Raw genomic sequence first — 86,429 nt, forward strand, 5'->3', positions numbered from 1 at the left:
TCAAGGGGACGGTCGTGGCCGCCGAGAAGGTCCCGGACGACCGCGCGGCCGTGGCCGAGGGCGTGGGGAAGCTGCTTGCCGCCGGGGCCGACCTGATCGTCACCACGGCCGGGCTTTCCGTCGATCCCGACGATGTGACGCGGCTCGGCCTCGACGACGCCGGGCTTGCCGACGCCGTGCACGGCATGCCGGTTTTGCCCGGGGCCATGGCGCTGGTGGGGCGCATCGGCGACGCCGACGTCATCGGCGTGCCGGCCTGCGCGCTTTTTCACCGCACCACCAGCTTCGATCTGCTGCTGCCCCGGGTATTGGCCGGCCTGCGGCCGACCCGCCGCGATCTGGCCGTCATGGCCGAAGGGGCCATGTGCCTGTCCTGCCGGGCCTGCACCTATCCCAAGTGTCCGTTCGGCAAATAGCCGCCTCTTGACCGTGCGGGTTCGCCGTCCTATGGGAGGATGGCGAATCCGCCGGAGGCGCGATGTTACGATTCCTGCCGGCCTTCCTCGCCTGGGGGGCCTTCTTTTTTCTGCCCGCGGTCTCTTTCGCCTACACGCTGTACGGCTACGAGGACGAGTACGGCATCGTGCATTTGAGCGAGGAAAAGCGGGACGAGCATGCCGTGCTGCTCTACGAGGGTCCGAGCGACCCCAAGTGGGGCTTTCCGGCCATAAAAAAACGCATCCATGCCCTGAGCGCGGTGGCGCAAAACCGCAACGAGGCCTGGATACGCGACGCCACCCGGGCCTATGTGCGCATGGGTACCGCGCCGCTCGGGCCTTCCGGCTACCCGGCGGTCATCGAATCCGGACCGCTTCTGGACCTCGTGCGCGCCAAAAGCCGGGCCTACGGCCTGGCCCCGGAGCTGCTCTACGCCGTCATCGAGCAGGAATCGCGCTTCACCGCCCGTGCCGTCTCGCCAAAGGGCGCGGCCGGGCTCATGCAGCTTATGCCCGAAACCCAGGCCACCTTCGGCGTGGCCGATCCCTTCGACCCGGAGCGCAACGTGACCATCGGCGCGAAGTTCCTGCGCGCGCTCATCGCCCGTTTCGGCACCCTGCCCCTGGCGCTCGCCGCCTACAATGCCGGCCCGGAAACCGTGGCCCGTTCGGGCGGCATCCCCAACATACCGGAGACGCAAAACTACGTGGCCCGGATCATGGCCCGCTACGCCATGCTCCAGGAAAGCCATCCCGGCTTGGCCCCGAAAAAGCCCGTCCATGCGCCCGGCCGGCGCAAGGCGAAGACGAAACGGTAGTGTCTCATCGGATATTTTTCTTGTGGGAACTGCGTGTTACGTGTGAAACGCACACGCAAGGAACAGGGCTGGCAGGCGGAAGGACATCCCGGTGGTCCCTTTTGCTGGCGTTTCTTTCCGTGTGTTGTTTGCTCAGAAGCGCAAACGTATTGTGAGCCGTCTTTCGGGACCGGCACTGGTCCGTCGGCGGCCTTTTCGGGAGGTCCCCATGCGCGTTTGGTTCGGCGCGGCGTTCTTTGCCGCCGTGTTGGCGTTTTTCACTGGCGGCGCACGCGCCCAGACCCAGATGGAAATGAACGTCGCGGCCTGCGATGCGGCCAAGAAGGCCGATGCGGAACTCAATGCCGCCTATGCCGCCGTCTTGGAAAAGAACAAGGACGATCCGGTTTTCATCAGGAAACTGAAGGTCGCCGAGCGGGCCTGGCTGGCCTTTCGCGACGCCGAACTCGCCGCCCGCTACCCGGCCGAGGACAAGGCCGCTGCCTACGGTTCGATGTATAATTTCTGCTATTGCAATGCGCTGGCCGAACTGACCCGCAAGCGCGCGGCGGCACTCGCGCCCTGGCGCGACGGCGTTCCCGAGGGGGATGGCTGTACGGGAAGCTACCCGGTCAGATAAGTCCCGGGCGCGCGGGAACGAGACAGGATCGCCGGGGGGGGCTTTCGCCCCCCGGCGTTTTTGTTACCAGTTCTCGGGAGCGATCTCGAAGTAGGCTTGCGGGTGTTCGCAGGCCGGGCACTTGTCCGGGGCGTGGTCGGACTCGATGGGGAAGCCGCAGTTGCGGCAGCGCCACACGACCTTTCCCTCGCGCTTGAACACCTTGCCGGCCTCGATGTTGTCGGCGAGCGCGCCGTAGCGGCGTTTGTGGAAACCCTCGGCCTTGGCGATGTTGTCGAAGGTGGCGGCCACTTCGGGGTAGCCTTCCTCGCGGGCGACGGCGGCGAAGGAGGGGTACATCTCGTTTTCCTCGTAGGACTCCCCGCCCTCTGCCTCGCGCAGGTTGGCCATGGTGTCGCCGATGACCCCGGCCGGGAAGACGCCCGTGATTTCGACCTCGCCGCCTTCCAGGTACTTGAACAGGCGCTTGGCGTGTTCCTTTTCCTGGTCGGCGGTTTCGGTGAAGATGGCGGCGATCTGTTCGTATCCTTCCTTTTTGGCTTTCGAGGCGAAGTAGGTGTAGCGGTTTCTGGCCTGGGACTCGCCGGAGAAGGCTGTCAGGATGTTCTTTTCGGTTTTGGAACCCTTAAGCGTTTTCATGGAACCTCCACACACTGATTTGTCATTCGTCCAGGTACTTTTCCGCCCACTTGATCGCGGCGGCCGTGGCGGGAAAGCCGATGGTCGTGGCCAGGACCAGCAGGGCCTGGCAGATTTCCTCGGTTTTGGCGCCGGCCCGGACGGCGCGGCGGGCGTGACTGCTTACGGATGTTTCCGATCCCCGGGCCGCGGCCGCGGCCATCTGCACGAGCTGGATGGTTTTTTCGTCCAGGGGGCCGCACTGGCGCGCCGCTTTAGCCAGGTTGTCAAGGGCCGACATGAATGCGGGATAGTTGCGCGCAAGCATCTGGTAATGCCTGGACAGCGAGGCTTCCGCCATGACCTTGCTCCTTTCCGGCACGGCTTCGGACGTTGGCGGTCAATCGCCCGCCTGCGCGCGTTTCATGGCGTCGAGCAGCACGCCGAGGTCGGGACGGGTATTGATGTCGTGGACATCAATGAAGCGGATGACGCCTTTTTTGTCCACCAGAAAAAGGGCGCGTTCGGCCACGCCGTCGGAGCGCAGGATGCCGAGTTTTTTCGCCAGGCCGCCATGGGGCCAGAAGTCCGAGGCCACGGGGAACCACAGGCCGCCCATCTCGCGGGTCCAGGCGAAAAGGGTGGGGATGTTGTCGACGCTTATGCCCACAAGGGCCGTATCGTTGGCCTCGAAAGCTTCCTTGGCGATGTTGTAGCCCGGCCACTGGCCCGAGCACACCGGCGTCCAGGCGGCGGGGACAAAGGAGATGACCAGGTTCTTCTTGCCCTTGTAGTCCGAAAGCCGCACCCGCGAACCGTCTATGCCCGGCAGGTCGAAGTCGGGCATGGGCTGGCCCACGGCCACGGCGAGGTGGCTGTCCGTGGGGGCGAGATGCCCCACCGGGTAGATGTGGTTGGCCGGCACGCCCGTGCCGCCGGTCGCGGCCATGGCGGGGAAGGCGGCGAGCAGGAGGGCCAGGACAAACGGCAGTGATGCGGTGCGCATGGATGGGTTCTCCTTGGGGTTCGTTACGGCTTACAGGCCGGCCGCCCGGATAATGGCCCCGAGAAAGTCGGCTGGCGCGCCGAAAGCGCCGAGGCTTGCCTGGAGCACGACGAAACCGCCTTGGGGCTTTTTTTTCAGGATGTAGAAAAACGGCGTCCCCACCTGTCCGACCTGGTTGTGCACATCGAAGTCGGCGTCGGAAAAAAGCGGAAAGGGCACGGCGTATTTCTGGCGGAAGAGGTTCACTTCCGCCTCGGAGTTGCCGGCCCCGATGCCGACGATCTTGATGCGGTTGCCAAGGCCCCGCTTGTCGATGAGGCTGTGGAGCGCGTTGACGTTGGGCGCTTCGCGTTGGCAAAACGGGCAGTACATGCTGAAGATCTCGACCACGAGCACTTCGGCTTTCACGGCGTTTATGGGCGTGGCGCGCTTGCCCGCTGTGACGCCGAGGTAGGCGGCTGCCTGCGGGCTGACCTCGCCTGTGAGCGACACGTCGGGAAAGGGCGTTCCCGGAGCCAGGGGATGGGCCCCCGGGGCCTCGGACGCTTCCACGGCCAGGGCCGGGGCGGCGGACAGGAAAAGGAGCAGCAGGGCGGCGGGCAGGGCGAAAAGGCGTCTCATGCATCCTCCGAAAGGGCGTCTCGGCGGCCTTTGGCCACCGTTGCAACCATGCCCCAATCCGCCCCCTGTCGTCAAAGATCGGCCGCGATTTCAGGCAATGCCGGCCGCGTCCAGGGCTTGTCCCAGGTCGGCGATGATGTCCGCCGCGTCCTCGCAGCCCGCCGAAAAGCGCACCAGCGTGTCCGAAACGCCCATGGCGAGCCTGGCCTCGCGCGTCATTTTGGCGTGGGAGGTCACGGCCGGAAAGCAGGCCAACGTCTCCACCCCGCCGAGGCTCACCGCTTCCAGGGCCAGTTCGAGCCGGTCCATGAACGTCCGGGCGGCTTGCGGGGCGCAGTCGAGTTCGAAGGACAGCATGCCGCCGAAGCCGCGCATCTGGCGCTTGGCCGTCTCGTGCCCGGGATGCGTGGCCAGGCCCGGATAATGCACCACGGCGACGCCCTTTCTTCCGGCCAGAAACCGGGCCACGGCCATGGCGTTGTCGTTGTGCTTGGCCATGCGCAGGGCCAGCGTCTTCATGCCGCGCTCCAGCAGATAGCAGTCGTAGGTGTTGAGGGTTTGGCCGAAGTTGACGGCCCGCTCGCGCACGGCCGCCATGAGAGCGCGCGAGGTGGCCACGGCCCCGCAGTTGAGGTCGCTGTGGCCGTTTAGGTATTTCGTGCCGCTGTGCACGACGATGTCGAAGTCGAAGTCGAGCGGCCGCTGGTTGATGGGCGAGGCAAAGGTGTTGTCGATGATGGACACGAGCCCGCGCCGCCGGGCCATGGCGGCGACGGCCTCGAGGTCCACGATGCGCAACAGCGGATTGCTCGGCGTTTCGATATAGACGGCCCTGGTCTTTTCGGTCACGGCCGCCTCCAGGCTGGCCGCGTCGGCGTCCGGAACGCAGGTGTAGCCGATGCCGAGGCGCGTCAGCTCGGCCAAAAGAAAGCGGTGGGTGCCGCCGTACAGGTCGGCTTGGAGCACGAGATGGTCGCCGGCGCCCAAGACTGCCAGCAGGGACGAGGAGATGGCGGCCATGCCCGAGGCCAGGACGATGGCCGCTTCGGCCCCTTCCAGGGCGGCCAGCTTTTCGGCCGGCGCGAGCTGGGTCGGAATGTTGTTGTAGCGCGGATACCGGTAGGCCCCGTCCACGTCCGGCGCGGCCATGTAGGCGGCCGCCGTATGGATGGGCGTGGTCACCCCGCCGACCGTTCTGTCCAGGCGTTCGCCGGCCCGCACGCAACGCGTATGCTCTCCCAATCGCGCGTACTCCATGATGCCGCTCCTTGTTCTTCCTTTGCTTCTCTAGTATATATTATAACGTTTATTTTGGTCAACTATTCAGGATTGTTGTTCTTCCAACGAAAAACCGTTCCCTGCCGCAATCGCAACCCGGCCGGCACGCGGCCGTCACAAAACACGGGGTATGCCGCACTAGTCATTACTTAACGGAGGGTAACCGAGATGCGCCGATATGTCCTGCCGCCGTTCGCGGCGGCTTCCATCAATCGCGTGGCCTGGATCGTCCTGGCCCTGCTTTTCCTGTCCGCTGTCGCGGCGCGGGCCGATTCCGGCGCCGCGCCGAAGTACGTCTTCTATTTCATCGGCGACGGCATGGCCATGCCCCAGCGCAGCGCCGCCGAGTACTACCTGGCCGCCAAGGACGGCGACGGCAAGCCCGGCGTCGTCAAGCTGGCCATGGACAAGATGCCGGTCCAGGGCCTGACCAGCACCTATTCGCTCAACTCCATCATCACCGATTCCGGCGCGGCCGGCACGGCCCTGGCCACCGGGTTCAAGACCAACAATGGGGCCATCAGCGTCGACAAGGACAAGAAGCCCGTGGCCACCCTGGCCGAGATGGCCCGCGACAAGGGCATGAAGGTCGGCGTCGTCTCCAGCGTCTCCCTGGACCACGCCACCCCGGCCTGCTTCTATTCCCACCAGGCCAGCCGCAATAATTACTACGAGATCGCCCTGGACGTGGCCAAAAGCGGCTTCGACTACTTCGGCGGCGGCGGTTTCAAGGACCCCACCGGCAAGAAGTCCAAAAAGGAAGGCGACAAGCCCGATGCCCTGGAAGTCATGAAAAAGGCCGGCTACACCGTGGCCACCGACCGCAAGGACATCATGGCCGCCAAGCCCGGCACCAAGCTCGTGGCCATCAATCCCGAACTCGACCACAGCAAGGCTATGCCCTACGCCCTGGACGGCGACAAGAAAGGGCTGACCCTTGCCGAATTCACCACCAAGGGCATCAGCCAGCTCGACAACCCCAAGGGCTTTTTCCTGATGGTCGAAGGCGGCAAGATCGACTGGGCCTGCCACGCCAACGACGCGCTCGCCTCCATCGAGGACACCCTGGCCTTCGACGCCGCCGTGGCCGAGGCCGTCAAGTTCGCCCAGAAGCACCCGAACGAGACCCTCATCGTCGTCACCGGCGACCATGAGTGCGGCGGCCTGACCCTCGGTTTCGCCGGCACCCGCTACGGCAACTACTACCAGTACCTCAAAGACCAGAAGGTCTCCTTCGAGGACTTCTCCAAGAAGCTCGCCGCGTACAAGAAGGCCCACAACGTTGCGGATGCCAAATTCGAGGACGTGGTGCCCATGATCAAGGAGAGCTTCGGGCTTATCGTGCCCACCGCCGCCGACCTGGAGGCCATGAAGCAAAATCCCGTCAAATACTCCTCGAGCCATACCTCTCCGGCCGACCCGCACGGCATGTACCTGCGCGACTACGAGCTCGACGCCGTCAAGGCCGCCTTCGCCCGCAGCATGAAGGGCGAAAAGGAAAAGTCCGAGGACGAGATGGATTACCGGGCCTACGGCGGCTACGAGCCCCTGGCCGTGACCCTGACCCACATCCTGGACAACAAGGCCGGCATCGGCTGGACCAGCTACTCCCACACCGGCGTGCCCGTCGTGACCTCGGCCATGGGCCCCGGTTCCCAGGCCTTCTCCGGCTACTACGACAACACCGACGTGGCCAAAAAGATCATGGCCGCCATGGGCCAGAAGGCCGTGGCCAGCAACTAGCCCGTCGCCATACCCCGTCCCATCGCAACCGTGGGGTGGCCTTTGGGCCGCCTCACGGTTCTTTTTCAAGCGCAAGGATTACCGCATGGAAAAACTGTCTTCCCGGCCGGATGCGCCCAAGGACGTGGCCACGCCGGTCGCCCCGGTCAACCTCCTTCGGCGCATGCTCGCCCGGACCGACCGGCGCGACGTGCTGCTGGTCGCGCTTTTCACCGCCCTGACCGTGGCCCTGCTCTATTGGCCGACAGGCTTTGAAAACAGGCTCCCCAGCGACGCCGTGCAGGTCAAGGCCCGCATCCTCGACGTGGACAACGCCCACGTGCACCAGTACGGCATCGTGCGCGAAGGCGAACAGCGCGTCACCGCCGTGCCGCTGTCCGGGCCCTTTGCCGGGCAACGCATCACCGCCGACAACATCCTGCTCGGCAAGCTCGAACTCGATAAGATTTTCGCCCCGGGCGAGACGGCCCTGCTCGTGCTGTCGCTGCGTGACGGCAAGATCGTTTCGGCCGTGGCCAAGGACCACTGGCGGCTCGGGCTGCAAGGGCTGCTGCTCGGCGTCTTTGCCCTGTTTCTGGCCCTTTACGCCGGCTGGACAGGCGTCAAGGCCGTGCTCTCCTTTCTCTTCGCGGCCCTGCTCCTGTGGAAGGTGCTGGTGCCGCTTTTCCTTCAGGGCTACGATCCGCTTATCGTCACCCTCTGCGTCCTGGCCGTGCTCATGGCCGCCATCATTTTCCTCGTCGGCGGCGTCGGCCGGCGATCGCTCGCCGCCTACCTCGGCGCGCTGGCGGGCATCGCCGTCACCTGCCTGCTCGCCCTGGCCACCGCTCCCGGCTTCGCCCTGCCCGGCGCGGTCAAACCCTACGCCGAAACGCTTCTCTACACCGGCTACGCCCACCTCAACCTCGGCCGCATGTTTCTGGCCACCATCTGCCTCGGGGCCAGCGGCGCCATCATGGACGTGGCCATGGACGTGGCCGCCAGCCAGTCCGAAGTCGTCGCCCATAACCCGGGCATCGGCCCCGGCCGGCTGTGCCTCTCGGGATTTCGTGTCGGCCGCATCGTGGTCGGCACCATGGCCACCACACTGCTTTTGGCCTACTGCGGCGGCAGTCTCGCGCTCCTTATGGTCTTCATGGCCCAGGGCGTGCCGCTCATAAACGTCGCCACCATGCCCCACGTCGCCGCCGAAATCGCCAACACCCTCGTCGGCAGCTTCGGCCTCGTCACCGCCGCGCCGCTCACCGCCATCGCCGGCGCGCTGCTGCTGCGACGGTAAGGCGCAGGAGGCTGGGGAGGAACCGGGGCGCTGCCCCGGACCCCGGCAGAGGCGCTGCCTCTGCACTCCGCCGGGGGGCGGGCGCGCCCCCCGGACCCCCCGTCCGGTGTGCTTTGGCTGGGCGGAGGGGGGATTGGCTACCGGGAATGCGGCAAGTGGAGAAGATGGCGGCGGAATTTGTCGGGACGCTGCCGTCGCTTCGCGGCAGGCTCGTCCCGACAAATTCCGCCGCCACCACGCCGTCGCCCCTACGGGGCGACATTCGGGAAAAATAGTTTCTTAAAATGCGGCGCTTCGCCGCTGGCGTGGTTGTCGCCGCAATCGTGTCCGGCGTCGAGGCGCGAAGCGCCTCGTGCCGCCGGGCCGATTGCGGCGACAAAGGCATCACCAACCACCTCTCCGCCCGCCATCCCAACCCGGTAAAGGGGGGACCGGGGGGCATCAAGCCCCCCGGCGGGGTCTGGGGCGGCGCCCCAGCTCATTCTTCATTCTTCATTCGTCAGCCTCAGCCTCCTCCTTCTCCCGTTGCTCCGCTTGCCAGGCCTGACGCCTGGCAGCGGCTTCCTGGCGGAGCCTGTCCAGAATCTCGTCGTAGCCTTCGGGGCGGTGGGGGCGCAGGCAGGGGGTGCAGTCCTTGACGCCCTGGCGCATTTCGCAGTCGCCGCCGCAGTTTTCCAGGAAGTAGAGCGGGCAGAAGCACAGCAGGCAGTTGAAGGTTTCGGGGTCGGCCCCTGGGTGGCAGGGGAAGTACTTACAGGCGGTATTTTGGAAGAAACGGTAGCTGTGTTGCATGGGGGCTCCGGTGGGGCTGTGGGGAGGCACGGGGTTTGCAGCCGCTGGGTTGCGCTTTGAGTGAATCGAGAAAAACGGGATATCCGCATGGCCATAGAGACCACCAATTCCGCCGCAGGGGAAATTTTCAAGAAAGCCGCCGCCCGGGTGCCGGGGACGGCCAGGATCGGCAAGGATCCCCGCGTGTTCGCGACCATGCTGCAAAGCGGGTACGGAATCAACGGCGCGATTGGCAAGTCGGATAACCCTCTGATTTCAAAAGAAAACATGATTACCGGCCTGGAGATGCTTTCCGGCAAGGGATCCTCCGATGAGGACGCGGCGCTAGCCATGTTGGGCTATGATAGCGGTGCCAAGGGATTGACGGGATTGACGGGAGGGCAGGGCGGTCTGGATAAATTTCAGGGCAATGCGTTGGCCACGTTGTCCCGGTTGGCCATGCAGCAGGAGGTTGCCGAGGCCAAGGCCGCCGCGCCGCCGGCCGCGCCCCGGGGCGGCTCCAGCGTGCGTCGGGTCGTTGACAAATCTTCGGTGCGCATGGCGGTCAATCCCAGTTCCCGCCATCCCGACGATCTCGGCCATTTGGGCCGCACGGTGGCGCAATCCGAGGGCGGCGGGTTCACGCAGCGCGAGGAGGAACTGCTTCTGGCCGCGGCCGGGGCGGAGAACATCCTGGCCGAGACGTCCCGGGTGGAGGCGGCCAAGGACGAGGCCAAGGCCACACGCAAGGTGTTGCCGTCGACGCTCCAGTTCAAGGCCGGACGCTTGAGCGCCCAGTACGAGTCCAACTGCGAGATCGACTGCATCGGCTACGACCGGCGCGGCGGCACGTCCTACGGCCAGTACCAGATTGCCTCCAAGACCGGCACCATGGATTATTTCATTAAATTCCTGGATGACAAGGCTCCGGATCTGGCCGCGCGCCTCAAGGCCGCCGGCCCGGCCGACACCGGGGGAAGGAGCGGGCGCATGCCCACGGTCTGGAAGCGGATCGCGGCTTCCGATCCCCGGCGTTTCGAGGCCTTGCAGCACGAATTCATCCGTTCGAGCAGCTATTCCCCGGCGGCCAAGAGCATTGTGCTGACCACGGGCGTGGATGTGACCAAGCGGTCCTATGCCTTGCGCGAGGTGCTGTGGAGCACGGCGGTGCAGCATGGCCCGGGCGGGGCGGAGCGGATTTTCTCCCAGGCCATCGAGAAGGCCGAGGGTTCGGCAGGACGTCAGGACTTTGACAAAGCCGTGATCGAGGAAGTCTACCGGATTCGGAGCCGGAAGTTCTTCCGCCACAACAAGCGGGTGCGCGAGGCGGTCCAGTCCCGGTTCCGCGACGAGAAGACCACGGCCATCGCCTTGCTCGACGGCGTTTCGGCCTGAGGTTACGTTTTCTTCACACGCGTTTGAATTTCCCTTTTCCCCACTTTGCCCCGGCCTTGCTTTTCATGTAGAGGGGTGGCCATGCAGCCGAGGAACGCAGCATGACCGAAGCGGCGTGCGAAGACGCCGGTCGGCTCTCCGACCGTTTGGGCGCTTTGAAGCGGTGTTTCGCCTTGTCGCGCCTGGTCACGGAGTCGCTGGACCTTTCCGAGGTGCTGGAACGGATCATGACCACCTCGCGCCAAGCGCTTTCGGCCGAGGCGGCCAGTTTGCTGCTGGTGGACGAGACGCCCGGCCCGGGCCAGGGCGAACTTGTTTTCACCGTGGCCCAGGGGCCGGCCTGCCGGGACCTGCGCGGCGGCTTTCGTCTGGCTCCGGGCGAGGGCGTGGCCGGCTGGGTGGCGGCGCGGGCCGAGCCGGTGCTGCTTGTCGACGCCTATGACGATTCCCGTTTCAATCCCGATGTCGATCGCCTGACGGGCTACCGGACGCGGTCCATGGCCTGCGTGCCCTTGTTGTACAGGGGCCGGGTCATCGGCGTGGCCCAGTGCATCAACAAGGCTGGGGGCGGGGTTTTCACCCGCGACGAGGTGGAGACCTTTTCGCTGTTGGCGGCCCAGGCGGCGGTGGCCATTGTCAATGCCAGGCTCCATGGCGAGGCGCTGGCCAAGCAGCGCATGGAGTTCGACATGGAGGTGGCGGCGGGGGTGCAGCAAAGCCTGCTGCCCCAGGGGGTGCCGTTGGTGCCGGGGTTCGACCTGGCCGGCGCGAGCCTGTCCTGCGACGCCACCAGCGGCGATTACTATGATTTCATGCGGCGGCCGGATGCGGCCGGCGGGCCGGAGCGCTTTTTCGTGGCTGTCGGCGACGTGACCGGCCACGGCATCCAGGCGGCGCTTTTCATGACGTCGGTGCGGGCTTTTTTGCGGGCCCGGCTGCTTGCGCCGGGGGGGCCGGCCGCCATCGTCGGCGACGTCAACCGACTGCTTTCCGGCGACATGGGCGATTCGGGGCGCTTCATGACGTTTTTCCTGCTGGAGATCGATCCGGCGGCGGGCGTCATGCGCTCGGTGCGGGCCGGGCATGACCCGGCCCTGCTCTACGATCCGGCCACGGGCACGTTTGTCGAGGTCGGCGGTCGTGGGATCCCCCTCGGCATCGACGCCGGCTGGGCCTATGAGGAAAATGTGTTGTGCCCCCTGCCCGAGGACGCGGTGCTGGTCCTCGGCACCGACGGTATCTGGGAGGCCAGGGCCGCTTCGGGCGAGATGTACGGCAAGGCGAGGCTGCGCCAGGCCATCGCGCGCGGCGCGTCCGGGGATGCCCGGGCGGTGGTCGACGCGGTGCTTGCGGACCTGGACGCGTTTCTCGCGGGGATGCCGCGTCATGACGACGTGACCCTTGTCGTGGTCAAGACGGCGCCTGGCGCCGGCAAAAAGGAGGTGTCATGAGATACGGTCGCGCGCTTACTGTGGCGATCCTTTTGGGACTTGTCGTCAGCGGGTGCAGCAAGGAAGACCCGCAGGCGTTTTCCAAGGTCGATTACAACAAGGACGGCAAGATCATTTTCGAGGAACTCATCGTGGCGTTCCCGGACATGACCGTCGAGGAGTTTCTGGCCGCCGACGCCGACCGCAACGGCACCCTGGATGAGAAGGAATACCAGCGGCTGCGCGAGGCCCGGGCTTCCGGCAAGAAGCTCGACGCCTCCTCCGCCTCGGCCAAGCCGGCCGCACAGCCCGCCAAGCCCGCCGCCGAGCAAAAGCCGGCCGAAGCGGCCAAACCGGCTGACGCGGCCAAGCCGGCTGAGCAGCCAAAGGCCGAAACGACGCCCGCTCCGGCCGCGCCCGCGGCTGCTGCTCCGGAACCGGCCAAGCCGGCCGAGCAGCAAAAGGTCGAAGCCGCCGCTCCGGCCGCGCCCGCCCAGGCTCCGGCCCCGGCGAAAGAGTCCGCCACTCCCGCGCCAGCCGCCCCGGCCGCCGAGACCGTGACCGTGGAGGTCCAGTCGACCCCCGACATGACCTATACCGTGGGGCGCGGCGATACGCTCACGCGCATCGCCAAGAAGTTCGACGTCTCGGTCAAGGCGCTCATGGAGGCCAATGACCTCAAGAACGCGGACCACCTCGAGGCCGGGGCCACCCTGACCATTCCCTCCGCCAACGGCGGACAGGCCGCCGCCCAGCCCGTGCCGCCGGCCGTGGCCGACATCGTGACCGGCTACTTCACCAAGAGCGCCTCGGGCGACATCAACGGCCTGATCGACTATTACGCCGACAAGGTGGAGTATTATAAAAAGGGCAAGAGCGGAAAGGACATCGTGCGCCAGGACAAGGCGGCCTACTTCGCCCGCTGGCCCGAACGGACCTACGAGCCGGGCAAGGCCTCGGTGCGAAAGCTGAAAAACGGCGACCTGCGCGTGACCGTGCCCTCGGGATTCGCCGTCAAAAAGGGCGACAAGAGCGTGCGGGGCAAGGCGGTGTTTACCTTCCTGCTGCATCCCTCCGGCGACACCTACCGGATCGTGGGCGAGCAAAGCCGGGTGACGGAGAAGAAGTAGCCCGGCGTCGCCAAAGCCAGGTTTATAAGCCGGGAGGGGATTCCCTCCCGGCTTTTTTGTTTGGCCAGGAGACGGCAATATTTTCCAGGCATCCCTTTTGCATGAACCAGGGCGGCTCAAGGAGGACGCCATGGACATCAGCACCAGCTACGACAGCCTGACCAGGCTGTTACAGATCAATTCGAGCACGGGCAGCGGCGCGACGATCGATTCCGGCTCCGCCTCCTCCACCACCACGACCTGCGACAGCGGTGCGTCGGATACCGACACCGCCACATGGTCGGCCGTTGCCAAGGCGCTTTCCGGAAGCGAATCCGACTACATGAGCCCCATCCTCAAGCTCAAGTCGCAGAATAAGGCGCTCCAGCAGCAGCTCACCAACACCCTGGCCGCCAAGTTTACGGAACTGGGCGTGGATACCAGCCAGACCATCACCCTGTCCCGAGACGCCAACGGCAAGGTGGTCGTCACCAACGACCACCCGGACAAGGAAGCCATCGAAAAACTGTTCGCCGATACGGACGTGCTGACCAAGGCCTTCGGCACCCTGGCCTCCAACACCACCACGCTCAACTCCATGTCCGCGAGCCAGGCCAATTCGATGCTGCGCACCAACGGCTACGCCGCCTATCTGAACCAGCTGACCAGCAGCGGCGACTCCTCGGACTTCTACATGAGCATGCTCGGCAATTCCTCCACCATCCATTCCAAGTAGAATCATTTTGAAAAAGCGACCGGGGGGAAACTTTTCTGTAGAAAAGTTTCCCCCCGGACCCCCTTTCAAAAGACTTTCATAATGAAAATGGACGTCTCTTTATGACGTTCATCACCGTTAAAAAGTTTAGGAAGGGGAGAGCGCGAGAGGGGAGAACCCTTTGCAAAAGGGTTTCCCCTCTCGCACACTCTTTCTTCATAAATCTTCGTTAGCTATCTCCCTGCTTCGTCGATCATCCAGACCAGTTCGCCATCCTGTGGGCGCGCGAGGGAGGCCGGGACGGCCGGGTCGGGCGTGTCGGTCAGGGCTTGCCGAAGCGCTTGTTCCTTGCCCTTGGCCGTGACCAGAAAGAGCACGCGTCTGGCGGCGTTTATAAGGGGGAAGGTGAAGGTCAGCCGGGGCACCTGGGGCTGGACGGTGCTCGGGGACGGCGCGTCGGCGACCAGTTTGTCCTGGACCGCGACAATGGGGCCGCCCGGGAAGATGGAGGCCGTGTGCCCATCCGGGCCCATGCCGAGCAGGATCAGGTCGAAGCGCGGGATCGCCCCGAGGCCGGCTCCAAACGCCTGACGGATTTCCTCCTCATAGGTCGCGGCCGCGGCGGCGGGCGGCGTGATCTCCACGGGCATGGGACGGATGTTGCCGACCGGAATGGGGGAGGGGGTGAAAAGGATGGGGGAAATCGCCCCGAAGTTGCTGCGCGGATCGCCCACGGGCACGAGGCGCTCGTCGCCGAAGAAAAAGAGCGTGTCCTGCGGCGGCGCGCCAAAGCCCCGGCGGGCCATGGCGGCGTAGAGCGGCAGCGGGGTCGAGCCGCCGGACAGGGCCAGGGCGAACCGGCCCCGGGCCGCCACCGACTCCCGCGCCGCCTCGGCCACATAGGCCAGGGCCGCTTCGGTCATGGCGGCCGGGCTCGGGAAGGCTTTCGCCCGGGCGCTCATGACGTCAGCCCATGGGCTTTGAGGAATTTTCCGGCCTCCTGCGGTCCCCAGGAACCGGCCTTGTAGAGGAACAGCCGGTCGGGATCGGTCTCGCCGAGCATGGGGGCCAGGAATTTCCAGCACAGCTCCACCCCGTCCTGCCGCCAGAAAAGCGTCTGGTCGCCGAGCATGCAGTCGAGGAACACCTTGGCGTAGGCGGAAAGCGACGGGCCTTCGTAGCCCTGGTAATAGTTGAAGTTCATGGTCACCGAGCGCAGGCACATGGGGCCGGGGGCCTTGGCCTGGAAGGTCAGGCTCACCTGCTCGTCGGGCTGGATGCGCAGGGTCAGCCTGTTGGCCTTGATGTGGTCGCCGAAGATTTCCCGGAACATGGAGTAGGGCACGGGCTTGAACTGGACCGCGATTTCCGTGCGCTTGGCGGGAAGCCGCTTGCCCGAGACCATGTAGAACGGCACGCCCTGCCAGCGCCAGTTGTCCACGTAGACCTTCATGGCGGCGAAGGTGGGCGTGGTGGAATCGCCGGGCACGCCTTCCTCATCGAGATAGGCCGGGGCGCGTTCGCCGCCGGCCACGCCCGAGGCGTACTGGCCGAGGACGAGGTTTTCGCGCAGGTCGTGTTCGTTGAAGGGGCGCAACGCCCGGAAGACCTTGGTCTTTTCGTCGCGTACGAGTTCCGCCTCGAAAAGCGACGGCGGCTCGATGGCGCAAAGCGCGAGCAGCTGCATCATGTGGTTCTGGAACATGTCGCGCAGCACGCCGAAGTGATCGTAGTAGGAGGCGCGGTGTTCGACGCCGATGGACTCGGCGGCCATGATGCTGACGTAATCCACGTAGCGCCGGTTCCAGACCGGTTCGAAGATGGCGTTGGCGAAGCGCAGCATCAGGATGTTCTGCACGGTTTCCTTGGCCAGATAATGGTCGATGCGAAATATCTGGTGTTCGGAAAACCGGGTGTGCAGCGCCTGCTCCAGCACCTGTGCCGTGGCCAGGTCGCGGCCGAAGGGCTTTTCGATGACCAGCCGGGAATAGCCCTTGGTCTCCTCGGCCAGCCCGGCCTTGGCCAGGTTGACGGCGATGTCCTCGTAGGCCGTGGGCGGCACGGCCAGGTAGAAGACGCGGTTGCCGCCGAGGTTTCCGCTTTCGCACAGGCCGTCGAGGTACTCGGCCAGCATGGAAAACGAGGCCGGGTCGTCGTAGTGCACTTGGCGATAGGTCAGGCGCGGGGCCAGCTTTTCCCACAGCTCGGGGGACAGGGAACCGTGGGTTTCGATGGCCTGCTTCATGCGTTCGCGGAAGGAATCGTCGTTTAAGTCGGTGCGGCTGGCCCCGACCACGGCGAAGTTTTTCGGCAGGTTGCCGCCCGCGTACAGGGCGGCCAGGGCCGGCATGAGCATGCGGCCGGCCAGGTCGCCGGTGACGCCGAAGATGACGATGGTGACCGGGGCTTCCACTTCGTCGAAGCGACAGCTGGCCTCGGGAATGGGATTTCTGGGGTGGCCGAGGACCACCTCGGCCACGCCCGGCGTGGGAGCGTCCGCCATCTCTCATTCCCCCCGCTTCTTGACGGCATGGCCGCCGAACTGGTTGCGCAGCGCCGCCAGGACCCGGTCCTGGAAGGAGTTGTCCTGGCGCGAACGGAACCTTTCGAAAAGGGCCATGGTGATGACCGGGGCGGACACCGCCGTCTCCACGGCGGCGTTGACCGTCCAGCGCCCCTCGCCCGAGTCGTCCACGTAGGGCTTGAGCGATTCCAGCCGGCGGTCTTCGGTGAAGGCCCGCTGGGCCAGCTCCAGAAGCCAGGAGCGCACCACCGACCCATGGTTCCACAGATCGCAGATGGCCGGGAAATCGAGGTCCTCGCCGAACTGCGAGGCGGCCAGGATCTCGAAGCCTTCGGCATAGGCCTGCATCATGCCGTATTCGATGCCGTTGTGGACCATCTTGACGAAGTGGCCGGAGCCGATGGGGCCGGTGTGCAGGTTGCCGCCGGGGCCGGTCAGCACGTCCAGGGCGGGTTTTAAGGGACCGACCACTTCGGGCTCGCCGCCGACCATGATGCAGTAGCCCTCGGCCAGGCCCCAGATGCCGCCGCTGACGCCGGCGTCGCAGTAGCGGATGCCTTTGTCCCCGGCGGCTTTGTGGCGGCGCAGGTCGTCGCGGTACATGGTGTTGCCGCCGTCGACGATGGTGTCGCCCGGGGAGAGCAGCGGCAGCAGTTCGTCCACGTGCTCGTCGGTGGGGCCGCCGGCCGGGAGCATGAGCCAGATGATGCGCGGGGCGGGGAGCATGCTGACCAGTTCGGCCATGGTCTGGGCCGCCGCGGCGTTCTTGCCTTCCTCGGCCGCGAAATCCTCGGCTTTTTGGACGGTGCGGTTGTAGGCCACGACTTCGATGCCGCCGCGAACCAGCCGCCTGGCCATATTGAGTCCCATGCGTCCAAGGCCGATCATTCCGATTTTCATGGTGTTTCTCCGGGAGTGGTTGCGCCCTTGCGGGCCGTTTGCGCCCGCCGGGCGCGGGCAAAGGCGACGGCCTTTCGGGCCGCCAGGGGAAAGATGCCGAGCAGGGCAAAGGAAACCAGGAGCGTCGGCGAGAGAATGCCGGAAAGCGACGTGAGCTTGCCGAGCTGGGTGCCGGCGTTGACGTAAACCGCCGTGCCCGGAAGCATGCCGAGCTGGGACACGACGTAGAAGGTGCGCAGCGGCAGGGCGGTGAGCCCCATGGCCGCGTTGATGACGAAAAAGGGGAACAGGGGAATCAGGCGCAAGGTGAACAGGTAAAACGCGCCTTCCTTGGCGATGCCGGCGTCGATGGCGGCGAGCCGGCCGCCGATGCGCCGCGTGATGGCGTCGCGAAAAAGGAACCGGGCCAGGGCGCAGGCGATGGTCGCCCCGATGGTGCTGGCAAAGGAGACCACGATCAGGGTGGTCCAGAAGCCGAACAGCGCCCCGCCGGCCAGGGTCAGCACCGTGGCCCCGGGCAGGCTTAAGGCCGCGACCAGGACGTATATCCCGAAATAGGCGGCCAGAAACCGGGCCGGGGCGGCGGCGTAGGCCGTTTCCAGGGCCTCCCGGGAGGCTTTCAGGTGGTCCAGGGTCAGATACCGCTCGAGGCCCAGGCCGAAAAAGACGGCGACGGCGGCGGCGACCAGGATCAGGACAAGGATTTTGCCGGCTGTTTTGGCGCTCATGCGGCCTGCTCCGGATAGCGGGCGACGTAGGCGTCCACGTCGAATTTGCGGCGGCAGCCGCGTTCGTTCATGTAGCGCACCTGGCCGTAGACGGGGCGGTTCGCCCAGGGCCGGTCGTGCAGGCCGCCGACGGACCACAGCACTCCGACCACGCCGTTGGGGTCGCGTCCGTCCAGGGCGAAGCGGTCGTTTAAAAAAAGCGCCGTTTCCAGGGCCTCCCGGGGTGATCCCGACCATTCCAGGATCTTTTTGGCCCAGTACATGCGCATATAGCCGTGGATGCGGCCCTCGCGCGAAAGCTGCCGCTGGGCCGCGTTCCAAAGCGCGCTGTGCGTTGTGGCGGCTGCGAAGGTCTCGCGGTCGTAGAGGTACGGCCGGGAATCGGCGGCATGGGCGGCCAGGGTTTTTCGGGCCCACTCGGGCAGGGCCTCGAAGCTGTCGTATTCGGGTTCGTACAAGCAGAAGTTGTCGGCCAGTTCCCGGCGCACGACAAGTTCCTCCAAAAACGCGTCAGCGCCTTCCTTGGCGCGCGAACGGGCCTCCAGCGTGGCCAGGGCCGCCCGCTGGGGCGCGAGCTGGCCGAAGTGGAAATACGGCGACAGGCCGGAGGTGGCCCCGGCATTGGGGTCGTTGCGGCGCGCGGCGTAGCCCTCCAGGCGGTCGCGGAGGAAATCGTCCAGGACCTGTGTCGCGGCCGCGCTCCCGGGGACGATGCCCGTAACCGGCGGCACGGACGGGTCGGCCTGGACAAAATCGGCGGCCGCCCGCCAGTCGACGGGCGCGAAGCCATCCAGGTTGGCGGCCGGGAATGTCGGCAGATCGGGGAACGGTTTCAAAAATTCGGGCAACAGGCGATGGATTTTCGGGCGCAGGGTGGCGGCGGCGTATTCGCGTTTTTGCGAGGCGAGGAAGCAGGGCGCCACGTTGTGGGCGTCGACCTCGACGAGGGCGCCGGGAGAGGCGACGGCGACGGCCGCTTTCCACACGCGTTTGACGCGAAGCGGATCGAAATCCGTCACGCAAACGCCGGCATCCACGCTGTGCAAAAAGGCCGGCACCGTAAAGCCGGGCTCACCCGTGAGCACGGCCAGCGGGATGCTATGGGCGCGCAGCGCCGCCTCGGTTTCGGCCAGCCCCGCCAGCATAAAGGCGTACTGGCGGCGGGTCGCGCCGGGATAGGCGGGTGCCAGGGCGAAAACCACGACAAGCGGCGCGCCGGATTCCCCGGCCAGGGACGCGGCGTGGAGCAGGGCCCAGTTGTCGGCGGCGCGCTGGTCGCGGCTCATCCAATAGACCACTGACCCGGAACGCGGAGGTGGGCCTGCCAGGGAACGGATGCGGGCGGGATGGACCTGCATATTCCTCTTGTAGGCCGTCGGACGGATCAAGGCAAGCCGGCGGGCGAAAGTCGATCGGACCTTGCTCCGTGACCGGTTTTTGCCATAGGATCGAAAATCCACGTCCGTCCGTCGCCCAGGGAGTGCCGACGGGCGGCCTCATCGCAACCGGAGGTCATTTCACCATGGATAACGGCATGCTGCATGTGGCCGTGGCCGCTTTGGTCATGGCGCTGATCCTTCTCGTCCCCGCCGGCGCGCGGGCCTGCACCCGGGCCGTGTTCCTCGGCAAGGACGGCATGGTCATCACCGGCCGGTCCATGGACTGGTCGGAGGATATCAAATCCAATCTCTGGGTCTTTCCCCGGGGCATGGCCCGGGACGGCGCGGCCGGACCGGACTCCGTGACCTGGACCTCGAAGTACGGCAGCGTCGTGGCCTCGGGCTACGATGTCGGCACGGCCGACGGCCTGAACGAAAAGGGGCTGGCGGCCAATCTGCTCTATCTGGCCGAGTCGGAGTACGGCACGCCCGCCCAGGGGAAAAAGCTCCTCAACATCGGGGTCTGGGCCCAGTACGTGCTGGATAATTTCGCCACCGTGGCCGAGGCGGTAAAAGCGCTGGCTCCGGAGCCTTTCGTCATCGTGGCTCCGGCGCTGCCGAACGGCAAGGCGTCCACCCTGCACCTGTCGCTCTCGGACGCGAGCGGCGATTCGGCCGTCTTCGAATACGTCGGCGGCAAGCTCGTCATTCATCACGGCCGGCAGTATCAGGTGATGACCAATTCCCCGACCTTCGACCAGCAACTGGCGCTCAATGCCTACTGGAACACCGTGGGCGGCCGGGCCTTCCTGCCGGGCACGGCGCGGGCGGCGGACCGTTTCGTGCGCGCGTCCTATTTTCTTGGGCTTTTGCCCCAGACCGCCGATGCCCGGGAGGCCCTGGCCGGGATCGTCGGCGTCTTGCGCACCGTGTCCGTGCCGCTCGGCGTCTCGGAGCCGGGACAGCCCAACATCTCCCCCACCCGCTGGCGCACCTTCAGCGACCAGAAGGACCTGATCTACTTCTTCGACAGCGCCACCAGCCCCTCGCTTTTCTGGGTCAAGCTGACGGATCTCGATTTCACCAAGGGCGCGCCGGTCAGGAAGCTGACCCTGACGGGCGGGGAAATCTACTCCGGGAACGCGGCGGACAAGTTCGCCGCCTCCGCCCCCTTCGTCTTTCTGCCGTACACGCCCGGGCAATAGCTTGGAAAAGGAACCGGGGGGAAACCTTTCTGCGGAAAGGTTCTCCCCCCGGACCCCCTTTCCAAAGACTCCCAGTAGTTACAGGGTAGTGTCGTCACACAACCCGTAACCGTCAGAAGTTTTGGGGAGGGGAGAGCGCGAGAGGGGAACCCTTTTTTCAAAAAGGGTTCCCCTCTCGCACTTTTTTCCTATTCTTTCCCTTCCTACCCTTTCTTGACTTCATCCCACAGGGCGTTTTTGGCGGTCATGTCCAGGCTGTCGAGGTCGAGGCCACGCGTTTTGGCCAGGGCTTCCATGGCGTTGTAGCGCGCGAGGAACTTGTTGTTGGCCACGTCCAGGCAGCTGTTGGCCTTGAGTCCCAGCCGGCGGCCGTATTCGGCCAGGGAGAAGAGGTAGTCGCCAAATTCCTCGGCCATGGCCTCGGCGTCGCCCGAGGCCACGGCGGCGTCGAGTTCGGCTTTTTCCGCGTCCAGGCTTTGGCGCATGGCCGCGTCGGATTCCCAGGTGAACCCGGCCCGGGCGGCCTTGGAGTGGATGCGGTAGGCTTTGAGCAGCGGCGGCAGGCCCTTGGGCAGGGTGGCGAAAAGGCCTTGGTGGTCCTTGTCTTTTTCGGCGCGCTTGATGCGTTCCCAGTTTTTGAGCAGTTCGTCGCGGGTTTCCACCTTCACGTCGCCGAAGACGTGGGGATGGCGGCGCACCATCTTGTCCGAGGCCACGGTCAGGGCGTCGGCCAGGGTGAAGTCGCCGTGCTTGGCGGCCAGGGTGGCGATGAAAAGGAGCAGGAACATGACGTCGCCGAGTTCCTCGGCCATGCCGGCCGGGTCGTCGGAGCGGATGCAGTCCACCAGTTCGAACGCTTCCTCGATGACGTAATCGCACAGGCTGCGGGGGGTCTGGGTCTTGTCCCAGGGGCAGCCGTCAGGAGCGAGCAGGGCGTCGAGCACGCCTTGCAAGCGGGCCAGGGCATCGGCCGGGGTGTTTGCACTCATGATTTCTTCTCTGTTGCTGCGGCGTGCTGGGCCGCTTTGGCATGGGATGGCGTCTTGGCCGCCGCTTCCCGCGACGGCGTGTCGGCCTTTTTATGCCGCGACGTTTTCTTTTCCGTGTCGGCGGCTTTCTTCTCGGGCTTGGGTTTTTCCTCCCGCTTTTTCTCGGGAGGCGCTTTCGGCTTTTCGGCGGGCTTTTTTTCGGGTTCGGCTTGTTTTTTCGCGGTCGGGGCCTTGTCCGATTCGGCCGCCTTTTTCACGACGGCGGCGGCCGGCTCCTTTTTGCCGAGCTTGCGCAACTTGTCGTTGAGGTCCGGCGGGATGTAGCGGGCGAGCTTGACGCTGACCCGTTCCAAGAGAGGCACAAGGATCGAGCCCTTGAGAAAATCCGGGTGCGGCGTGGCCAGGTGGATGAGGAAAAGCAGCACCGCGGTCAGCACCACGCCCTTGGCCAGGCCGAAGGCGCCGCCGAAAAGCCTGTCCGCCCACTGGGTGGTGGTCACCTTGACCATGCCGGAGACGGCCAACGCCAGGAACCAGACGCCGAGCAGGGTGGCGGTGAAAAGGATGATGTAGGCGGCGGTGCCGGCGTAATTGCCGGAGATGAAACCGGTCAGGTGCGGGGCCAGTTCCTTGTGGTAGGCGCCGGCGCAGTAAAAGCCCAGCACGATGGCGGCCAGCGACCCGGCCTCCTTGACCAGCCCACGCATATAGCCCCGGATACTGAAAAAGAGCCAGATGATGGCCAAAAGCAGGTCGGCGATATTGAGCGTCGGCATGAAATTCCGGGAGGTTGGCTGTTGCCGCGCCACCTTGCGCTCCCGCCTCTTAGCAAATGCCCCCCTAAAAACCAAGCGCGCCGGCAAGGGGCGTCCCGTGCGCTTGTCCGGGCAGCCCGAAGCGGGTAGAAAGGGAAAAACCAGAAAGGATGCGTGCATGGAAGAGTCTCTGCTCCCGGTTGCCATAGACGCTTTTTTGGGCCAGCGGGTGCTCGGCCAGAAAGACCTGCTTACGCGCATCAGCGTATCGCTTTACAAGCACATCCATGGCCTGCCCGCGCCGAACGTCCTTTTGATCGGCAACTCCGGCACGGGCAAAACCACGCTCATGCAGGCCATCACCGCGTTCTACGACGCTCACGAGTCCCTTTCCAGGCTGCGGGTCATGATCGTCATAAATGCCAACACCCTGGCCGCCGAGGTGGTGGGCGAGGACCGCACGACGCGGCTTTTCAACAAGCTCGAGGCCCGGGCCAAGGTGCTTTTCGGCGCGGATGTCACCGCGGCCGAACTCAAGGATTATCTGGAAAACGCCACGGTGTGCGTGGACGAGGTGGACAAGATTTCCGGGCGCATCTCGGGCAAGCCCAATGTCTCTGGCATCGCCACTCAGTATGCGCTTTTGACCATGCTCGAGGGCGAGCAGTTCCTCTACCGGGCCACGGTGCGGGAGGACGGGCGCGAGGTGGAGGTCGACCTGCCCCTGGATACGGGCCGGCTGCTTTTCATCTGCGGCGGCGCGTTCGAGGAGCTTTACGACCAGGTTTACGGCTGTCTGGTCAACCGGCGCGACGACAGGCGGCTGAAGGAAGTCTCGGAGGTGGAGCGCCGGGCCGACGGAACGGTCTCGGTGCGCACGGTGGCCCGGTTCAAGCTGTGCGACTACCTGCGCCTGGCCGATCTTTTCACCTACGGCATGATGCCGCAGTTCATCTCGCGCTTCGGCTCCATCGCCGTGCTCGACGACCTGGGCAGGGAGGAATTGCGCCGGATATTCCTCGAAGCCGCCAACTCGCCGTTGCGCCTGACCATGGAATATTTTCGGCACATGGGCATCCGGCTGGCGGTGACGGAGGGGGCCGTGAACGCCATTGCCGACGCCGCGGCCAAAAACAGCCGCATCGGCGCCCGGGCCCTGCGCGAGATCTTCAACGGCCTGATCGCGCCCCACGAGTTCGATCCGTTCCACTCGCCGCGCCTTGCGCAAACCGAGTCCGGGCCGACGCTCACCATCGACCAGGAAACGGTCACGCAGTACTTGTGCCGGATGGACTAGGGAACGGGATCGGGACTATTCGGGCCGCTGCGCCGGGCGCAGCCGGACCATGACGTCCGTGCCCACACTTTCCATACTGGTAAAGCGCAGTTGCGCCGCATCCGCCATGCGGGGAACGGTGAGTCCTGAAAAACCGGGCACGGCCGCCGCGTCGCCAAGCACTTTGGGCGCGTAGAAAATCACCAGCTCGTCGGCAAGCCCCTGGCCCAGCAGGCTGGCGGCCAGTTCCCCGCCGCCTTCGCACAGCAGCGCGAAAACGCGCGCCTCCTGGCGCAGTCGGGCCAACCCCGCCGCCAGATCGAGCCCTTCGCCGTTCGCCGCCCTGGGCAGTCCCCACACCCGTACCCCGGCCTTTTCCAGCTGTGTGGCGACAGGCGACGCGGCGGCCTTGGCGTCGGTCAGGATAACGAGCCGGGTTGGCCGGTCTTTAAGCAGGGCTAGTTGCGCGTCCGCATCCGGCAACCGGCGCGTGACCACCACGCCGAGAGGCTGGGGATTGTGGGCCAGCGGGTGATTTTCCGGCAGGCGGTGGCTCAGCCGGGGATTGTCGGCGCGCAGCGTGCCGCCGCCGACCAGCACGGCCGAGGACGCGGCGCGCATGGCGTGGACCCGCTCCCGGGAAGCCTCGCAGCTCACCCAGGCGGCGTCGCCCGTGCGGGTGGCGATGCGCCCGTCCAGGGTCATGGCCAGCTTCACCGTCACGTACGGCCGGCCCATGGTCTGCCAGGTGATGAAATCGGCCACGGCCTCACGGCATTGGGATTCGAGCACGCCGACCGTGACCTCCACCCCTTCCTGGCGCAGCAGCGCGGCTCCGCCGCCGGCCACGGGATTGGGGTCCAGACAGCCGACGACCACGCGGGCAATGCCCGCGTCCAGCAGGGTACGCGAGCACGGCGGGGTCTTGCCGAAATGGTTGCACGGCTCGAGGGTCACGTACATGGTGCCGCCGGCCGGCGAGACGCCCTTGCGCTCGGCGTCGTGCAAACATTCCACCTCGGCGTGGGGCCCGCCGAACACCTTGTGCCAGCCTTCGGCCACGATGCCCCCGTCGCGCACCAGCACCGCGCCGACCCGGGGATTGGGCATGACGAAACCCCGGCCGCGTTCGGCCAGCTCCAGGGCCCGGGCCATGAAATCCGCGTCAACAGGGGCCATAGTCGCCCTCCAGCACCGTAAAGCCGATGCCGGCCTCGGCGATCATCTTGGCCGAGAGCGGATCGGGATACCCCTGGCTGAAATAGATGTTGTTGATCTGGCAGTTGATGAGCATCTTGGTGCAGATCAGGCACGGCTGGGTGGTGCAGTAGATGTCCGCGCCGGCGATGGGCACGCCGTGCAGGGCGCATTGGATGATGACGTTTTGCTCGGCGTGCAGGCCCCGGCACAGCTCGTGGCGTTCGCCCGAAGGGATGCCCATCTGTTCGCGCAGACAGCCGATGTCCAGACAATGGGCGGTGCCGGACGGGGAGCCGTTGTAACCCGTGGCCAGGATGCGGCGGTCCCGTACGGCCACGGCGCCGACCTTGCGGCGCAGGCAGGTGCTGCGCTCGGCCACAAGGTAGGCGATGCGCATGAAATAATCGGGCCAGGGCAGGCGGTTGTCCATGATGGCGACTCCGTGCGGGGGGCGGGACGCGGAACCGGGGGAGGGAACCCCTTTTTGCAAAAAAGGGTTCCCTCCCCCGGACCCCCACCCTCCCGAAAAACTTCAAAAGGGGACGACGGGCCAGAGTGGACCAAGGCGGGGGAGGCGTCAAGACGGGCGCGACGGGATGCAGAATTTCCTAGTACAAATCTATGTTTTTGTGTGAACGATTGCAATATGGGGAGATGGACTGTTGCGTTGGAGGTCCTTTATTGTATCTTGATCATCCATGTGCATGAAAAAGAGACGGATGTGCTCTTGTGTCTGTATATATTTTAGACAAGTTTGTTTTGCGTGCCGATCTATCCTGCTGATTTCCCGATAAAAATACTGTGGCATCGCTCTTGCTCTGTTTGCATGAAAAACAGAAAAAGGGGATTGGGATGAAAAAGCTCCTGATGGGGACGGTGTTGGCGGTGTCGGTGTTGGCGAGTGCCCTGGCCTATGCTCAAAGCGGTTTCGGGTCCGGCCCATGGTGGATGGACGGCGGTGATACGCCGCGGGGGGGTGCGGGATCGCTTGCGGGAACGTGCCTTGGTACCGGCACCCCCACAACGGGTCTCGGGCTCGGACTCGGCTTTGGCGACGGCACACAGCCGCAACCCCAGGACGGCACCGGATTCGGCAGCCCCTGGGCGCAATAAGCGAGACAGTCCGTTTTCCGATGCGACGTACCGGCCCTCGGCGACATTGTTGCCGGGGGCTTTTTTTGTCGGCGTCCCCGCGCTCAGGCCTGGCGCACGGCGTCGCGGCCGGCGCACGGAGCTACCCTACGGCAAGGGAGTGGAATCAATGCGCGGCGGTCTTGAGGCAGGCCAGCATATCGTTGAGAAAGGCGGCCAGGGCGGGACATTTAGCGTAGGCGACATTCGGGTCCAGACGTGAGAACAGTTCAACACCATTGGCTGTTTTTTTGTAGTCGCGTTTTATTTTTTCCCTGTACAGGCGGATGAGCAGTTTGGCCGGGGGCTCGGTGGAATCCACCTGTTCGGGGTTGGCGATCCTGCCGGGAAAGGCGCGTTTTACCTCGGTAGGAAAAATATCGGGCTGGCTGAGCAGCCAAGCCTCCAACTCATGTACCGCGAAATGCTGTTTGAATCGCGGCGAGTCGACTTCCTTTTCCAGACGTTCCCGCAGATAGGCGCATTTCTCCTGCGTCGTTTTGCAATGGCCGGGGATGGTCTTCGGTCCATACAGGTCGAGCAGGCCGAAGACGGCGGCGACATCATTTTCTTTGAGATACATGGAGGCCTTGAGGGCGCATTCCTTGAGATGATTGTCGCAACCCTTGGCATTGACTGTGTGGATGGCCGGCAATGGGTCGATTTTTCCGTGCAGCCAGCGCCGGAAAAATTGCGGCAAAGCCTTCTTTTCGGTTTCACCTTCGACGAGGAGGATGATTTTCACGCCAACGCCTCCAGATCGCCGGAGAGAAAGAGCGTGCCCAGGGAATAGTGCGTGAGCCATTCCTTGAGGGCTTCGCCGTCGAGATTCTTGATTTTGGTTTCCCCATTCTCCCAGCTTGTGACCGTTGTGGTCACGTCGCAATCGCTGAAAGCGTCGAGGAATTGCGGCGAATGGGTGGAGAAGATGACCTGCGTGCGCTTGGACGCCTCGGCCGCGTATTCGGCGATGATGGGGAACATGGATGGGTGCAGGCCGGTTTCGGGCTCGTCGATGGCGATAAGCGACGGTGGTTCGGGGTTGCACAGCACGGTCATGAGGAACAGGAACCGTATGGTGCCGTCGGAAAGGTCGAGCATGGACTGTTCGCGCTTGAGGCTTTTCCAGCGGATGCGAAGTTGCACGAGTTGATCAGCCGCCGGCGGAAAGACAAGGCGATCGAACTCGTCTCCAAAGGCTGCCCGCATGGCGGTGTTGATGTCGTTTTCGAAGTCTCGATTTTCGGAATAGAGGGTGTGGAGGACATTGACGAGGTTTTGACCGTCTGAGTCAATTTGCTTGTTGAATCTTGTAATGAGTGGGCGTCGTATATTTGCTTGAGATTGTGTGTCTAGATGACGATATATTTTTGTGTCAGCTATGTTCTCCTTGAGAATGTATAAGGAGGTGTCATATTGATGCGGAGTTGTCGCAATAGATAAAAAACTTTCAAGTCGATTTTTTATTTTAACTGCAATGTCACTGAGGCCATTAGAACCTGTTATCTTAGATACCCCCGCTTCTCTATATATTAACGTATTGAGCTTGTTTGTTTTTTCGTCATTATCGTAATATTCTTCAGAGCATATCTCTTTCAGAATTCTGTATGTATCGTTTCGTAATGCAAGTTCTAGGCTATAATAAGTATCGGTTGGCAGTGCAAATATCTCAAAAAAAGATTGGAGTTGGACTTTGATAAAACGAACAGATCCATCCCATGCGACTCTCGTAATACCCCCATTCTCCTGGATAAAGTTATCTAAATTGCCACTAGCTATATTTTGTAGAAACGAGAGAGCAAGAAGTATATTACTCTTCCCCGACCCATTCGGCCCGATCAAAATCGTCAGCGACCCGGGTTCCCAGACCACATCCTTGAGGGACTTGAAGCCCTTCACTTCCAATCGCTTGATGAGCATGGCGGCCGTCCTGGCAAGGTTAACGTCGTTTTAATCAAAAGTGATTAAACGGGATGAGCAACTGGTTGTAAAGGGCTATCAGCGCTGGGTCTGAAACAACATCGGGCCGGCAGGACGTTTCGTCCCACCGGCCCGACGCGCTATATGAACCGGGGAGAATAAGCTCCCCGGCAGGGGCTTGGGGGAATCCCCCAAGTCTTTTCTAGCAGGCGAAAAGCGGAAATCCCTTGGCGAATTTCTGCACGTCCTTGCGGATTTCGTCCAGCTTGGTCTCGTTTTCCCGCGAGGCGATGGCCGCGTCGATCCAGCCGACGATCTTCTCGATGTCCGCCTCGACCATGCCGCGCGTGGTCAGCGCCGCCGTGCCCATGCGTACGCCCGAGGTGACGAAGGGCGAACGCGTCTCAAAGGGCACCGTGTTCTTGTTGACCGTGATGCCGGCCAGATCCAGGGCATGCTCGGCGTCCTTGCCGGTCACGTCCTTGTTGGTCAGGTCGACCAGCACGAGGTGGTTGTCCGTGCCGCCGGAAACCAGATCGTAGCCGGCGTCCAGGAGCCCCTTGGCCAGGACCTGGCAGTTTTTCACCACCTGTCCCTGGTAGGTCTTGAAGGCGGGCTTTAAGGCCTCGCCGAAGGCGACCGCCTTGGCCGCGATGACATGCATGAGCGGGCCGCCCTGGATGCCGGGGAAAATCTGGGAATTGAGCGACTTGCCGAACTCCTCGGAGGAGAGGATCAGGCCGCCGCGCGGGCCGCGCAGGGTCTTGTGCGTGGTCGAGGTGGTGTAGTGGGCGTAGGGGATGGGCGAGGGATGGTGCCCTGTCGCGACCAGACCGGCGATGTGGGCCATGTCCACCACGAGCTTGGCCCCGACCTCGTCGGCGATGGCCCGAAAGCGCGGGAAGTCGATGATGCGGGGATAGGCGCTGGCCCCGGCCATGATGACGGTGGGCTTGTGCTCCTTGGCCAGCCGCTCGACCTCTTCGTAGTCGATGGTGCCGGTTTCCTTTTTCACGTGGTAGAACACGATGTTGTAAAGCCGGCCGGAAAAGTTGACGGGCGAACCGTGGGTGAGGTGGCCGCCGTGGGAGAGGTCCATGCCGAGCAGCGTGTCGCCGGGCTTCATGGCCGCGAAGTAGACGGCCATGTTGGCCTGGGAGCCGGAATGGGGCTGCACGTTGGCGTACTCGGCCCCGAAAAGCGTCTTGACCCGGTCGCGGGCCAGGTCCTCGGCGATGTCCACGTATTCGCAGCCGCCGTAGTAGCGCTTGCCGGGATAGCCTTCGGCGTACTTGTGGGTGAGCACGCTGCCCTGTGCCTGGCGCACGGCCACGGAGACGAAGTTCTCCGAGGCGATCATCTCGAGCTTGCCGGTTTGCCGTTCGATCTCCAGGCACACGGCGCGCCCGATTTCCGGGTCGGCGATGAGCAGTTCTTCCATGGGCGTATCCTCCCAAAGCGCGCGGGGGGAAACTCGGGTATCGAGCCTCCCCCCGTTTAAGGATTGCGAAGCGGCCGGCCGGGCCGGAGTCCGCCTATTCGGCGAAGGCCTTGTACAGCATGCAGGCGTTGGTGCCGCCGAAGCCGAACGAGTTGCAAAGGACGGTCGCGATGTCGGCATGCTTGGCTTTGCCCGGCGTGTAATCCAGGTCGCAGGCCGGGTCCGGCGTCTCCAGGTTGATGGTGGGCGGAATGACGCCCTCCGCGATGGTCTTGACGCTCATGACCGATTCGATGCCGCCGGCCGCGCCCAGGCAGTGCCCGATCATGGATTTGTTGGAGGTGATGGGCACCTTTTTGGCGTGGCCGCCGAGCACGGTCTTGATGGCCATGGTCTCGCAGGCGTCGTTTAGGGCCGTGGAGGTGCCGTGGGCGTTGATGTGCGCGATGTCCGCCGGTCCCATATCCGCCTCGCGCATGGCGGCCCGCATGGCCAGGACCATGCCTTCGCCGTCCTCGGGGGGAGCGGTCATGTGGAACGCATCGCCGGACGCGCCGTACCCGACGGCCTCGGCATAGATGCGCGCGCCGCGGGCCCTGGCGTGCTCCAGGGACTCGAGGAGCAGCAGGCCGCAACCCTCGCCGATGACGAAGCCGTCGCGGTCCGCGTCGAAGGGGCGCGAGGCCTTGGTCGGATCGTCGTTGCGGGTGGAAAGGGCTTTGAGGGCGTTGAAGCCGCCGACGGCCAGCGGCGTGATGGTCGATTCCACGCCGCCGCAGATGGCGGCCGAGGCCCGGCCGAGCTTGATGTCGGTGAAGGCGCAGCCGATGGCGTGCTGGCCCGAGGCGCAGGCCGAGGTGGTGCAGAGGTTCGGCCCCTTGGCCCCGACGGTGATCGACACCTGGCCGGCGGCCATGTTGGCGATCATGGTGGGGATGAAAAAGGGCGAAACCCGCGACGGTCCCTGGGCCAACAGCTTGGTGTGGGTGGCTTCGAGGGTTTCGAGGCCACCCAGGCCGCAGCCGATGATGACGGCCACGTCGGCCGCTTCGGCGGGATCGATCGTGTAGCCCGCGTCCTCCATGAGCATGGTGGCGGCGGACACGGCGAAGAGCGTGAAGCGGTCCAGGCGTTTGGCGAGTTTTGGCGCGACAAACGCCGTTGCATCGAAGTTTTTGACCTCGCAGGCGAAACGCGTGTCGTAGGCGGCGGCATCAAAGTGGGTGATGGGCGCCGCGCCAGACATGCCGGCCACGAGGTTGGTCCAGCTTGTGGCCAGATCGTTGCCGATGGGAGTGATGGCCGCAAGGCCGGTGACGACTACCCTGTGTAAAGTCATGGCGCATCCGTCCGCGGCCGGGGCGGCGCTTCGACGCGCGGCCCCGGTCCGACTGGGCGTTTGGGGCTTATTCGCCCTTTTTCTTTTCGATAAAGGAGATGGCGTCCTGCACTTTCTGAATCTGCTGGGCGTCCTCGTCGGAGATCTCCACGCCGAACTCCTCTTCCATGGCCATGATGAGCTCGGTCAGATCCAGGGAATCCGCGCCCAGGTCATCGACGAACTTGGCGTCGGGGTTGACCTCGCCGGCGTCCACGCCGAGCTGATCCACGATGATCTCTTTGACTTTTTCCGCGACAGACATGGTTTCCTCCAAATGGTGGCCGTGTATTTATCCTAACGTTGCGTTACATGTACATGCCGCCGTTTATGCCGAGGACCTGTCCCGTGACGTAGGCGGCGTCGTCGCTGGCGAGGTAGCCCACGGCGGCGGCGATTTCGGCGGGGGAACAGGCGCGCTTGAGGGGAATGCGCTCGGCAAAGGTCGCCTTGACGGCGTCCGGAAGCACGGCGGTCATGTCGGTTTCGACGAATCCCGGGGCCACGGCGTTGACCGTGATGCCGCGCGGGGCGAGTTCCAGGGCGGCGGACTTGGTCAGCCCGATGAGCCCGGCCTTGGCCGCGGCGTAGTTGGCCTGGCCGGCGTTGCCGGACTGGCCAACCACCGAGGTGATGTTGACGATACGGCCGGCGCGGCGCTTCATCATGAGCTTGGCCGCTTCGCGCAGGCAGGTGAAGGCCCCGATCAGGTTGACCTGGATCACGGCCGCGAAATCTTCGTCCTTCATGCGCGCGATGAGCCCGTCGCGGGTGATGCCGGCGTTGTTAACCAGCACGTGCAGGTCGAGGCTCTTTATGTGCTCGGCGAAAAAGGCGGTGACGGCGGCCGGGTCGGAGGTGTCGAGGGCCAGGGCCCTGGCCCTGTTGCCTTCGGCCGTGATGGCGTCCGCGACCGCGGCGGCGGCGTCCGGCTTGCTGACGTAGGTGAGCAAGACATCGAAACCGTCGCGTGCGAGTCGTGCGGCTGTGGCCGCGCCGATGCCGCGAGACCCGCCGGTGACCAGTGCCGTGCGCATGGCGCAACTCCTTGCGGCGCGTGGGAGGTTTCCCCGTTACGCGGCCGGATTGTTTTTCGTAAGACGGGGGCGTGGACATGGTCCCGCCCCGGCCGGGCAGGGCGACACCCTAGCCGAAACGCCCCCTGACGGCAATCGCGTTTTACCGCGTCCCGCCGCCGGATTCGCGCTCTTCCGGGGAGGATTTCCGCCCGGAAACGCGCGCGCCTCTTTCTCAGAACTGGAGCAGGGCCGAGCCCCAGGTAAAACCGCCGCCGAAGACGCCGAGCAGGACCTTGCTCCCGGCGGGGATGCGGCCGGCCGCCCGGGCCTCCGTCAAGGCAATGCCGATGGTCGAGGCCGAGGTGTTGCCGAAGCGGTCCACGGTCACCATGACCTTTTCCAGGGGCAGCCCCAGTTTCTTGGCCACGGCCTCCATGATGCGCAGGTTGGCCTGGTGGGGGATGAACAGGGCGATGTCGTCGTTCCCCAGGCCGTTTGCCGCCAGGACCTGTTCGCAGATATCGGTCATCTTGCGCACGGCGTGCTTGAAGACCTCGGGGCCGTTCATCTGGAGAAAAAATTCTTCGCCCACACTATCGCCCAGCTTGTAGGGATGGCCGGAGCCGCCGCCCTGGATGGTGAGCAGGTGCCCCAGCGAGCCGTCGCTGGCCAGGCGGGCGTCGACGACGCGCGCGCCGTTGCCGCCCGCGTCGGACGTGACCACCGCGGCGGAGGCGGCATCGCCGAAGAGCACGCAGGTGCGGCGGTCGGCCCAGTTGGTGCGCGTGGTGAGCACCTCGGCCGCTGCCACGATCACCGTGGCTTCGGGATGCAGGGCAATGACCGCCCGGGCCATCTCCAGGCCGTAGACGAAGCCGCAGCAGGCGGCGTTGACGTCCTGGACCACCTTGCCCCGGATGCCGAGCTTTTCTTCCACCAGGCAGGCGGCCGAAGGCGTGTAGTAGTCCGGGGTGACGGTATAAAGAAAGATGTGGGTGACTTTGTCGGCTTCAATGCCGGCGTCGGCCAGGGCGCGACGGGCCGCTTCGGCCGCCATGTCGCTGACGGTTTCGCCTGGGGCGGCGATATGGCGCTCCTTGATCCCGGTGCGGGTGGTGATCCACTCGTCGGAAGTCTCGACCATTTTTTCCAGGTCGGCGTTGGTCAGGATTTTTTCGGGCGCGTAATAGCCAAGGCCGCGGATGTAGGCTTCGTGCTTCATGTAAAAAAGGGGGCGGGTTAGCGTTGGTCGTTGACGGCCTGGCGGCGGAGACCGGCCAGGTCGATGTTCTTGGCCACGGCCGTGGAAAGGTGGGTGTTGGCTTCCATCTCCACGAACCGGGCGGCCATGCGCACGGCACTGGACATGGCTTTGCTGTTGGAAGCGCCGTGGCAGATGAGGCAGATGCCTTTGAGCCCTAAAAGCGGCGCGCCGCCGTATTCGGCATAATCGACCAGGCGCGAGAAACGCTTGAGCGCGTTTAAGGCCAGCATGGTGCCGATCTTGCCGAAAAAGCCGCGCCGCAGCTCTCCCTTGAGCAGCCTGCCGAGCGAGGAGGCCAGGCCTTCGGCCTGCTTGACCACCACGTTGCCGACAAACCCGTCGCACACGACCACGTCCACGTTGCCCGTGAACAGGTCGCGGCCCTCGATGTTGCCGACGAAATTGAGCGAACTCCGGCGCAACAGGTCGAAGGTTTCCTTGACGAGGTGGTTGCCCTTGCCCGACTCCTCGCCGTTGGACAAAAGCGCCACGGCCGGGTTCTCGCGCCCGAGCATGGTCTGGGCGAGCACCGAGGCCATGACCCCGAACTGGAGCAGGTGGAAGGGCTTGCAGTCGACGTTGGCCCCCACGTCGATGATGACGGTGTGGGAGCGTTCGGTCGGCATGAAGGTCGCGAGCGCCGGGCGTTCCACCCCCGGCGCGCGGCCGATGGTGAACATGGCGCAGGCCAGGGTCGCGCCGGAGTGGCCGGCGGAGATGACTCCGTCGGCGTTGCCCTCGCGCACGAGGTTGCAGGCCACCTGTATGGAAGAATCCCGCTTGCGCCGAAGCGCTTCGGAGGGCTTCTCCTCCATCTCCACGACTTGCGAGGCGTGGACCACGGAGACCGGCAGGCCTTTGACGTCGTAGCGGGCGAGCTGGGCGTTTATGGCGTCCGTGTCGCCCACCAGGATGATCTCGGCCTTGCCGGTCCTGGCGGCTTGCAAAGCGCCGGGAACGACCACGTGGGGACCGAAGTCCCCGCCCATGGCGTCCACGGCGATGCGCGGCTTGTTATTCGGCATCGTCCTTCCGCAGCATCTGACGGCCGCGGTACATGCCGCAGCTGGGGCAGACGCGATGGGGCAGCGTGGGCTCGCCGCAGGAGCAAAGGACCACGGTGGGAACCGGGACGTGGTCGTGGGCGCGGCGCATACCTTTGCGGGACTTGGAGATTTTTCTATTGGGGACGGCCATGGCGATTACCTCGCAGCTAGGGGTTTGTGTCTTTATACTGTTCGCGCGCGGCGATTTCGCGTCAATGGCGCTCGTTCGGATCGCGCGGGACCTTCAATTGCCGCAGCACGGCAAGTCTGGGGTCGCCTTCCTCCGTGGAGCAGGAACACGGCCCGTCTTTGAGCGAAGCGCCGCACCGGGGGCACAGCCCCGGGCAGTTTTCGTCGCACAGGGGCTTGACCGGCATGGCAAGCAGAAACTGTTCCCACAAAAGGCTGGCCACGTCCAGCTCCAGCACCTTGCCCCGGCGCCGCACAAGGCCCGGCTCCAGGGACTCTTCGCCCTCGGCCGGGAGTTCCTCGAACTGCTCGAAATCGATGGCGATGTCGAGCATGGTGTCCTCGGCGCAACGGTCGCAGGGGCTGACGACCTTGCCGGAAAGCCGGCCCCGCACCAGCGCGCCCCGGGTTTGCGGCAGCACGGAAAACGTGGCGGCAAGCCCGGTGCCCGGCGCGTCGAGGCGGTGGGGCAGGTCGAATTCCGCAATGGGACCGGTCCAGATGGCCTGGTCGGAAAACGAAAACTCCCGGCCGGTTGCCGGGATGTCGGTGATATCAAGCCAAAGTTCGGACATGGGTTTCCTCGCGGAGAAAAGAGTGCTAGTCTGTGACCCGGGTGTTGTCAAGAAAAAGCTTGCCAACGTCTTCGTTCCCATGTACCTCACAAAATTCTTTGCGTCACTGCGAAAAAACACGCGGTCGCGGCAGCCCGGAACCCTTGTCCGGCGGGCCGTCCCGCGACATATGTTTTCGGGAGGAACCTCGTCATGGCCAAGATTTGCGAGCATTGCGGCAAGAAGCCCCAGAGCGGCAACAACGTCAGCCACGCCAACAACAAGAGCAAGCGTCGGTTTTCGCCCAACCTTGTCAAGGTGCGGGCCCAGTTGCCTTCGGGCGAGGTGACCACCATGACGGTGTGCACCCGCTGCCTGCGTTCCGGCGCGGTGACCAAGCCTGTCGCCAAGACCGCCTAGTTTCGTTTCCAGCCTTTTCTATAGTAAGGTTGCAAAGCGGCGCGCCATCCGGCGCGCCGCTTTTTTTTTGTCGCCATGATGGAGCGGGGATGGCTGTTGACAACAATTTGCAGCAGGATGCGGTGGTCATCCAGGTCGTGGACATCGGACGGCGCAAGGAGGTTTATCGATGAGTGTGCAGATTCTCGAACATGAGGGGCGGCCGGCATTCGCGCTGCTGCCGATCGAGGAATACGAACGACTGGTGGCGGCTCTCGAGGATGCGCATGACGCCGCGACGCTGGAAGCGTTTTATCGCAAACTTGTCTCCGGCGAAGAGGAGACTTTCCCGGCGGAAGTCGCGGACAGGCTGCTGGCCGGAGAACATCCCGTCCGGGTGTTGCGCTCCCATCGGGGCATGACCTTGCAACAGGTCGCGGATATCTGTGGCGTAACGAACGCCCACATTTCCCAAATCGAGCGAGGGAAGCGGTGCATGTCCACGGAACTGCTGCAAAAGATGGCCGAGGCGCTCCGCGTGGACATCGAACTGCTGCTTCCCTGACCGCGCGCGGACTTTTTCGTTTCCTCTCTATTGCGGCGTTTCCTCTTCAGCCGCCCGGGGCGTCGCCAGCACCCGGTCGATGCGCCGGCCGTCCATGTCCACGATTTCAAACGTCGCGCCACGGGCCGCAAGCGTGTCGCCTATGGCCGGGATGCGGCCGAGGCGCTCCAGCAGGAATCCGGCCAGGGTGGCGTCGCCGACGTCCTCGGGCCAGGGCCGGGGCCAGGAAAGCGCCGCCGCCACCTCGTCCATGGGCGTGGCCGCGTCGATGAGAAGCGAGCCGTCCGCGCGCCTGACCATGGCCGGCTCCTCGTGGCCGGAGAGCCCGGGCAGGTCGCCCACCATGTCCTCGAACACGTCCGCCGCCGTGACCATGCCGACCACGTCGCCGTATTCGTCCACCACCAAGGCCAGATGCAGACGCGGCGACTGGCGAAAGCGCGCCAGCAGCGACAGCCCGCGCAACGTCTCCGGCAAGAAGACCGGCGGCGTCATGTGCCCGGCCAGATCGACCCGGCCGTCGCGCAGATAGCCGGCCAGCGCGTCCTTGGCCCGCACCACCCCGAGCACCTGGGAAAAATCCCCGCGAACCACCGGAAACCGGGTGTGCGGGCTCTCCATCATGGCCGCGAGCGTCTCTTCGGCCGGGGCGTCGATGTCGATGCGGTCGATCTTCGAGCGGTGGGTCATGATGACGTCCAGGGGCCGATCGGTGAGCCGCAGCACGCGCTCCATGATGGCATGTTCCTCGTGCTCCAGGGCTCCGTGCAGCATCCCCTCGCGCAAAAGGCCGCGAATGTCCTCCTCGGTCACGGCCGGTTCGCCGCCGCCCCCGCCGAACCCGAGCAGGCGCACCACGCCGCGCGTGGCCAGGCCGAGCAGCCGCACCGCCGGCCGGCTGGCGAACAAAAGCGCCCGCATGACGGGCGCGGCGGCCATGGCCAGCCCCTCCGGCCGGGCCAGGGCCAGCCGCTTGGGCACCAGTTCGCCGAAAAGGAGCGTGATCACGGCGATCGGCACCACCACCCCGGCCAGGGACAAGGCGTGGGCATAGGGGGAGAGGATCGGGATCGTGTGGAGAAAGGCGGCCAGCTCCCCGGCCAGGGTCGCGCCGCCGTAGGCGCTGGCCAGCACGCTTGCCAGCGTGATGCCGATCTGCACGGCGGACAGAAACGTTTCCGGATCTTCCCGCAGGCGCAGGCAGGCCCCGGCCCGGCGGTTGCCGGCTTCGGCCAGGCCCTGCAGGCGGCTTTTGCGGGAGGCGACCAGGGCCATCTCCGCCATGGCGAAAAAACCGTTGACGCAGATAAGCCCGACGACGGCCAAAAGTTCCAGAATGATCGCGGTCATGGACGCTCCGTATGACGATGCGACGTCGGGAGGCAAGGCCATGCTAGCACCGTCGGCGGCAAAGGCGAAGAGAGTCCGTGGGAAGCCTCGCGAATGGTTGTCGTGCCGTATTGTATTGTACCCGGGACATGGTATGGTGTTTTATGGTGTAATTTATATTGTGTCAGTATGAAATGAAGGCGAGGAGGATACCATGCCCGATTGCGAATGCCTGGCCGGATGCGTGTTTTTCAACGACAAGATGCAAAATATGCCGACAGCCGCCAATCTGCTCAAGAAAAGACTGTGTCGCGGCGACAACAGCAAGTGCGCCCGCCATATGGTGCTTGTGGCCAAAGGACGGGCAAACGTGCCTCCCGATCTGTCGCCCAATCAGGTGGATCGCGCGGCGAGCATCATTGCCGGAAGATAATGGAGCGATACGAACGCCCTGGTCGCGATGCGCACACGACCAGGGCGTAAAAGGGCGTTCCCAAACCGGCGGGAAGCGTCAGTTCGCGGCGAGAAGGTCGTTTAATCCCTTGATGAAGGCCTCGGGATCGGACACCTTGCCAAGCTTAAGCAGCGTGCCGAGATCGCAGGGGAAATCCCCGGAGCAGCTGTAGGGGGATACGCCGTTTTTGATGCAGTAGGCCACGACGCCCGGCTTGTCGACGAATTCCTCGACAGGTGTTTCCTTGGTGATCATGGTCTGGCTCCTTTGTCTGGACGTACTCAATACATCCCGACTTTTTGTTCGGACAGGCTGATGAAGATGTTTTTGCGCTGACTGTAGTGGTCGAGCATCATCAGGTGGTTTTCCCGGCCGATGCCCGATTTCTTGTAGCCGCCGAACGGGGCGTGGGCCGGCAGCACGTTGTAGGTGTTGACCCACATGCGCCCGGTTTCGACGCCCCGGGCCACGCGCAACGCCCGGTTGATGTCCCGGGTCCAGACGCCGCCGGCCAGGCCGTATTCGTTGGCGTTGGCCAGGGCCACCACCTCGTCCTCGTCGCGGAAGGCGATCACGCTCGCCACCGGGCCGAAGATTTCCTCGCAGGCCACGCGCATGGTGTTTTTCACGTGGGTCAAAAGCGTCGGCTGCATGAAGCAGCCCTTGGCGAGCGGGCCGTCGGTGATGCGGTTGCCGCCGTAGGCCACGGTCGCGCCCTCGTTTCGGGCCACGTCCACGTAGGCCAGGATCTTTTCCAGCTGGCGCGCGTTGACTTGGGAGCCCATCTGGGAGTCCGGCTCCCAGGGGAGCCCCACCCTGACCTTGGCGAAGGCGTCGGTGGCCGCCTCGGTGAAGCGGTCGAAGATGTCCTCGTGCACGAACACCCGGGAGCCGGCGCAGCAGACCTGTCCCTGGTTGAAGAGGATGCCGAGCTGGAGCCCCTCGATGGCTTTTTCCCAGGGCGCGTCGGGGAAGAAGATGTTGGCCGACTTGCCGCCGAGCTCCAAGGTGGCGGGAATGAGCTTTTTGGCCGCGGCCTCGGCCACGGTGTAGCCGACCTCGGTCGAGCCGGTAAAGGCCAGCTTGGAAAAGCCCGGGTGGTTGAGCATGGCGTTGCCGGTGGTCGAGCCCTTGCCGGTGATGACGTTGACCACGCCGGCGGGCAGCGCCTGGGCCATGAGCTTGGCCAGTTCCAGGATGGACAGCGGCGTTTCGGTGGAGGGCTTGATGACCACGCAGTCGCCGGCGGCCAGGGCCGGGGCCAGCTTCCAGGCGGCCATGAGCAGGGGGAAGTTCCAGGGGATGATCTGGCCGACCACGCCGAGGGGCTCGCGCAGGATGATGCTCATGGTCGTCTCGTCGATCATCGTGGCCTGGCCTTCCTCGGTGCGCACGGCGGCGGCGAAGTAGCGGAAATGGTCCGAGGAAAGGGGCACATCGACGCCCTTTGTCTCGCGGATGGGCTTGCCGTTGTCCATGGTCTCGACAAGGGCCAGATGGTCGGCGTTGGCGTCGATGAGGTCCGCGATTTTAAGGAGTATGGCCGAGCGTTCCTGGGGCGTGGTCTTTTTCCAGGCCGGAAACGCCTTCCAGGCGGCGTCGACCGCCTTGTCGATGTCGTCGAGGCAGGCGTCGGCGCAGTGGGCCAGGACTTCGCCGGTCGACGGATTGGTCGTGGCAAAGGTCTTGCCGCAGCCGCTTTCGACCCATTGTCCATTGATGAAAAGCTTGTAACGATCGTTAAGATGCAGATCCATGGATCACTCCGTAATTGATGTTGGGGATATCGTGGAGGGTTGCGTTCGTAACAGAGGAAGATACAAGGCTTGATTGTAGACAAGGACGGTGCGACGCGTGCATGTCGCAATGGTTGCCGCCAAGTTATGGAATCGCCGGCGAGGCCGCGTAAGGGCTTTCTCCTGACGTCAGCCGGAACAGCGCTGTCCAGAGGTCTTTTTCGGGTCCTCCTTGGAGAAAAATCAAGGCTACCCTACACCCACGCCCCCGCCTGTCAAGGTCCGGCGGGAAAAAGAAGGGAATCCTCCCCGGCGGGTTCCGGTCCGGTCGCCACGCAAAAAGCCCCCGGATGCGGCCGTAACCGCGCCCGGGGGCTTTGTCGTCCGGAAGAATCCTGTTCGGCCTACAGCGAAAGCGCCCGGTCGATGCGGGAAAGCACGCGTTTTTTGCCCATGACGGCCATGGTCTCGAAAAGCCCGGGGCTGGCCGTGCCGCCGGTGATGGCCACGCGGATGGGCTGGGCGAGCTTTTTGAACTTGAGCTCCTTGGCCTCGAGATAGGCGGCCACCGCCTGTTCCATGGAGGGCTCGTCAAAGCGGCACAGGGCGTCGAGGATGGCGCGCACGTCGGCGAGGTGCTCGCGCACATCGGGGGTGAGGAACTTCTGCACGGCCTTCATGTCGTAGGTGAGGTCGTCGGTCGCGGCCACGAAGCTCTCGGTCTTGTCCGCCATTTCGGCCAGGGTTTGGGCGCGCGGCTGCAAAAGCGGCACGATGCGGGCCAGGTATTCCAGGTCCTGGGACGGATAGCCCTTGCGCTCGAGGAAGGCGTTGACCAGCACCGCCAGGCGCGAGGCCGGGCTTTCCTTGATGTAGTGGGCGTTTAACCACAGGAGCTTGGCCTTGTCGAACACGGCGGCCGAGCTGCCGAGGTTGTCCGTGGAGAAGAATTTGACCAGCTCCTCGCGGGAGAAAAGCTCCTGGTCGCCGTAGGCCCAGCCCAGGCGAACGAGCCCGTTGAGCATGGCCTCGGGCAGAAAGCCTTCGGTTTCGTATTCCATGACCGCCGTGGCCCCGTGGCGCTTGGAAAGCTTTTTTTTGTCCGGGCCGAGGATCATGGGCACATGGCCGAAGCGCGGCAGGGGCAGGTCGAGGGCCTTGTAGATAAGGATCTGGCGCGGGGTGTTGTTTAAGTGGTCGTCGCCCCGGATGATGTGGGTGACGCCCATGGTGGCGTCGTCGACCACCACGGCCATGTTGTAGGTCGGCGAGCCGTCGGGGCGGCGCAGGACCATGTCGTCGAGCTCGGCGTTGTCGAAGGAGACCGGCCCCTTGACCATGTCGTCGACCACGGTGGCCCCGGCGATCGGGGCCTTGAGCCGTACCACCCGGCCCGGTCCGGGGCCGAGGCCCGCCTCGCGGCAGCGGCCGGAGTATTTGGGCTTGAGGCCCTTTTGCCGCGCCTGCTCGCGCATGGCCTCGACTTCCTCGGGCGTGCACGAGCACCAGTAGGCGTGGCCGGTTTCGAGCATCTTGTCGATGTACTGGTTATAGATGTCGAAGCGCTGGCTCTGGTAGGTGATCTCGCCGTCATGGTCGAGGCCGAGCCACTCCATGGCGTCGAGGATGGACTTGGTCATGTCGGCGTTGGACCGGACGAGGTCCGTGTCCTCGATGCGCAGCAGAAATTTGCCGCCGGTGTGACGGGCCAGCAGCCAGTTGAAAATGGCCGTGCGCGCGCCGCCGATATGCAGGTAGCCGGTGGGGCTCGGGGCGAAACGGGTGACGATGGTGCTCATGGTGGTGGCTCCGAAGCGAAAAAAGGGAGCTGCCGCGGCGGCTCCCCGGGTGACGGACCAAAACGCTGCCGGGGGCGGCCGGCGGCGGGAAACGGGCGGAGCGGTTCTCGCGCCCCTTAAAAAATACACACGTATTTTTTAAGAAAAGGCAATGCGAATATGTTGTTTTCGCAACCCGTGGGGATGCGTTCGGGAAAACTAGACGGCTTCCACGGCCTTGACGCCCGGCACGGACTGCATGAGGATGCGTTCGATACCGTTTTTGAGCGTCATCTGCGACATGGGGCAGCCCTTGCAGGCGCCGGTGAGCCGCACTTTGACGATGCCGCCGTCGGTGACCTCGACGAGTTCCACGTCGCCGCCGTCGGCTTGCAGGCTGGGGCGGATTTTGGCCAGGGCGGCTTCGACTTTTTCTTGCATGGCGCTACTCCTTGACGTCATTTGGAAGGCAACTTGCAAAGATTGTTGTTATGAAAGATATATAATGATATCGATATGTTCCAGCTCTCCCGCGCTGTCGCGGGAAAACGGAGCAAGTCCCGGTCGCGGCAGGCGACAACCGGCGGCCTCGCGGCCGGGAGGTAGCGTCTTTGGGAGCCGGCGTCAACCGCGCCGCCGCAAGCCCCGTCCGGGGATGGGCAAATGCGGCCAGGCGTGCTAGAGGGCGGACAACCCGAACGCCCGACCGATAAACCGGGCGGTGGAGCCCCCGCATGTTCAAGAAATCCGTCTTCCTGATCCTTCTTTTCTCCTTCTTCTTGCTGATCCTCTCGGCCCTGGTGGTTTTCATCGCGCCGGCGGCCCGGGTCGCCTCCTGGGCCGACTGGGCGTTTCTGGGACTTTCCCGACCGCGCTGGGAGGCCGCGCATCTGGGTATGGGCCTGCTTTTCGCCGTGGCCGGGCTGGTCCACGTGATCTGCAACCGGGCGGCGCTGCTCGACACCCTGCGCGACGCCGACGGCGCGCTGATTCTTTTCACCAGGCCGTTTTTCGTGGGCCTTGTCGTGGCCGTCGGAATCTTCGTCTGGTCCCTCGGGGGCATGCCGCCGGTGGGACAGCTGGTCGCCTTTTCGGATTATTTCAAGCAGCGGGCCGTGGAGACCTACGGCGAACCGCCGTATGCCGAGGCCCAGCGCTCGACCCTGGAGAGCCTGGCCCGGCGCATGGGCATGGACAAGGACAAGGCGCTGGCCCTGCTGCGGCTTAAAAACATCAAGGCCGAAAGCGCGGACATGACGCTGGCCGAGATCGCCCGGCAAAACGGGGTGGCCCCGGGCGGCGTGTTCGAGGCGCTGCGCATGGTCATGGAGCCTTCGGGCGGCAATCCGGCCGGGCTGCCCAAGGACCCGCCCCCGGGCCTTGGCCGGCGCAAGCTGTCCGACATCTGCGAGGAGTATGGCCTGCCCCAGGCCACGGCCATGGCGCGGCTCGTCGCCGCCGGGATGAAAGCCCAGCCGTCCTGGACGCTCACCGAGACGGCCAAGGCCAACAACGTCCTGCCCATCGCCGTCTACGAGGCTCTGCGCACGGAAAAGCCCGCCCCGGTGGCGGTGGAGGTCACGCCTACGCCGGAGACCACGCCGTCCCAGCCGGTCGAGCAGGAAAGCACCGCCGGCCAACCGGCCCCAGCCGAGCAGCCCGCGCCCGCTCCGGCCGCGCCGCAACAGGCTCCAACCGCCCAGCCGGCTCCCGGCCTCGCGACCCAGCCGGGCTCCGCGCCGACGACGCCTGGAACGCTTCCCCCCGCGCAACCCGGGTATCCGCCGGCGACCGCCGAACCGGCCCAGCCCACGGCCCCGGCCGCGACCATCCCGGCCACCGCGCCTCCCGGCCTGGAAAAGATGATGCTCCAGACCTTTTGCCGCGAATACGACATTCCGCTTTCGGTGGCCGTGCAGCGGCTGGCCCGGCATCACATCACCGCCTTCGGCGACATGAGCTTCGAGGAGCTGTCGCTGGAAAACAACCGCACCCCGACCGACATCATGCGTCTGGTCGTCGGCCAGTAGGGAACGGAAAAGACCGCGCCCAGGGATTCGCGCATCCCTTCCGCGCAAGCGGAGAACGGAAAAGGGCAGGCGTTGCGCCTGCCCTTTTTGCTGTCCTTGTCCTCGGGAAAGTTCCCAGGACCGCCGGATCAGAGACGGCGGCCGGACGGAGCCGGGGCCGGTTGCGGCGGCGCGGGGTTGGGGCCGGCCGGGGGGGGCGGCACGAAGCCGTAGTTCCACTTGGTCATGGTGGCGCCCATGTCCATGGCCAGGGTGGAGGTGATGGCGCTCAGCGGATCGGTCGGCATGCGGTTTTTGCGGGCGAAAAGGATGTAGTCCTCGACGAGCCCCGTCTCCATGGTGCCGGCCTCGGCCATGGACCACAGGCGTTCGCCGTTTCGGACGTCGATGACGTCGAAGGTGAAGGACACGCCGCTGTCGCCCCGGGTGCCGCCGGAGAGCACATAGGTGAATTTGCCGACGATGACGGTGTCGAGGCCCATCCTGCGGGCCACGGCCACGGCCTGCGGCGTGCTCGCCCCGCGCAGGTTGGGTTCGTAGAGGATCTTGGGGAAGACGCGGTCACGGGTCCAGGTCTGCCAGACCACCCGGGTGAGCTGCTCGCCCATGTCCTGGGAGCCGGCCATGTCCTGGGTGATCTCGAAGGGCACCATGAGCGCCGAGACGGGCACCGGCGGCGAACGCAAGGGCGAGACGTAGACCTCGGGGCTGTCGCGGCGGGTGTAGTTGTCGATGTAGACGATGCTTTTGTCGGAAATCTTGGGCTCGATGGCGCAGGCGGCAAGGACCGTCAGCGCGGCCAGGGCGCAAACGAGTCCGGCCAGGCGGGCGGGCAGACGGGCGAGACGCGGATGGCGGCGCATGGCGTTCCTCCAGGTGATGGTGTCGCTCAATTTGAGAAAAAGGGAATCACTGGCGCGTGGTGGTGACCACGGGCGCGTCGTAAAGGGTCTTTAAGAGTTGCTCGCGGGAGGAAAGCAGGCTCTCGCGCAGTTCGAGACGCTTTTGCGACGGCAACATGCGGAATTCCGGGCGCGCGGCCATGCGGCCGAGTTCCTGCATTTCCCGGCGGATGCGTCTGGCCTTGAGCAAAAAGGCCTGCTCCTCCGGGCGAACCTTGGAGGCCACCTCGGCCAGTTCGGCCAGTTCGGCGGCCATGGTCCGGAAGGTCTCGGGGTGGATCTCCCTGGCCAAGTGGCGTTTATCGGCCAGATGCCGCCATTTTTTTCGCAACCATGCCAACATGGGCGTCACTCCGTCGTCACCCGGGCGAAGTGGTCCGGGCCACAGCCCGTAACTTCGCATGCGCTTTTCATGCCATCGTCATCGCGTTTCCCGAAGCCCGCGTCAAGGGGACCGGGGCGATGAGGGCGTTTACCGGCCGGGTGTGAAGTTTTGCAACATGGCCAGGAGCAAAAAGAGATAGATCGACCACTTGATGAAGATGACGGCCAGGGTCTGGGTGTAGGCCCCATCGTGGACTTTTTTGAGCCCGATGGCCTGGAGCACCATGTACCAGACGAGGATGACCGGGGAGAGGATCTGGCCGGCCACGGGCACGGCCGAAAGAACCGTCGGCGCGGCGCTGTAGCACAGGACGCGAAAGGTCTCGTTGAAGCTCTTGTTGGCGCTGCGGAAAAGCCGCAACAGCAGGTGGGTGATCCAGGCGTCGAGATAGATGCCGCAGGCGATGGCCAGGGGCATGAGCAGGAGCGCGACGAGAAAGCCCAGTCCGGGCGCGGCGGCGGCGGCCCCCAGGGCGTCGGCCTGGCCGGGATCGCCGAGCCTGGCCCGCAGGCCCATAAGCGACCACAAAAAATCGATGACCAGCAGGAATTCGCTGATGAGCAGGTTGAAGACCAGCGCCTTGCCCTTGGGGCGGCCTTCGGGCATGGCGCTGAAAAATTCCACGGGGGAGAGCAGGACCTTTTTGAGCGTGAGGAAAAGGCCCGGAAAGATCCCGTAGGCGTCCACCCGCTCCCAGGGGATGGGATCGGTGACGGTTTCCCGGGGCTTTTTCGTCTCCTCCGGCGCTTCGTCGTCCGGGTCTTCGTCGGCCGGTGGCAGCTTGGAACCGGCGGCGCGTTTGCGCGAGGCGCCGGTGTCCATGGCTTGCAGCCTGGCCCAGATGTCGCGCACGCCGTCGTTTGTCCGCTGGCCGTCGCCCTTGCCGCGCCGTTTCGCACCCACCTCCCGGTCTTCGGGCGCATCCGCCGTGGCCTGCGGCGCGTCGTGTTCCGCGTCGTTGGGGACGATTTCGGAAGCATCGCGGGGGGCGCTTGCCGCATCAGGTTCTTCAGGCCGGTCGTGGTCGGGCGCGGAGGAAAATGCCTCGTCTTCGGCCCGGGCGTGGTCTTCGTCCGCCGCTTCCCGGGCCTTTGCGGCGGCGATTTCCTGGGCCGCCTGGGACCATTGGTGCCCGCGCGCGTGGGGAGAGGCCTGCTCCTCGTGGTCTTCCCCGGGTGTCGCGGCTTCGGCCTGCGACGTGGCGGGATTGGACCGGGGGGAGGCCGGATCGAAATCCTCGGGCGTGTCGTCGTGGCCGGACGGTGATTCCCAATGGGTGACCGGCGGGGAGACCGGTTCCGCCTGGGCGGCGGGGCCGGGTCTGCGCCAGGACGAGGTGTCGCCGAGAGGCCGCGCGGACGCGCGGTCGGAGGCGTCGCTACGGGAATCGGAATCATCATCCGCGCGGAATTTGAACCTATGGCGACATTTCGGACATGTAGCCATGGTCGAGGTCACGGGAACCTTCTTGTCGGGCAATTCCCGAAAATAGCCGCATTGCGGGCAAGTGATGCGCATCATGTCCCTTTCTGAGGCGTCCCGGCGTCGCCGCCGGACGCGAACCGACACAAAGCAGTGTAGCCGCTCCCCGGCGGCAAGGCAACCGGAGGGGATGGCGGAAGGCCGGCCTGGGGCTCGTTACCACAGGCCGGGCAGCAGCAAAACCCTGCCGTGTTGGGGCGTCGCGGCCAGGGCGGCGAAGAACTCCCGGGGCAGGGCCGGGTAGTCGCGGCTGAAATGGTGGGCCTGGCGGCCGGCGGCGGCGTCATAGGCCGCGAGTTTCGCCGTGACGGCCGCGTCGTCGGCGAGCAGGCGGTTCAAGTGGAGCAAGGGGGCGTCGAGGGCCAGGACGACCGGGCCGGCGAGCCCCTCCAGGCGTTCGTGGACCGGCCGGACGTAGCGCGGACCCGTGGGCGGCGCATGGGCGAACAGGCGCAGTTGCAGGTCCGGCCACAGGCCATAGCCCGCTTTGACGTGCTCCGGGTCGGGATAGAGGGTGAGCCTCGGGAAATAGGCCCCGCCGAGCCCTGGCGTCGCGGCCAGCCGGGAAAGCGTTTCCCGGAAACCCGGGCCGGGCCGCTCATCCGGGTCGAGGCTGAGGACAAGTCCGGGGGGGCAAGCGGCGAGCAGGGCGTTTCGCTGGGCGGCGAAATCGCCGCCAAGCGGCCGTGCCAGATGGCGCGCGGGCATACCCAGCCGGGCGGCGGCGTCCCGGCCCCTGGCGGGCACGTCCGGGGCGTCCCAGACGATGACGGCTTTTGGGGCCAGCCCGGCGCAGGCCCCGAAGAAATCGGGCAGTGCCGGCTCGTCCGGCCGGGCCAGCACGGCCAGGGTCACGGGCGCGGGCGCGGGCGCGGTGGATTTGGCCGGTTCCGGCAGCGACACGACATCGGCCAGCATGCGCCGCAGCCAGACGAGGCTTTGGCGGATCTCCGGCGGGCAGGGCTCCGGATTGACGGTGACGAGGGTTTGCGGGCCGAGTTGGGCGGTCATGGCCGGCAGGCAGAAAAGGGCTTGCCGCGACGCATCGGCCAGAAGCTGGCGGTTGCCGGCCGGGCGTGCCCAGGCGAGCCCGCCCGCGTCCCGAAGCCGGGCGGCGGCGACGGTGTCCGGGCACAGGACGGTCAGCGACGTCTCCGGCGGCAGGGCGTCGGCCAGCACGGCGGCCAGATCGCCCGTGCCAAGGCCGAGGAGCAGCACCTCCCGGTGCGTTCCTGCGGCCCGCACGATACGCCCCGCCCGCACGGCCGTGCGCGCGGGATCAGGGGATGGGGCGTCGCCGCCGCGAGACGGTTGCGTCGCCTGATCCCCGAGCCGCCAGGACAGGATCTCGCGTGTGTAGGTAAAATAGGGGTGCGCGTCGGCCACCGGAGCCTCCGTCCGGGGCTGTATCGTGGGATGCGCTTGGAAGTCCATGCCGGCGCGGCCGACGGAAAACGCCCGCACGGGGACCGTGGCGGGCGTTGCTGTCGTAAAGGAGGCCTTATCCCTGGACCCGGCTGGCGGCGTAGGCGGCCATGACCCGGCGCACGGGAGCGGCGGTTGGCGTGTCGACGGTCTCGAATTCCCGCACAGGCGCCTCGACGGGAACATCCGTGGCGGCCGGGGGCGTGGCGGGGGCCGCGCTGGGCACGACCGGCTTGACCGGGGCGCGGGTCGCGGCCGTCGCCGCCGATGCGGGCGCGGCCTTGGGTGACTGGCCGGGGGCGGCGGCTGGGCCGGCCTGGGCCAGATACAGGGCCTGGGCGGCCGGCTTGGCGGTTTGCCCCGACATCGCGCCCGGCTGGAGGGAGGCGGTGGAAGTGGCGCTTGTCGGCACGGTCTTGGTGGCCACATGCTGGTTGGCTTCGCTAAATGCCTCGCGCAGGCCGGTCAGGATGGTCACCACCTCGTCGATCTTGGCCACGTCCATCTTGAGGTTGGCGGCCAGAAGCCGGGCGCTGCAGAAGAAATAGAGCTTTTGCAGCCGGTCGGCCAGATCGCCGCCCTTTTGGGCATTGAGCGAGCCTTGCAGCTCGGAGAGGATGTCCAGGACCTTGGAGATGAGAATGCCTTTTTGGGCGTAGTTCTTCTCGGCGATCTTTTCCTTGGCTTGGCTTAAGAACTTGAGCGCCGCGTCAAAAAGCATGATGAGCAGGTCTCCTTGGGTGGTGGTGGCGACCTGGGTCTGGAAATATGATCTGGCGGCGGCTTGCATGCGCTTTCTCCCTGTTTTCTCCCTTATCGGTGATGCCGGAGAAAACTGAAGGGTGCTGTCGTCGAAGGGACGCGGTTGGAGGATGTTTTAGATTTTAATTAATTGAAATACAAAGAGAAGAAAAATTTATCCCGGCGATGTCCGCCAGCGCCGGCCTGAGGCCGCCTTGGCCGTTGCGCCAGCGGGGGCAATCGTCTCGCATGGTATCCGCCGTGGCGAGGTTCGGTTTCCTTCCGGTTATGAACTGGAGGAGAGGTTTTTTATGGCCGAAGCGAGCTGGTTCTGCTGCTGGTTGTAGGTGGAGAGCAGGGAGTCGACCTTGGCGAAGCGCTTGCGCAGGTTGGAGGCGTAGGTGGCGATGCGGCGCTGCTCGAAGGCGATCTTGTTGTCGATCATGGCCGTGATGTCGTCGTAGTTGTCGTCGAGGATGTGCAGAGGGCCTTCTTTGGCGTCGGTCAATTCGCCGAGCAGATCGATCAGCTCGCCGGTCTTGCCCTGCTTGAGGGATGCGGTGGCGGTGTGGGTGCCCGGCGAGACGTCGATGGCCTTGAGCACCAAGCCGGCTTCGTCATAGCCGTGCTTGCCGGTGATCAGGCTGGAGTTGCTGGAGTAGATGGCCGGATGGCCGTTGATCGTGGCGCCCGTGATCTTGCCGCTGGCGTCGGTGGTGTAGGACAGTTCGTAGGTGCCGCACTTGGTCGTGCCTTTGATGTAGGAGGCGATGGAAATTTCGGAACTGTCCACGCGGCCGGCGTAACTGGCGGCGAAGAGTTCTGCCGCCTTGGTGGCGTTGGAGGCCAGGATGGCGTTGAGGGTAGCGTTGCTGATGTAGAGCAGTCCCTCGTTTTTGGCGCCTTCCTCGGCGTTGGTGAAGATGCCGAGCTGGGACAGCACGGAGTAGGTGTCGGCGTCGTAGTCGAACCCGACGCCCTTGCCGGCCACGGCGGTCTTGAGGTTGGTGTCGATGAGCTGCAGGCCGTAGTTGCCGGTCAGGATGGAGGCCTTCGACGTCGTGGAGTCGTATTTGGTGAGGTCCTGCAGCAGGGATCGCACCGTGTTCATCTGTTCGACGAAGGTTTGGATGTTGTGCCTGACGGCGTCGGTGTCGGTGGACACGGTCAGGTTGACGGTGCCTGTGCTTTTGAGGTTGAGGGTGACGCCTGGAATGAGGTCGGTGACGGTGTTGCTTTCCCGGGTAATGTAGCTGGTCGCGCCCGTGGGCCAGCCGTCGAGCTTGAGCAAGGCGCTGGCGTTGGAGGTGATGGTGTCGAAATCGGAGGCCTGGAAATAGGGCAGGGTGGTGCTGGAGTCGATGGTCAGCGTGGCGGAATCGCCGGTGTCCATGCCGCGCAGTTGGAGAAAGTAGCCGGTGCCGTCATAGACAACGCTGGCCTTGACGCCGGGGTTGTTGGCGTCGTTGTTGATGATGCTGGCGAGGTCGTTCAGGGAGCAGTTGGTGCCGATGTTGTTGGAATAGGTGGTGCCTTTGTAGGTATAGGCGAAGGTCTGGTCTGTGGGGTTTATGTTGATGGACTGGTTGGGGTTGGCGAAAGCGACCTGGGTGACCATGGCCTTGGCCGTGGCCAGGCGGTTCACCTCGATGACGTGGGTGCCGTTGTCCGCGCCGGAACTGGTGGTGGCGGTGAGGACGCCGGAGTTGGTGGAACTGGCCACCTTGACCAGGAATTCGCCCTCGGTGTCCATGCCCTGGAGGGTGGTCTTGAGCGAGAGGAGCTTGGAGTTGAGTTCCTGGAAGGCGTCCTGTTTTTTGACCCAGGACTGTTTCCAGGTTTGCAGCGTGGTGATGCGGCTTTGCTCGACCTGGACGAGCTTGGTGATCAGGGAGTTGAAATCCGTGCCGTTGCCAAGCCCCGTATAGGTGACCTGGCCGGATGTGCTTACTGGTTTGTAGGCGCTGACCGTGCTGGACATTTCGCTACCCTGAAAAAAGAGTTGGCCCCATACGGGAGATTCCGGTCGGATCTAAGCAACTCTTATGCCAAAAACCGGTCGGGCCGTGTCCCGCGGCCCGACCGGTCATGAACTCGAGGCTTAACCTTGGATGAGCTGCATGGCCATACGCGGCAGGGAGTTGGCCTGGGACAGCATGGCCACCGCCGACTGGGTCAGGATCTGTTGCCGCACGAACTGGGTCATTTCCGTGGCCACATCGACGTCGGAGATCTGGGATTCGGCGGCCTTCAGGTTTTCGCCCTGGATCTGCAGGTTGGAGATGGTGTTCTCCAGGCGGTTTTGCAGGGAGCCCAGGTTGGCGCGGATCTTGTCCTTGGACACGATGGCCGTCTGGATGGCGTCGAGGGCCTTCTGGGCCAGCTCCTGGGTGGAGATGCTGCGCCCGCTGGCGCCCGATGCCGCGCCAAGGCCCACGCCCAGGGCCGAAGCGGTGGAGGTGCCGATCTGGACGTAGTAATAGTCCTCGGCGCTCTGGTTGCCGGAGCCGAAGTGCACCTTGAGCTTGCCCGAAGAGTTGAGGCCGGAGCCGGTGTGGGTGCTGGCGGACAGGTTGCCGTTCAAAAGATAGATGCCGTTGAAGTCCGTGGCGTTGGCGATTCGGGTGATTTCCGAAGCCATGGCCTGGTATTCGGAGTCGATGATGAGGCGCTGGTCCGAGGTGTAGGTGCCGGTGGCGGCCTGTTCGGCCAGTTCCTTCATGCGGATGAGCTTTTCGTCCACGACCTGGAGCGCGCCGTCGGCGGTCTGGATCATGGAGATGGCGTCGTTGGCGTTTCTCACGCCCTGGTTGATGGCGGCGACATCGGCGCGCATGAGCTCGCGAATGGCCAGGCCGGCGGCGTCGTCGGCGGATGAGTTGATGCGCAGGCCCGAGGACAGGCGCTGGGTCGAAGTGGCCAGGGCAGAATAGGAATTCGAGAGGTTACGGGCCGCATTGGCGGCCATTCCGTTGTAATTGATGCTCAGCGACATGGTTGTTTCCTCCTTGAATGGATGCGGGCGTCCTTGCCCTTCGTGCTTTCCCGGTTGCGGCCGCGGGCCCTCGACCGACGACAACCGGTTGCGTGCCTTTTTCACCGTTCTTATCGACGCCGCCAAATCGATTCTTTAGCGTCCCCCGTCGGGCCGTGAGAAAAAATTCAAGACGGTCTGGAGCGACGATTCGCGGGAAACAGGAAGAGGCCCATGATGGCCTTGCGGCCGCAACCGTCGGCTTCCCGACGCCGCCGGTTTTGCTTCACGTGGCGGTATCGGCGGCTAACAGCTTCGATTTGCTGCGGTTGTTCGGAGAAAAGGCGGGCGTCGCGGAATTGACGCGACCCTTCGCGCGTCGGAAGGGCTACGCGAAAAGCCCAACGGGCCGTTGCCCCGGGCGGCGGCGGCGTCGACGGGGCCGGGGCGCGGGTGTTTTTTTGAAGCGGGTGGCGGCGGGTGAAACTTCAGGAAGGGGGCGCGCGCGGCGGGAGAACCCGTTGAAAGGGGTTTCCCTTTCGCGTCCCGCTCCGTCTTCGGAAAAACTCATTCCCGTGTGACCGCGTCCTTGAGCATGGTCCGGGCCGTTTCCGGGGACAGCCCCCGGCCGGCGGCCAGGGTGGCCAGGTTTTCCTCGGCGTCGGACGGGCGCAGGTAGAGGGGCTCGACCTGGCCGGGGCCGTAGGCCGCTTGCCGGGCCAGCTTCAGCACGGTGTCGGGGTCGGGCTGGTCGCCGTCCCCGGGGATGGCGGCCAGGGGCGCGGCGCGAAGCAGGGCGGCCCGGTGGCGGGTCGCGCCGTCACCGACCAGGGTCAGCGGCCCGACGGCGGCTCCTTCGGCGACCCGGGCGGCGGCGGCGTCGAGGAAGAGCGCCTCGGGCGGCCCCATGGGCACCAGGTCGCCGTCGGCCAGGAAGGGCTGGAGGTAGACCTGTCCGTTTCGGGCATGGGTGACGGCGATGACCGCGCCGGTGGCATGGCGGGCGGCCGAGGCGGCCAGGAGCGGCAGATATTCGAGGCCGGCCATGGGCGCGCCCGTGGCCAGGGACAGGCCGAGCGCCGTGGCCAGGGCCACCCGGATGCCGGTGAAGCTGCCCGGGCCGCGCACGCAGGCGATGCCGGCGAGGTCCGCCGGGGCCAGTCCCGCCGCCGTCAAAATGTCGGCGACCATGGGGGCCAGGACCGCCGCCGCGTGGCCGGTGGCGGCGTTTTCACGGACCAGCGTCTCCCGTCCGGGCCGTCCAAGCAGCACGGTCAGGCGCGGCGAGACGCCGTTTATGACGAGCAGCGGCCCTGCGGCCGGCAAGGGGCGCGCGTCAGCCATTGAGCACGCTTAACTGCCGGCGGATGTCGTTGACCGTGGCCAGAAGCATCAGCGCGATGAGAAAGGCCAGCCCGAGCCTTGTGGTCAGCGCCCGCATGCGGGGGCTCACCGGTTTGCGCATGATGATTTCCAGGGTGTAGAAAAGCAGGTGGCCGCCGTCCAGGACCGGGATGGGCAGCAGGTTCAGCACGCCGAGGTTGACGCTTATAAGCGCGGCCAGGGCCACCACGTTGCCGATGCCCTCCGCCGCCTGCTTGCTGACCATCTGGGCGATCATGATGGGGCCGCCGAGGCTGTCCAGGGGCACCACCCGCTCGATGAGCTTGAGCAGGCCCGTGTAGGTCACCGCCACCACGTCCCAGGTCTGCCTGACGGCCTCGCCGGCGGCCGAGCCCGCGCCCATGGGCACGGCCCGGGTCTTGCCCGAGGCCACGATGCCGACCAGCGGCGCGCTTTCCTTCTCGCCGAAGAGGTTTTTGATGGTGCGCATGACCGGGGTCAGGGTGAAGGTCAGGTCCTTGCCGTCGCGGCGCACGGTGAGGGCGACGGGCTTGCCGCCGCCGCCCCGGATGGAACGGGCCATCTCGTCCCAGTTGGCCACGGGAGCGCCGTTTATGGCCGTGATGGTGTCGCCGGCGGTGATTCCCGCCTGTTCCGCCGGGCTGTCGGCCTGGACCTGGCCGACCACGGGCAGCATCTCGAAACGGCCCTCGGCCACGAGCAGGCACCAGAAAAGCAGCCAGGCCAGGAAGAAGTTGAACAGCGGCCCGGCCGCCACCACGATCATGCGCTGCCAGGCCGGGCGCAGCTTGAATTCCTCGTGCGGGGCGAAACCGTCCGGTATGGGATCGTCCGGGTCCTGTCCCACGAGCTGCACGTAGCCGCCGAGCGGAATGGCGGAAAGCTGGTAACGGGTCTTGCCCCGGGTAAATCCCAGCAGTTTGGGGCCAAAGCCCAGGGAAAAGGTGGCCACGCCCATGCCAAAGGTCCGGGCGGCCAGGAAGTGCCCCAGTTCATGGAAGAAGATGAGGCCCCCCAGAACCAGGGCCACGGCGACGATGCTTTGAATCATGCTGACTCGGGTGCTCCCCGGCGGTCGTATCAGGCGTCGGGGGCGGGTTTTGCGCGGCCGGCCCGTCGCCGGAACACTCCGGTCGGGCGCGCGGCCGATGCATTATAATAAGCGGCCTTGGCGGCGAGGCAATGCCGTCAGGCGCGCTTTGCCGTCTCCAGGGCGCGCCGGCGCGCCCGGGCGTCGAGGTCCATGATGGAGTCCGCGTCCGGGAGCGCTTCCCCGGCGTGGGCGGCGAGGGCGTCGGCGATGGCCGAAGCGATGCCCATGAAGGGAAGGCTGCCTTGAAGGAAAAGCGCGACCGCCACCTCGTTGGCGGCGTTTAGGACCACGGTATGGCTCGCTCCGGCGGCCAGGGCGTCGCGGGCCAGCCCCAGGCAGGGAAAGGCGTCGTGGCGCGGGGCCTCGAAGGTGAGGCTGCCGAGCGTCACCAGGTCCACCCGGGGCACGGCCAGGGGCAGGCGCTCGGGGTAGCCCAGGCAATAGGCGATGGCCACCCGCATGTCCGGCGGCCCCAGATGGGCCAAAAGGGAACCGTCGTGGAGCTGGGCCAGGGAATGGACGATGCTTTGGGGATGGACCACCACATCGACCATGGACACGGGCAGGCCGTAGAGCCGGCAGGCCTCGATGACCTCCAGGCCCTTGTTCATGAGCGTGGCCGAATCGACGCTGATTTTCGGTCCCATGGCCCAGGTGGGGTGATTGAGCGCCATGGCCGGGGTGACGGCGGCCAGTTCGTCGGTTTGCCGGGTGCGGAAGGGGCCGCCCGAGGCCGTCAGCACCAGTCGCTCGACCAGGGCCAGGTCGGGAAGTCCCGCGCCGCCGAGGGCCTGGAACAGGGCGTTGTGCTCGGAATCCACGGGCAGGATGACCGCGCCCGTGCGCCGGGCCGTTTCCCGGATGAGGTCGCCGGCAAGGACGAGGGACTCCTTGTTGGCGAGCGCCACCACCTTGCCGGCGGCAACGGCGGCCAGCGTCGGCAACAGCCCGGCCGCGCCCACGATGGCCGAAACGACCACGTCGGCCTCGGGGAGGGCGGCCAGGGCGGCGTAGCCTTCCGGGCCGACAAGGATGTCCGGGGCATAGCCGGCCGGCAGGAGCTTTCGCAGGGCGTCGGCGCGTTCGTCCGTCAGCACGGCCAGAACCGGCGGTCGAAACGCCGCCGCCTGTTCGGCCAGAAGCGTCACGTTGGTGGCTCCGGCCAGGGCGGCCACGGCGTATTTGTCTGGATGTTCGGCGGCCACGCGCAGGGAGCTGACGCCGATGGAGCCGGTGGCGCCGAGCACGGCAAGCCGCCTCGGGCGGCTGGGGGCCGGCACGTCGAGGGAGGTGATGTACCCCACGCCCAGGGCGTCGGGAGACGATATCGCGTTTGGAGAAGAGTTGGTCATGCGTCGCGGTTGGCTTTGGCCGGCTCGGCGGCCCCGGGCGGGGTGATGCCGTAGCGGCCGAGTATTTCGGTGATGCGGGCGGACAGGTTGGCGGCCACCTTGCCGAGGGCGGCCAGGTTGATGCAGACGTAGAGGTCGACCTTGTGGGAGGCCATCTCCCACAGGCCCACCAGGGTCCTGGTCAGGTCGGGCTCGATCTGGAGCAAACGCAGGCGTTCCTGCATCTCGGCCGCGTTTCTGGGGCGAAAAAGAAAAAACTCGGGCGCGTCGCCGTCGTCCTCGAAAAACTGCTTGCGCCGCACCTTGTTGAAGCCGGCGTCGACGAGCCCTTCCACGGTCTCCTTGGGGGCGCGCCGGGTGCGGGCGGTCTTGATCTGGATGCGCCCGGCGTCGGCCTCGCCTTTTTCCCGCAGCAGGTAGGCGAAGTCGAATTCCATGATGTGTTCGAGCACGAGGCCCAGCCGGGGCGCGTCGAAGGAGCCGGCCATTTGCACGATCCAGGCCGCCTCCTTGGGGGAGAAGTCCCGCAGGGCCCGGGTGAAGTCCTCGCGCACCACCCGCATCGAGGCCGCGGCGCCCACGCACAGGGCCACGATCTGTTCGGCCCGCAGTTCCTGGGCGTCGTCGTCGGCCTCGGCCTCCCCGCTGCCGGCGGCCGCGCCGTACCGCGCCGTGACCGCGTCCACGGCGGCGACCTGGGCGGCAAAGGCCGCTTCGTCGCGGTCCGGGCGTTTTGCCCATTGGGGAATCTCGGCCCGGGCGAGCACCGACAGGGCGGTTTCGAGATGGGACCGGCCTTCCGTGGAGGCGGCGGCCTCGTCGAAGGCCGTCTGGACGCGGGTTTTGGAGATGGCCTTGGTCGTGCCCTTGAGCTTTTGCAGCACCGCGTCGAAGGGAAAGGCGATGATGAGGAGCTGGCCTTCGCGGGAGATGCGGTAGCGGCGTTCGGCCAGGATGTCGTCGTAGGCCCCGCGCACCTCTTCCTTGATGAAGCGCTCGATGTAGGCCCGCCAGTAGAGCTCGTCGAAGACCAGGGTGGAGGTGATCTCGTCGATCTTGGCCAGGGAGGCCTCGCCGAAGTGGCGGATGATGGCGTCGCTGAAATTGTCCTTGATCAGGCACGAGGCATAGACCGCGCCCTGGAGGCATTTGACCACGACCGTCTCTTTGCGCTCCAGGCGCCGGGCCAGCTTTTGCTTGGCGGAGGCATCCCCCACGGCCTTGGCCTTGCCGTAGTGGTTGAGCTCGATCAGGTAGGCGGAGAAGTGTTCCTTGATGTACTCGTGCCCCGGGTGCAGCCCTTCGGTCCGGCGCAACAGCATGTCCATGAGTCCCTGCTGCTCGGTTTCGAGCAGGGGAAACTCGTCGATCCGGCTCCGGTTGGCCTTGAGAAATTCCAGAAAAACCCGCTCCTCCAGCACTTCCCGGCGGGCTTTGATGGCCTTGAGTTCTTCCAGGCGTTCGAGGCAGACGTCGAAACGGGCTTCGCGTTCGCCCGGCGGCGCGGCAACGGCATCGTCCATGCCTGACGACCTCCTTTACCCCAGCCCGAGCAGGGGCCGGCCGGCTGCGTAGACCAAGATGGCGGGCAGCAGCCCGTCGATGCGGTCGAGCACGCCGCCATGGCCCGGGAGCAGGTTTCCCGAGTCCTTGACCCCGGCGGCGCGCTTGAGCGCGGATTCGAAAAAATCGCCCATTTGGGAGACGCCGGCCATGATCAGGCCCATGCCGGCCAAGGCCAGCGGCCCGGGCGCGAAGCGCGCGGACGCGGCAAAGACCGAGGCGACGATCGCCGAGGCCAAAAGGCCGCCGCAGGTGCCGGCCCAGGTCTTGCCCGGGCTGACCGCCGGCCAGACCTTGGGTCCGCCGATGAGGCTCCCCGCGTAGTAGGCCCCGGTGTCCGCGGCCATGACCACGGCCAGGACGAAGACCGTTCCCAGGGGGGAAAAGACGCACAGAAAGCGCAGGGGAAAGGCGACGTAGAGGAGCGCCGCGGCCAAGGCGGCGCGCGGTGGATCGGTCTCGCCCCGGCCGGCGAAGCGGCCGAGGAACGTGAACTGTTCGATCCAGAAGGCCAGCCCCAGGGCGAGGCCGGCCACGGGCCAGCCGCCAAGGACGGCGCTGCCGACGACGATAAGCCCGAGGGCGAGGCCGATCGCCTCCAAAAGCGGCCCGGGGCGGCCGGTCATGGCGAAGAATTCCCGCATGGCCACGGCGGCGGCCACGGCGGTCAAAAGGGCCAGCAGCCAGCCGCCGACGGCCACGGCCACGGCCAGGACCGGCAGGCCCACGGCGGCGGTGAGCAGGCGTTGTCGTTGTGATCCGGCAGGCATGGGCGCGTGTCGCTATCTCCGGGGCGGCGCGGACCGTGCCCCGCGTTTTCGGGAAGCGTTCTGACCGTTCCCGGCGTTTTGGCAACAAAAACGGCGTGTCACCCCTTCGGTCTCGTGAGGCGACGCCGCGTATCGGCCGCGAAAGCGCGGCCCGGCGTCCCTGGTAGAGCAAAAGCGCGGCGTCGTCCAATCCTCCGCCTCGCGCCCCGTGGCGGTCAGTCCCACCAGTTGACCGGTTCGAAGGTCACGGGCATCACCCCGGCAAGTCCCGGCAGCACCGCCTCTTCGACCAGGGCGCGCAGCCGTCCCGCCAGCTTTTTGTAGTAGATGTCCATGTCCACGACGAACCAGGGGTCGCCGTCGACAAGGCCCTGCGAGGCCATCATGATGTATTCGAACCCCTGGCCGAACCGGCCGGCCCCGGTCGTGGCGTCGGCCGCCTGGGCGAACCGGCCGAACCGGTCGAACACGCCGGCCAGGGCGGCCCGGCGATCCGGCTCGGGGTCGGGATCGGTCTGAAAGGTCAGGGTGATGTAGCCCGAGCCGTCCGGCCGGACGAATTCGGCGATCTTGAGCACGCCGTCCTTGGGCGCGCCGCCAAGGCCCAGGTCGAGACGGAATCCGGCGAATCCGGCCAAGTGCTCGTGGGCCTTCAAATCCCGCAACTGCTTGATGAGGTCGATCACGCCCTCGGCCATGCTGCCTCCCGCCGGTCGGGGCCACGGACGATTCCTGGCCGCTTGTAAAAGCCTTTCCGGAGACGTATGCTTTTTTCATGTATTTGGCCACCGTGATTCCGCCCGCCGCCGCTGGAGGGACCCTTTGAGCGATCGCCATTACTATCAGTCCCTGACCCGCAGCATGGTGGCCTGGGTGGCGGTGGTGGCGCTGGCCCCGCTTCTGGCCTGCGCGGTCATGCTCGGCTACCAGTTCCATACCGCGTATCGGGCCAAGGTGGTGGAGCACCTGGAAGAGCTGGTGCTCAAACACACGCAGCAGGTGGGGTCGTTTTTGCGCGAATCCGCCGCCGAGCTGCGGGTGCTGGCCGATCTGACCCCGTTTTCCTCGCTGAGCGGCGACATCTCCCTGGGCGCGCTTTTGGCCACCATGCAAAAGGAGCACGGCGGGGTGTTCGTGGACCTGGGGCTGGTCGATGCCGCCGGGAAGCTCGTGTCCTATGCCGGGCCCTACCGCCTGGGCCGGGCCGATTACGCCGATTCGCCGTGGTTCGCCGCCGCCAGCAAAAACGATGTGACCGTAAGCGACGTGTTCCTCGGCCTGCGCGGGCTGCCCCATTTCGTGGTGGCGGTGCGGCGCTCCCATGACGGCCGGGAATACATCCTGCGCTCCACCATCGACTTTGCCGCCTTCAACAAGCTGGTGGAAAATATCGGCCAGGGGGCCACGGGGCAGGCGTTTATCTTAAGCGCCCGGGGCGAGCTGCAAACCACGCCCAAGCGGGGGCTCCAGATCGACGCGCCGTTTTTGCGGGCGAGGATATGGAGCGGCGCGGGCGGCGCGCCGGCCATGGCCGCCGACAAGGTCATGGTGTTCACCCACGAGTCCCCGGAGTCGGGACGCCGGCTGCTTTACGTCGCGGCCGTGCTGAAAAACGGGGATTGGGCCCTCGTCTACCAGCAGGACGAGGCCGACGCCTTTCCTTCGCTCTATCGGGCCAGGGTGCTGGCCATCGTCATCGTGTCCGTGGGCGTGGTGCTGGTTTTGGTCGCCGCCTGGTGGCTGGCCAAGCGCATGGTCGGGCGCATCGCCACGGCCGACGCCGAGCGCGACCTTCTCAATGACCAGGTCATCGAGGCCGGCAAGCTGGCCTCGGTCGGCGAGCTGGCCGCTGGCATCGCCCACGAGATCAACAACCCCGTGGCCATCATGATGGAAGAGGCCGGCTGGGTGACGGACATCCTGGCCGACGACGACCACGACACGCCCGAGAACATGGCCGAGATGCGCCGGGCCCTGGACCAGATCCGCCTGCAGGGAACGCGCTGCAAGGAAATCACCCACAAGCTCCTGAGTTTCGCGCGCAAGACCGACGAACGCATCAAGGAGCTGGACCTCAACGCCCTGGTGGCCGAGATGGCCGAGCTGTCCGACAAGCGCGCCCGCTACGTCAACGTGCGCATCAAGACCGATCTGGCCGAGAACCTGCCCCATGTGGCCGGCTCGCCCTCGGAGCTCCAGCAGCTCGTGCTCAACCTCGTCAACAACGCCCTGGACGCCATGGAGAAAAACGGCGGCGACCTGACGCTTGCCACCCGGCTGGCCGGCGATCACGTGGAGCTTGTCGTGTCCGATACCGGGCACGGCATGCCGAAGGCCGTGGCCGCCCGCATTTTCGAGCCCTTTTTCACCACCAAGGCCGTGGGCAAGGGCACGGGGCTGGGCCTTTCCATTTGCTACGGCATCGTCAAGAAGCTCGGCGGCGAGATCACCGTGGAATCGGCCCCGGAACAGGGCGCGACCTTCCGGATCTCCCTGCCCTCGGCCGGCCACCCCGAACCCCAGGCCGCCACCCAACCATCCGGCCCCGAAGACCCGAAAGCCGACGCGGAGCGGTCCTAAGCGCTCCGTCCCCGGGCAAAGGCTTGGTGATATTTTTCCCCCCGCGAAAAGTTTTTGAGGGTGGGGGCCCGGGGGAGGGAATTTTTTTCAAAAGTTCCCTCCCCCGGACAACATCAAAAAGGTTTCAAGCGCTCATGAGTGACAAACCGTTGCGGGTTCTTCTCATCGACGACGAGGCCGGCTTCACCGAAGTGCTGGCCAAGCGCCTGCGGCGGCGGGGGCTCGAGGTCCTGGTGGCGTTTTCCGGCGCCGAGGCCGTGCGCACGCTGCATGAAAACGCCTGCGACGCGGCGGTGTGCGACCTCAAGATGGTGGATATGGACGGCATCGAGGTGCTCAAGATTTTCAAGAAGATGGTCCCGTCCATGCCCGTGATCATGCTCACCGGACACGGCTCCGAGGAGGCGGCCAAGGACGGCCTGGACGCCGGGGCGGCCGATTACCTGCTGAAACCTTGTGATATCGACGAGCTGCTGGCCAAGATCACGGCCGCCATTACGCGGTCCCGCCAGTCGGCGTCGCCCGCCGCCGATCCCTCCTGACATTTCCTCCTTGACGCCGCGCCGGGAATCTGGTCGACGGCAAAGGCCGCCGCGCATGGCGGACCGGCCTTTTTTTGAGTCGTACGCTTGGCCGGAGGGAGACATTCATGGATGACAACGTCGCGCTTTTCAATGCCCGGGCCGAGGCCTGGGACGCCAATCCGTTCCGCCGCAAGCTGGCCGGCGACATCGCCGCCGCCATGGAGCGGGTCGGGCTGTTTCGGGAGCCCGTGTCCGATGCCCTGGATTTCGGCTGCGGCACGGGGCTATTGACCCTGGAACTGGCCAGGCGTTGCCAGCGTGTCACCGGGCTCGACTCCTCGCCGGGCATGCTGGCCAAACTCGACGCCAAGATCGAGGCGGCCGACCTCGACAACGTGGCCACCATCCTGGCCGACATCGGCGCGGGCGACCCCCTGCCCGGGACCTACGACCTCATCGGCAGCGCCATGGCCCTGCACCATGTCGCGGACATTCCCCCCGTGCTGGAACGGCTGCTCAAGGCCGCGAACAAGGGCGCCCGCCTGGCCCTGGCCGATCTCGACAGCGAGGGCGGGGCCTTCCACCCCGACAACGAGGGGGTCCACCATTTCGGCTTCGATCGCCTGGAACTGGCCGACATGCTGGCCGGATGCGGGTTTACGGATATCGACGCGACCACCGCCGCCACCATCGAGCGGCCGGGCAAGGACGGGGCCGTGCGCGCCTTCACCGTGTTTCTCATGACCGCCAGAAGGCCGTAAGCGGACACGCCCCCTACCGCGTTGGTCGAAAATGTATTATAGGGCCTTCCCACCCAACGAAACAGAGGATTTTTCATGATCGGCATATCCAAGCTTTACTGCGGCGGGGTGGAGCCCTCCGACGCCCTGCGTTACGGCCGCCAGTCGGGCAAGCTCCCGTCGCACCTGCTCCAGTTTTCCGCGGACAAAAAGCCCGTCGTGGTCTGGAATATGACCCGGCGCTGCAACCTCAAGTGCGTGCACTGCTACGCCAAGGCCGTGGACCCGGAGGGCGTGGACGACATCGGCACCGAGGAAGCCAAGGCCATGATCGACGATCTGGCCGCCTACGGCGCGCCGGTGATGCTTTTTTCCGGCGGCGAGCCGCTCGTGCGCAAGGACCTGACCGAGCTTGCCTCCCACGCCACCTCCCGGGGCATGCGGGCCGTCATCTCCACCAACGGCACGCTCATCAGCCGCGAAAAGGCTCGGGAGCTCAAGGCCGTGGGTCTGTCCTACGTCGGCATCTCCCTGGACGGCGGCGAGGAAGTGCACGACCGCTTCCGGGGCGTGGCGGGCTCTTACAAGAAGGCTTTGGCCGGCATCGAGAACTGCCAGAAGGAAGGGCTCAAGGTCGGGCTGCGCTTTACCATCAACAAGCGCAACGCCAGCGAAGTGCCGCTTCTTTTCGACCTGCTGCGCGACCTCGAAGTGCCGCGCATCTGCTTTTATCATCTGGTCTACTCCGGCCGCGGCTCGGAGCTGATCAAGGAAGACCTGGACCACGCGGCCACGCGGGCCCTGGTCGACCTGATCATGGACCGCACCCGGGCCCTGCACGATGCGGGGCATCCCAAGGAAGTCCTCACCGTGGACAACCACGCCGACGGCCCCTACGTCTACATGCGCTTGGCGCGCGAGGACCCCAAGCGCGCGGCCGAGGTGGCGGAGCTGCTCTCGTTTAACGAAGGCAACAGCTCCGGCCGGGGCATCGGCTGCATCTCCTGGGACGGCAAGGTTCACGCCGACCAGTTCTGGCGGCACCACGTGTTCGGCAACGTGCGCGAGCGGCCGTTCTCCCAGATCTGGGACGACCCGAACATCGAACTGCTGGCCAAGCTCAAGGACAAAAAGCGCTACGTCACCGGGCGCTGCGCCACCTGCCGCTATCTCGCCATCTGCGGCGGCAACTTCCGGGCCCGGGCCGAGGCCGTCACCGGCGATGTCTGGGCGCCCGATCCGGCCTGCTACCTGACCGACGACGAAATTCGCCCTGAAGAGTAAAATTCGAAAAGACGTGCCGGGGGGAAACCTTTCTTGCAGAAAGGTTCTCCCCCCGGACCCCCCTTCCAAAGACTTTTAACGGTTACAGCCTGTTAGCGTTACGCTGCCTGTAACCGTCAGAAGTTTTTGGGAGGGGAGAGCGCGAGAGGGGGACCCTTTTTTCAAAAAGGGTCCCCCTCTCGCATTCGCGCTGGCGAAAAGCCGGCGGGGCGGCGCGGCCGCCGCGGGCGGTTAAAACAGGGTATGCTGGTCGTTGCGGGAGCCCCTGATGCGCAAAAGCGCCTTTTCGGCCTGGCGGCGCATGCGGAAGAGCGTCCGCACACAGGTCAAGTCGTTTTCTCCGGCAATGGCCGAAAGGGCTTCCAGGGCGATGGCCAGGCGGGCCTTGTCGTCCGTTGCGGCGGCCATGGCGGGCACGGTCTCCGCTTCCACGATTTTCCTGGCTTCCTTGGCGGTCGCCAGCGATGCCACGCTTGCGCTCATGAAACGGTCCCCCGAAATGTTTGCGTCCGTAGAGTGACGGTTGCTTTACGGCGGCGGTCATACTCTCCATGCGGGGGGCTGTAAAGCGTTCTCGAGCCGGTTGACCATGTCCGGGAAAAAAGAATATGAAGAAGCGTATGTGAAGCGGCCTGTTGGGCGGGCGGCAACGAAGGAGCACATCGTGGGCAGGTTACCCCTGGACGCGCTGGAACCGGGCATGACACTGGCGTCAGACCTCCTTGGGCCTGACGGCAACATGCTGTTGCCCAAGGGAATGACGCTTACCGACAGCCATATCGGGAGCCTGCGCAAGCGTGGCGTGGTCGGCGCGGACGTGACCGAGGGCGCGTCGTCGGACGAAGCCGGGATCGCGGACATCCCGCCGGCGCTCGTCGAGCAAAGCGCCATCTATGTTTTTCGCCGGTTTCTGGCCAACGACATGTCGCACCCGGCCATGGCCGCCCTGTTCGAGACCGCCGTCCTGAAGCAGGCGCGGGCGCTTCTTTCGGGCGCGGAACTGCCGCCGGACATCCCTCCCAACCCCCGGGCCGAATCCATGGGGGACCTCTTTTTCCGCGAGGAGGGCGGGGTCGACGACCTCGTGGACAGCGAGGTGAAGCTCGCCTCGTTCCCGGACATCTATTTCAAGATCCGCCAGGTGCTCGATTCGCCGAGCAGCTCCTCAGGCCAGGTGGCCGACGTCATCAGCAAGGACACGAGCCTTACCGCCAAGCTCTTAAAACTCGTCAACAGCCCCTTTTACGGCCTGCCCCACCGCGTGGATTCCATCTCGCGGGCGGTGATGGTCCTCGGCGGCCAGGAAGTCTCCACCCTGGCGCTCGGCATTTCGGCCATGAACGCCTTCAAGGACATCCCCCCGGAACTCATCAACATGCGCACGTTCTGGGAGCATTCCGTGGCCGTCGGCGTCTTCGCCCGGCTGATCGGGGACGTCGTTGGGGCAAGCAGCGGCGAGCGGCTGTTTGTGGCCGGGATCCTGCACGACATCGGCCGGCTGGTGCTTTTCAAGAAGCTGCCCCATGCGGCGGTGGAAGCCATCTATTACGCCAAGGCCAACATGACGCCCCTTTTCGTGGCCGAAAACGAGGTGGTGGGCTTCGCCCATCCCTTGGTCGGGGGGCTGCTGCTGCGGGCCTGGAAATTTCCCGAGGCGCTGGTCGGCATCGTCACCTGCCACCACAAGCCCTCGGCCTGTCCGGGCGACATCGAGCCGGCCATCCTGCATCTGGCCGACATCATGGCCGTGGCTCTGGGGCACACCCCGCCGGCTTCGTCCATGGTGCCCACCCTCGAAACCGAAGCCTGGGACATGCTTGGTCTCGCCCCCGAGCGCCTGCCCGAACTGGCCGCCGCCGGCCAGGACCAGATAGACGACATTGTGGGCGCGTTCTTCCCCATCCGTAAACACTGATCCAACGTCAGCGAAGCGAGGACTGTCATGGTTTTCGGCGAGTTTCATCGCGGCCGTCGGCTGCGCCGCACGCCTTTTTTGCGCGACATGGTGCGCGAAACCGAACTGCGCCCGGACGACCTCATCCAGGGCTATTTCGTGGTCGATACGGCCGACCCGAATTTCGAGCGTCCCATATCCTCCCTTCCCGGCCAGAGCCAGCTTTCCGTGGAGCGCCTGGTCGCGCGGGTGGGCGCGGCCATGGAGGCCGGGTTGCGTTCGGCCATCATCTTCGGCCTGCCCGAGAAAAAGGACCCGGTCGGTTCCGGGGCCTACGCCGATGACGGCATCGTGCAAAAGGCGGTGATGCGCCTCAAGGAGACCTATCCCGAACTGGTCGTGGTCACCGATGTGTGCCTGTGCGAATACACGAGCCATGGCCATTGCGGCCTGATCGACGGACGCGGCGAGGTGCAAAACGATCCGACCCTCGAGCTTCTGGCCAAGACGGCCGTGAGCCACGCCCGGGCCGGCGCGGACATCATCGCCCCCTCGGACATGATGGACGGCCGCGTGGGAGCCATCCGCATGGCCCTCGACGATGCCGACTTCAGCCACATCCCCATCATGTCCTACGCCGTCAAGTACGCCTCGTGCTTTTACGGGCCGTTTCGCGACGCCGCCGACAGCACGCCGGCCTTCGGCGACCGGCGCGGCTACCAGATGGACCCGGCCAACGTGCGCGAAGGCCTGCGCGAGGCCGCGGCCGACCTGTCCGAGGGCGCGGACATGCTCATCGTCAAGCCGGCCATGCCCTATCTCGACGTGGTGCGCCTGCTGCGCGACAATTTCGACGTGCCCCTGGTCGCCTACCAGGTCAGCGGCGAGTACGCCATGCTCCAGGCCGCCATCGCCAACGGCTGGCTCGACGGCAAGGGGGCCATCCTGGAGTCGCTGACCGGCATCAAGCGGGCCGGCGCGGACATGATCATCACCTACTTCGCCGAGCAGGTGCTGCCCTGGCTGTCGAAGTAATCGAAGAACCGGGCCGTCGCGCCCGCAGTCGCGACGGCAGCGTCCCCGAAGATCCGGCCCGGGCTTCGGGGACGTCGCGTTTTCGCGGCAGGCCGGGCTTGCGGGGAAAGGCGTCATGGAACAGTCGACCGATGTCCGCCAGGCCGTGCTCGGCGCGGCCACCGGCTACGCCCTGGAGCAGGTGCTGCCGTTTGTCGTTTCGCTCAAGAAAACGGGATACGCCGGCCGGATATGTCTTTTTGTCTGGGATATGGACCAGGGGGCTTTGCGCGTGCTGGAGCGCCTCGGCGTGGAGCTTTATCCCTGCGCCTCGCAGCGCACCGACAAGCGGTACACGGTGACGGGGGGGCGTTTTTTCGTTTTTCGGGAATTCCTGCTTGGACAAAAGGACCGCTTGGAGCGGCTCATGCTGACGGACGTGCGCGATGTCGCTTTCCAGCGTGACCCGTTTACGGGCCTGAGCGAGACCGGAGCGCATTGTTTTCTGGAGCGGGAAGACCATTGCCTTGGCTCGGAAACGTTCAATGCCGACGCCATGCGCCGGGCCTACGGGGAAGACGCGCTGCGGGAACTCGCGGACAGGCCCATTTCCTGCGTGGGCGTCACTGCCGGCGATAGGGATTCCATGTTGGCTTATCTTGACGCGTTGACCGACGAGCTTGCGGCCATGGCGGAAGATTTTTTCGGCTCGGACCAGGCCGCCCACAACCGGATCGTGCACGCTGCCGGGGCGGCGTTCGTCCGGCTGCACGGCAGCGACACGCCCCATGTCCTGCACATGGGGCTCGTGCCGCCTGGGGATGTGCCGCTCGATGCCCGCAGGGCCGTGTGCAACAGCAAAGGCGACGTCGTTGCCGTGCTGCACCAATACGACCGCCATCCGGAGGTTGCCGCGCGCCTGCGGGAAAGTCTTTTTTGACAGGCGCGGGCCGGCTCGCGCAGCCGCGTGCGGCCGTGATATCGTAAAGGGGAAAATCGAAATCCCCGGCCCGGTTCACGGGGACGTTTGCGTTATTGCGGCAGGCCGAGGACCCGGCGCGTTTCGGCCCGGGCCCGGGCATAGGCTTCCATGAAGACCGGATCGTCGAACAGGAACGCCGCGATGACGGTCCCGGCGATGCGGCCCGCCGCCACGTCGCTCGGGTAGTGCACGCCCCCCAGTTCCCGATTGAACCGATAGACTTCCGCCCTGGCGTAGATGGCGTCCGCGTGTTCGGGCAGCATGTTGGCCAGGATGATGGAGGTGACGGTGGCGAAGGTGGAATGCCCGCTGGGATAGGAGGCATTGTGGGGCTTGGGCAGGCAGGGGGTCAGGTCGGGATTGGTGACGTAGGGCCTGGGGCGGTCGAAATGTGCCTTGGCCGGGCCGATCAAGGCGTCGGCGGCCGTGCGCGTCATGTCGAAAAACGCCGCCGTCAGAGGCAGGTTGTCGGCGGTGAAGGCCGGGCCTATGGCGTCGGTGAACCGGAAGACGGTGCGTTTGGCATCGGCCTGGGCCAGGGCGACCTGTTCCGGGGTGCGGGATTTTTGCAGGGTCATGAGCAAGCGCATCTCCGCGCGCTGTATGGCCGATCCCACGACGGGCGGCGGCGGCAGCAGCCGGACGAAATCGATCTGTTGCGCTGTGAGGCCAAAGGCCTGCGACTTGGCCAGGCCGGTTTGCGGCACGAGCAACAAAAGCAGCAGGGCGGCAAGCAGGCGATAGGTCCGTGTCCGGTGCATAGGGTCCTCCTGGGGTTTTGGCCCGCTCGGGGCGTGGTTCCGGATGCGTCGGCGTTTAGCGCCCGCCGCCGGCCGTGGCGTCGTAGAAGGAAAAATCGAATGTTCCGGCCCGTTCCTCGGCCAGCATGGCTGGCACGCCCTGCTTGGCCATCCAGGCGAAGACCGAACTCGTTTTGAGCGCGTCCAGGGCGGCCAGGGACGGGGCGAAGGGATTGTCCGCGCCGGCCGGGAAACCGGGCCGGGGCGGCTGGCCAAGCCTTGTCAGGTCGGCCCGCAGCACCGCCCAGAGTGTCCCGTACCCGGCGAAAAGGGCCGCAAGCCCGGCCCACCAGGCCGCCTTGAGCGCGGCATCGGCCTTGCCGGCGGCGATGGCGGCGTCCAGCACGTCGAGGACGGTGTAGCTTACGTACAGCGCCTCCAGGTACAGAAACATTGGTTCTTCCAGGGTGATGCACGTTTCCACGCGCTCGGCGTGGGGCAGGCCCAAAACGGCCAGGATGTAGCCGGGAAGGTCCTCGCAGGTAAGGGCGCGGCGCACCACCGGTTCGCGGCACCATTTCCAGTAGCGCTGGGACATGGCCAGGCGGGTGATGCGCCGCGTCTGCCTTGCCCGGGCGCGCCGGTCCACCCACAGCGAAAGCCCCAGGGCCTTGATGCGGCCGCACAGGAAATGGTCCTCGCAGACCTCGCCGCCGAAACCGGCCATGCCGCCGCAGGCCTCCCAGACCGCCCGGCGCAGGAGGAAGACGTTTCCCGGCGCGAAGTCCGTGACCCCGTCCTTTTCCAGATTGTGGTTGTCGCCGAAGGCGCGCTGGTAGCGCGAGACCAGGTCGTCGCCCGAAAGATAGGCCACGGGCCCCGATACGAGGCCGATATCCTCCCGTCCGGCCAGGGGCAGGCAGGTTTCGAGCCAGGTGGGCACCACGCGGGTGTCGCAGTCCATGGCCAAAAGGGAGGTGGAGGATCCGGCGGAAATGCCTTCGTGCTTGGTGGCCGGGATGCCCCGGTTCGTCTCGTGGCGCAGCAGGGTCACCGGCACCGGGCAGGGGGGCGGCGCGTAGGGCGTGGCCGAGCCGTCGTCGACCACCACCACTTCCCGGGGAAGCAGGGTCCAGGAGGCAAGGGCGGCCAAAAGCCCGTCCACGAAGCGGCCGTCGTTGTAGGTGTAGGTCACAAGGCTCACATCGACCGTATCCATGCCTCTGTCTCCCGTCCGCCTTGCCACCGGGCGGCCAACCATTATATCAAGCGGACCGTCCGGTCGCGCGCGCCTTGCCGGCGCGGCCGCGCGCACATCACGCCACAAAGGAGGGGACCCGGCGACCGTCCGGCCGCCTTCGGGTCCGAGATCCCCATATGCAGCATCCCCACGCCAACGGCCACGGTCATCCCCATAACGCCCATCCCGCCGGTCCCGCCGGCATGCCGCCCCTGCGACTGATCGCCTGGGAGGTCACCCGGGCCTGCAATCTGGCCTGCAAGCACTGCCGGGCCGAGGCCTGCCTCGATCCCTGGCCCGGCGAGTTCGACACCGCCGAAGCCAAGGCCCTTATCGACACCTTTCCCGAAACCGGTAGCCCCATCATCATCTTCACCGGCGGCGAGCCGCTGTTGCGCCCGGACATCTTCGACCTGGTGCGCCATGCCAGAAGCCGCGACCTGCGCTGCGTCATGGCTCCCAACGGCACCCTGGTCACGGCCGAAAACGCCCGCGAAATCCGGGATTCCGGCATCGCCCGCTGCTCGATCTCCATCGACGCGCCGAACGCCGCCGACCACGACGCCTTCCGGGGCGTGCCCGGGGCCTTCGAAGGCGCGCTTCGCGGCATCGAATATCTCAAGTCGGCCGGGGTGGAATTTCAGATCAACACCACCGTGACCAAGCACAACATGGGCAACTTCAAGGAAATCTTCAAGCTGGCCGAGTCCCTCGGGGCCGCCGCCTGGCATATTTTCCTGCTCGTGCCGACGGGCCGGGCCGTGGAGCTCGGGGCGGAGATCATCACGGCCAAGGAATATGAGGAAGTGCTCAACTGGTTCTATGATTTCCGCAAGACCACCAGCATGCACTTGAAGGCCACCTGCGCCCCGCACTATTACCGCATCATGCGCCAAAGGGCCAAGGCCGAGGGTGTGGCCGTCAATCCCGACACCTTCGGCATGGACGCCATGACGCGCGGTTGCCTTGGCGGCACGGGATTCTGCTTCATCTCGGCCGTGGGCCAGGTGCAGCCCTGCGGCTACCTGGAGCTCGACTGCGGCAATGTGCGCAAAACGCCCTTTCCGGAAATCTGGCGCACCTCGCCCCAGTTCCTCCAGTTTCGCAACAAGGACGACTACCTCGGCAAATGCGGCGTGTGCGAATACCACCGCGTCTGCGGCGGCTGCCGGGCCAGGGCCTACACCATGTCCGGCAACTACATGGCCCCGGAACCCCTGTGCGACTACACCCCGGCCAAGGCCGCCGAGGGCCGGTGAACGCGGATTCCCTTCGGGGCAGGCGGCTTTGGGGCATGTGCATCCTGATCGCCGGCCTCGGCCTGTCCGCCTGGATATGGCAGCGGGCCGGCGCGCAGGCGCAACTGTCGGGCTACGTGGTCATCGACGGGGTGGCCTATCCGCAACGCCTGGAGGACACCAAGGCCTACAACCGCCGGATGGAGGCGTTTGGCGGCAAGGGACTGGTCCTGGCCGAAAAGCTGGAAGCGTGGTTTTCCGGCCTCGGCCGTTCCAGGGGCTTTGCCGGGGGCGTGGCTCTCGTGACCCTGGGCCTTGGCGGCGGGCTTTTCCTGGCGCGTCCGGCACGGGCCGGCGATGACGAGGCGGACAAGCGGGCGGGCTAGGCCTTCACGCATGCGTCCTGGTAATAAAAAAGCCGGAGGGAATGATTCCCTCCGGCTTTTTCGTTGGCGTGGGGGATGGGGCGCGAGGCTAGGCGCAGCGCTCCTCCGACGTCCGGGCGTCGGCCGTGGCCGCCTGGGCCTGGTGGTAGGCGGTGAAGCTGGCGAACCCGTCCTTGCCCATGTAGCGCTCGAGCTGGCGACGGTCGGCCTGGAGCAGGTCCACCACGATCAGCCCGTCGAGGCAGTCGGCGAAGCCCTTGTCCACGTTGAAGGCCAGGATCTTGCCGCCGAGCTTCAGGTACTGGCGCAAAAGCACCGGGATGCCCTTGCGGTCGGCCTCGATGTCGTCGATGAGCGCCAGCAGGTCGTCGAGGTCCTCGACCAGGGTCCTGGCCGCCCGGGCCAGCCAGGTCTGGCCGCGAAGCGGCGTCTTGGGCCGCACCAGCCGGGCCAGGTTGGGATTGGTGACGTTGCCCTCGAAATAGCTGGCCATAAGCCGCCTGGAGGCGTGCTTGTAGTCGTTGGTGATGCTGACCGGGCCGAAAAGCACCCGGTAGCGCGGCTCGCGCACGACCATCTGGGCCAGCCCCTTCCAGAGCAGCAGGAGCGGCGAATAGCTCTTCTGGTATTCGGGCCGCACAAAGGACCGGCCCATCTCCAGCGCCGGGCTTATGCGCGAGAAAAAGGCGGCCTTGAGCACGAAAAGCGTGCTGGTGTAAAGCCCCTGCGGGCCTTTCTCCGCCAACAGCTCGTCCGTGCGGCCGATGCGGTACGCCCCGGCCACTTCGCGTTTTTCGGCGTTCCACAAAAACAGATGGTGGTAGAAGGGATCGAACCCGTCGAGGTCGCAGGCCTTGCCCGTGCCTTCGCCCACCCGGCGGAAGGTCAGTTCGCGCAGGCGGCCGATCTCGCGAAGCATCAGGGGAATGTCGGCGGCCTTGGCCTCGATGACCTGGAACTCGCCGCTTTGGTGCAAAACCGACCCAGGGGCCAGCGCGGCGATTTCGTCGGCCAGCAGGGCCGGGCTCACGGGCGGGATCAGCGCTTCCTGGTGGCCGACGTTTTTCTGGGGAAAAAGCGGCGGTCGGCGGCGGGGCTTGTCCGGGCGATTGCGCAACAGTTCCGTGCGCAGGCGCAGGTAGCGGGTGATGCAGGTATCGGCCTCCTCGTCGCAGGACGAAACCTTGGCCAGACGGTCGTAGCGGATGGGAGTGCCGATGCGGGCTTCCACGGCCTGGCCGCATTTGTTGTAGAATTCCCGGGGCAGCATGGCCGTGCGCAGAAGCGGATGCACGAGCCCCAGGACCTGGAACAGGCGGCTGTTGCGGCCGCTGAAATGGATGGGCACGACCGTGGCTTCGGTCTTGCGCACGAGCCGGGCCACGGTGGCGCTCCAGGCCGGGTCGCTGATGGCCGGCCGGCCGTTCTCCAGATGCGGGTGGGCCACCGCGCCGGCTGGAAAGATGCCGAGCAGGCCGCCCTTGCGCAGGATGCGGAGGCATTCCTTGAGGGGCCGGATGTTGCTGCCCGTGGCCGAGGAGCCGCCGAAGGGATCGACGAAGACGAAGAGCCCGCGCAGCTCCGGAATGCGGGAGAGCAGGAAATTGGCCATGATCCGGGTGTCGGGCCGCACGGTCAAAAGCATTTTGGCCAGCACCAATCCTTCCAGGCCGCCGAAGGGATGGTTGGCCACCACCACCACCGGCCCGGATTTGGGGATACGCTCCAGCTCCTCGCTCGAGGCCCGCACCCGCACGTCCATGGCGTCGAGCACGGCGTCCACGAAGGCGCCGCCGTCCAGGCCGTTCGGAATGGCGCGGTAGATGTCCTCGATGGGGGCGAGCGACAGCGCCTTGGCCAGGAAGGGTTCGGCCAGGGCGACGGCGCGGCGCGTGAAGCTTCCGCCGAAAGACGGGGTCAGGGAAAAAATGTGAGGACGTTCGCTTTGTTCCATGTCATCACCTCGGGGGATGGCGTCTTAAGGAAGACGGGCCGAGCGGCCACCCGTCAAACCGTACAAGGCATAGCCAGCCAGGGTTACGACTCCATGGAGAATTGGCTGCGTTCGTCGACGATTGTGCGCGATTGCGTCACAACGCGGGTGGATTTGTAACGTACGAGGTTTACTCCCTTGCCCGCCGCCCCGCAAGAGGGCCCGCCGCCTTGACACCCGGCGCGGGCCGCTTCTATCGTATAGACGATGCGTGAGGGGAAGCCTTTGAAAAGGTTTCTCCCCTCTCGCGCCCTTCTTTCCTAATCTTTTTATCCGTTAGGGTGTTGCATCGGATATGTGCCCTTTGAAGCGTCTTTGGTAGGAGGGCTGGGGGGAATACCTTTCCGCAAGAAAAGTTTCCCCCAGCGGCCTTCTATAAAATAGCTCCGGGGAATGCGCCGTGTCGGAAAACCGCTTGTACTCCGTGGCCGCCATCGCCAAGCTGCTGGATATGCCGGAATCCACGCTCCACTATTGGAAGAACCGCTTCGACGCGGTGTTGCCAAGCGTGGGGCGCGGGCGCAGCAAGCGGTTTCGGCCCGAGGCGGTGGAAGTGTTCCAGGCCATCGGCCGGTTGCTCGGCCAGGGACTCTCGGCGGCGGACGTGCGGGCCGAGCTGATGCGGCAATTTCCGGTCAACGCGACCCACGAACCGACCTCCGGGACGGCGGTTTCCGCTGTCGCCGCGCACCATTCGGCGGCAACGACCGTCGCCGCGGGCGAAGCGGCCTTTTCCGGCGGCGAGCCGGCCGTCATGGCCATGGCCGCCGGTATAGGCACGGAAATCGCCCGGTCGATCATGGCCCAGTTCCAGCGGCATTTTCCGCCGGTCCAGCCGGCCCTGCCCGAAGAGACGGTGGAGGGGCTGCGGGAGCAGCTCGGGGCGATGCGCGACGAGAACGCCGCCATGGCCGAGAAGATGCGCCTGTTGGAGGCCGAACTGGTGCGCCTGCGCAAGGACCGGCGCGAACTGGAAAATTACCTCGTGGACAAGATAAACGCCTTGCGCCGCGCCGACGAGACGTCGTGAGGGGAGAGGGGAAGAAGGGAAAGAGGTGCGAGAGGGGGACCCTTTTTGAAAAAAGGGTCCCCCTCTCGCGCTCTCCCCTCCCAAAAACTTTCGATGGTTACAGGTGTGGTGACGAGAATGCACCGTAACCGTTAAGCGTCTTTGGAAGGGGGGCCTGGGGGGAGAACCTTTCTGCAAGAAAGGTTTCCCCCCGGTCTTCATTGCAAAGCTGGAAATGGGGAAGGCCGCTTGCCCGGCTTGCGCCCGGCTCACGGCCTTCCTTTCCTCGAGGACTATCGCCTAGCCCGCGTGGCCGCCCCGACGCCGCGGAAACGTCGGTCCGTCTTCCGGTTGACGGTGGCGGCCCAACGGACATCGCGTAAACGATGGGTCCCGATGGGCATGGGTGGGTCGCGCTTTGGCGACCGGAGGCTACACGTCCATGATTTCCAGATAGACCAGGGTCTGGTTGAGGAGCTGGTAGGCGATTTCGCCGAAGGTGACCGGTCCGGTGAAGGGCTCGGTCTTTTTGCCTTCCAGTTCGGAATACAGGTAATTGAGAATACAGTTGCAGGAGAAGGCCACCCGGTCGGATTCGATGGAGCATTCCTTGCTCAGGCGGTTGTTGAACTCCTTGACGTAATCCGCCACGGGCTTGGCGTGCTTGTAGCGGATGCCGGAGAAGACCGGGGCGTAGAACTTCACCTGGCCTTCCACCTCGTCGACGTCCTGGAAGCTGATGTTGACCATGGCCCCGTAGTAGTCGGCCACAAGCGGCAGCTTGGTGTCGAGCTTGTTCTTCACGATGTAGGCGGCGAAGTTGCGTTTTTCGCCGTTGACCATCACGTCCTTGGCGGCAAAGTCGTCGGAGGTGAAGGTCAGAATGTCGCCGTCGCCCTGTTCGAACAGGTTGATGATGCCGATTTCGGCCACCTTGCCCTCGGGCAGCTGGGCCTGGAGCACGAGGGCGCCTTCCTCGATCACGTCGCCGGTGCGGCCGTTGATGACTTTGGGGGTCTTCTTGCCCAGGTCGGAAAGATGGACGCCCGCGATCCAGCCGATCAGCGGCCGGACGCCGAAATCTTTATAGTTGGGGCCGTTCAGGGCAAAAGACAGATGGGTCTTGCTGGCGGCGGGGATGATGATGAAGCTGAAGCCGTGCTTGGGGCCCTCGGCGTACACGCGGGCCAGGCTCGCCTCGTCGTAGCCCACGATCTCGACGGAGCTGACCATGTCGGTGATGTCCGTGGCGCAGATGAGCTCACGGCTGGACATGCCGCCCTTGTCGCTGGAAATGAAATACGGGATCGTGCCGCCGATCCAGTCGCCTTGGGGCAGCTGGCGCAGGGCGTCCTCGTCACCGGCCAGAAGAAGCTTGCGTCCCGACTCGATCAACTGCTTGACATCAGCTACTTTGGAAATAGTTTGTCGCATGTCGCTTTCCCCCTCTAGCCGAAGATGGTTTTCAGATCGTCCTGAACGCTAGGCATATTCACATTGTTGGCGAAGATAGCATAGAGTTGATCGACGCTGGCGCTGATGTTCTCCGGCGAAGGGTCTTCCTTCACCGCTCGCGTCAGGCGCCCAAGCAGGATCTTGGCGGCAAGGAACTTGAGCTGGTAGGTTTTCTTTCCCGTCACAATTTCTTGCCAAGCTTTGTTACTCTTGCTCGGTACATCCATATTCGCCTCCTTCTTTATGCGGCAGCGCGATCTTGCGGCAGCGGGATAATCGTCGCCAACACCCGATCATGATGACCCACGACCCCTCATGACCCGGTTGGAATCGGTGGATTGCGTGACGAAACGTCCGTGCAGGCGTCAACTAAGCAAAGATCGCACCACGGGAAAAATATCAAGAAACCCACAGGTTATTGAAAGAGTACGAGAAGTTGCGGAAGAATACAAGACAAAACAGGAAGTTTCCCGTGTTTCATGAAGTGAAAGGGCTTGTGAGATTGTCTGAAATAGTAAATTATTTCATTATATTAGTATACTGGGACGAATTGGGGCAGCAAAAGGCTTCGACGAGTCAAAAAGAAACAGTAGGCATGTCACCTCGCCGACAATAAAATTTCGGAAAATTTTCTTTGAAAAAACCGTTGGATGCACGGACACGGCCAACCTCTTCGCGTGTCCGCGCATCCCGTCGGCCTAACGCACCGTGCGTTGCAAAAGCGTCATGTCGGCCAACACCAACTGCACCATGGCCCGCAGCACCGGCACCACGCGCGGTATGGCGCTGCGGTCGTGGCGGCCGCCCACCACGATCGTGGCCGGATTGCCGGCAATGTCCGTGGTGCGCTGGGGCACGGCGATGGACGGGATGGGCTTTATCGCCGCCCGGGCCACAATGGGCTGGCCGTTCGCGATGCCGCCCAGGATGCCGCCGGCATGGTTGGATTCGGGCGGGGTGACGATGGGGTCGTTGTTGGCGGAGCCGGTCAGGCGCGCGGCGGCGAAGCCGTTGCCGATCTCCACGCCCTTGACCGCGCCCACGCCCATCAGCGCATAGGCGAGCCTAGCGTCGAGCTTGTCGAAGATCGGTTCGCCAAGCCCGGCCGGAACGCCCGTGGCCGTGATCTCCACAATGCCGCCCAGGCTGTCGCCCGAGGCCATGGCCTCCTTGGCCCGCGCTTCCCAGGCCGGCACGATGGCCGGGTCCGGGGCGCAAAAGGGCCTGTCCGCCGCGCCGGCAATGTCCACGGCAGTGGCCGGGATGCCCCCGAATTCCACGGTGTAGGCCGTAACCTCGATGCCGCAGCCGGTAAGGAACGCGCCGGCCATAGCCCCGCCGGCCACCCGGGCGGCGGTCTCCCGACCCGAGGACCGGCCGCCGCCGCGATAATCGCGCCGGCCGTACTTGGCCAGGTAGGTGCCGTCGGCATGGCCCGGGCGCAGCAGGTTCTTGGCTTCCTCGTAGTCCCGGGAGCGCTGGTTGGTGTTCTCGATCACGAACCCGATGGGCGTGCCGGTGGTTGCGCCCTCGAAAACGCCGGAGAGCAGACGCACGGCGTCGGGCTCCTTGCGGGCCGTGCCGGTAAGCCCCCCGGCTCCGGGGCGGCGACGGTCCAGGTCGCGCTGGATAAGGGCGGCATCGAGCGGCACCCCGGGCGGACAGCCGTCCACCACGCCGCCAAGGGCCGGGCCATGGGACTCGCCATACGTGGTCAGACGAAAAACAGTGCCAAAGGTATTCCCACTCATAAGAGGCTCCTAAACAAAAAATGCGAGAGGGGAAACCCTTTAAAAAGGGTTCTCCCCTCTCGCGCTCTCCCCTTCCCAAATTTTCTACTATCGTCTGTGACTCACCGTCATTATTTATGAAAGTCTTTGGAAAGGGGGCCCGGGGGAAGAACCTTTCTTCAGAAAGGTTTTCCCCCGGCAGCTTTTCAAACTGTCCTACTTCGCGACATCGCGGACGGTTTCGATGACGTAGTCGATCTGGTCGTCGGCGAGTTTCGGGTACAGCGGCAGGGTGATGGTCGAGAGGCCGATGCGGTAGGCTTCGGGAAAGTCCTCGGGGGCGTAGCCAAGGGTGTTGCGCAGGTGGGTGAGGGTGTGGATGGCCCGGTAGTTGACGGCCACGCCGATGCCGCGCCCTTTCAGTTCGTGGAGGATGGCGTCGCGGCGTTCGGGGTCGACCCAGAGGGTGTAGAGGTGGTGGGCCGAGGTGCCGGGGGCGCGGGGGCGGGTGATGCCCGGCGCGCCGGCGAATCCGGCGTCGTAGCGGTCGACGATGGCCTGCCGGCGCTGCCGCAGGCCGCGCAGGCGGTCGAGCTGGTCCACGAGCAGGGCGGCCCGGATATCGTCCAGGTTGTACTTCCAGCCTTCGGCCACCATGTCCCAGTGTTCGTATTTGCCGTGGTAGCGGCCCGAGGCGTTCTTGCTCATGCCGTGGTTGGCGAGCTGCCGGGCCAGGGCGGCCATGTCGGCGCCGTGGCAGGCGATAGCCCCGCCCTCGCCGCAGGTGAGATTTTTCGTGGCGTAGAAGCTGTAGCACGAGGCCTCGGACATTTCGCCCGGGCGCACGCCGTCGCGGGAGCATTCGATGGCGTGGGCGCAGTCCTCGACGATGAAGAGGTTGTGTTTTTGGGCGATGGCGGCAAGGGCCTTCATGTCGCACATGGCCCCGTAGAGGTGCACGGGCAGAATGCCCTTGGTGCGGGGCGTGATGGCGGCTTCGACCTTGGACGCGTCGAGCAGTCCGGTGTCGGGCTCCACGTCCACGTACACGGGCTTGGCCCCGCAGTGCATGATGACCGTGGAGGTGGCGATGAAGGTCATGGGCGTGGTGATGACCTCGTCGCCCGGGGCGAGGCCCAGGGCGAGCAGGGTCAGGTGCATGGCCCCGGAGCAGGAGGACAGGGCCACCACGTGGGGGATGCCGGTGAAATCGGCGAACTTGGCCTCGAACTTGGCTCCGACCGGGCCGGAGGTCAGAAAAACGGAGCGCAGGACGGCAAGGACATTGTCCATGTCCTTTTCCTCGAGGCTGTGACGGTAGAACTCAACCTGCATGGGGCATTACCTCGGGTTTGCGGGAACGCACGCGCACAAGGAGCCACGCGAGCGACCCGACGAGCATGACGCTGATGCCGGAAAAAAGGAGCCAGGCCACGGTCATGGGCGTGTCGTGAAAGACCGTGACCAGCCCCAGGAAAAGACCGACCCCGGCCACCTGGAACCAGACGAAGCCGAATTCCGAGCGGGCCTGGAAATAGACGAACAGGATGTTGGCCACGGCGAGGAGGGCCATGGCGCCGCTGATGACGGTTAAAAGCGGCCCGGCGGCGGTGTAGCTCGCGCCGAAAAGGAGCTTCACCACGAAGCTCGAGGCGATAAGGCAGAAAAGGGCGAATCCGCCGCCGAGAAGGGCGGTCAGGCCCATGGACGTCCACAGCGAGGACAGGTCGTTGCGGCCGGACTCCTTGGCCGACGCCGCTTCGGTGAAAAGCACGCTCATGAGCACCGAGGGCAGGTAAAAGGCGATGCGGCCGAGGATGGCGGCCGTGGCGTAAAGTCCCGCGCCTTCGGCGTCGCAGTAGTGGCGCACCAGCACCAGGTCGAGGTTGCCGAGCACCATGACGATGACCGACGAGATGAGCATGCCGATGGAATAGGTGCCGACTTCCTTGATGAGTCCCTTGGGCAGGGGGGAGGCCTTCAAGGGGAAAACGTCGCGCAAAAAGAGGCAGTTGACCGCGATGGCGGCGGCGATGCCGGTGAGGCTCGAAAGCAGCGCGCCGTTGATGCCCCAGGTGAGGAACATGACGAAAAGCAGCGCGCCGAGCAGCCGGAAAAGCGCGTTGGACGCGCCGGCGATGCCGTAGCCGGTGAAGCGCTGGAGCCCTTGGAGCATGCCCCAAGGCACGGGCAGGATGAACGATCCGGCCATGACCCCGAGCATGAGCAGCACGGGCGTGGGGGATTCGATGTGCAAAAAGGACTGGATAAGCGGCAGGCAGGCCGCGCCGATGCCGTAGGCGACGACGGCGAGCCCTGTGGCGTAAAGCCCGGCCCGGGAGAGCAGCGCCCGCACGAGCCCCATGTCCGTCAGCACGAACCGGGCCGTGAACCGGGCCATGACCAACGGCACGATGGCCAGCGGCGCGGCGAAGATGACCATGGTGGAATTGAGCGCGTTGAACCCGCCGAAATCGGCCGGGCTCATGGACCGGCCGACCACGAGCTGGAAGAGGTAATTGAAGAGGTTGCCGGAATTGAGCAGGATGAGGATGACGAAATTCTGCTTGAGAAAGCGTTTCACGCGGGCACGTCCTTGAAAGGGGCGATGGATACGTAGGCTTACGACGCGGGCGGTCGCGCGGAGTTGGCGTCGGTTTCGCGCCGGTCCGGCGCAAGCTCCAGGTACAGCCCGGCCAGGAAACAGTAAAGCCCGGCCTGGACCAGAAATTCCGCCGGACGGGCCAGCATGGCCAGTCGCAGCACGGCGGCGAACACGAGCGACAGGGAAAAGCCCAGGAAATACGGCCGGCCGGGATCCTCGGCCAGCCATGCGCCAAGCGGCGCGGCGCGCCGGGACAGCCGGGCGGCCACAGCCGGCGCGAGCACCCGCCATACCGGAAGGAGGGCCATGGCGGCAAGGGGCGTAACCAGACGCGACGCGGCCGCGCTAAGGGCCAGGCTGACGGCCAGGAGCGCCGCGCAGGCCCCAAGGCCCCAGAGCATCTCCCGGCGGGCGTCGCGGGGATCGGCCGGGGGCGTGGCCAGCCAGCGGGCGGGCCGTGCCGCCAGTGCGCGCAGGCGCGCCGGGCCGACAAGGCGCAGGCCGAGCCAGACGGCGGCCAAAAGCGCCACCGCGGCCAGGGCGCGCGTCAGGGTATTTTCATGGCCCGCGCCCCGGGGGTGGGGAGGGGCGGCGAAGCGGCCGACGTCGATGGGGGCCTTGGTCTCGAAGCACAGTCCGGCCACGTCGTACCAGGGATGGCTGAAAAAGCGGGCCGAGGCCTTTTGGGCCGGAAGGTCGGCCGGGCCGATATCCAGCCAGGCGTCGGCGGCGTGCAGGCGCGCGGCCGCTTCCTCGGACAGGTTGCCCGGGGAAAGCCGTTTGCCGCCGAGGTCGAGGAGGGGACCGGCCGCGAAAATAGCGCGCCAGTCGGCCTGCGCCTGACCGGAAAAGGCGGCCCGGGTCAGTTCCAGGCTGCCCGGGGCCCGCCCGTCCCGGCCCGAAACGGCGACGTCCACGGCGCCGGGCAACACGGCGTTCGGCTCGTCGGCCAATCTGCCGGCCAGGATGCCGGAGCGGGTGTCGGGAATGGCCGGTTGTCCGCCGGCAATGGATACGGCCACGGGATCGCCGGTCAGACTGTAGGCGGCGGTCAGCCAGGAAAGGCGGCCAAAGGGCGTCAGCGGGGAAAAGCGTCCCGGGCCCGCAGCCTTGTCCGGTCTGGCGGCGGTGGTCACGGGCCAGGGCAGCCGGGCGGCGTAGAGCCCTTGGTGGGGCTTTCCCGTGGGCACGGCGGCGAGCATGGCCCGGGTGAAGGGCAGGGCGAACTCGCGGCCGGTGAAGGTGAAGCGCAGGGTCGCGCCGGCAACGCTTGGCGGCAGGCCGTCAAGCCGGGTCGGCGTGCCCGGCCGCAGGGCGTAGGTCCTGGCCGGCTTGCCGCCGGAGGTTTCGAAGACGTCCAGGAAGACGCCGGAGAGTCCTGGGGCGCGGCCGATGTCCAGACGGAAGAAATAGGCCGTGTCCGCCGCCGGGGTGAAGGCGGCCGTGACCGGAATGCGCAGCCGGTCGGCCCGGCCCTCGACGGAAAGCCCCTGTCCCGTGCGGTAGAGCCGCACGCCGCCGGGGGCGCTCAACAGGCTGGGCGCGCCCGAGACGAAGACCGGGGTTTCGGTCCGGGCGTCGCCAAAGGCGAAGCGCTGTTGCGCCGGAGCAAAGGGCGCGGCGAGGCTCCACAGCGGGGTCACGGTCACGCCGCCGTCGGGCCGGTCGATGTCCGGGGCCGCGCCGAGGCTGGTGGCCAGCTCGTCGGCGGCGGCCAGAAAGGCGGGGGTGTCGCGGCGCGGCGAAACCAGGGCCAGGAAGGCGTCCTCCACCGACGCGCCGCCGGGAAGTTTCGGGGCCATGGGCAGCAAGCGCAAGGTGGCGGTGGCCGTATCGGACGCGCCCATGGCCGCTGCGGCCGGGGCGATGTTGACGAAGACGCGCCGGACCCCGGTAAAGGGTTCGCGTACCCTGGTCGGCAGCCGGCCGGGCAGGCCATCCTTGGCCACGGCGGCCGCGTCGAGGCCGGAAGGCGTAAAGACCAGGCGCTCCACCACTTTGTCGCGCCGGACTTCGGCGGCGTCCTGGCGGAAGAACATCAGGCTTATTTCTTTGAGTTTCGCCGCCTTGATGCCGGCGTAATGTTCGCGCAGGTAGCGGCCGACATAGACCCGCAGCACGGTGCGGCCGTCGGGGAGCTCGAAGGTGCGTTTGGCCAGCCCGTACCAGTCGAGGACCGTGCGCGCCCGGGGATGGGCCGGGTCCAGCGCGGCCACCAGGTTGACCTGGACCGGGACCGGGCGGCGCAGGATCAGGTCCACCGCGCCGATGTCGAGCAGGTCGCGGTCGAAGCGGCGCTGCAAAAAGGTGGACGGCCCGTCCTCGGCCACGTGCCAGGCGTCGTCGAAGGGGAGATCGAGCACCCGGCGGATGAGATAGAGCGGCGTCTTGTCCGCCCACTCGGCCCGGGCCACGGGCACGGACGCGTCCGGCGCGGCGGCGGCTTCCAGGTAGGCCTGGCCCAGCCGGGAGACGCATTCCAGGGGATCGCTGACGAACGACCGGCCCTGCCGCGTGCGCACGGCAAGCGCGGCCAGACTGGGATTGTCCGGATCGGCGTCGCGCAGGGTCAGCCCCACTTCGTTGAACCGGCCGAAGGCCAGTTCTTTTTTTCCGTCCGGCGCGGTCAGGGGCAGGTCGCGGATGGCCGCGTTCGTGTCCCCCCCTGCGGGTACGGTCAGGGGCGCGGTTTCGAGCACGCGGGAATACTTGATTTTCTTGACGCCGATTTTGACCCGCACCGTGCCGTCGACCGGCCCCTTGCCGCCGAAAATGTCGCCGGGCAGGCGCACCGGGGCGCGCTGGGGGCTGGGATCGAGGTCCAGGGCCCCCGCCGGGGCGACCCGGATGGTCGCCAAGGCGATCAGGACGACCCAGGTGGCGGCGAGGAGGCGGACGGCGGCGTAAAAACTACGGCGCGGGAGCATTGTCGCCTCCCGTGGCCGGTGTCGGGGCCAGAGCCGGATTCTCGGTCGCTTCCCGGTGGCGGCGTGAGCGCCTGTGTTCCTTGACCGGCTGCGTATCCGTGGCCGGCGTTTCCGGGGTGACGGAACCGGCGGCGTCGGGCTGTGCAGCGCTTGGCGTTTCCCCGGCCGGCTTGGCCTTTTTACGGGGATACTGGGTCGGGAAGCGGTCGAGCACTTCCACTTCCACCTCTTCATGCGGGCTTGCGGGCGCGACGGTCGCCGGAGCCGGCGTCGCGGCCGGCCCGCCCGGTGCGGCGGGCGTCGGGGGCGTGGCGGACGGCGTTTTGTCCGGCCGGCGCCGCTTCGGGCGCTGCGGCCCCGGGCGCGGCATTCGGCGCTTGCGACGTCTGGCCGTCCGGGGACATCGGGGCTGTGCCGGGCGCGGCGGGAGCCTCCCCTTCCGGTTGCGTCTGGGCCGCCGGAGCGGGCGCGGGCTTGGGCTGGGGGCGGCGCAGGATCAGGAAGCCGCCCTGGTCGTAGACGGTCTCGAGCTGCGCCTTGGCCCGGTCGACCAGTTCGGAAAATTCCCTGGCCACTTCTTTGTCCCGGCAGGCCCCGTTTTGGAATTCGCAGCCCTTGTCCAGCACGAACCACGGCCGGGTCAGGTCGAGCAGCACGTACTGCGCCTGCCAGGAGCGCACGGGCAGGTCGGTTTTGCCGGTGCGCACGAATTTCCAGAAATCGCCGAAGCTGGCCTTGGACAGGTCGCGCACGGGATGGGGCGTAAAAACGCCCAGGGGAAAGCTGTTGTAGTCGAGCCGCTCGGCCAGCGCGCCCCAATTGAGCGTGTTTTGGGCCACCACCGGCAGGTCCGGGTCGCGCGGCACGGCTTTCAGGATCTCGGCCAGGATGGCGGCGTCGCGGGCCGTGGGTTCATAGGCCTCCATGGAGAAGGCGAAATTGTCCGTGGTCAAAAAAAGGCGCGACACGGGCGAGGGGGCCAAAAGCACGTGCCCCACAGCCAGGGCCGTAAAAAGCGCCAATCCGGAATAGTGCGCGCCGATGCCCGATTGCCGGGCCAGGATGCGCACCGGCCCGAGCACCTCGCAAAAGGCGAAGAAAAGTACTCCGGCCGCGCCGGCGGTGTAGTGGTTGGCCCAGCCGTAATAATTGGGTTGGGTGGACAGCAGGGCCAGGGCCAGGGCCGGCACGGCCGGCAGCAGGAGCTTGGGCCGGAAAAGCGGGAAAAAGAGCAGCGCCCCGAACAGGAACCCCAGGTATTTCCATTTGCCGGCCACGCCGAACATCTCGTCGAGCACGGTCAGCGGATGCAGCAGGCAGGTGGCGAGCGCCGTGCCCGGACCCCCGCCGAGCCAGGCATAGCCGCCGCTTGCGGCGCCGAGGCCGCCGTCGGCCGTGCAGTAGGGCACGATCCAGGCCGTGGCGACGTAGAAATACAGCGCGCCAAGGAGCATGAGCCCCCAGCCCGCCTTGCGCTCCTCGGCCACGAAGGCCAGATACGCGCCGCAAAATATCGTGGTCAGGGCATACGGTTCCTTCACCAGGCAGGGGAGCAGGCCCAGCACGAAGGCCAGGCGCGTCCGGCCCGACGTGGCGGCGACCAGGAAGGCGAAAAGGATCGGAATGAGCAGGTGGTCCAGGTGGAAATCGAACAGGGCGTTGGTCCAGACCGGAAAATAGAGGGCATAGGCCAGGGCGGCCAGCATGCCGTAACGTCTGGCGGCCATAAGCGCGGGCAGGGCCAGGACCAGGCCCTGGACGGTGAGAAGCACCAGCGGCGCGGCCTGGTCGGGCACGAGCCGGTAGACCTGGGCATACAGCGGCAAAAGCGGCTGGGCATGGCCGAGAAAGGCCCGCCACCACTCGCCGTAGCGGTGCAGGGAATAGAGGTTGGACAAAAAGACGCCCAGGTCGAACACCGTGGAATGCAGGGCCAGGTATTTGAAACAGGCCATGAGGGCCAGCACGGCGAAAAGCCCGAGAAAAACCGCTCCGCCAAAGCCACGGCTGACCGGGACCGGCAAGGTGGCGGGAGCATGCAGGTTCGTCATTGGGACACCCCTTGGCGTTTTAAGAAAAACGGCCCGGTCAGGATGATGACAAGGCACAGGAGCATCGCGGTCGCGCTGAGCATAAGCCCGATGATGTACGAGCTTTGCGGGGCGAACGAAAGGAGCACTTCGCAGTCGATCCGGCCGTCCTTGCCCACGGCGTAGTAGCCCGGCGTGGTCGCCGTGGCCCGGGGCAGAAGCGACAGCAGGGCGGGGTCGAACCACCAGGCGTTGGCGTAGCCGTAGGCCTCGACATGGAGCGCGTCCGGCCAGGCCACGGGCTTGCCGACTTTGGTCACGGCCCAGCCGGCCGGGTTCAGGGGATGCGACAGGGCGGCGGCGTCCTTGGGCGAAAAGCGGCCCGGGAAAAAGCCCTCGAACGGGCCACCGTCCGGGAGGTTGTCGTTTTGCACGGCCCCGGCCCGAAGCTTCGAAACGTAGTCCACGACGAAGCGCCTGTCGTTTTTGCCGACCACCGCGCCGCCCGGACCGTAGAGGAAGGCGTGGCGCGACTTTTCCCGGCCGTCGCCAAGCGTCGAGACGATGCCGTCCCTGAGGTACCCGGCAAGGGTGGCGGCGTCGGCGACGTCCGACCCCTGCACGGGCAGGGGGGCATAGGTGGCCAGGGACGGCGGCGTTTCCCGCGTTCCGGTCAGGGCGGCGGCCGTTCGCGGCACGAGCAGCGCCTTCCAGCCGGTGTGGAAGGTCTCCTGGAAAACCAGGGGAAAACCGGCGGTCACGCCGTGCAGGCGCACTCGGAGCCGGGTCGGGCCCAGGCGGCGAAATTCAACGGTGGGCGTTTTGAGGCGGTCCACCGGCCTGGACACGGCCAGCTTGGCGTCGGTGGCGCGTTCGTAGATGAGCCGGCTGTCCTTCGCCCCCCGGCCCATGATGGTGTCCAGAAATTTCAGGAAGACCGCATCATGCCCGGCGCGCAGATAGACCGTGCCGGGATCGTAGCCGGGCAGGCCCACTTCCTCGGACAGGGCGGCCACCACCGGGTTCACGACCCTGGCCGTGCCCACGTTTTCCACCGCCGCCACCCGGTCGCCGGGCCGCACCAGGGGCAAGAACTCCGTATTTTCGTAAAGGTCCACGTCGCTGAAAAGCGGCAGCGCGGCCAGCCCCCGCTGCATGGCCAGATTGGCGTCGAGCACGGGCTTGTAGTCCTTGTAGCCGTCGACCACGGACGGGGCTCGGTAGGCCGGCTGGAAATCGTCGTAGGTGTAGGCGTGGGCGTAGTGGGGGTAGACCAGGAACCGGCCTGAACCGAGGGCCAAAAGCCGCGCCAGCCGCGTGTTCGGATGCTCGGCGTAAAGCCCCGGGAAAATCGCTTCGGCCAGGGGCTGGGTCTTAAACGCCATGAAAAAGGGCTTGGGCGAATAGGCCGAGGTCCACTCGAAGGTGAAGTCGGTGTCCCCGGGCCAGGTGATGCCGATGGGCGGCAGGTAGGTGACGCGGAAATCGTCGCGGCGGTCGCGCAAATAGCTGTAGACGGCCGCGTCCTCCTTGCCGATGGGCGTCTGCTTGATGGTCAGCGGCTGGATGTCCTTAGCGGCGTCAAAGGGCCGGGTGAGCCCGCCGGCCAGAAACGGCGAGACAAAGACGAGCACCGTTGCCGCGCCGGCAAGGGCCGTGACGCGCGGCTTCCACACCCCGGCCAGATCGGCGGCGGCCCGGGCGAAAAGCAGGGCGTACGGCAGCACCACCAGGGGCAGCCAGCGGGTGGTGTTGGAAAAGGCGGCGAACAGGATGGGCAGCGTTTTTTTGAGGAGCAGTTGGTAGAAAAGCATCCCCGGCAGGGTGCGCGACCCGGAAACCAGCAGCACGCCGATGATGGCCGTGACGTAGAGCGCGGTCAGCTCCGGCGTCTTGCGCCGGCGAAAGGCGTAGACGAACACCCCGAGCGTGACCACAAGCGCGGCGGCGTACCAGGGCACGGCCATGCCGGTCGGAATGGGATAGACGTATTCGGTGTCCATGCCCTGGCGCAGGCGCAAAAGCGCCGAGGCGTCGATGGGCTGGCTGGTGGACTGGTGGTAGGCCTCGCGCCTGGGCAGCTCCGTGTCCACGGTCACGTCGCCCTCGGCCGAAACCGAAAGCCCCCAGCCGTGGCGGATGGCCCCCTTGCCGAAATAATCGCCCACGAACGGGGCCATGAAGTGGATGTTCATGGCCACGGCCACAAGGCCGATGCCCACGAAACAAGCGACGAGCGTCTTTTTGCGCCGGCTGGAAAAAAGCCGCCAGGCAAAGGCGATGGAAAGCATGGCCGCGGCGCTCATGCCCACGCCCGGATGCAGCGAGGTGAGCCCCAGCAGAAAGCCGGTCAGCACCGTGAAATAAAATATCCCGCGCCGTTTCCCCTCCACGCGTTCCATGAGCGTTTGGGCGGCCAGGATCACCAGCGGCAAAAGCGCATAGCCGGCCAGCATGGGCATGTGCCCGGCCACGATGCGGGAGAGCGCATACGGGGAAAACGCGTAGAACACGGCGGCGAAAAGCGCGAACACGGGCGAAAGCCCCTGCCGCCTTGCCAGCGGCCACATGGCCGCGCCGGAACAAAACGTCAACACCAGCGGCAGCCACTTGGACACGGCCTCGCCGCCGGCCAGGGAAAACGGCCACAGGATGAGCCAGTAGAGCAGCTCCAGCTTGAAATAGTGGTAGCGGCCGGTCTCGAAATAGGCGTCCCAGGTGGAAAAATGGTGCCTGGCCATGGCCCGGAACTGCTCGGCAAAGGCCGGAATGCCCCAGTCCCAGGTATGGCCGACCATGCCCGGCCGCGCCAGCACGCCGGCAAAGGCGATCAGGACCAGCGCCGCCAGCGCGGCCATGGCTAGAATGACTGTCGCTTTTTTTTGCCGCATACGTTTGAGGATGCCTCCGGCGGCCAGGGGGGAAACTTTTTGAAAAAAGTTTCCCCCCTGGACCCCTCTTCAAAAACTTTCAACGGG

General features: G+C 65.6%; 81 protein-coding genes (1 of these 81 running past the window's edge). 25 read left to right on the plus strand and 56 right to left on the minus strand.

Annotated elements, in window-relative coordinates; translation table 11 throughout:
* From DESFRDRAFT_RS02470 to DESFRDRAFT_RS02480, 3 genes are all read left to right on the plus strand, one after another.
* Positions 1 to 416, plus strand: partial view of an FmdE family protein gene (locus DESFRDRAFT_RS02470; protein ID WP_005990779.1) — the final stretch only. The gene continues 1,228 nt to the left of window position 1, outside the view; 416 of the gene's 1,644 nt are visible here — the last part of the coding sequence; the start codon falls outside the window, past its left edge; it ends in the stop codon at positions 414 to 416.
* A gap of 62 nt (positions 417 to 478) precedes the next feature.
* Positions 479 to 1,255: a lytic transglycosylase domain-containing protein gene (locus DESFRDRAFT_RS02475; RefSeq protein WP_005990782.1), complete on the plus strand. Its 777-nt coding sequence runs from the start codon at positions 479 to 481 to the stop codon at positions 1,253 to 1,255.
* A 208-nt stretch (positions 1,256 to 1,463) separates the two neighbouring features.
* On the plus strand, positions 1,464 to 1,874 hold the full coding sequence (locus DESFRDRAFT_RS02480; RefSeq protein WP_005990784.1) for a lysozyme inhibitor LprI family protein: 411 nt from the start codon (positions 1,464 to 1,466) through the stop codon (positions 1,872 to 1,874).
* 63 nt (positions 1,875 to 1,937) lie between these two features.
* Here the strand turns inward: DESFRDRAFT_RS02480 and rbr are convergent, their stop codons facing one another.
* The 5 genes from rbr to DESFRDRAFT_RS02505 all read right to left on the minus strand — a co-directional run bounded on the left by rbr (position 1,938) and on the right by DESFRDRAFT_RS02505 (position 5,376).
* Entirely contained in the window at positions 1,938 to 2,513 is a 576-nt protein-coding gene (gene rbr / locus DESFRDRAFT_RS02485; protein WP_005990785.1) for a rubrerythrin, read from the minus strand.
* 22 nt (positions 2,514 to 2,535) lie between these two features.
* Entirely contained in the window at positions 2,536 to 2,853 is a 318-nt protein-coding gene (locus DESFRDRAFT_RS02490; protein ID WP_005990786.1) for a carboxymuconolactone decarboxylase family protein, read from the minus strand.
* Positions 2,854 to 2,892: 39 nt separating this feature from the next.
* A complete protein-coding gene (locus DESFRDRAFT_RS02495; RefSeq protein ID WP_005990787.1) occupies positions 2,893 to 3,498 on the minus strand; it encodes a peroxiredoxin in 606 nt (201 codons plus the stop codon).
* 30 nt (positions 3,499 to 3,528) lie between these two features.
* Entirely contained in the window at positions 3,529 to 4,119 is a 591-nt protein-coding gene (locus DESFRDRAFT_RS02500; RefSeq protein ID WP_005990789.1) for a peroxiredoxin family protein, read from the minus strand.
* 90 nt (positions 4,120 to 4,209) lie between these two features.
* Positions 4,210 to 5,376 (minus strand): trans-sulfuration enzyme family protein, encoded by a 1,167-nt coding sequence (locus DESFRDRAFT_RS02505; RefSeq protein ID WP_005990792.1) that lies wholly within the window; start codon positions 5,374 to 5,376, stop codon positions 4,210 to 4,212.
* A gap of 189 nt (positions 5,377 to 5,565) precedes the next feature.
* Between DESFRDRAFT_RS02505 and DESFRDRAFT_RS02510 the strand changes: the two genes are divergently transcribed.
* The gene (locus DESFRDRAFT_RS02510) at positions 5,566 to 7,140 is read left to right on the plus strand and encodes an alkaline phosphatase (RefSeq protein ID WP_005990794.1); all 1,575 of its coding nucleotides are present in this window, start codon (positions 5,566 to 5,568) and stop codon (positions 7,138 to 7,140) included.
* Between the two features lie 163 nt (positions 7,141 to 7,303).
* Positions 7,304 to 8,419 carry a YibE/F family protein gene (locus DESFRDRAFT_RS02515; RefSeq protein ID WP_043793638.1) on the plus strand — a complete coding sequence of 372 codons (1,116 nt, stop codon included), beginning with the start codon at positions 7,304 to 7,306 and terminating at the stop codon, positions 8,417 to 8,419.
* Between the two features lie 492 nt (positions 8,420 to 8,911).
* Here the strand turns inward: DESFRDRAFT_RS02515 and DESFRDRAFT_RS02525 are convergent, their stop codons facing one another.
* On the minus strand, positions 8,912 to 9,211 hold the full coding sequence (locus DESFRDRAFT_RS02525; protein WP_005990797.1) for a cysteine-rich small domain-containing protein: 300 nt from the start codon (positions 9,209 to 9,211) through the stop codon (positions 8,912 to 8,914).
* A gap of 87 nt (positions 9,212 to 9,298) precedes the next feature.
* On the opposite strand from DESFRDRAFT_RS02525, the gene DESFRDRAFT_RS02530 reads away from it, so the two are divergent.
* The 4 genes from DESFRDRAFT_RS02530 (at position 9,299) to DESFRDRAFT_RS02545 (ending at position 13,860) form a co-directional block, all read left to right on the plus strand.
* Positions 9,299 to 10,585: a VgrG-related protein gene (locus tag DESFRDRAFT_RS02530; protein ID WP_005990799.1), complete on the plus strand. Its 1,287-nt coding sequence runs from the start codon at positions 9,299 to 9,301 to the stop codon at positions 10,583 to 10,585.
* Between the two features lie 101 nt (positions 10,586 to 10,686).
* Positions 10,687 to 12,036 carry a PP2C family protein-serine/threonine phosphatase gene (locus DESFRDRAFT_RS02535; protein WP_005990801.1) on the plus strand — a complete coding sequence of 450 codons (1,350 nt, stop codon included), beginning with the start codon at positions 10,687 to 10,689 and terminating at the stop codon, positions 12,034 to 12,036.
* Positions 12,033 to 13,145 (plus strand): LysM peptidoglycan-binding domain-containing protein, encoded by a 1,113-nt coding sequence (locus DESFRDRAFT_RS02540; protein WP_005990802.1) that lies wholly within the window; start codon positions 12,033 to 12,035, stop codon positions 13,143 to 13,145. The genes DESFRDRAFT_RS02535 and DESFRDRAFT_RS02540 overlap by 4 nt, the downstream gene beginning before the upstream one ends.
* 130 nt (positions 13,146 to 13,275) lie before the next feature.
* The gene (locus DESFRDRAFT_RS02545; RefSeq protein ID WP_005990803.1) at positions 13,276 to 13,860 is read left to right on the plus strand and encodes a hypothetical protein; all 585 of its coding nucleotides are present in this window, start codon (positions 13,276 to 13,278) and stop codon (positions 13,858 to 13,860) included.
* A gap of 212 nt (positions 13,861 to 14,072) precedes the next feature.
* Here the strand turns inward: DESFRDRAFT_RS02545 and pgl are convergent, their stop codons facing one another.
* From pgl to DESFRDRAFT_RS02570, 5 genes are read right to left on the minus strand one after another with little or no spacing between them, the layout of a single operon-like run.
* Positions 14,073 to 14,801, minus strand: coding sequence for a 6-phosphogluconolactonase (gene pgl / locus DESFRDRAFT_RS02550; protein ID WP_005990804.1), 729 nt, complete (start codon positions 14,799 to 14,801; stop codon positions 14,073 to 14,075).
* Complete coding sequence (gene zwf, locus DESFRDRAFT_RS02555) at positions 14,798 to 16,342, minus strand: glucose-6-phosphate dehydrogenase (RefSeq protein WP_005990805.1); 1,545 nt, start codon at positions 16,340 to 16,342, stop codon at positions 14,798 to 14,800. Before zwf ends, pgl begins: the two co-directional genes overlap by 4 nt.
* A gap of 3 nt (positions 16,343 to 16,345) precedes the next feature.
* On the minus strand, positions 16,346 to 17,263 hold the full coding sequence (gene gnd, locus DESFRDRAFT_RS02560) for a phosphogluconate dehydrogenase (NAD(+)-dependent, decarboxylating) (protein ID WP_005990806.1): 918 nt from the start codon (positions 17,261 to 17,263) through the stop codon (positions 16,346 to 16,348).
* Positions 17,260 to 17,991, minus strand: coding sequence for a TVP38/TMEM64 family protein (locus DESFRDRAFT_RS02565; RefSeq protein WP_005990807.1), 732 nt, complete (start codon positions 17,989 to 17,991; stop codon positions 17,260 to 17,262). The genes gnd and DESFRDRAFT_RS02565 overlap by 4 nt, the downstream gene beginning before the upstream one ends.
* On the minus strand, positions 17,988 to 19,349 hold the full coding sequence (locus DESFRDRAFT_RS02570) for a deoxyribodipyrimidine photo-lyase (protein WP_005990808.1): 1,362 nt from the start codon (positions 19,347 to 19,349) through the stop codon (positions 17,988 to 17,990). Before DESFRDRAFT_RS02570 ends, DESFRDRAFT_RS02565 begins: the two co-directional genes overlap by 4 nt.
* A 164-nt stretch (positions 19,350 to 19,513) precedes the next feature.
* Between DESFRDRAFT_RS02570 and DESFRDRAFT_RS02575 the strand changes: the two genes are divergently transcribed.
* Positions 19,514 to 20,575, plus strand: a complete 1,062-nt coding sequence (locus DESFRDRAFT_RS02575) for a linear amide C-N hydrolase (RefSeq protein ID WP_005990809.1) — start codon at positions 19,514 to 19,516, stop codon at positions 20,573 to 20,575.
* A gap of 203 nt (positions 20,576 to 20,778) precedes the next feature.
* Here DESFRDRAFT_RS02575 and mazG read toward each other — a convergent pair whose 3' ends face one another.
* Both mazG and DESFRDRAFT_RS02585 read right to left on the minus strand, forming a co-directional pair.
* Complete coding sequence (gene mazG, locus DESFRDRAFT_RS02580; protein ID WP_005990811.1) at positions 20,779 to 21,564, minus strand: nucleoside triphosphate pyrophosphohydrolase; 786 nt, start codon at positions 21,562 to 21,564, stop codon at positions 20,779 to 20,781.
* Positions 21,561 to 22,340, minus strand: a complete 780-nt coding sequence (locus tag DESFRDRAFT_RS02585; protein WP_005990813.1) for a CvpA family protein — start codon at positions 22,338 to 22,340, stop codon at positions 21,561 to 21,563. The genes mazG and DESFRDRAFT_RS02585 overlap by 4 nt, the downstream gene beginning before the upstream one ends.
* Before the next feature lie 157 nt (positions 22,341 to 22,497).
* Between DESFRDRAFT_RS02585 and DESFRDRAFT_RS02590 the strand changes: the two genes are divergently transcribed.
* Positions 22,498 to 23,616, plus strand: a complete 1,119-nt coding sequence (locus tag DESFRDRAFT_RS02590; RefSeq protein WP_005990814.1) for an AAA family ATPase — start codon at positions 22,498 to 22,500, stop codon at positions 23,614 to 23,616.
* Positions 23,617 to 23,631: 15 nt separating this feature from the next.
* Here DESFRDRAFT_RS02590 and ribD read toward each other — a convergent pair whose 3' ends face one another.
* From ribD to DESFRDRAFT_RS02655, 12 genes are all read right to left on the minus strand, one after another.
* A complete protein-coding gene (gene ribD / locus DESFRDRAFT_RS02595; RefSeq protein WP_005990815.1) occupies positions 23,632 to 24,774 on the minus strand; it encodes a bifunctional diaminohydroxyphosphoribosylaminopyrimidine deaminase/5-amino-6-(5-phosphoribosylamino)uracil reductase RibD in 1,143 nt (380 codons plus the stop codon).
* Positions 24,761 to 25,225 carry a deoxycytidylate deaminase gene (locus DESFRDRAFT_RS02600; protein ID WP_005990816.1) on the minus strand — a complete coding sequence of 155 codons (465 nt, stop codon included), beginning with the start codon at positions 25,223 to 25,225 and terminating at the stop codon, positions 24,761 to 24,763. The genes ribD and DESFRDRAFT_RS02600 overlap by 14 nt, the downstream gene beginning before the upstream one ends.
* An 828-nt stretch (positions 25,226 to 26,053) precedes the next feature.
* Complete coding sequence (locus tag DESFRDRAFT_RS02610; protein WP_005990817.1) at positions 26,054 to 26,671, minus strand: DUF4276 family protein; 618 nt, start codon at positions 26,669 to 26,671, stop codon at positions 26,054 to 26,056.
* On the minus strand, positions 26,668 to 27,846 hold the full coding sequence (locus tag DESFRDRAFT_RS02615; RefSeq protein WP_005990818.1) for an AAA family ATPase: 1,179 nt from the start codon (positions 27,844 to 27,846) through the stop codon (positions 26,668 to 26,670). The genes DESFRDRAFT_RS02610 and DESFRDRAFT_RS02615 overlap by 4 nt, the downstream gene beginning before the upstream one ends.
* A gap of 202 nt (positions 27,847 to 28,048) precedes the next feature.
* Positions 28,049 to 29,287 (minus strand): serine hydroxymethyltransferase, encoded by a 1,239-nt coding sequence (gene glyA, locus DESFRDRAFT_RS02620; protein ID WP_005990819.1) that lies wholly within the window; start codon positions 29,285 to 29,287, stop codon positions 28,049 to 28,051.
* A 94-nt stretch (positions 29,288 to 29,381) separates the two neighbouring features.
* Positions 29,382 to 30,626 carry a beta-ketoacyl-ACP synthase II gene (gene fabF, locus DESFRDRAFT_RS02625; RefSeq protein WP_005990820.1) on the minus strand — a complete coding sequence of 415 codons (1,245 nt, stop codon included), beginning with the start codon at positions 30,624 to 30,626 and terminating at the stop codon, positions 29,382 to 29,384.
* Positions 30,627 to 30,693: 67 nt separating this feature from the next.
* Positions 30,694 to 30,930 (minus strand): acyl carrier protein, encoded by a 237-nt coding sequence (locus tag DESFRDRAFT_RS02630; RefSeq protein ID WP_005990821.1) that lies wholly within the window; start codon positions 30,928 to 30,930, stop codon positions 30,694 to 30,696.
* A 43-nt stretch (positions 30,931 to 30,973) separates the two neighbouring features.
* Positions 30,974 to 31,702 carry a 3-oxoacyl-[acyl-carrier-protein] reductase gene (fabG, locus tag DESFRDRAFT_RS02635; RefSeq protein WP_005990823.1) on the minus strand — a complete coding sequence of 243 codons (729 nt, stop codon included), beginning with the start codon at positions 31,700 to 31,702 and terminating at the stop codon, positions 30,974 to 30,976.
* A gap of 214 nt (positions 31,703 to 31,916) precedes the next feature.
* Positions 31,917 to 32,906 carry a beta-ketoacyl-ACP synthase III gene (locus DESFRDRAFT_RS02640; protein WP_005990825.1) on the minus strand — a complete coding sequence of 330 codons (990 nt, stop codon included), beginning with the start codon at positions 32,904 to 32,906 and terminating at the stop codon, positions 31,917 to 31,919.
* A gap of 17 nt (positions 32,907 to 32,923) precedes the next feature.
* Positions 32,924 to 33,973: a phosphate acyltransferase PlsX gene (gene plsX, locus DESFRDRAFT_RS02645; RefSeq protein WP_005990827.1), complete on the minus strand. Its 1,050-nt coding sequence runs from the start codon at positions 33,971 to 33,973 to the stop codon at positions 32,924 to 32,926.
* Positions 33,963 to 34,145 (minus strand): 50S ribosomal protein L32, encoded by a 183-nt coding sequence (rpmF, locus tag DESFRDRAFT_RS02650; RefSeq protein WP_005990829.1) that lies wholly within the window; start codon positions 34,143 to 34,145, stop codon positions 33,963 to 33,965. The genes plsX and rpmF overlap by 11 nt, the downstream gene beginning before the upstream one ends.
* A gap of 61 nt (positions 34,146 to 34,206) precedes the next feature.
* Entirely contained in the window at positions 34,207 to 34,758 is a 552-nt protein-coding gene (locus DESFRDRAFT_RS02655; protein ID WP_005990831.1) for a YceD family protein, read from the minus strand.
* A gap of 192 nt (positions 34,759 to 34,950) precedes the next feature.
* Between DESFRDRAFT_RS02655 and rpmB the strand changes: the two genes are divergently transcribed.
* Both rpmB and DESFRDRAFT_RS02665 read left to right on the plus strand, forming a co-directional pair.
* A complete protein-coding gene (gene rpmB, locus DESFRDRAFT_RS02660; RefSeq protein ID WP_005990833.1) occupies positions 34,951 to 35,157 on the plus strand; it encodes a 50S ribosomal protein L28 in 207 nt (68 codons plus the stop codon).
* Positions 35,158 to 35,326: 169 nt separating this feature from the next.
* Positions 35,327 to 35,701 (plus strand): helix-turn-helix domain-containing protein, encoded by a 375-nt coding sequence (locus DESFRDRAFT_RS02665; protein WP_005990835.1) that lies wholly within the window; start codon positions 35,327 to 35,329, stop codon positions 35,699 to 35,701.
* Between the two features lie 27 nt (positions 35,702 to 35,728).
* Here the strand turns inward: DESFRDRAFT_RS02665 and DESFRDRAFT_RS02670 are convergent, their stop codons facing one another.
* Positions 35,729 to 37,051: a hemolysin family protein gene (locus DESFRDRAFT_RS02670; RefSeq protein WP_005990838.1), complete on the minus strand. Its 1,323-nt coding sequence runs from the start codon at positions 37,049 to 37,051 to the stop codon at positions 35,729 to 35,731.
* A gap of 193 nt (positions 37,052 to 37,244) precedes the next feature.
* Between DESFRDRAFT_RS02670 and DESFRDRAFT_RS02675 the strand changes: the two genes are divergently transcribed.
* Entirely contained in the window at positions 37,245 to 37,463 is a 219-nt protein-coding gene (locus DESFRDRAFT_RS02675) for a vWA domain-containing protein (RefSeq protein WP_005990840.1), read from the plus strand.
* Between the two features lie 78 nt (positions 37,464 to 37,541).
* On the opposite strand, the gene DESFRDRAFT_RS02680 is transcribed toward DESFRDRAFT_RS02675, so the two are convergent.
* The 4 genes from DESFRDRAFT_RS02680 to DESFRDRAFT_RS02695 all read right to left on the minus strand — a co-directional run bounded on the left by DESFRDRAFT_RS02680 (position 37,542) and on the right by DESFRDRAFT_RS02695 (position 41,439).
* Positions 37,542 to 37,739 carry a hypothetical protein gene (locus DESFRDRAFT_RS02680; protein WP_005990842.1) on the minus strand — a complete coding sequence of 66 codons (198 nt, stop codon included), beginning with the start codon at positions 37,737 to 37,739 and terminating at the stop codon, positions 37,542 to 37,544.
* 26 nt (positions 37,740 to 37,765) lie between these two features.
* Positions 37,766 to 39,241: an aldehyde dehydrogenase family protein gene (locus tag DESFRDRAFT_RS02685; RefSeq protein WP_005990844.1), complete on the minus strand. Its 1,476-nt coding sequence runs from the start codon at positions 39,239 to 39,241 to the stop codon at positions 37,766 to 37,768.
* 383 nt (positions 39,242 to 39,624) lie between these two features.
* Positions 39,625 to 41,019 (minus strand): glutamate--tRNA ligase, encoded by a 1,395-nt coding sequence (gltX, locus tag DESFRDRAFT_RS02690; protein ID WP_005990846.1) that lies wholly within the window; start codon positions 41,017 to 41,019, stop codon positions 39,625 to 39,627.
* 198 nt (positions 41,020 to 41,217) lie between these two features.
* Positions 41,218 to 41,439, minus strand: coding sequence for a NifU family protein (locus DESFRDRAFT_RS02695; protein WP_005990848.1), 222 nt, complete (start codon positions 41,437 to 41,439; stop codon positions 41,218 to 41,220).
* 293 nt (positions 41,440 to 41,732) lie between these two features.
* Here DESFRDRAFT_RS02695 and DESFRDRAFT_RS02700 point away from each other — a divergent pair, with 293 nt between their 5' ends.
* Positions 41,733 to 43,028, plus strand: a complete 1,296-nt coding sequence (locus DESFRDRAFT_RS02700; RefSeq protein WP_005990850.1) for a DUF4405 domain-containing protein — start codon at positions 41,733 to 41,735, stop codon at positions 43,026 to 43,028.
* Positions 43,029 to 43,156: 128 nt separating this feature from the next.
* On the opposite strand, the gene DESFRDRAFT_RS02705 is transcribed toward DESFRDRAFT_RS02700, so the two are convergent.
* The 13 genes from DESFRDRAFT_RS02705 to DESFRDRAFT_RS02765 all read right to left on the minus strand — a co-directional run bounded on the left by DESFRDRAFT_RS02705 (position 43,157) and on the right by DESFRDRAFT_RS02765 (position 57,778).
* Entirely contained in the window at positions 43,157 to 43,891 is a 735-nt protein-coding gene (locus DESFRDRAFT_RS02705; protein WP_005990851.1) for a hypothetical protein, read from the minus strand.
* Positions 43,892 to 43,937: 46 nt separating this feature from the next.
* Complete coding sequence (locus DESFRDRAFT_RS02710; RefSeq protein ID WP_005990853.1) at positions 43,938 to 44,273, minus strand: hypothetical protein; 336 nt, start codon at positions 44,271 to 44,273, stop codon at positions 43,938 to 43,940.
* Between the two features lie 129 nt (positions 44,274 to 44,402).
* Complete coding sequence (locus tag DESFRDRAFT_RS02715) at positions 44,403 to 45,836, minus strand: YIP1 family protein (protein ID WP_233489542.1); 1,434 nt, start codon at positions 45,834 to 45,836, stop codon at positions 44,403 to 44,405.
* 117 nt (positions 45,837 to 45,953) lie between these two features.
* A complete protein-coding gene (locus DESFRDRAFT_RS02720; RefSeq protein WP_005990858.1) occupies positions 45,954 to 47,183 on the minus strand; it encodes a glycosyltransferase family protein in 1,230 nt (409 codons plus the stop codon).
* A 115-nt stretch (positions 47,184 to 47,298) separates the two neighbouring features.
* Positions 47,299 to 48,012 (minus strand): flagellar export chaperone FliS, encoded by a 714-nt coding sequence (fliS, locus tag DESFRDRAFT_RS02725; protein WP_005990860.1) that lies wholly within the window; start codon positions 48,010 to 48,012, stop codon positions 47,299 to 47,301.
* A 237-nt stretch (positions 48,013 to 48,249) separates the two neighbouring features.
* On the minus strand, positions 48,250 to 49,944 hold the full coding sequence (gene fliD / locus DESFRDRAFT_RS02730) for a flagellar filament capping protein FliD (RefSeq protein ID WP_005990861.1): 1,695 nt from the start codon (positions 49,942 to 49,944) through the stop codon (positions 48,250 to 48,252).
* Between the two features lie 120 nt (positions 49,945 to 50,064).
* The gene (locus tag DESFRDRAFT_RS02735) at positions 50,065 to 50,958 is read right to left on the minus strand and encodes a flagellin N-terminal helical domain-containing protein (protein ID WP_005990864.1); all 894 of its coding nucleotides are present in this window, start codon (positions 50,956 to 50,958) and stop codon (positions 50,065 to 50,067) included.
* A 546-nt stretch (positions 50,959 to 51,504) separates the two neighbouring features.
* Positions 51,505 to 52,281 (minus strand): tRNA (adenosine(37)-N6)-threonylcarbamoyltransferase complex dimerization subunit type 1 TsaB, encoded by a 777-nt coding sequence (gene tsaB, locus DESFRDRAFT_RS02740; RefSeq protein WP_005990866.1) that lies wholly within the window; start codon positions 52,279 to 52,281, stop codon positions 51,505 to 51,507.
* A complete protein-coding gene (gene rseP / locus DESFRDRAFT_RS02745) occupies positions 52,274 to 53,353 on the minus strand; it encodes an RIP metalloprotease RseP (protein ID WP_005990868.1) in 1,080 nt (359 codons plus the stop codon). The genes tsaB and rseP overlap by 8 nt, the downstream gene beginning before the upstream one ends.
* A 137-nt stretch (positions 53,354 to 53,490) precedes the next feature.
* Complete coding sequence (gene dxr, locus DESFRDRAFT_RS02750; protein WP_005990871.1) at positions 53,491 to 54,747, minus strand: 1-deoxy-D-xylulose-5-phosphate reductoisomerase; 1,257 nt, start codon at positions 54,745 to 54,747, stop codon at positions 53,491 to 53,493.
* A complete protein-coding gene (locus tag DESFRDRAFT_RS02755; RefSeq protein WP_005990873.1) occupies positions 54,744 to 56,270 on the minus strand; it encodes a hypothetical protein in 1,527 nt (508 codons plus the stop codon). Before DESFRDRAFT_RS02755 ends, dxr begins: the two co-directional genes overlap by 4 nt.
* A 15-nt stretch (positions 56,271 to 56,285) precedes the next feature.
* Positions 56,286 to 57,080, minus strand: a complete 795-nt coding sequence (locus DESFRDRAFT_RS02760; protein ID WP_005990875.1) for a phosphatidate cytidylyltransferase — start codon at positions 57,078 to 57,080, stop codon at positions 56,286 to 56,288.
* A 215-nt stretch (positions 57,081 to 57,295) separates the two neighbouring features.
* Positions 57,296 to 57,778, minus strand: a complete 483-nt coding sequence (locus DESFRDRAFT_RS02765; RefSeq protein ID WP_005990877.1) for a hypothetical protein — start codon at positions 57,776 to 57,778, stop codon at positions 57,296 to 57,298.
* 124 nt (positions 57,779 to 57,902) lie between these two features.
* Between DESFRDRAFT_RS02765 and DESFRDRAFT_RS02770 the strand changes: the two genes are divergently transcribed.
* From DESFRDRAFT_RS02770 to ahbC, 4 genes are all read left to right on the plus strand, one after another.
* Entirely contained in the window at positions 57,903 to 59,660 is a 1,758-nt protein-coding gene (locus tag DESFRDRAFT_RS02770; RefSeq protein WP_005990879.1) for a sensor histidine kinase, read from the plus strand.
* A 134-nt stretch (positions 59,661 to 59,794) separates the two neighbouring features.
* Positions 59,795 to 60,202: a response regulator gene (locus DESFRDRAFT_RS02775; protein WP_005990881.1), complete on the plus strand. Its 408-nt coding sequence runs from the start codon at positions 59,795 to 59,797 to the stop codon at positions 60,200 to 60,202.
* A 107-nt stretch (positions 60,203 to 60,309) separates the two neighbouring features.
* Positions 60,310 to 60,945 (plus strand): class I SAM-dependent DNA methyltransferase, encoded by a 636-nt coding sequence (locus DESFRDRAFT_RS02780; protein WP_005990882.1) that lies wholly within the window; start codon positions 60,310 to 60,312, stop codon positions 60,943 to 60,945.
* 75 nt (positions 60,946 to 61,020) lie between these two features.
* Positions 61,021 to 62,208 carry a 12,18-didecarboxysiroheme deacetylase gene (ahbC, locus tag DESFRDRAFT_RS02785; RefSeq protein WP_005990885.1) on the plus strand — a complete coding sequence of 396 codons (1,188 nt, stop codon included), beginning with the start codon at positions 61,021 to 61,023 and terminating at the stop codon, positions 62,206 to 62,208.
* Positions 62,209 to 62,439: 231 nt separating this feature from the next.
* On the opposite strand, the gene DESFRDRAFT_RS02790 is transcribed toward ahbC, so the two are convergent.
* Positions 62,440 to 62,691: a hypothetical protein gene (locus tag DESFRDRAFT_RS02790; protein ID WP_005990887.1), complete on the minus strand. Its 252-nt coding sequence runs from the start codon at positions 62,689 to 62,691 to the stop codon at positions 62,440 to 62,442.
* Positions 62,692 to 62,872: 181 nt separating this feature from the next.
* On the opposite strand from DESFRDRAFT_RS02790, the gene DESFRDRAFT_RS02795 reads away from it, so the two are divergent.
* The 3 genes from DESFRDRAFT_RS02795 (at position 62,873) to DESFRDRAFT_RS02805 (ending at position 66,056) form a co-directional block, all read left to right on the plus strand.
* On the plus strand, positions 62,873 to 64,123 hold the full coding sequence (locus DESFRDRAFT_RS02795; protein ID WP_005990890.1) for an HDOD domain-containing protein: 1,251 nt from the start codon (positions 62,873 to 62,875) through the stop codon (positions 64,121 to 64,123).
* 27 nt (positions 64,124 to 64,150) lie between these two features.
* Positions 64,151 to 65,137, plus strand: coding sequence for a porphobilinogen synthase (gene hemB, locus DESFRDRAFT_RS02800; protein WP_005990892.1), 987 nt, complete (start codon positions 64,151 to 64,153; stop codon positions 65,135 to 65,137).
* A gap of 115 nt (positions 65,138 to 65,252) precedes the next feature.
* On the plus strand, positions 65,253 to 66,056 hold the full coding sequence (locus DESFRDRAFT_RS02805; protein WP_005990893.1) for a hypothetical protein: 804 nt from the start codon (positions 65,253 to 65,255) through the stop codon (positions 66,054 to 66,056).
* Between the two features lie 92 nt (positions 66,057 to 66,148).
* On the opposite strand, the gene DESFRDRAFT_RS02810 is transcribed toward DESFRDRAFT_RS02805, so the two are convergent.
* A complete protein-coding gene (locus DESFRDRAFT_RS02810) occupies positions 66,149 to 66,859 on the minus strand; it encodes an acid phosphatase (RefSeq protein WP_005990895.1) in 711 nt (236 codons plus the stop codon).
* 55 nt (positions 66,860 to 66,914) lie between these two features.
* On the minus strand, positions 66,915 to 68,057 hold the full coding sequence (locus DESFRDRAFT_RS02815) for a glycosyltransferase family 2 protein (protein WP_005990897.1): 1,143 nt from the start codon (positions 68,055 to 68,057) through the stop codon (positions 66,915 to 66,917).
* A 158-nt stretch (positions 68,058 to 68,215) separates the two neighbouring features.
* Between DESFRDRAFT_RS02815 and ahbD the strand changes: the two genes are divergently transcribed.
* The gene (ahbD, locus tag DESFRDRAFT_RS02820; protein ID WP_005990899.1) at positions 68,216 to 69,337 is read left to right on the plus strand and encodes a heme b synthase; all 1,122 of its coding nucleotides are present in this window, start codon (positions 68,216 to 68,218) and stop codon (positions 69,335 to 69,337) included.
* Positions 69,334 to 69,702, plus strand: coding sequence for a hypothetical protein (locus tag DESFRDRAFT_RS02825; RefSeq protein ID WP_144004884.1), 369 nt, complete (start codon positions 69,334 to 69,336; stop codon positions 69,700 to 69,702). Before ahbD ends, DESFRDRAFT_RS02825 begins: the two co-directional genes overlap by 4 nt.
* A gap of 88 nt (positions 69,703 to 69,790) precedes the next feature.
* On the opposite strand, the gene DESFRDRAFT_RS02830 is transcribed toward DESFRDRAFT_RS02825, so the two are convergent.
* Positions 69,791 to 71,656, minus strand: coding sequence for a lysophospholipid acyltransferase family protein (locus tag DESFRDRAFT_RS02830; protein ID WP_005990903.1), 1,866 nt, complete (start codon positions 71,654 to 71,656; stop codon positions 69,791 to 69,793).
* Between the two features lie 439 nt (positions 71,657 to 72,095).
* Between DESFRDRAFT_RS02830 and DESFRDRAFT_RS02835 the strand changes: the two genes are divergently transcribed.
* Positions 72,096 to 72,725 (plus strand): helix-turn-helix domain-containing protein, encoded by a 630-nt coding sequence (locus DESFRDRAFT_RS02835; protein WP_005990905.1) that lies wholly within the window; start codon positions 72,096 to 72,098, stop codon positions 72,723 to 72,725.
* 411 nt (positions 72,726 to 73,136) lie between these two features.
* Here DESFRDRAFT_RS02835 and DESFRDRAFT_RS02840 read toward each other — a convergent pair whose 3' ends face one another.
* The 9 genes from DESFRDRAFT_RS02840 to DESFRDRAFT_RS02880 form a co-directional block, all read right to left on the minus strand.
* Positions 73,137 to 74,138 (minus strand): DUF6976 family protein, encoded by a 1,002-nt coding sequence (locus DESFRDRAFT_RS02840; RefSeq protein WP_005990907.1) that lies wholly within the window; start codon positions 74,136 to 74,138, stop codon positions 73,137 to 73,139.
* Positions 74,139 to 74,152: 14 nt separating this feature from the next.
* On the minus strand, positions 74,153 to 74,386 hold the full coding sequence (locus DESFRDRAFT_RS02845; RefSeq protein WP_005990909.1) for a hypothetical protein: 234 nt from the start codon (positions 74,384 to 74,386) through the stop codon (positions 74,153 to 74,155).
* A gap of 471 nt (positions 74,387 to 74,857) precedes the next feature.
* Positions 74,858 to 75,910 carry a chorismate synthase gene (gene aroC / locus DESFRDRAFT_RS02850; RefSeq protein WP_005990912.1) on the minus strand — a complete coding sequence of 351 codons (1,053 nt, stop codon included), beginning with the start codon at positions 75,908 to 75,910 and terminating at the stop codon, positions 74,858 to 74,860.
* A 195-nt stretch (positions 75,911 to 76,105) separates the two neighbouring features.
* The gene (locus DESFRDRAFT_RS02855; RefSeq protein ID WP_005990914.1) at positions 76,106 to 77,224 is read right to left on the minus strand and encodes a DegT/DnrJ/EryC1/StrS family aminotransferase; all 1,119 of its coding nucleotides are present in this window, start codon (positions 77,222 to 77,224) and stop codon (positions 76,106 to 76,108) included.
* Positions 77,214 to 78,473, minus strand: coding sequence for an oligosaccharide flippase family protein (locus tag DESFRDRAFT_RS02860; protein WP_005990916.1), 1,260 nt, complete (start codon positions 78,471 to 78,473; stop codon positions 77,214 to 77,216). The genes DESFRDRAFT_RS02855 and DESFRDRAFT_RS02860 overlap by 11 nt, the downstream gene beginning before the upstream one ends.
* A gap of 38 nt (positions 78,474 to 78,511) precedes the next feature.
* Entirely contained in the window at positions 78,512 to 81,421 is a 2,910-nt protein-coding gene (locus DESFRDRAFT_RS02865) for a hypothetical protein (protein WP_005990918.1), read from the minus strand.
* Complete coding sequence (locus tag DESFRDRAFT_RS02870; protein WP_005990920.1) at positions 81,405 to 81,641, minus strand: hypothetical protein; 237 nt, start codon at positions 81,639 to 81,641, stop codon at positions 81,405 to 81,407. The genes DESFRDRAFT_RS02865 and DESFRDRAFT_RS02870 overlap by 17 nt, the downstream gene beginning before the upstream one ends.
* A gap of 10 nt (positions 81,642 to 81,651) precedes the next feature.
* Positions 81,652 to 83,472, minus strand: coding sequence for a DUF2079 domain-containing protein (locus DESFRDRAFT_RS02875; RefSeq protein ID WP_005990922.1), 1,821 nt, complete (start codon positions 83,470 to 83,472; stop codon positions 81,652 to 81,654).
* Positions 83,469 to 86,342 carry a glycosyltransferase family protein gene (locus tag DESFRDRAFT_RS02880; RefSeq protein ID WP_005990923.1) on the minus strand — a complete coding sequence of 958 codons (2,874 nt, stop codon included), beginning with the start codon at positions 86,340 to 86,342 and terminating at the stop codon, positions 83,469 to 83,471. The genes DESFRDRAFT_RS02875 and DESFRDRAFT_RS02880 overlap by 4 nt, the downstream gene beginning before the upstream one ends.
* Between the last annotated feature and the right edge of the window lie 87 nt (positions 86,343 to 86,429).

It is taken from the genome of Solidesulfovibrio fructosivorans JJ], assembly GCF_000179555.1.
GTDB classification, from domain to species: domain Bacteria; phylum Desulfobacterota; class Desulfovibrionia; order Desulfovibrionales; family Desulfovibrionaceae; genus Solidesulfovibrio; species Solidesulfovibrio fructosivorans.

Excerpts from the sequence above, each read along its gene's own strand:
- DESFRDRAFT_RS02695 (WP_005990848.1), bottom strand. The coding sequence starts at position 41,439 with ATGCAAGAAAAAGTCGAAGCCGCCCTGGCCAAAATCCGCCCCAGCCTG.
- rpmB (WP_005990833.1), top strand. The coding sequence starts at position 34,951 with ATGGCCAAGATTTGCGAGCATTGCGGCAAGAAGCCCCAGAGCGGCAAC.
- pgl (WP_005990804.1), bottom strand. The coding sequence starts at position 14,801 with ATGAGCGCCCGGGCGAAAGCCTTCCCGAGCCCGGCCGCCATGACCGAA.
- fabG (WP_005990823.1), bottom strand. The coding sequence starts at position 31,702 with ATGCGCACGGCACTGGTCACCGGCGGGTCTCGCGGCATCGGCGCGGCC.
- DESFRDRAFT_RS02735 (WP_005990864.1), bottom strand. The coding sequence starts at position 50,958 with ATGTCGCTGAGCATCAATTACAACGGAATGGCCGCCAATGCGGCCCGT.
- DESFRDRAFT_RS02875 (WP_005990922.1), bottom strand. The coding sequence starts at position 83,472 with ATGACGAACCTGCATGCTCCCGCCACCTTGCCGGTCCCGGTCAGCCGT.
- DESFRDRAFT_RS02665 (WP_005990835.1), top strand. The coding sequence starts at position 35,327 with ATGAGTGTGCAGATTCTCGAACATGAGGGGCGGCCGGCATTCGCGCTG.
- DESFRDRAFT_RS02685 (WP_005990844.1), bottom strand. The coding sequence starts at position 39,241 with ATGGATCTGCATCTTAACGATCGTTACAAGCTTTTCATCAATGGACAA.
- DESFRDRAFT_RS02590 (WP_005990814.1), top strand. The coding sequence starts at position 22,498 with ATGGAAGAGTCTCTGCTCCCGGTTGCCATAGACGCTTTTTTGGGCCAG.
- rseP (WP_005990868.1), bottom strand. The coding sequence starts at position 53,353 with ATGATTCAAAGCATCGTCGCCGTGGCCCTGGTTCTGGGGGGCCTCATC.
- DESFRDRAFT_RS02540 (WP_005990802.1), top strand. The coding sequence starts at position 12,033 with ATGAGATACGGTCGCGCGCTTACTGTGGCGATCCTTTTGGGACTTGTC.
- DESFRDRAFT_RS02830 (WP_005990903.1), bottom strand. The coding sequence starts at position 71,656 with ATGGAACAAAGCGAACGTCCTCACATTTTTTCCCTGACCCCGTCTTTC.
- DESFRDRAFT_RS02815 (WP_005990897.1), bottom strand. The coding sequence starts at position 68,057 with ATGGATACGGTCGATGTGAGCCTTGTGACCTACACCTACAACGACGGC.
- DESFRDRAFT_RS02505 (WP_005990792.1), bottom strand. The coding sequence starts at position 5,376 with ATGGAGTACGCGCGATTGGGAGAGCATACGCGTTGCGTGCGGGCCGGC.
- DESFRDRAFT_RS02480 (WP_005990784.1), top strand. The coding sequence starts at position 1,464 with ATGCGCGTTTGGTTCGGCGCGGCGTTCTTTGCCGCCGTGTTGGCGTTT.
- DESFRDRAFT_RS02585 (WP_005990813.1), bottom strand. The coding sequence starts at position 22,340 with ATGCCGACGCTCAATATCGCCGACCTGCTTTTGGCCATCATCTGGCTC.
- DESFRDRAFT_RS02805 (WP_005990893.1), top strand. The coding sequence starts at position 65,253 with ATGGAACAGTCGACCGATGTCCGCCAGGCCGTGCTCGGCGCGGCCACC.
- ahbC (WP_005990885.1), top strand. The coding sequence starts at position 61,021 with ATGATCGGCATATCCAAGCTTTACTGCGGCGGGGTGGAGCCCTCCGAC.
- DESFRDRAFT_RS02545 (WP_005990803.1), top strand. The coding sequence starts at position 13,276 with ATGGACATCAGCACCAGCTACGACAGCCTGACCAGGCTGTTACAGATC.
- gnd (WP_005990806.1), bottom strand. The coding sequence starts at position 17,263 with ATGAAAATCGGAATGATCGGCCTTGGACGCATGGGACTCAATATGGCC.
- aroC (WP_005990912.1), bottom strand. The coding sequence starts at position 75,910 with ATGAGTGGGAATACCTTTGGCACTGTTTTTCGTCTGACCACGTATGGC.
- DESFRDRAFT_RS02755 (WP_005990873.1), bottom strand. The coding sequence starts at position 56,270 with ATGGACGATGCCGTTGCCGCGCCGCCGGGCGAACGCGAAGCCCGTTTC.
- DESFRDRAFT_RS02710 (WP_005990853.1), bottom strand. The coding sequence starts at position 44,273 with ATGTTGGCATGGTTGCGAAAAAAATGGCGGCATCTGGCCGATAAACGC.
- tsaB (WP_005990866.1), bottom strand. The coding sequence starts at position 52,281 with ATGGCTGACGCGCGCCCCTTGCCGGCCGCAGGGCCGCTGCTCGTCATA.
- DESFRDRAFT_RS02775 (WP_005990881.1), top strand. The coding sequence starts at position 59,795 with ATGAGTGACAAACCGTTGCGGGTTCTTCTCATCGACGACGAGGCCGGC.
- DESFRDRAFT_RS02565 (WP_005990807.1), bottom strand. The coding sequence starts at position 17,991 with ATGAGCGCCAAAACAGCCGGCAAAATCCTTGTCCTGATCCTGGTCGCC.
- rbr (WP_005990785.1), bottom strand. The coding sequence starts at position 2,513 with ATGAAAACGCTTAAGGGTTCCAAAACCGAAAAGAACATCCTGACAGCC.
- DESFRDRAFT_RS02570 (WP_005990808.1), bottom strand. The coding sequence starts at position 19,349 with ATGCAGGTCCATCCCGCCCGCATCCGTTCCCTGGCAGGCCCACCTCCG.
- DESFRDRAFT_RS02880 (WP_005990923.1), bottom strand. The coding sequence starts at position 86,342 with ATGCGGCAAAAAAAAGCGACAGTCATTCTAGCCATGGCCGCGCTGGCG.
- DESFRDRAFT_RS02490 (WP_005990786.1), bottom strand. The coding sequence starts at position 2,853 with ATGGCGGAAGCCTCGCTGTCCAGGCATTACCAGATGCTTGCGCGCAAC.
- DESFRDRAFT_RS02615 (WP_005990818.1), bottom strand. The coding sequence starts at position 27,846 with ATGCTCATCAAGCGATTGGAAGTGAAGGGCTTCAAGTCCCTCAAGGAT.
- ribD (WP_005990815.1), bottom strand. The coding sequence starts at position 24,774 with ATGGCCCCTGTTGACGCGGATTTCATGGCCCGGGCCCTGGAGCTGGCC.
- DESFRDRAFT_RS02495 (WP_005990787.1), bottom strand. The coding sequence starts at position 3,498 with ATGCGCACCGCATCACTGCCGTTTGTCCTGGCCCTCCTGCTCGCCGCC.
- DESFRDRAFT_RS02680 (WP_005990842.1), bottom strand. The coding sequence starts at position 37,739 with ATGATCACCAAGGAAACACCTGTCGAGGAATTCGTCGACAAGCCGGGC.
- DESFRDRAFT_RS02865 (WP_005990918.1), bottom strand. The coding sequence starts at position 81,421 with ATGCTCCCGCGCCGTAGTTTTTACGCCGCCGTCCGCCTCCTCGCCGCC.
- DESFRDRAFT_RS02500 (WP_005990789.1), bottom strand. The coding sequence starts at position 4,119 with ATGAGACGCCTTTTCGCCCTGCCCGCCGCCCTGCTGCTCCTTTTCCTG.
- DESFRDRAFT_RS02515 (WP_043793638.1), top strand. The coding sequence starts at position 7,304 with ATGCTCGCCCGGACCGACCGGCGCGACGTGCTGCTGGTCGCGCTTTTC.
- DESFRDRAFT_RS02675 (WP_005990840.1), top strand. The coding sequence starts at position 37,245 with ATGCCCGATTGCGAATGCCTGGCCGGATGCGTGTTTTTCAACGACAAG.
- fliS (WP_005990860.1), bottom strand. The coding sequence starts at position 48,012 with ATGCAAGCCGCCGCCAGATCATATTTCCAGACCCAGGTCGCCACCACC.
- DESFRDRAFT_RS02600 (WP_005990816.1), bottom strand. The coding sequence starts at position 25,225 with ATGGACAACCGCCTGCCCTGGCCCGATTATTTCATGCGCATCGCCTAC.
- DESFRDRAFT_RS02575 (WP_005990809.1), top strand. The coding sequence starts at position 19,514 with ATGGATAACGGCATGCTGCATGTGGCCGTGGCCGCTTTGGTCATGGCG.
- DESFRDRAFT_RS02765 (WP_005990877.1), bottom strand. The coding sequence starts at position 57,778 with ATGGCCGAGGGCGTGATCGACCTCATCAAGCAGTTGCGGGATTTGAAG.
- DESFRDRAFT_RS02530 (WP_005990799.1), top strand. The coding sequence starts at position 9,299 with ATGGCCATAGAGACCACCAATTCCGCCGCAGGGGAAATTTTCAAGAAA.
- DESFRDRAFT_RS02810 (WP_005990895.1), bottom strand. The coding sequence starts at position 66,859 with ATGCACCGGACACGGACCTATCGCCTGCTTGCCGCCCTGCTGCTTTTG.
- DESFRDRAFT_RS02655 (WP_005990831.1), bottom strand. The coding sequence starts at position 34,758 with ATGTCCGAACTTTGGCTTGATATCACCGACATCCCGGCAACCGGCCGG.
- DESFRDRAFT_RS02845 (WP_005990909.1), bottom strand. The coding sequence starts at position 74,386 with ATGGATGTACCGAGCAAGAGTAACAAAGCTTGGCAAGAAATTGTGACG.
- DESFRDRAFT_RS02630 (WP_005990821.1), bottom strand. The coding sequence starts at position 30,930 with ATGTCTGTCGCGGAAAAAGTCAAAGAGATCATCGTGGATCAGCTCGGC.
- DESFRDRAFT_RS02670 (WP_005990838.1), bottom strand. The coding sequence starts at position 37,051 with ATGACCGCGATCATTCTGGAACTTTTGGCCGTCGTCGGGCTTATCTGC.
- ahbD (WP_005990899.1), top strand. The coding sequence starts at position 68,216 with ATGCAGCATCCCCACGCCAACGGCCACGGTCATCCCCATAACGCCCAT.
- fliD (WP_005990861.1), bottom strand. The coding sequence starts at position 49,944 with ATGTCCAGCACGGTCAGCGCCTACAAACCAGTAAGCACATCCGGCCAG.
- DESFRDRAFT_RS02715 (WP_233489542.1), bottom strand. The coding sequence starts at position 45,836 with ATGATGCGCATCACTTGCCCGCAATGCGGCTATTTTCGGGAATTGCCC.
- DESFRDRAFT_RS02475 (WP_005990782.1), top strand. The coding sequence starts at position 479 with ATGTTACGATTCCTGCCGGCCTTCCTCGCCTGGGGGGCCTTCTTTTTT.
- plsX (WP_005990827.1), bottom strand. The coding sequence starts at position 33,973 with ATGCCGAATAACAAGCCGCGCATCGCCGTGGACGCCATGGGCGGGGAC.
- DESFRDRAFT_RS02640 (WP_005990825.1), bottom strand. The coding sequence starts at position 32,906 with ATGAAGCACGAAGCCTACATCCGCGGCCTTGGCTATTACGCGCCCGAA.
- DESFRDRAFT_RS02790 (WP_005990887.1), bottom strand. The coding sequence starts at position 62,691 with ATGAGCGCAAGCGTGGCATCGCTGGCGACCGCCAAGGAAGCCAGGAAA.
- glyA (WP_005990819.1), bottom strand. The coding sequence starts at position 29,287 with ATGGAAGAACTGCTCATCGCCGACCCGGAAATCGGGCGCGCCGTGTGC.
- DESFRDRAFT_RS02780 (WP_005990882.1), top strand. The coding sequence starts at position 60,310 with ATGGATGACAACGTCGCGCTTTTCAATGCCCGGGCCGAGGCCTGGGAC.
- DESFRDRAFT_RS02840 (WP_005990907.1), bottom strand. The coding sequence starts at position 74,138 with ATGCGACAAACTATTTCCAAAGTAGCTGATGTCAAGCAGTTGATCGAG.
- dxr (WP_005990871.1), bottom strand. The coding sequence starts at position 54,747 with ATGACCAACTCTTCTCCAAACGCGATATCGTCTCCCGACGCCCTGGGC.
- gltX (WP_005990846.1), bottom strand. The coding sequence starts at position 41,019 with ATGAGCACCATCGTCACCCGTTTCGCCCCGAGCCCCACCGGCTACCTG.
- DESFRDRAFT_RS02700 (WP_005990850.1), top strand. The coding sequence starts at position 41,733 with ATGTTCAAGAAATCCGTCTTCCTGATCCTTCTTTTCTCCTTCTTCTTG.
- zwf (WP_005990805.1), bottom strand. The coding sequence starts at position 16,342 with ATGGCGGACGCTCCCACGCCGGGCGTGGCCGAGGTGGTCCTCGGCCAC.
- hemB (WP_005990892.1), top strand. The coding sequence starts at position 64,151 with ATGGTTTTCGGCGAGTTTCATCGCGGCCGTCGGCTGCGCCGCACGCCT.
- rpmF (WP_005990829.1), bottom strand. The coding sequence starts at position 34,145 with ATGGCCGTCCCCAATAGAAAAATCTCCAAGTCCCGCAAAGGTATGCGC.
- mazG (WP_005990811.1), bottom strand. The coding sequence starts at position 21,564 with ATGAGTGCAAACACCCCGGCCGATGCCCTGGCCCGCTTGCAAGGCGTG.
- DESFRDRAFT_RS02525 (WP_005990797.1), bottom strand. The coding sequence starts at position 9,211 with ATGCAACACAGCTACCGTTTCTTCCAAAATACCGCCTGTAAGTACTTC.
- DESFRDRAFT_RS02510 (WP_005990794.1), top strand. The coding sequence starts at position 5,566 with ATGCGCCGATATGTCCTGCCGCCGTTCGCGGCGGCTTCCATCAATCGC.
- DESFRDRAFT_RS02855 (WP_005990914.1), bottom strand. The coding sequence starts at position 77,224 with ATGCAGGTTGAGTTCTACCGTCACAGCCTCGAGGAAAAGGACATGGAC.
- fabF (WP_005990820.1), bottom strand. The coding sequence starts at position 30,626 with ATGACTTTACACAGGGTAGTCGTCACCGGCCTTGCGGCCATCACTCCC.
- DESFRDRAFT_RS02705 (WP_005990851.1), bottom strand. The coding sequence starts at position 43,891 with ATGCGCCGCCATCCGCGTCTCGCCCGTCTGCCCGCCCGCCTGGCCGGA.
- DESFRDRAFT_RS02535 (WP_005990801.1), top strand. The coding sequence starts at position 10,687 with ATGACCGAAGCGGCGTGCGAAGACGCCGGTCGGCTCTCCGACCGTTTG.
- DESFRDRAFT_RS02760 (WP_005990875.1), bottom strand. The coding sequence starts at position 57,080 with ATGCCTGCCGGATCACAACGACAACGCCTGCTCACCGCCGCCGTGGGC.